At 36.6% G+C, this 83767-nt stretch carries 72 protein-coding genes and 2 pseudogenes; 15 read left to right on the top strand and 59 right to left on the bottom strand.

Annotation, left to right across the window (positions count from 1 at the left end; translation table 11 throughout):
• Positions 1-86: 86 nt before the first annotated feature.
• The 4 genes and pseudogenes from ACQKNC_RS18125 to ACQKNC_RS18110 all read right to left on the bottom strand — a co-directional run.
• A pseudogene (locus tag ACQKNC_RS18125) lies at positions 87-1349 on the bottom strand (UvrD-helicase domain-containing protein); the annotation flags it as partial.
• Position 1350: 1 nt separating this feature from the next.
• Positions 1351-4860, bottom strand: a complete 3510-nt coding sequence (gene addB, locus ACQKNC_RS18120) for a helicase-exonuclease AddAB subunit AddB (RefSeq protein ID WP_427426145.1) — start codon at positions 4858-4860, stop codon at positions 1351-1353.
• A gap of 426 nt (positions 4861-5286) precedes the next feature.
• Entirely contained in the window at positions 5287-5910 is a 624-nt protein-coding gene (locus ACQKNC_RS18115; protein ID WP_427426144.1) for a TVP38/TMEM64 family protein, read from the bottom strand.
• A gap of 12 nt (positions 5911-5922) precedes the next feature.
• Complete coding sequence (locus ACQKNC_RS18110; RefSeq protein ID WP_427426143.1) at positions 5923-6474, bottom strand: helix-turn-helix domain-containing protein; 552 nt, start codon at positions 6472-6474, stop codon at positions 5923-5925.
• A gap of 123 nt (positions 6475-6597) precedes the next feature.
• Between ACQKNC_RS18110 and ACQKNC_RS18105 the strand changes: the two genes are divergently transcribed.
• Both ACQKNC_RS18105 and ACQKNC_RS18100 read left to right on the top strand, forming a co-directional pair.
• Positions 6598-7329, top strand: a complete 732-nt coding sequence (locus ACQKNC_RS18105) for an AzlC family ABC transporter permease (RefSeq protein ID WP_427426142.1) — start codon at positions 6598-6600, stop codon at positions 7327-7329.
• Positions 7326-7652 carry an AzlD domain-containing protein gene (locus ACQKNC_RS18100; RefSeq protein ID WP_427426141.1) on the top strand — a complete coding sequence of 109 codons (327 nt, stop codon included), beginning with the start codon at positions 7326-7328 and terminating at the stop codon, positions 7650-7652. Before ACQKNC_RS18105 ends, ACQKNC_RS18100 begins: the two co-directional genes overlap by 4 nt.
• A gap of 52 nt (positions 7653-7704) precedes the next feature.
• On the opposite strand, the gene ACQKNC_RS18095 is transcribed toward ACQKNC_RS18100, so the two are convergent.
• Both ACQKNC_RS18095 and ACQKNC_RS18090 read right to left on the bottom strand, forming a co-directional pair.
• Entirely contained in the window at positions 7705-7935 is a 231-nt protein-coding gene (locus ACQKNC_RS18095; RefSeq protein ID WP_049668124.1) for a DUF2198 family protein, read from the bottom strand.
• The gene (locus ACQKNC_RS18090) at positions 7935-9116 is read right to left on the bottom strand and encodes a PDZ domain-containing protein (protein WP_427426140.1); all 1182 of its coding nucleotides are present in this window, start codon (positions 9114-9116) and stop codon (positions 7935-7937) included. Before ACQKNC_RS18090 ends, ACQKNC_RS18095 begins: the two co-directional genes overlap by 1 nt.
• Positions 9117-9468: 352 nt before the next feature.
• On the opposite strand from ACQKNC_RS18090, the gene ACQKNC_RS18085 reads away from it, so the two are divergent.
• Complete coding sequence (locus tag ACQKNC_RS18085) at positions 9469-10548, top strand: DUF2920 family protein (RefSeq protein WP_427426139.1); 1080 nt, start codon at positions 9469-9471, stop codon at positions 10546-10548.
• Between the two features lie 331 nt (positions 10549-10879).
• Here the strand turns inward: ACQKNC_RS18085 and ACQKNC_RS18080 are convergent, their stop codons facing one another.
• The 7 genes from ACQKNC_RS18080 to ACQKNC_RS18050 form a co-directional block, all read right to left on the bottom strand.
• Positions 10880-12331, bottom strand: coding sequence for a S41 family peptidase (locus ACQKNC_RS18080; protein WP_427426138.1), 1452 nt, complete (start codon positions 12329-12331; stop codon positions 10880-10882).
• A 343-nt stretch (positions 12332-12674) separates the two neighbouring features.
• The gene (locus ACQKNC_RS18075; RefSeq protein ID WP_427426137.1) at positions 12675-13262 is read right to left on the bottom strand and encodes a peroxiredoxin family protein; all 588 of its coding nucleotides are present in this window, start codon (positions 13260-13262) and stop codon (positions 12675-12677) included.
• Positions 13259-13900: a hypothetical protein gene (locus ACQKNC_RS18070; RefSeq protein WP_427426136.1), complete on the bottom strand. Its 642-nt coding sequence runs from the start codon at positions 13898-13900 to the stop codon at positions 13259-13261. Before ACQKNC_RS18070 ends, ACQKNC_RS18075 begins: the two co-directional genes overlap by 4 nt.
• Before the next feature lie 516 nt (positions 13901-14416).
• Positions 14417-15721 carry a murein hydrolase activator EnvC family protein gene (locus ACQKNC_RS18065; protein ID WP_427426135.1) on the bottom strand — a complete coding sequence of 435 codons (1305 nt, stop codon included), beginning with the start codon at positions 15719-15721 and terminating at the stop codon, positions 14417-14419.
• An 80-nt stretch (positions 15722-15801) separates the two neighbouring features.
• Entirely contained in the window at positions 15802-16686 is an 885-nt protein-coding gene (ftsX, locus tag ACQKNC_RS18060) for a permease-like cell division protein FtsX (RefSeq protein ID WP_427426134.1), read from the bottom strand.
• Positions 16676-17362: a cell division ATP-binding protein FtsE gene (ftsE, locus tag ACQKNC_RS18055; protein ID WP_427426133.1), complete on the bottom strand. Its 687-nt coding sequence runs from the start codon at positions 17360-17362 to the stop codon at positions 16676-16678. The genes ftsX and ftsE overlap by 11 nt, the downstream gene beginning before the upstream one ends.
• A gap of 273 nt (positions 17363-17635) precedes the next feature.
• Positions 17636-18829, bottom strand: coding sequence for a DUF4097 family beta strand repeat-containing protein (locus tag ACQKNC_RS18050; protein ID WP_427426132.1), 1194 nt, complete (start codon positions 18827-18829; stop codon positions 17636-17638).
• A gap of 190 nt (positions 18830-19019) precedes the next feature.
• Here ACQKNC_RS18050 and ACQKNC_RS18045 point away from each other — a divergent pair, with 190 nt between their 5' ends.
• Positions 19020-19325: a hypothetical protein gene (locus tag ACQKNC_RS18045; RefSeq protein WP_427426131.1), complete on the top strand. Its 306-nt coding sequence runs from the start codon at positions 19020-19022 to the stop codon at positions 19323-19325.
• 415 nt (positions 19326-19740) lie between these two features.
• Positions 19741-19920 (top strand): hypothetical protein, encoded by a 180-nt coding sequence (locus ACQKNC_RS18040; protein ID WP_427426130.1) that lies wholly within the window; start codon positions 19741-19743, stop codon positions 19918-19920.
• A 67-nt stretch (positions 19921-19987) separates the two neighbouring features.
• Here the strand turns inward: ACQKNC_RS18040 and ACQKNC_RS18035 are convergent, their stop codons facing one another.
• From ACQKNC_RS18035 to uvrB, 3 genes are all read right to left on the bottom strand, one after another.
• Positions 19988-20680, bottom strand: coding sequence for a hypothetical protein (locus ACQKNC_RS18035; protein WP_427426129.1), 693 nt, complete (start codon positions 20678-20680; stop codon positions 19988-19990).
• Between the two features lie 1078 nt (positions 20681-21758).
• Positions 21759-24623, bottom strand: coding sequence for an excinuclease ABC subunit UvrA (gene uvrA / locus ACQKNC_RS18030; RefSeq protein ID WP_427426128.1), 2865 nt, complete (start codon positions 24621-24623; stop codon positions 21759-21761).
• A gap of 7 nt (positions 24624-24630) precedes the next feature.
• Entirely contained in the window at positions 24631-26610 is a 1980-nt protein-coding gene (gene uvrB / locus ACQKNC_RS18025) for an excinuclease ABC subunit UvrB (RefSeq protein WP_427426127.1), read from the bottom strand.
• A gap of 219 nt (positions 26611-26829) precedes the next feature.
• Here uvrB and ACQKNC_RS18020 point away from each other — a divergent pair, with 219 nt between their 5' ends.
• Positions 26830-27099 carry a hypothetical protein gene (locus tag ACQKNC_RS18020; protein WP_427426126.1) on the top strand — a complete coding sequence of 90 codons (270 nt, stop codon included), beginning with the start codon at positions 26830-26832 and terminating at the stop codon, positions 27097-27099.
• A gap of 45 nt (positions 27100-27144) precedes the next feature.
• Here the strand turns inward: ACQKNC_RS18020 and ACQKNC_RS18015 are convergent, their stop codons facing one another.
• Positions 27145-27387 (bottom strand): IDEAL domain-containing protein, encoded by a 243-nt coding sequence (locus ACQKNC_RS18015; protein WP_402782535.1) that lies wholly within the window; start codon positions 27385-27387, stop codon positions 27145-27147.
• A 226-nt stretch (positions 27388-27613) separates the two neighbouring features.
• Between ACQKNC_RS18015 and ACQKNC_RS18010 the strand changes: the two genes are divergently transcribed.
• Positions 27614-28123 (top strand): competence protein ComK, encoded by a 510-nt coding sequence (locus ACQKNC_RS18010; RefSeq protein WP_427426125.1) that lies wholly within the window; start codon positions 27614-27616, stop codon positions 28121-28123.
• A gap of 67 nt (positions 28124-28190) precedes the next feature.
• On the opposite strand, the gene prfB is transcribed toward ACQKNC_RS18010, so the two are convergent.
• The 34 genes and pseudogenes from prfB to ACQKNC_RS17840 form a co-directional block, all read right to left on the bottom strand.
• A protein-coding gene (gene prfB / locus ACQKNC_RS18005) for a peptide chain release factor 2 (RefSeq protein WP_427426124.1) occupies positions 28191-29295 on the bottom strand; the annotation gives its coding sequence in 2 pieces (ribosomal slippage) (positions 28191-29219 and positions 29221-29295; 1104 coding nt in all).
• Between the two features lie 193 nt (positions 29296-29488).
• On the bottom strand, positions 29489-30031 hold the full coding sequence (locus tag ACQKNC_RS18000) for a competence protein ComK (protein WP_427426123.1): 543 nt from the start codon (positions 30029-30031) through the stop codon (positions 29489-29491).
• A 673-nt stretch (positions 30032-30704) separates the two neighbouring features.
• Positions 30705-33215, bottom strand: a complete 2511-nt coding sequence (gene secA, locus ACQKNC_RS17995) for a preprotein translocase subunit SecA (RefSeq protein ID WP_427426122.1) — start codon at positions 33213-33215, stop codon at positions 30705-30707.
• A gap of 497 nt (positions 33216-33712) precedes the next feature.
• The gene (gene hpf, locus ACQKNC_RS17990) at positions 33713-34264 is read right to left on the bottom strand and encodes a ribosome hibernation-promoting factor, HPF/YfiA family (protein ID WP_427426121.1); all 552 of its coding nucleotides are present in this window, start codon (positions 34262-34264) and stop codon (positions 33713-33715) included.
• A 163-nt stretch (positions 34265-34427) separates the two neighbouring features.
• A complete protein-coding gene (locus tag ACQKNC_RS17985; RefSeq protein WP_427426120.1) occupies positions 34428-34811 on the bottom strand; it encodes a PilZ domain-containing protein in 384 nt (127 codons plus the stop codon).
• Between the two features lie 210 nt (positions 34812-35021).
• Positions 35022-35432, bottom strand: coding sequence for a flagellar export chaperone FliS (fliS, locus tag ACQKNC_RS17980; RefSeq protein ID WP_427426119.1), 411 nt, complete (start codon positions 35430-35432; stop codon positions 35022-35024).
• A 75-nt stretch (positions 35433-35507) separates the two neighbouring features.
• A complete protein-coding gene (locus tag ACQKNC_RS17975; protein WP_427426118.1) occupies positions 35508-35867 on the bottom strand; it encodes a flagellar protein FliT in 360 nt (119 codons plus the stop codon).
• A gap of 41 nt (positions 35868-35908) precedes the next feature.
• Positions 35909-38122, bottom strand: a complete 2214-nt coding sequence (gene fliD, locus ACQKNC_RS17970; protein ID WP_427426117.1) for a flagellar filament capping protein FliD — start codon at positions 38120-38122, stop codon at positions 35909-35911.
• 22 nt (positions 38123-38144) lie between these two features.
• Positions 38145-38528 (bottom strand): flagellar protein FlaG, encoded by a 384-nt coding sequence (locus tag ACQKNC_RS17965; RefSeq protein WP_427426116.1) that lies wholly within the window; start codon positions 38526-38528, stop codon positions 38145-38147.
• A 222-nt stretch (positions 38529-38750) separates the two neighbouring features.
• Positions 38751-39971, bottom strand: coding sequence for a flagellin lysine-N-methylase (fliB, locus tag ACQKNC_RS17960; protein ID WP_427426115.1), 1221 nt, complete (start codon positions 39969-39971; stop codon positions 38751-38753).
• A gap of 60 nt (positions 39972-40031) precedes the next feature.
• The gene (pseI, locus tag ACQKNC_RS17955) at positions 40032-41075 is read right to left on the bottom strand and encodes a pseudaminic acid synthase (RefSeq protein ID WP_427426114.1); all 1044 of its coding nucleotides are present in this window, start codon (positions 41073-41075) and stop codon (positions 40032-40034) included.
• 1 nt (position 41076) lies between these two features.
• Positions 41077-41649, bottom strand: coding sequence for a formyltransferase family protein (locus tag ACQKNC_RS17950; RefSeq protein WP_427426113.1), 573 nt, complete (start codon positions 41647-41649; stop codon positions 41077-41079).
• The gene (pseG, locus tag ACQKNC_RS17945; RefSeq protein ID WP_427426112.1) at positions 41650-42684 is read right to left on the bottom strand and encodes a UDP-2,4-diacetamido-2,4,6-trideoxy-beta-L-altropyranose hydrolase; all 1035 of its coding nucleotides are present in this window, start codon (positions 42682-42684) and stop codon (positions 41650-41652) included. It abuts the gene before it with no gap.
• Positions 42685-42692: 8 nt separating this feature from the next.
• Positions 42693-43421 (bottom strand): cytidylyltransferase domain-containing protein, encoded by a 729-nt coding sequence (locus tag ACQKNC_RS17940; protein ID WP_427426111.1) that lies wholly within the window; start codon positions 43419-43421, stop codon positions 42693-42695.
• Complete coding sequence (gene pseC, locus ACQKNC_RS17935; protein WP_427426110.1) at positions 43418-44575, bottom strand: UDP-4-amino-4,6-dideoxy-N-acetyl-beta-L-altrosamine transaminase; 1158 nt, start codon at positions 44573-44575, stop codon at positions 43418-43420. Before pseC ends, ACQKNC_RS17940 begins: the two co-directional genes overlap by 4 nt.
• Before the next feature lie 38 nt (positions 44576-44613).
• Positions 44614-45585 (bottom strand): UDP-N-acetylglucosamine 4,6-dehydratase (inverting), encoded by a 972-nt coding sequence (pseB, locus tag ACQKNC_RS17930; RefSeq protein ID WP_427426109.1) that lies wholly within the window; start codon positions 45583-45585, stop codon positions 44614-44616.
• An 11-nt stretch (positions 45586-45596) separates the two neighbouring features.
• On the bottom strand, positions 45597-45944 hold the full coding sequence (locus ACQKNC_RS17925; RefSeq protein WP_427426108.1) for a hypothetical protein: 348 nt from the start codon (positions 45942-45944) through the stop codon (positions 45597-45599).
• Positions 45945-45955: 11 nt separating this feature from the next.
• A complete protein-coding gene (locus tag ACQKNC_RS17920; protein WP_427426107.1) occupies positions 45956-47626 on the bottom strand; it encodes a motility associated factor glycosyltransferase family protein in 1671 nt (556 codons plus the stop codon).
• Between the two features lie 231 nt (positions 47627-47857).
• Positions 47858-48577 (bottom strand): annotated as a pseudogene (locus ACQKNC_RS17915) (IS256 family transposase); the annotation flags it as partial.
• A 207-nt stretch (positions 48578-48784) separates the two neighbouring features.
• Positions 48785-49615, bottom strand: coding sequence for a flagellin Hag (hag, locus tag ACQKNC_RS17910; RefSeq protein ID WP_427426106.1), 831 nt, complete (start codon positions 49613-49615; stop codon positions 48785-48787).
• Positions 49616-49814: 199 nt separating this feature from the next.
• On the bottom strand, positions 49815-50033 hold the full coding sequence (gene csrA, locus ACQKNC_RS17905) for a carbon storage regulator CsrA (RefSeq protein ID WP_427426105.1): 219 nt from the start codon (positions 50031-50033) through the stop codon (positions 49815-49817).
• The gene (fliW, locus tag ACQKNC_RS17900; RefSeq protein ID WP_427426104.1) at positions 50033-50476 is read right to left on the bottom strand and encodes a flagellar assembly protein FliW; all 444 of its coding nucleotides are present in this window, start codon (positions 50474-50476) and stop codon (positions 50033-50035) included. The genes csrA and fliW overlap by 1 nt, the downstream gene beginning before the upstream one ends.
• A gap of 16 nt (positions 50477-50492) precedes the next feature.
• Entirely contained in the window at positions 50493-51056 is a 564-nt protein-coding gene (locus ACQKNC_RS17895) for a DUF6470 family protein (RefSeq protein ID WP_427426103.1), read from the bottom strand.
• 157 nt (positions 51057-51213) lie between these two features.
• The gene (gene flgL, locus ACQKNC_RS17890) at positions 51214-52128 is read right to left on the bottom strand and encodes a flagellar hook-associated protein FlgL (protein WP_427426102.1); all 915 of its coding nucleotides are present in this window, start codon (positions 52126-52128) and stop codon (positions 51214-51216) included.
• Positions 52129-52157: 29 nt separating this feature from the next.
• Positions 52158-53699, bottom strand: coding sequence for a flagellar hook-associated protein FlgK (gene flgK / locus ACQKNC_RS17885; RefSeq protein WP_427426101.1), 1542 nt, complete (start codon positions 53697-53699; stop codon positions 52158-52160).
• Positions 53700-53764: 65 nt separating this feature from the next.
• Positions 53765-54265 carry a flagellar protein FlgN gene (locus tag ACQKNC_RS17880; protein WP_427426100.1) on the bottom strand — a complete coding sequence of 167 codons (501 nt, stop codon included), beginning with the start codon at positions 54263-54265 and terminating at the stop codon, positions 53765-53767.
• A 27-nt stretch (positions 54266-54292) separates the two neighbouring features.
• Positions 54293-54553, bottom strand: coding sequence for a flagellar biosynthesis anti-sigma factor FlgM (flgM, locus tag ACQKNC_RS17875; RefSeq protein WP_427426099.1), 261 nt, complete (start codon positions 54551-54553; stop codon positions 54293-54295).
• Between the two features lie 254 nt (positions 54554-54807).
• Positions 54808-55221, bottom strand: a complete 414-nt coding sequence (locus tag ACQKNC_RS17870; RefSeq protein WP_427426098.1) for a TIGR03826 family flagellar region protein — start codon at positions 55219-55221, stop codon at positions 54808-54810.
• 86 nt (positions 55222-55307) lie between these two features.
• The gene (locus ACQKNC_RS17865) at positions 55308-55898 is read right to left on the bottom strand and encodes a ComF family protein (protein WP_427426097.1); all 591 of its coding nucleotides are present in this window, start codon (positions 55896-55898) and stop codon (positions 55308-55310) included.
• Positions 55898-57262 carry a DEAD/DEAH box helicase gene (locus ACQKNC_RS17860; protein WP_427426096.1) on the bottom strand — a complete coding sequence of 455 codons (1365 nt, stop codon included), beginning with the start codon at positions 57260-57262 and terminating at the stop codon, positions 55898-55900. Before ACQKNC_RS17860 ends, ACQKNC_RS17865 begins: the two co-directional genes overlap by 1 nt.
• A 250-nt stretch (positions 57263-57512) precedes the next feature.
• Positions 57513-58355, bottom strand: a complete 843-nt coding sequence (locus ACQKNC_RS17855; protein ID WP_427426095.1) for a DegV family protein — start codon at positions 58353-58355, stop codon at positions 57513-57515.
• A 561-nt stretch (positions 58356-58916) separates the two neighbouring features.
• Positions 58917-59477: a nuclear transport factor 2 family protein gene (locus ACQKNC_RS17850; protein ID WP_427426094.1), complete on the bottom strand. Its 561-nt coding sequence runs from the start codon at positions 59475-59477 to the stop codon at positions 58917-58919.
• 1031 nt (positions 59478-60508) lie between these two features.
• Positions 60509-61183, bottom strand: coding sequence for a response regulator (locus ACQKNC_RS17845; RefSeq protein WP_249073460.1), 675 nt, complete (start codon positions 61181-61183; stop codon positions 60509-60511).
• A gap of 35 nt (positions 61184-61218) precedes the next feature.
• A complete protein-coding gene (locus ACQKNC_RS17840; RefSeq protein ID WP_427426093.1) occupies positions 61219-62367 on the bottom strand; it encodes a sensor histidine kinase in 1149 nt (382 codons plus the stop codon).
• A gap of 165 nt (positions 62368-62532) precedes the next feature.
• Here ACQKNC_RS17840 and ACQKNC_RS17835 point away from each other — a divergent pair, with 165 nt between their 5' ends.
• Both ACQKNC_RS17835 and ACQKNC_RS17830 read left to right on the top strand, forming a co-directional pair.
• Positions 62533-63168 carry a YigZ family protein gene (locus ACQKNC_RS17835; RefSeq protein ID WP_427426092.1) on the top strand — a complete coding sequence of 212 codons (636 nt, stop codon included), beginning with the start codon at positions 62533-62535 and terminating at the stop codon, positions 63166-63168.
• Positions 63169-63315: 147 nt separating this feature from the next.
• Positions 63316-64374: an LCP family protein gene (locus ACQKNC_RS17830; RefSeq protein WP_427426091.1), complete on the top strand. Its 1059-nt coding sequence runs from the start codon at positions 63316-63318 to the stop codon at positions 64372-64374.
• Between the two features lie 413 nt (positions 64375-64787).
• Here the strand turns inward: ACQKNC_RS17830 and ACQKNC_RS17825 are convergent, their stop codons facing one another.
• Positions 64788-65852, bottom strand: a complete 1065-nt coding sequence (locus ACQKNC_RS17825) for a glycosyltransferase family 4 protein (RefSeq protein ID WP_427426090.1) — start codon at positions 65850-65852, stop codon at positions 64788-64790.
• 224 nt (positions 65853-66076) lie between these two features.
• Between ACQKNC_RS17825 and secA2 the strand changes: the two genes are divergently transcribed.
• The 3 genes from secA2 to ACQKNC_RS17810 all read left to right on the top strand — a co-directional run bounded on the left by secA2 (position 66077) and on the right by ACQKNC_RS17810 (position 69572).
• Entirely contained in the window at positions 66077-68440 is a 2364-nt protein-coding gene (secA2, locus tag ACQKNC_RS17820; RefSeq protein WP_427426089.1) for an accessory Sec system translocase SecA2, read from the top strand.
• Positions 68440-69339 carry an accessory Sec system S-layer assembly protein gene (locus ACQKNC_RS17815; protein ID WP_427426088.1) on the top strand — a complete coding sequence of 300 codons (900 nt, stop codon included), beginning with the start codon at positions 68440-68442 and terminating at the stop codon, positions 69337-69339. The genes secA2 and ACQKNC_RS17815 overlap by 1 nt, the downstream gene beginning before the upstream one ends.
• Before the next feature lie 68 nt (positions 69340-69407).
• Positions 69408-69572: a hypothetical protein gene (locus ACQKNC_RS17810; protein WP_427426087.1), complete on the top strand. Its 165-nt coding sequence runs from the start codon at positions 69408-69410 to the stop codon at positions 69570-69572.
• 85 nt (positions 69573-69657) lie between these two features.
• On the opposite strand, the gene ACQKNC_RS17805 is transcribed toward ACQKNC_RS17810, so the two are convergent.
• Positions 69658-70563: a LysM peptidoglycan-binding domain-containing protein gene (locus ACQKNC_RS17805; protein WP_427426086.1), complete on the bottom strand. Its 906-nt coding sequence runs from the start codon at positions 70561-70563 to the stop codon at positions 69658-69660.
• A gap of 249 nt (positions 70564-70812) precedes the next feature.
• Here ACQKNC_RS17805 and brnQ point away from each other — a divergent pair, with 249 nt between their 5' ends.
• Complete coding sequence (brnQ, locus tag ACQKNC_RS17800; RefSeq protein ID WP_427426085.1) at positions 70813-72129, top strand: branched-chain amino acid transport system II carrier protein; 1317 nt, start codon at positions 70813-70815, stop codon at positions 72127-72129.
• Between the two features lie 202 nt (positions 72130-72331).
• Positions 72332-73717, top strand: coding sequence for a S41 family peptidase (locus ACQKNC_RS17795; protein WP_427426084.1), 1386 nt, complete (start codon positions 72332-72334; stop codon positions 73715-73717).
• A 64-nt stretch (positions 73718-73781) separates the two neighbouring features.
• On the opposite strand, the gene ACQKNC_RS17790 is transcribed toward ACQKNC_RS17795, so the two are convergent.
• From ACQKNC_RS17790 to ACQKNC_RS17770, 5 genes are all read right to left on the bottom strand, one after another.
• Positions 73782-74393, bottom strand: a complete 612-nt coding sequence (locus ACQKNC_RS17790; protein ID WP_427426083.1) for a TetR/AcrR family transcriptional regulator — start codon at positions 74391-74393, stop codon at positions 73782-73784.
• Positions 74394-74642: 249 nt separating this feature from the next.
• A complete protein-coding gene (gene murJ / locus ACQKNC_RS17785) occupies positions 74643-76181 on the bottom strand; it encodes a murein biosynthesis integral membrane protein MurJ (protein WP_427426082.1) in 1539 nt (512 codons plus the stop codon).
• Positions 76178-77278 carry a glycosyltransferase gene (locus ACQKNC_RS17780; protein WP_427426081.1) on the bottom strand — a complete coding sequence of 367 codons (1101 nt, stop codon included), beginning with the start codon at positions 77276-77278 and terminating at the stop codon, positions 76178-76180. The genes murJ and ACQKNC_RS17780 overlap by 4 nt, the downstream gene beginning before the upstream one ends.
• Positions 77275-78420, bottom strand: coding sequence for a polysaccharide pyruvyl transferase family protein (locus ACQKNC_RS17775; RefSeq protein ID WP_427426080.1), 1146 nt, complete (start codon positions 78418-78420; stop codon positions 77275-77277). The genes ACQKNC_RS17780 and ACQKNC_RS17775 overlap by 4 nt, the downstream gene beginning before the upstream one ends.
• A 344-nt stretch (positions 78421-78764) precedes the next feature.
• Entirely contained in the window at positions 78765-81026 is a 2262-nt protein-coding gene (locus ACQKNC_RS17770; protein ID WP_427426079.1) for an S-layer homology domain-containing protein, read from the bottom strand.
• A 236-nt stretch (positions 81027-81262) separates the two neighbouring features.
• On the opposite strand from ACQKNC_RS17770, the gene ACQKNC_RS17765 reads away from it, so the two are divergent.
• Positions 81263-83278: an S-layer homology domain-containing protein gene (locus ACQKNC_RS17765; RefSeq protein WP_427426078.1), complete on the top strand. Its 2016-nt coding sequence runs from the start codon at positions 81263-81265 to the stop codon at positions 83276-83278.
• A gap of 54 nt (positions 83279-83332) precedes the next feature.
• Here the strand turns inward: ACQKNC_RS17765 and ACQKNC_RS17760 are convergent, their stop codons facing one another.
• A complete protein-coding gene (locus tag ACQKNC_RS17760) occupies positions 83333-83509 on the bottom strand; it encodes a hypothetical protein (RefSeq protein WP_427426077.1) in 177 nt (58 codons plus the stop codon).
• Positions 83510-83767 lie beyond the last annotated feature (258 nt).

The raw sequence follows: 83767 nt of genomic DNA, 5'->3' as shown, positions 1-83767 counted from the left end.
GTTACCTCATCATTCGACTCATCTGATTTCTTAGTTCTCCTAGCAAATATGCTAGTGGCTAATCTTTTCAATTAGCAACGTGTCGCACTATCTTGGTATTCATCAACAAGTACTTCTTTAAAACGTTGTTTCAAATCTAGTGCAACAGGTGAAGGCTGTAATTCACCTTCGACTTCTACAGTTAAAATTTGCAAGGCGAAATGCTCTAAATCCGAGAAATCAATAATTCCTCGTTCTAATTTTGCCATGCGGAACAGTTCACTAAAAATATTTGTTAATTCGACTAATGTTCCTATCGTCGGTTCCATTAATCGTATTTCTTCAAGCAAGCGTGCAGGAGTCCGAACAAAAAAGGTCTCTTTCAGCTTGTTCACAATTTTTTTAGCTGCTTCACGTTTTTTCTTAGCAAGCTCTTGTAGCTCTACATCCACTAAAGCATCCTTTGATACACGCTTTAAGGTTGACCATTTCACAGTAGCAAAATAATCAAAGAGTTCCTGCCACGTTCCTTCACGACTAATGCGAATGCCTTCCTGAATCATGGCAAAATCCATTTCTGCAGTTTCAGCATATGGCGAAGGTCCCTCGGGCTTTAGCGTAATGGCACGCATTTCAGAAATTAAAACGAATGCCTCCTCAAGACTATGCTTGACTGTTAATTTCACATATTTCGATAGTTCTAAATCATCAATGGTCACGTCTGCTGCTAAGTCATATGTCTCTGGTAGACTACGAAGCCATTTTTGAGGCTCTGCATGAACACGAGACGTATCATAAAGCTTGCTTATTAATGTTTCAATAGCCTGATCATCACGATCTGATGTGAAGCTATCAACAAGACGATAGATTGCTTGAACCTGTGCCTCATCCTCAGAATCGTAAGCTTCTTCAAGTACATCTGCTAATATATCGTCCCTTAACAAGGCAACCTCCGCCTCATTCGCTATACGAAAGCCTGGGTCAATATCCAACATATAGGCGTACTGTTTGACAATGGCTAAGCAGAAGGAATGCAGTGTTGAGATTTGTGCTTTATTGACAAGGCTTAGCTGGCGTCGCAAATGGTTGGAAGTTGGATTTTCTGCAATAGCCTTTTCAAGTGCCTCCGCCATACGGTGACGCATCTCAGCAGCAGATGCATTTGTAAATGTTACAACAAGTAACTCATCCACATTAATGGGATTCTCTGTCGCAACTACCTTTTCAATCATGCGATTAATTAATACTGCCGTTTTACCAGAGCCTGCCGCAGCCGATACAAGCGTATCCTGACCACTTGCATAGATTGCCTTCCACTGGTCGTCAGTCCATGTTACTTCCGCTGGTTTTTCAGGTATTTTTTGTACCAACTTACTTCATCTCCTTCCGAATTATCTCTACGATATCATTCGGTTTTGCTTGCTGTAACTGACGATAGCTTTGCTTACCATCAGATGGGTCAAATTGACAAACAGCTGTAAATTGACAATGGTCACATGCTGTTTTTGTTTTAAGTTTATAAGGACTAATTGAGGTATCCCCTGCTAAAATTCCATTACCAGCCTCTTGATGCTTGCGTCGTACAAAATGCTGTAGATTTTTCATATCATTAACAGGTACAATACGTGACTGAGATTCGGATGGTGTCCCATCCTTCTTCATATAGACAGGAATAATTTTTGAATGCCCACTCGATTCCTCTAATTGCTCGTCCATTGATAAAATGGCCTCTGCATTTTCTGACAAAAGACCTTTCATTTTGTATTGCTTTAATCGATCTTCCTCTATTTCACTGTCGCTTAAATCCTTATCAAGCTTTAGCATTGGATTGTGGACATGGACGTAAAGAACCCCGGCTGGCTCCGCTTCACCTGGTAGCCAATAAGAGGAATTTTCCATCGCCACATCTAAATACGTTAGTACCTGTAAAGACAATCCATAGTAGACCTCATTCAAATCTAAATCACGAGCTGATGATTTATAATCGACGATCCGTAAATAAGAGCGGTCATCAATAGACGCACTATCCACCCTATCTATACGGCCTCGCATAAACATTTTCTTTCCACCTGTTAAATCAATTTCAAGTGGAGGAAGCTGTTCATTTTGCCCTGGTCCAAACGATGCCTCAATAGCAATTGGTTTAAAGTGAGATACATTCGCATGCTGTGTAAGTGCCGTCATTGTTCGCTCAACAATCCGAATAAGCTTGCGTTGAATGTAGCGATAACGTGCGCTCGACAGTAAGATTTGATGTGAAAACACCGGCACAATTTGCTCAACGGCTTGTCGTGCTAATTGTTTAATTTGCTGCTTTGTTAAACGTATCCATGATAGTTGCAGACGGTGTGTCTCTTCAGTAATCCATTTCAATGCCTCATGAAATAAATCACCCATTGCAAATGTTTCTAGTCTGTACTCTGCCCGCTCTTCTAGACGCAGCCCATACGTTGTAAAATGCGAAAATGGGCAACGGAAGTATTTCTCAATACGAGACACACTAGAAGTTAGCTTTTGACCATATAATTCCTGAGTGATGTAATTTTCTAATGGCTCTGCTTCATTTTTATGAGTAATTGGATGTAAAACTCGTTCATAAATAAGTGCCCAATAAGGATCCTGTTTATAAAATTTTTGTAAAGCAAGCCACTCTGGCGCAAGCTCGCGGCTGTGCTCAGCTTGGCGTTTCTGCACCATTAAATGTGCTAAAGCAGTACGAGGATGACGTATATACGGTAAAGCACTTTCTTCAAGTAATTCAATTGGATCAATGACAACTCGCTCAACTTTGACTCCACTCAAAAGGCCTGCCGTTTTATCATTGCCGATTATTTTCTTTATATAGAGTGATGACAATAGCGCCTTGCCCTCTTCATCTGCCGTTGGGTAGGACATATATAATTTATCGGATGGCGTCGTTAAAGCACGATATAGCAAGAAATTTTCCTGCAGTAAACGATTTTTAGATGTTGGTGCAAGCTCATAACCAATTTGACTAAACCATTCACGTTCGGTATCTGACAGCAATCCCTCATAATCCATACGAGTTGGATAAACCCCATCATTCATTCCTAAGACAAAAGCGACTTTTATATTCGATAAACGTGCTAAATCAACCGTCGCTACCATAACCTCATCTAATGTAGGAGGGATACGCGAAAATTCTAATGTGTCAAAGCCCTCATCTAAAATTTTCGCTGCTTCCTCTACGGTCATCTCCTGCTCACCAAACATATAAACAAATTGATCGAGTACTGCAATCCATTCTTTCCACGCTTGATCATGCTCACTTGCAGCTAATGCATCACCTCGATCAAGTTCACGGTCTTTCAGTGCTTGAAGCTTTTCATAAACATTTAAACTCTCAATCAATTCAAATAAAGCTGTAGCTACATCTCTACCTGTTGTCGCTACTTCCAGCTTGTCCTGTAATAATTTGAGCGGCTGACGAATTTCATCGCGAATGGCCTCGATTTCTGCCTGCATGGCACGTTCTTCGTCCGTTTGTACGCGTGAATGGAATTCAAGTCCACGATACTTTTTGAAAAACCATCGAGCTTCCTCAAACCAGCGCTCACCATAGACGCCCTGTGCTAAACAGTAGTTTTCTAAACGATCCGCACGCTCTCGCCAAACATTTAGCTCAGCATGTAACGGGAAAAATAGATCTGTTTTCACACTACGAAAAACTGGTTCATACTTCCAATTAGAAGTAATAACCTCTAAAACAGATCGACTAAGCTCAATTAAAGGGTGATGCAGCATCGTCTTTTTTGAATTTGTAAAAATAGGAATTTCATATTGTTGGAAAATTGTTGTAATGAGCGGGTCATAGACTTCTGCTTGTCTATAAAGAAGTACTATATCTTGATAGCGATACCTCTTCTCTCTTGTCAGTTTTGTTATTTCCCGGGCAATGGCATGTATCTCCGCACGTCGATTAGAGGCTTCAAGTACCATTACATCACCTGAAGTTTCTTTCGCTTGAGGCACCATATCCGTAAAATATTTTTCCATATGTTGTAAATCGCCAGATTGAAAACGATGCGTATCGTAGAAGTGCAATGGTGCGTCAACTTCAATGCCTTCTTCATTTGCAATATCGTGTATACGTTGGTTCGTTGAAGCGGCCTCATGGAATAAAGACTGCTCATCATAAACTTCCTCGATATGATCAAAAGGAAGAACTACCGTCACCTGTTTCGTCACCTTTAATAACTCTTTTACAAGTTCTAATTCTCTTACAGTAAATGCTGTAAAACCATCTATATAAATGGACGCCTGCTTCATCGTTTCAGAGTATTTTAGTTGTTCGGTTAAAATCGGATAATACCCCTCACTATCGACATATGTCGTACCAAGTCGTTCCTCTAAAGCTTGTAAAACTACTTGTAAATCATTCGTCTTCGCTTGCAATGTATTAGGCGCATCAATGGCCTGTAAAGACGCTGTCACTTCAGCTAACACCGAACTATTTACACTATAACGACTAAACTCTCGTAATAGCGTTTCAATTTCCTCTGTAAAGCCTCGTTTCCCAGCTGCTTGTCGAAATAACGAAAACTCACTTTTTTGTTCCTCTAAAAGTTTGCGGATAAGCATTCGATAGCCATAGCCATTTACTTCTTTTCGAGCAATACCACCCGTTTCCTGTAATACTAGCCATGCTAATCGTTTAAATGTCATGACCTGCGCACGAATTAAGCCTTGCAAGCCATGCTTATTCGTTAGCTCATACTCCGTTGAGTAAGACATCTGGTCAGGTACAATCACAAAAATTGGATGCCCTAACGGATCTGATTTTAGTTGCTCGACAATCTCTTGATGAATAAACGTTGATTTACCTGTTCCTGAACGTCCTGATACAATACGCAATGTCATGTACTTTTCTCCTCCTATTAATAATCTATTTTAAAAAAAATGTTAGTCTCGTAAATATCTTGGGCTTTGCTACTCAAAGTAAGTGGTTTTCACTTTGACCTGATCACTTTGCTGGACTACCTGAGCGGTTTTCTCATCGACCCGATCACTTTGCGATTCCACCTGAGTGGTTTTCTCTTTGACCCGATCACTTTGCTGGGCCACCTGAGCGGTTTTCTCATCGACCCGATCACTTTGCGATTCCACCTGAGTAGTTTTCTTATTGACCCGAGCGTTTCGCTACTCTAACTGTGCATTTTAATGTTTTATCTAAGCGCTACTCCATGTTACCCGAGCATTGCCTTACCTTTATGAATGAAGATTAAAAACCCCTTCTCTCATTTTACATGAAATAAGGGGCATGATGTGCATATTCAACTTTCATCGTTAATGATTTTTCGTCAATTTTCGTGCTTGTTTTAAATCTTTCTCTACACGCGAATTTAGTCGTTTCTCCATAAACTTACCGATCCACCAAAGCACGACAATCGCAACAGCCGCAATAATCAGTCTTACAGGGCTTGTTAGGAGCGCCTTTAAATCGTAACCAAGCACGCTCATTCCTAAAATCATCACGAACTTCCCAGCCAATAACACCACTAAATAAAACTTTTTATGAATATGAGATAGCCCCGCTACAATGTTTACAATGACTGAGGGTGTAAAAGGAAAACAAAGTAATACGAACAGAGGACTAATACCATTCATATCTACCCATTTTATTAGCTTCTCTACTTTTTTACTGCCTGTTACAAACCGAAACTTTGGATGCTTGCCAAAATGTCGGACAAGTAAAAATACAGTATATGAACCAGCTGCAGACCCTATCCAGGATAATAAAAAACCTAACCATAAACCAAATGCGCTCGCATTGGCGACAACGAACACGACCAAAGGTAAAAAAGGAAAAAACGCCTCTATAAACGTTAAAAATAAACCAATGACCGGGCCAAGCGTTCGATATTGTGCCGCAATATGCTCAATATTATCTACAGTAAACCATTCACTCAAAAGTCGACACCTCTATTTATATTGCAAAATTAAATGTAAAATCGTTAAATTTTCCGAAGTATTTTTATACTCATGTGGCTGATGTCCTGAGAATACTAGTGTATCCCCTTCTTCTAGTATTTCATGCATCTCTCCAGCAGAAATAATGGCTTGCCCTTGGATAACAGTTACAGTTTCCTCTACCCCTTCTGTATGTGCTTCACTTCTACTCAAGGCACCGGGCTCCATTTCAATTTTATAAAGTTCCCAGCCACGTTCTGGATTATAAGGAATAATGGAGTACACACGATATCGCCCCTCATCTTCATCTACATGTGGTGCATCCTTACTACTATATTTCATGAAGTGTGCTGTTGGTGATTGTAATAACGAAGAAAATGAAATACGCATTCCCGCAGCAATTTTCCAAATCGTTGATACTGTAGGATTTGCCTCTCCTTTTTCAATTTGTGCAAGTTGCGCTTTACTTACCCCTGTAGCTTTGGCAACATCGTCTAAGCTTAAATGACGTTGCTGCCGAATTTTCTTTAATTGAAATGCTAAATTTCGACTCATCTGCTCCATTTTATTCACCACTTTCTATTGTTTATTTTATCAGACATATGTATACTTTAATAAACATTAAGAACTATCAAACTATTCCATCATTAGTATACATGGAAATATTTTAGAAAGGACGATCTATTTATGACAAGTACAACAGATTTTCAGAATGAATCAGTCAACACGCCAGACGATAGCTTTTTACAAGGCGTTAAAGATTGTGTCCCCACTTTACTCGGTTATATTAGCATAGGACTCGCTTTTGGTGTTGTAGGTTCCGCTTCTGGATTATCGGTATTCGAAATTGCACTTTTAACTATACTTATCTATGCAGGCTCCGCACAGTTTATTTTTTGTGCTCTTCTTATAACAAATAGCCCTGCTTCTGCTATTATTGTAACCATTTTTGTCGTAAATCTACGCCATTTATTAATGAGTTTAACATTAGCTCCTCATTTTACACGCTATTCCATGCTAAGAAATGTTGGTTTTGGCACATTATTAACGGATGAAACATTTGGTGTAGCTGTTACAAAGCAAATGCAAACTGGTAAGTTGTATGGTAAATGGATGGATGGGCTAAACATAACTGCTTACTCATTCTGGATTCTTTCATGTGTAGCTGGCGCATTTTTAGGTCAGTGGGTGGCGAATCCTGAGAAATGGGGCTTAGATTTCGCATTGATTGCGATGTTTGTTGCACTTCTTGTACTCCAGCTTAGCAGTGTAGGTAAAAATAAAATCATGCATTATCTTATGCTAATTGGCTATATGTTTGTCATTATGTACGGTCTTTCTTATATTGTGCCTTCACATGTGGCTGTTCTTCTAGCAACGGTCATTGTAGCTACTATAGGGGTGGTGACCGATAAATGACGACTACTGCTACTATGGTATGGCTCATCATTGGCTGTGCACTTGTCACCTGGCTACCACGTATTATTCCTTTTATATTCGTTCGAAATGTGAAGCTACCAAAGGTTGTATTAAAATGGCTAAGCTTTATCCCAGTTTGTATTTTGAGTGCTCTTGTCATCGAAAATTTATTAGATACAGAAAACGGAAAAATTGTCACACTCAATTGGCCAGTATTTATTACATTTGTGCCAACGCTTATAGTTGCTCTTGTTACCAAAAGCTTATCCATTACAGTTGTAGCAGGAGTTATCATTATGGCAGCCGTAAGATTTTTCATGTAAAAAGGTCAGTCTTAAAAGTGAGAAAGCTATCACTTTTGACTGACCTTTTATATTAATTTTTGTTTTTTTTCATTTTACTTGCTAGCCAAAAGCCTACTGTTAACGAAAATGCATCGATTACGAATATAATAGGCGGCGAAGTATGACCTGCATAAACAGATGCCGCAATAAGCGCAATTGCCAATATTAATGCAACATAACGATTAAACGTAATTCTAGTAAACAATAATACAAGTAATGCTGGTAAAAATAACGCTAACATCATCTTCCCGAAAACATCCATCATATATCCCTCGGCTCAGCTAGTAATAATCCAATACGATAATGATCATTGCTGTATATAACATGTTGTGTTAAGCGTATCTCATTGTTACGATCTACTACTTCTAGACGACAATGTGCAGCATTTAATTGCAAAGCCTCGTATAAATCATTTTCAGTAAAAATGGCATGACCGTTTACTTTACGAATACATTCCCCTGCCAGTAAGCCCATTTTTTCAGCTGGTGAATCAGGTAAGACTGCCGCAATAATAGCACCCTTTGAACTTTGTGCAACCGCATATATGTCCGTTTTATCTTGCAACGCATAGAAGATTGAAATAATGATACGAACGACTGCACCAATCGCCAACGCTATAAAACCGATAAACGGCTCGAAGGCTGCTGCAAGTCCACCTATTAAAATTAACTGCCCTAGTATTAGCACTGATCGCCCAATTTTAGGCAATTGCAAAGCCGGCAATTCTTTTCTAGTAAGCTTTGAAAAGCCTATAACAAGTGGAAATAGTACGAGTGCAAAGGTACTCTCACCTAATGTAAATTGTGGCCAATATGGTAAATCTGCTGGAATTATATCACCAGGTATTACAAAAAAGATTGGCAGTACCCATACATTTCTTGAACGATAGACAATTGCCTGCTTACCTCGCTTCGTTTTTTCAATTCGCGGTGACGTTACCCCCATTGCTATTCGACGAATTAACATGCCCTCAGCAATCGCACATAGACCTGCTAAAATCGTAATCGTTACAATCGTACCATCTAATAAATTTACACCTTCTAAAGAAATTTTCCACCAAGAAAATGTCCAATTGTATTGATACATCAGCCATATAGTTAACGTCGCAAGCCCCATCGTATAGATGGGTGAAAGTGCATTAATGAAGAACAATAATAGTGCCAACGCAGAAATAACAATTATTATTATTAAAAAAGCTTTAGGCACTGTTAAACCTAAACCAACACTTATAAGTGAAATGAGGAGGGCATTTAGCCAACCATATTTCCATTGTCCAATTAGCTCTGTCCAACCCCAAATAATGCGTCTATTAAAAAATTTACGCTCCTGCTTTACACGACTATAACCTAATAAAATCGCAAATAAAATTGCGATATACATTAATGGGTTGATTAAAAAGCGGCCAATCGCTGTTACAATTTCTACTAATATATCACTAACCATACGAACACCCGCCGTTTCTATCTTAAATGCTATGAATTTATTGTATCAAACGACTACACTCTTGCGTAGTACAAACTAATAGAAAGCTTTCTATTCTTAATTTTTATCGTATTTAGCGACAGGTTTTGAATTAGTTGAGATGATTTTTTCATCGGATATTTAGGGTGTAGAGAAATACACTTATACTAACAGAATAGGTTAGTTTAAGAAGATATTAGTCTTTTCATTTAAAGATAAGACAAATGAGGAAAATGAGGAAAATAAGAAATACAACTTAACATTAGTTTCTGTAAACCGTATCCTAAGTAAGTAAGGTTATGTATAATTGAATTTAGTTTAAAGGAGGTAAATTATGGCGTATTCTGAAAGTATTAAAATTTCTGCTCATCCTAATCTTTATAATGGAAAAGGCGGAAGAGAATTAAGGATAGATTTTTCTTTACCTACAGAAGGTACAAATAATGAAACTGGTATTGTAGTTTTTGTTCCTGGATTCGGAGGGAACATTGATTCTAAAGTGTATAAAAAGATGCGGGAAACATTTGCTGATCAATATAATTTAATTACAATGCAATGTGATTATTTTGGGAGTAAGCATATGCAGGAGGCAGAAAATATTTCTTTTAAAGAATCAGTAAATGATTTATTTAGCAGCAATGAGTTAAAGTTGCTAGCTGAAAATAAAGCTTCAATAGGAGAGTTAATAGCAGGTAAAGAGCAAATCTTTCAAGTTACTGCGAATATACAAGAAGATTTAGATGAATTTAATGATATGGGCTATATGCAAGCTATAGATATTATAACTGCGATTGAAGCTTTAAAAATTATCTTAGTTAATAATAATATTGAATTTAATATGAAAAGATTAATTGGATATGGACATTCCCATGGAGCATACTTATTGCATTTATGTAATAAAATGTTTGAACCATTTTCTTTTATTATTGATATCTGTTCTTGGATTGAACCAGTATATTTACATAGTGATAGGTTTTTATTTAATAATGTTGGAAAATCACAATTAGTAATTGAATTTGATTACATCGCTAAAAAAGTTATTAAAAATAAGAGAAATTTGAATTTATTTGAAGTGTATAGAGGATTTGATAATAAAACACAAATTTTATCATTCCAAGGTACAGATGATAACTTAGTAAATTATCAAGAAAAGCAAAGATTAATTAATAATATTAGTAATTCTGAATATATATTAGTAACTGAATCAGATGTTGATAATATTAAGTATAAATCAAATAGACATGGATTAGATTCAGACTTTTTAGAATTATTTTCATATGCATTAGAGTTTGAAAATAAAGTTAGTTGTGAAGTAATGGATAAAAGAAAAAATATTGAAATAGGGGATTTAGAATTTATTATAGATACGAGCAAAGGACTACCAATTTTCAGTTTAATTCAATCTACATTTTGAAATATTACACTGAATCATAGCATAAGTTAATGCGGTTAAAAGCCTTAACCATCGATAAAACTTGGTTAAGGTAGTTTGGATAAGTAAAATATCGTATCTCGCAGGGCTTTAGTACACAAGGGTTTTAAAATAATCAAACTTTTATAAATAACTTAATCTGTCACATTAAATAAAAGCATGTTTTGATCATTTTTTTCAAAACATGCTCTTTAGATGTGTTCCCATATCAAGATCAAACTTAATTACAAAGCAACAGGAGCACTAAGAAACAAAATATCAATAAAAAAATCCTTTAACCGGTCTGTATTGCCCCAAATCAACATACCTAGTACTATTTATTCTCTTCAATATTATGCAATAAAAAGCTTGTCGCCATTTGGAACTGTAAATCATTTTGACGATCCGCTTTGTATTTTTTCAACGTTTCGTTTAAGCTGTTAAAGAAGGTAGTGTCTATATAAATATCACCTTCTGCCTTATTCAATTTCTTATCCTCCCGATAAAGCTTAACAGCCTCTTCCGTCGACTCATCCAAATAACCGTCTAAACGAGCAATTTTGTAGCCTAGCTTTTTTAAAGCATTTTGCGTATAAGCAATTTCCTCACTCATGTCGCCCATTTTAAACTTCCCTGATAGTGGGTGCATTTGGAAAGCGAATAATTCATTTTGTTCAATAACTAAATTAGCCTCAATACCTTGCCCATGAATCCATTCGCGCTTTGGTGTCAGCCACTTATTTGTGGACAGTTTAAGCTCTCCACCATTTTTAAGAGACCAAGATTCCTGTACTGTTCCCTTTCCAAAACTCTTGACGCCAACAAGGGAGGCACGTCCCCAGCCTTTTAAAGCGCCACTAAGTACTTCACTAGCTGATGCACTACCTGCATTTTGTAAAACAACAATTGGTATTTTATACATTGTTTGCAAATATTTTTCATCAAAGCTTTTTGATTCCGTTTTTAACGGTTCCATAGCACCTTCAGCATTTTGCATATAGGCAAATACTTTGCCATTCTCCAATACTGTGCTCAGTAGCGCTGCGACGCTATGTAAATAACCTCCTGGATTATCCCGCACATCGATAACTATCCCTTTTATATCTTTTCGAAGCAATTTACTCGTTTCGGCAACCCACTCATTTGCCGTTTTCTCACCAAAAAGTGAGATTTCCACATAACCTATCGGAGTATTTTCTACATTCACTACTTCGCTCGTTACTGTTTTATTGGAAATTGCTGCTCGTTCCATCGTCATCTTAATATGTTTATCTTCACTTGGACGATAGACGACAATCGTTACTTTCGTTCCCTTGTCTCCTTGAATTAATTGCATTAATTCACTCATCTTTTTACCATCTACTCGAACGCCATCAACTTGTACAATTTCATCGAGAGAGCGCATTCCTGCTTTATCTGCTGGGGACGAACGGACAGGAGACACAACAATAAATTTCCCGTTATTTTCAGTTAGCTCAATCCCAATGCCTACTCTTTCCTCAGCTAACATTTGTCGGTGTTGTTCTGCCTCTTCCTTCGAATAATAGGTGCTGTAAGGGTCCTTAATAGCATCTGCCATACCACGCAGTGCCCCCTCCACCAACGCATCTTTTTCCGTGCTGTATACAGATTTTTTCTCAATTAAATTCAACGCTTCATTAATCGAATCAACCTCAGCGACGACCGGTTCCTTTTTATCCCCCAAATTAAACCAGTCAAAATAAAATCCACTACCTAGCAATAGACTACTAGCAAGTACGCCGACACCCGCCATTATTTTGCGCAAACCTTCCCTCCTCCGTCTCTTTTACTGTATGAATCTTATTTTTCAAACATACAAGATTAAGCTTCAAAATAATTTGTTGAATACTATGAATTTTGTTTTGCGAGTATTCTATTGCGTGTCGAAAGTATTTATCTTCCTTTCGCGGGTATTTCCCTTCCTTCCGCGGGTATTCTATCCAATCACGGATATTTTCCTTCCTTCCGCGGGTATTCTATCCCCATTCGCGGGTATTTCCCTTCCTTCCGCGGGTATTCTCGCCAATCTCGTGCGTATTATAAACAAATAAAAAATCTGCTTCATTTCTACGAAAAAACGAGCAGATTCTTTGGTTTTATTTTTTTGTTTAGTCTAATTCATCTATATAATTTTTTAACATCTCCGCATTCATTGGCCCTGTAATAGCACGTTGAATATATCCTTTAGAATCAATAAAATAGGTTGTAGGAATCGTTAATATTTGATAAGCTGAGCCGGCTGAGTTTTTCGGGTCGAGTAAAATAGGGAATGTTAAATTGAAGCTATCTCTAAATGTCATCACAGCATCTACTTTTGCGTCATCTGTAACATCTCGTTCAGCCTTTGTTAAATTGACAGCTATTATTTCTACATTATCTTTTTTAGCATATTGTTCGTAATAATTTTGCATATGTGGCATTTCTGCCTTACATGGTGGACAAAATGTTGCCCAAAAGTTTAACACGACTTTTTTTCCACGAAACTCACTCAATGTCACATTTTTTCCATCCAAACTTGTTAAAGTAAAATCCGGTGGCGTATCTCCATTGTTTAAACCAATCTTTTGTTTATCAATTTCTTTTCCAAGAGAAGCGGTTTCAATTTCACGATCCTTATCAATCTGCTGTTTAACATATGTACCAATCATCGCGACTACTAATAACACGACGATAAGTAGTCCAATATTTTTTTTCATCCCTTACCTCCAAATAATTTAGTAACGCCAGCAAAACGCTGAACCCCTATACCTAATATAAATAATATGACGCTCACTCCTACAGCTAGTTGCCATAAACCATGCGGCTGAAAGAAGGCAACAATCATAAGACCAATCGTATATAAAAATAATGCACGATTGATAGCTGTTATTTTCCATAATATGAGGATTGTTAGTGTACTTAGCACAATTAAAGTAATCACTTCGCTAGTGGCCTGATTATCATTTAGTAGGACCATAAGCCATTGATAGATCGATTGCGTTAAAATGATTGCCCAGGTACAGGCAATAATTCCAGTTGAATCAAACTGAAATGTTCGTCGCTTCCACCAAATCTGTAGTGATACTGTCATTGTTCCTAAAATAACACCAATTGTTCCACCATTGAAATAAAGAAGCACATAAGGTTGAGCGATAACATCTTTAAAATCAGTGATAATTATGCTAAATTTCCAAACAAGAATAAAGGTAAAGACAGCGTCTCCATATACCCCCGCCCATTTCTTCGGAAATTGTACCCGTAAAACTAGCCATACAATGAAAAATGCCGCAAGAAGAGCGACAGCTGTTGCAGGTAACGTTAGTGCCCGAATAGAGAACCATTCTGTATTATTCATTTAATCAATCCTCCATGAGAAAAGATAGCTTCAGCATAGCATATAATCTTTATATGAACTGTCATTTCACACTGTGTTCAAAAAATCTCCCAAAAACATGAATAGAATAAACTCTTTATGAGCAAATCTATTGAAATACCCTTCAAGGTATTCACTCCCTTTTAAAAAAATAATGACACAATCAGGAAAAATCTTCGAATATTAAGTTCAATCTTCCCCATAGCTTTACTGAGATTGCTCCTCCCTTCATGTCTATCCATCTCTGTTATTTCTACAGGCATAATGTGCAGTTTTCACAACGTTCTCATCGACTGACTGCTAAGCCTCCTGGTTGTTGATACTGTGAAGTCTTGACTAGCAAGGTTTTTCGGAAGGAGTATCGGAAGAAGCGGCTCATCGGATGCCCTAGGAAAAGCGCCTACGTTATGGTGATTAGCCTATATTTTGATGAAGAACTCTAAGTAAAAAATTTAAAAAGCTATACATTAGAATCCTAATGTATAGCTTTCAATAATTTTAAATTGGAATATATTTCAATGGGTTGTCGCTTCCGACTGCTTGTCCTCGCCAAGGGCCGATATGCACTTCAAAGTGCAAGTGCGGTCCTGTTACACGTCCTGTATTACCCATGGCAGCAATTTGTTGACCTTGGGTTACTTCTGTGCCAACACTAACGTTAAAGGAACTTAAGTGTGCGTACACTGTCGTATAAATTTGACCGTTGATAGAATGTGTAATGATGACACAATTACCATACGTGCTAAGCGGTGCAGCGTAAGAAACAACACCGTCAGCAGGTGCCCAAATTGGAGTACCTATACTATTTGCAAGATCGACTCCATAATGGAACTCTGAACCGCCAAATTCACGCCAGCCATAAGTCGATGTTAAACGACCATTTGTTGGTTTAATCCATGTACCATTCGATTGTGGCGCATTGACTGTTGAAGACCCACCGCCACTATTGCCCGAATGTGAAGCCTTGGCTGCGGCGGCTGCGGCTGCCTTACGTTTCGCTTCTTGTTGACGAGCAACTTCAGCTAATCGATTTTGTTCATCAATGATTTTTTGTTGTAATTCCTTACTAATATCAAGGGCCTCGGAATATTCTTTCTCAAGTAATACTTTTTCAGACTTTAGCTTTTCTTGTTCTTTTTCTAACTGATCAATCAATTTATTTTTCTCAGTTTTTTGTCCATCCAATGATGCTTTTAAACGATTAAGCTCAGCTCTTTTATCTTCGAGCTTTTGGCGTTTGCCTTCTAAGACTTGCTTTTGTTCCTCTAATTTTCGCTTGTCCTCTTTTTGATCCTGGATAATTTGTCTATCCGCTTCAAGTAATGCATTGACAGCAGAGAATCGATCGATAAAATCTACGAAACTATTAGAACTAAGTAGTACATCTAAATAGCTAACGGAACCACCCGCCTGAATGGCACGAGCACGATCCTCTAACAATAAATCACGCTCTTCAATTTTGTGCAATAGCTCTGCAATAGAACCTTCTAAAGTTTTTATTTCTTCATTTGCAGATTGAATTTCCGACAATACATTATTGATATTACTATTAGTTTTGTCGATTTCAGCATTTAATGTTTGAATTTGATCTAATAATTTTTGTTGCTTGTTTTCATTTGTAGAAATAGCGTTTGTTTTATTTTTGATGGATGAATTTAAGCCATCTTTCTTTGATTCAATTTGTCTTTTTTCATCCTTTAAATCCGATAAATTAGTTGCATACGCTGATGGAGTTTGGATAAAAAGAAATAGTGCAGATGCTGCAGCAAGTGTTTTCATTGTGTTTTTCGCCATACTTTTCACCGATTGAACTCCTTTTCGACTATTATTTTGATTGATTTTCGTTCCAGCAACACAACTTGGTGTGAAGCTTAAAACGAAAGCTAAATTTTTAAAAACTTACGTACTGACATGAAACTTCCCCAAATACCAATAAGTACACCAATTAGTAATAGTAGACCGCTTACTTGATACACAAGAGGTGAGAAATCAAGTACTTGCACAATTTCGCCTTTTAATCGAGGAGCAATAATTCTATATACATTGTGGTAAAGGGTTGCGATGACCGCAATCGGAATAATAGACCCTAATATTCCAAGCCACATTCCTTCTAATAAAAATGGGATACGCACGAACGAATTCGTTGCTCCAACAAGTTTCATAATTTCTATTTCATCACCACGTGCAATAATGGTAATTCGAATCGTATTAGAAATTAAGAAAATAGCTGTAAATAATAATCCTAAAATGAGAACTACCCCTACGTTACGGCTAATATTTAAGAAGTTAAAAAGTTTTTCTACTTTGCCTTCACCATACTTAACGTCGTATGTATACTCAAATTTATCAATTTTTTTAGCAACAGTAGCTGTTTGCTGAGGATCTGAAGCCTTCACATAAATAACATTACGTAATGGATTACTTTGCTCAAATAGTTTAAAATCGTCCCCAAAATCTTTTACTAATTTGGTTAATTCATTTTCCTTTGTCGAATATTTCATCTCTGCGACATCTGGCAATTTTTTTATTTTTTCCATAAGCGTTTTTTCAGCAGCTTTATCTGCTGTTTCATCAATCAACACTTTAATTTCAACATCGTTCTCTAAATCAGATGCTACTTTATTTAAATTCATCATAATAAGTGCGAATACACCTACTAATATTAATGTAACTGTAACTGCACTTACTGAGGCAATAGTCATCCAGCTATTACGGCCAAGAGACTTTATACTTTCTCGGAAGTGACGTTTTACCGTATTAAATTTCATAGCCGTAATCACCTCCGTGCTCATCACGGACAATCAGTCCGCCTTCAATCGCAATTACCCGACGACGAATCGTATTTACGATTTCACGGTTATGGGTTGCCATTACAATAGTTGTACCTCTTGCATTAATTTCTTCAAATAAATTCATAATATCCCAAGATGTCTCAGGATCAAGATTCCCAGTAGGTTCATCAGCAATAACGACCTTCGGCACATTCACAATAGATCGTGCAATCGAGACACGCTGCTGTTCGCCACCTGAAAGTTCATTAGGAAACATTCTTGCTTTTTGCTTCAGCCCCACGAGCTCTAAAACCTCCATTACCCGACGGCGAATTTCTATTGGATCTTCCTCAATTACCTCTAGTGCAAACGCTACGTTTTCATAAACACTTAATCTCGGTAATAGTTTGAAGTCTTGGAAAACAACACCAATTTGACGACGTAGATAAGGTACTTTTTTATTTTTTAATTCTGCTAAATTTATGCCATTAACAGTGATTTCTCCAGAAGTAGCTTTCTCCTCGCGGTACATTAATTTAATGAAAGTTGATTTACCTGCACCACTTGGACCTACAACATAGACAAATTCACCTTGCTTTATGTTAACGGAAATCCCATTTGTCGCAACAACACCATTTGGGTACTTCTTTGTCACATTTTTCATTTCTATCATATTTAGACCACCTAAATCTCTTACCTTGTAAGAGGTATTTCATTCTCTATTATAACACTCTATTTCTCCCTTTTTTATTACAGTTTCATTTCATTCCGTGGTAGTTCCTGTTATTTCGTTATTTCATTGCCATAAAATAATCATAAACTCGACATACAAAAAACAGAAATCGAGCCCAATAGTGAAAAGTCGATTTCTGTTTCTCTAAAATCTCCAAGCAGTAAAAAAGCATCCAAGCTATGTTGTTTCACATAGCCTGAATGCTCTTTTTACTTAAATATGCTGCTCGTCAGTTGTTGTATAGCGTACTAAAACTGAACCTGTTTTAGACTCACCTTCGATAAATAGACGATTAGAATTCTCTATTTCTTTATCAAAACGTACTACTTTTGATAAAAATTGATCCTGTGATTCAATTTTTGAGGCATCTTGAATACCAACATCTACTTTACCAAAATTCGTAACAATTTTACCGCTTAACGATATTGTACGTGGCACATACAATTCAACAGCTCCTGCGACTGTTTGTGCTTTGATTTTCGATGAATTAGTAGAACAAGTTGTGACAACAACATGTCCATTGACCGATTTTGCTTCAACTTCATCTAGTGCACCATCTAAATATACACGACCATTCAATGTTTCAGCTTCTAAATCTTTACCTCGAATATTTGTTAATTCAATTGAGCCATTAGAAGAATCCAATTCTGCTTTTCCAAAGTTAAACTTAGAGCCTTTAATCGCACCGTTTAATGTCTTTAATTTTAAATGCTCGAAATCCGTATCTTGTAAAGTAACACTACCGTTCATTAAACGAACTGATAATTTTTCCAATTTATCCTTTGGAACAAGTACTTTAACATTTACCTGTACAAGCTTAAGTTGACTTAATATTCGTAGTGAATCTCCATCTTCCTTGAGAACGAATTGCTCTAGGAAATTAGCACGCGTTTCTTCTTCACTATCATTAATTAGAGGTGCCTTTACTTTGCAAATGACTTGGAGGCTATCTCCTTCAGTAGATTCTAATGAAAAATTGCCATTCGGTATTTCAGCAATTATTTTTTCTACATGTTCAGCTGCAATTTCTTCAGTATGTGTAAATTCAACTTTATCACCAAATGGAGAAGTTACATCAAATTCTTTTACCTTTTTTACTGCCGTATTCATCATATCCATAAAGAGTGAACCAATTTGTGTTAAATCTTTACGAAAATCTCGCATTTCTTCTTGGAAATATTTAGAGAAATCTTCATCATTTTGTGGTTGTTCATCCTTGTGACTGTCATCTTTAAATACTGACTCTTTTTCTGCCGAGGAATGCTGGCCCTCATTTGACACATCATTCATAACATTTTGAGTGGACTTGCTAGGTTGCTCTAATGCTTCTAATAAAGTAATCGCCTCTTGCGCTGAAATTGTTCCTTTTTCCACAAGTTCTAAAATTCGTTGACGTTCATTTTGCATAATTAAAATAGCCTCCCTCAGTTCGTTATATTATTTATACGATTCATTTTGTGAAAAGTTTCACCATAATGAAAAAAATGGGGATATATCTTTTTTAGGCTAATTCCCATAGCGTGGGGTTGATTTCCATTCCGGCTGGGCGCTTTGTTGCTGACGCTTCGCTGCAGGGTCTCGGGTCAACAGATATTTTTTGCGCGAAAGCGAAGCGGCAGCAGAGGGTTTTGTTTGTGCGAAAGCGCAGCGAAAGCAACAACACGATGTTGGTCACGAAGGTGTTATCACAGGTCAAAAAATGATGATGGAGATGCAGCTGCAAATCGAAAATCTACCAGCACCCGTCGATCATTCTCAACACTTTGAAGAAATGAAAAATCAGCTTAAATTTAGCCAAGAACGTGAAGAGAAACTGATTGGATTGATTGAAAAATTGCAAGATGATGTTGAAGAATTGAAAAAGATGCCCCCAAAATCTCGTTGGAAGTTTTGGGGTCGCTAGTAGACCGTATAGCAGATGAATTAAATAATCGCAGTTAGTTGAGGTAGCACTTTTCCATGGCTCTATTCAGAAAACCTAATAGAAACTAATAGTCATAGAATAATTTACAAGTTGCTAACTTTAGCGTATGGTAGGAATAACTAAATCGAACGTAAAAAAGCCATCCCACAGTGACTAATAAAGTGTTGGTAGCACTTTATTAATCGCCTTATCGTATCTCGTACATACGATGCAGCTTGTCGTGAAATGACTGTTTTTAACTGTTAAAACGATACATAGTTTCTATATACGTCATTCTAGTATGAATTAGAATACATTTCAACAGTTAATTAAAAGTTTCCGTCATCCAAAGCGTTTTGCATCGTTACTACAGCGATGTGAAACGCTTTTTTGCTTCAAAAAAGGAGCAAATACTATGAAAAACAAACTAAAAACTACACCAAGCCAAGCAGTTCAAACATTTATTACATATGGGAATCAAAACGGAGATCGTCAGCTCAAAGAAGAGCGTCTTCAGCAACTAGAAGAAGTACTGGCAACCCAAGGAATTTATCCTGGTGGTAAAGTACATAGAGTACTAAAAAGAAAGCTGTAATAACAGCTTTCTTTTCAGATTAATGTTAACTAGATTAACCCATAACCAATATGATTAATCTTCTGTTTTAGTGGTAGATTGTTTTTGTTGTTATTTTACCTGTATATCCAGAATATTTGTAAAAAGTTATAACTGATTTATAGTCTTTGAATAATTTAGGCCAGTTATAATCAGGTTGCCAATATCTAATTTCTTCGTAATATATAGTACTCCTCTCAGACGAAATTGCACCTGCTATTGCTGTAGCAACAGCAGCTAGACCACCAACGATTACATTCTTTGTGAATACTGCTGCCAACACTCCTACAATAGCAGCTGTAGCTAAGCTTGATAAATTAATAGAACCTTTGTTTGAGTACTCGTAAATCCATGAGTTACTCCATCCAGCATCTGGCACATTGGCACGAGATGTTGAAGGAAGATTGTCCGGTGGGGTTAATGAAAAGGATTCTTCATCTTCAATTATTTCTTCAAAAAAAGTAACCAATGTATTCGAAATCTCTTCACCATTTATATATATCTTGCTATTTTCCATGTTATATACGACTGTTTCAATTGTACTTCCATCATCTACCGTAACTGTTTTTAAATTATCTTGAATATGTATATTTAAATTATACATTTGATTATCTACAGTTACTTGATATTGTTCATCAGACAAAGTATCAGCTTTTACTTTTGTTAAGAAAAACGTATTAATTGACAAAACTAATGTTAATGCCATGATTAAACTTAAAAACCTTTTCCCAAATTTTCTCAAGATTCTCCACCTCCTGTTTTCTGAATTTTAAAAACACAAAATAAAATAACGATATCTTTAAAACCTAAATTTGGCGCTACCTATTGTTACAGGAGCTTTGATTACTAGTTCAATCTTCACAATATTTATCCAAAACGCTCATCGATTAACGTTTGTACTTGTATATATTTTTATTTATATACCAAAGTCCAAGAAACAAGAAAAAAAGACCAAATATCTTTAATACTATATTTTTAAATAATTCATCGTATATTGTGATACTAAAAAAAGAAGTACCAATCAGAACAATAAATATACCAATTGTTATTTTAAAAAGTCTCATTTTAAAAACCCTTCCCATTTTTTAGAATTCACATGATATTCAGTCGATCTCGTCATATTACTTACTGTATCAATAATACCATTATGGATACTTGTCATAGTGTTATCGTAGTCAAGGATGCCACTAAATTAGTTCTAATCTTGCTTTTACCCGGGTATGATAAATAGCATATCATTAGCTATAAATATTTTAAAATCAAGTTTTGTCATTATTTGAACAAAAATTGATAAAATTCAGAAAATAACTTACTACTTTCTAATAAAGAGAACCCTATGCCACCAGTCTATTATCAATTTTTGTTATTAGTTGAACAAAAATTGATAAAGCTTAGTTAACCATTCGCTGCTGTCGATAATGGGAACAGTAAGTTTTTTAGGTATAATCATATGCAAGATTTTATACACGCTGCAGCTCGTAAAGCAGTCCAAAAACGCTGACAAACCAACGATGTATAAAATCTTGCATACATAATAAATAATGATTCAAACGAAAAGGCAGTAATGACAAGGGTTTATCCGTTGTCTTTACTGCCTACTTCTTCGAATGTTATGTCAACTAATAGTGTATAGAAATGTATAAATAAGATTTATTTTGAGAATAACTTCTGCCAAAAACTTTTCTTATTTCCCTCTAATTGTTGGCTTAATTTATGCCGAGGCATAATTGATTTATTATCGATATCCTCCTTCGCAGTATGCCCTTTATCGTAAAAAAGTTCGCAAATCTCCTTAGGAAATTTGCGAACTTTTTGGGACTTTATTGAGTAGCCTTAGCTAAAGCAGCTTCCATACGATCCCGATCTCTTGTCAATATTGGCTTTAAATATTTGCCCGTATAAGAGCCGCTGACTTCAGCGACTTCTTCTGGTGTACCTGTCGCCACAATCGTACCGCCCTTGTCTCCACCTTCAGGCCCTAGATCGATAATGTAGTCTGCTGTTTTGATGACATCTAAATTATGTTCGATTACTAGTACTGAATCACCATTTTCAACTAGACGCTGTAAAACAACGAGTAAGCGTGCAATATCATCCGCATGTAAGCCCGTTGTTGGCTCATCTAAAATATAGAATGATTTACCTGTTGAACGACGGTGTAATTCAGAGGCTAATTTTACACGCTGTGCCTCACCACCAGATAAAGTTGTTGCAGGTTGCCCTAATTTCATATAGCCTAACCCTACATCCACGATCGTTTGTAGTTTACGTTGGATTTTCGGAATATTTTCGAAGAATACTACTGCGTTTTCAATCGTCATATCTAAAATATCCGCAATGCTCTTATCTTTATATTTCACTTCAAGTGTTTCACGGTTATAACGCTTCCCATGACAGACTTCACATGGCACGTAAACATCTGGTAGGAAATGCATTTCAATTTTTATAATTCCGTCACCACGACAAGCCTCACAGCGACCTCCCTTAACGTTGAAGCTAAAGCGCCCCTTTTTATAGCCACGTACTTTTGCTTCATTTGTTGTTGCAAAAACATCTCGAACATCATCAAACACACCAGTATACGTAGCAGGATTAGAGCGAGGTGTACGACCGATTGGTGATTGGTCAATATCAATAACCTTTTCGAGCTCATCAATGCCTGTTACTTCTTTATGTTCGCCTGGCTTCACCTTTGAACGGTTAAGCTTTTGAGCCAATGATTTATATAAAATTTCATTAATAAGCGTTGATTTACCTGATCCTGAAACCCCTGTTACGGCAACGAATAAGCCAAGTGGTATATCAACTTTCACATTTTGAAGATTATTTTCCTTGGCACCTTTAATCGATAATTTACGCCCATTCGGTTTGCGTCGCTCAATTGGCAGTGGAATAAACTTTTTACCACTTAAATATTGCCCCGTCAAAGACTTTTCATTTTCCATTACTTCCTGCGGTGTTCCTGCCGCCACAATTTGACCACCATGCACACCCGCACCAGGACCCACATCAATAAGATAATCCGCCGCCAGCATTGTATCTTCATCGTGCTCAACAACAATAAGCGTATTGCCAATATCACGCATATTTTGCAGTGTACTAATAAGACGATCATTATCACGTTGATGCAAGCCGATTGATGGCTCGTCTAAAATATAGAGGACACCCGTTAAACGTGAGCCAATTTGTGTCGCAAGGCGAATTCGTTGAGCTTCTCCCCCTGAAAGTGTTCCTGCTGCTCGACTTAACGTTAAATAATCTAACCCTACATTGACAAGGAAGCCAAGTCGTTCTTCAATTTCACGTAAAACAAGTCGAGCAATCTTCATATCCTTTTCTGATAAATCAAACTCTTTGAAAAATGTATCTGCTTCCTGAATCGAATACTGTGTGACCTCACCAATATGCTTATCTGCTAGTTTCACAGCTAAAGTTTCAGGCTTTAAGCGATAACCTTTACAAGATGGACATGCTTGCTGCGCCATATATTTCTCCATTTGTTCACGCACGTAATCAGACGTTGTCTCCTTAAAACGGCGCTCCACATTACGTACAACACCTTCGAATTCAATCATTTGATCTCGCACATTTCCAAACTCATTTTCATAATGGAAGTGGATTTTATCTTTACCAGAACCATATAAAATTTTATCCATCTTTTCTTTCGGAAGTTCCTTTACTGGGACGTCCATCGGGATATCATAATGATCGCACACAGCCTTTAATAACTGCGGATAATATTGAGAGCTCGTTGGTTCCCATGGTGCTATAGCATGCTCTAATAAACTACGATCCCAATCAGGCACTACTAAATCAAGATCTACCTCTTGTGTCGAGCCTAAACCATCACAGCTTGGACAAGCTCCAAATGGACTATTAAATGAAAACATGCGAGGCTCAAGCTCACCGATTGAAAATCCACATAATGGACAAGCATGATGCTCACTAAATAATAATTCCTCATGTTCCATCACATCGACAAGTACACGCCCATCTGCCAAACGTAATGCTGTCTCTAAGGAATCACTAAGACGTGACGCAATACCTTCCTTCATAACAACACGATCGACGACTACTTCTATTGAATGCTTCTTGTTTTTATCAAGATCAATCGCATCATCTAAATCACGTAGCTCACCATCGATACGCACTCGAACAAAACCTTGCTTTTTTAAATCTTCAAGTAGCTTTACGTGCGTTCCCTTACGCCCTGATACCATCGGAGCAAGCAACTGCATTTTCGTTCTTTCTGGGTAAGATAATAAACGATCGACCATTTGCTCAATCGTTTGGGAAGTGATTTCAATTCCATGATTTGGACAAATAGGCTTACCGATGCGCGCATATAACAAACGTAAATAATCATAAATTTCCGTTACTGTACCAACTGTAGAACGTGGGTTACGGCTCGTCGTTTTTTGATCGATTGAAATAGCAGGAGATAACCCCTCTATCGCATCGACGTCTGGTTTATCCATTTGTCCAAGGAATTGTCGAGCATATGCTGAAAGGGATTCTACATAACGACGTTGTCCCTCGGCATAAATCGTATCGAACGCTAATGATGATTTCCCAGAGCCTGATAAACCTGTTAACACGACTAATTGATCGCGTGGAATTGTGACATTGATATTTTTTAAATTATGAGCTCGTGCGCCTTGCACGACTATTTCAGTATTTTTCACAAGCCATTCACCCTTCTAACTTCAATTCAAATATTGTATCTCGCAGCTCAGCAGCACGTTCGAAATCGAGTGCTTTTGCTGCTTCCTTCATTTCTACTTCTAGAGAAGCAAGTAACTGCTCTTTTTCCACCTTCGTCAATTTCTTACCTTTTGTTGCCTTCGTTACATAAGACTCTTCGTCCTCTGCCACCTGTGTCGCACGAATAACATCAGGAATTTTCTTAACAATCGTTTTCGGTGTAATGCCATGCTCTTCGTTATACGCCATTTGCAGTGTTCGACGACGCTTTGTTTCTTCAATCGCCTTTTTCATCGAATCCGTCATATTATCTGCGTACATAATGACATGACCATTAGCATTACGAGCAGCACGTCCAATCGTTTGAATTAATGAACGCTCTGAACGTAAAAATCCTTCCTTGTCAGCATCTAAAATCACCACAAGAGAAACCTCAGGAATATCTATCCCTTCTCGCAATAAGTTAATGCCGATTAGAACATCGTAAGTACCTTTACGCAGCTCGCGAATAATTTCAATTCGCTCTAGCGTCTTAATCTCTGAATGCAAGTACTCCACCTTTAAGCCCATTTCTTTCAAATAAGCCGATAAATCCTCTGACATTTTTTTCGTCAATGTTGTAACTAGGACTCGTTCATCACGGGCAATACGACCTTGAATCTCATCGATTAAATCATCGATTTGCCCTTCAATAGGACGTACGTCAATTTGTGGATCAAGCAGCCCTGTTGGACGAATAATTTGCTGCGCCATTTCCGGAGAATGCTCAAGCTCATATGGGCCAGGTGTTGCTGATACATAAATAGCTTGATGTATATGTTTCTCAAATTCTTCAAAACGTAAAGGGCGGTTATCTAGTGCTGATGGCAAACGGAATCCATGCTCAACTAGCACACCTTTACGTGCTTGGTCACCGTTATACATCCCTCGAACTTGTGGTAAAGTAACGTGACTTTCATCGACAACAAGTAAAAAATCCTCAGGGAAATAGTCAAGTAGCGTATATGGAGTTGCCCCCGCTTCACGCAATGTTAAATGACGCGAGTAGTTTTCGATACCTGAGCAAAAGCCCATTTCACGCATCATTTCTAAATCGTAACGAGTGCGTTGCTCTAAACGCTGTGCCTCTAATAATTTATCCTCTGCACGTAAAAGCGCTAAACGCTCCTCCAACTCTTTTTCAATATTTTCAATGGCCTTTAGCATTTTTTCTTCTCGTGTAACGAAGTGAGATGCTGGGAAAATAGCTACATGATCACGATCCGCTAGTATTTCACCAGTTAACGCATCCACCTCGCGAATACGATCGATCTCGTCCCCAAAAAACTCCACGCGGATACAATGCTCATCACGAGATGCAGGGAATATTTCCACTACATCGCCACGTACCCGAAACGTCCCACGTGTAAAACTCACATCATTACGCTCATACTGTACATCGACCAGTTTTCGAAGCAACTGATTACGTTCAATTTCCATTCCAGTCCGCACTGACACGACCATTTCACGATATTCTTCTGGAGAACCTAGACCATATATACAGGACACGGATGCAATAATAATGACATCATCACGCTCGAATAATGAAGATGTTGCAGAGTGACGTAACTTATCAATTTCATCATTAATGCTTGAATCTTTCTCGATATATGTATCCGTCTGCGGTACATATGCCTCTGGCTGAAAGTAGTCATAGTAGCTGACAAAGTATTCAACAGCATTATTAGGGAAGAACTCTTTAAACTCACTATATAATTGACCCGCTAAAGTTTTATTGTGTGCCATAATAAGTGTCGGTTTTTTTACCTGTTTAATGACATTAGAAATCGTAAACGTTTTTCCTGTTCCTGTTGCACCGAGCAATGTTTGATGTCGTTTACCGGCACGTACACCCTCCACTAATTCCGCAATTGCCTGTGGCTGATCTCCACCAGGTGTATATGGCGCTTGTAAATCAAATGTTTGCACACATGTCCCCGTCCTTTCCTACCAATTTGATACATATATTTTAGCATAGCACTATTAAAATTTCGAACATTTAACGAACGAATGTTTGTAAATATTTTTTCGTTTGCTATATTTAAGATGAATCTAATAGAACGTATGTACTGGAAATATTTAATTACAGCCTATCTATAAATAGATTACCCTTTCCAAATGTTAGCTAATCGAGGTGGGACAATGTAAATGCATTACTTTAGAGGGGAGAAACGTTCAGGTGGGGTGAAGAAATTGATTGGGCTGGCCCTAGATCTGCTCAGGTTGGTTGAAAAAGATCGGGTTGGCCCTAGATCTGCTCAGGTTAAATGTAAAACTGATCCGGTGGCTGATAGAACTACTCAGGTAGGCTCAAAACTGCTCAGATCCCACGAAGTTTTGATTCCCACCTCACTCAATTTCCGCTCAGAACCTAAACAATTTCAAGATATTCAATCACCAATCTTGCAAATAAACTAGCAAAAAAATCCCGCCCTCTAATAAATGGAGAGCGGGTTCGTCATATTATTCACTTGCAACTTGGTGTAAAGCTTCTAGTTCGGCTGCGTATAGATGAAATGCCTTTTCATCTTTTTCATCGAGTGCTCTATCTATCAGAACCATGAGCTGCTCTTCACGATGCATACGCTGGATATGATTTAAAAATAAATCTAAATAAATCTCGTTTAATAATTTCTCTGCCTCATCAACTTTTTTTGACTGACCAACGGCTTTTAGAAAATCTGTATACGAATAATATTTATCCAACGATCTCACCTCGATCCTTTTCTAAATTATATGAAAATTGAAATTAAAATGCAATGCTAAAGAACTGAAAATCACTTCGATTCACTATTAATCTTGTGCTATTTCAAGCAATTCCTCTAAGCAATCGCTTGATATATCAATAACTTTCCTCTGTTATCTATATTTTCTGAATTTAATTTTCTATTTTACACTTCAATAATAAATAGAAAAAAGGGGGCTTACATATATGTCAGCAAACTACGTCAATGGATATTTAATGTCTTTCAACACCTATTTACTTCGGCCAATTCAGTATGACTCTAAAATTTTCACACAGGTAATCGACAAACATAATGAACTAATCGTCACACGGAAGCCAATGCATATATTACGAAAATCTTGTATTTCACTAGGGACAACCTATGAAGCAGCAAAACATTCAGCCAAACGCTTCTTCGGTAATCAACATAAGCTTCCAATCGTTGTTGCTTATGATTATGGTTATCCATGTATTTTTCTACCGACATACTCGCCAAACTCTATCCACAATATTTGGATTGGTCTTCACGCCATTTCGAATATCGTTCCTAGTAAAATGGGCTGTATCGTCACACTGAAAAACAATAAACAGATTGAACTGCCTATTCAATATGCTTCGATGAGCAAGCAATTTGTCAATGCATCGATGCTCTATAAGCATTACATGAATGAGCGTAAACAGATTAGCCAAGACACCCCGTTTCATCCACCTTTTTAATAGGCTTTTTTGCAGAACTAAAAAACCCCCTCAAAAGCACAATATCTGTGCCTCTGAGGGGCTTTCATTACCCGATTTTTGAACGTAAATATGCATTAATGAATGGATCTAAATCACCATCCATCACTGCTCCTACATTACCTGTTTCTTCATTTGTACGGTGATCTTTCACCATTGAATATGGATGGAATACATATGAACGAATTTGCGAGCCCCAGCCGATTTCCTTCTGTTCACCACGGATTTCATCTAGCTGTGCCTGCTGCTTTTCGATTTCTAATTGATAGAGTTTCCCTTTTAACATCGTCATTGCTTTTTCACGGTTTTTAATTTGTGAACGTTCTGCCTGACATTGTACGACAGTACCAGTCGGAATGTGCGTAATACGAACAGCTGAATCTGTCGTATTAATATGCTGACCACCTGCACCAGTTGCACGATACGTATCAATTTTTAAATCCTCTGTACGAATATCAATTTCAATATTCTCATCGAATTCAGGCATAACATCACAAGAAACGAAAGATGTATGACGACGACCAGAAGAGTCGAACGGTGAAATACGTACTAAACGATGGACACCTTTTTCTGCTTGCAAATAGCCGTAAGCATTATGACCCTTAATAGACAATGTAACAGATTTAATACCTGCTTCATCGCCCGGAAGATAATCAACTGTTTCGACTTTAAAGCCACGTTTTTCTGCCCAGCGTGTGTACATACGAAGTAGCATTGAGCCCCAATCCTGAGACTCCGTACCACCTGCACCTGGGTGTAGCTCTAAAATCGCATTGTTTTGATCATATGGGCCACTTAATAGTAATTGCAGCTCAAAATCGCTCATTTTTTGCTGGAATTCTACTAATTCATTGCCTAGCTCCTCTTGCAATTCTTCATCTGGCTCTTCTTGCAATAACTCTAGCGTCATATCTAGGTTCTCATGTGTTTCCACTAAATCTTTATATTCATTAACAATTGCCTTTAAGCCATTACTCTCATTAATGATTACCTGTGCGCCTTGTTGATCATCCCAAAAGCCTGGCTCAAGCATCATTTCATCTAATTCCTGAATGCGTGCCTCTTTGTTTTCTAAGTCAAAGAGACCCCCTAAAATCCGCCAATTTTTTGGCTGAAGTGTCTAACGCGTTACGTACATCTGCTAATTCAATCATTATAAAATCCTCCGAACATTATTAATGGGGTAATCTTGTAAAAACTTCTATGATAGAAGTTCAAAAATCAGTATAAGAAATGATTTCAAAATACTTATACCTCATCTTTTTCAAGCCCCGTATCTCTTTATTATAACGTTTTTACGGCGGAAAACATACTTTTTTACAACACAGTATGAATTACGATAGTATTTCAATCATTTTCAGATTCATCTTCAAAGATAACGTTGTTGGCCATACGTTGTACTTTACCTTGATCATATTGTACTAGTAGATTCTTTGTTCGTTTCTCCAGTTTATATTTTAGTAAAAACGCTCTTTGAATTCTGTTTTCAAATGCTCTAACACTTAGGTCCACATTAATTTCATAACCATTCATAAAAATTACTTTTGTACTCTTTTTTTCCATAGCTTGATAGTCCTTAATATGATGGACAGCAAACCATTTACATTCAGGTCGCAAATATGATTTACTTGGAAACCATACAATATTACTTCGTTCATGAACAACTATTGGATTTTTATTCAGTTTTCCGAGTATCATTTTCGAGCCATCGAAAGCTCCTCTTAAGCTTGAACCAAAATAACGTAGATTATAATCCATTAATTTTGTCGGTGCTAATTTTGATATATACTCGTAATGCCTTTCTATTACACGTGTACACAAGTTTCCATGGGCATCATACTCCGGTATATATAGCATCGTTTCACTACTCATAATGTCATCACTATACATGTCAATCCTCCTCAAAATAGTATTTATTTTTTCTAGTAAAGAGGAGTATACTACTTAATATATTGGTATACTCCAATGTATTTCCTCGAGAAGGTCTGGCTAGGACTACTTTTCTCGAGGATTTTTATATCCACACATGAATCACCCCCTTTATTCAAAGAAAATAGATTTTAGTTTTCTGAACTTTCGAACTATTTATATATACTCATAATAAACCAGAAAAAAGTTATAGACATTACCCTTTTTATTGAACTATTTACCTATTGTTGTAGTATTATATACTTTTTCTCTGAATCATCTAATAATTTAACGAATTGAAGCTCTTTAGATCGAAACATCCTTCCTCTTCATTTCGTGTGGGGGTTCGCCTTCTCTCAGCAGGAGTATCGTCTATTTTAATTGTGAAGATATCCTAAAACATAGAAAAAAAGACCATTTTAACATACAGTTAAAATGATCTTTTTCGTAATCTAGCAATTATGCCTCGGCATAATTGCGTCCGGAATCGGCTTTGTGCTTAGGCCTGCGTGATGCAGGTCAGTTAGCCGTTATCGCATGGATGCGATGATTTTAGGCTAACATCCTTTATTAAATCCTTTCCGATTCCGTGACATCCGCCGGAGGCTTTAAATTCTTTCAGCGGATGTTTGAACATCCGCCGAAAGAAGTTAACTTATTGAGCTGCACCATGGCAGTTTTTGAATTTCTTACCGCTTCCACATGGACATAAATCATTACGTCCGACATTTTCAGCCTTACGGACAGGTTGCTTTTTCGGAGCTGAACCGCCATCCTCTTTCGGATTCACAGCTTGACCTTTTGCAACTTCCTCACGCTCTAAATTATTATGGATTTCTGCCTTCATCGCATATTTTGCTACATCTTCGCGAATGGAAGCAACCATATCCTCAAACATAGCAAAGCCTTCTTGTTGATACTCACGAAGCGGGTCATTTTGACCATATGCTCGAAGATGGATACCCTGACGTAGCTGATCCATAGCATCGATATGATCAATCCACTTCGTATCAATTGAACGTAATAAGATAACCTTTTCAAATTCACGCATACGATCTGGTGTAAGCTGTTCTTCTTTTTCATCATAACGTGCTTGGACAGCGTTAGAAATTAACTGATTAATCTCTTCTGCAGATTTACCTTGTAAATCTTCCACCTTCAGAACGCCTTCATCTAATAGGTTTGCTGCGACATAGTCATCGATTGCTTTTAAGTGCCAATCTTTTTGCTCACCTTGCGTATATAATGCGACAACGTTGTCAATTGTTTCTTGAATCATAGACTCGACAAGCATACGCATATTGTCTGTTTCTAATACGTCGTAACGCTCTTTATAAATAATCTCACGTTGCTGACGTAACACATCATCATATTGTAATAAACGTTTACGGGCATCGAAGTTATTTCCTTCAACACGTTTTTGAGCTGATTCTACTGCTCTTGAAACAACTTTAGATTGTAGTGGCTGTGAATCATCCATCCCTAATTTCATCATCATGTTCTTCATATTATCAGAGCCAAAACGACGCATTAATTCATCTTCTAGTGACAGATAGAATTGAGTAATCCCTGGGTTCCCTTGACGACCAGAACGACCACGTAGCTGATTATCGATACGACGAGATTCATGACGCTCCGTACCAATTACAGCTAAACCGCCAAGCTCCATTACACCTTCCCCAGGTTTTATGTCCGTACCACGACCAGCCATGTTCGTAGCGATTGTTACTGCACCCTGCATACCAGCATTCGCAATAATTTCAGCTTCACGCTCATGGTTTTTCGCGTTTAAAACGTTATGTGGGATTTTATGTTTATCCAATAAATTCGAAATAATTTCAGATGTTTCAATTGCAACAGTACCAACAAGAACTGGTTGTCCAGCTTTATGGCGCTCTGCTATATCTGCCGCCACCGCTTTATATTTCCCTTCCATCGAAGCAAAAATTAAGTCTGGACGGTCATCACGAGCGATTGGCTTATTCGTAGGAATCGCCACAACACTCATATTATAAATATTACGGAATTCCTCTTCCTCTGTTTTCGCTGTACCTGTCATACCTGAAAGCTTTTGATACATACGGAAGTAGTTTTGGAACGTAATTGTTGCCATCGTCATCGATTCATTTTGAATCTCTACGCCCTCTTTAGCCTCAATTGCCTGATGCAGTCCATCTGAGTAACGACGACCTTTCATTAAACGACCTGTAAAGCCGTCAACGATAATGATTTCGCCCTCTTGTACAACATAATCAACATCATTATGCATACTTACATGCGCCTTTAACGATTGGTTAATCGCATGGTTTAAACGCACATGTGTTAAATCAAATAGGTTATCAATGCCAAATGCTTTCTCTGCTTTTTCAACACCAGCATCTGTTAATGTAACACCTTTTGTCGACTCTTCATATGTGTAATCCGTTTCTGCACTTAACATACGAACAAACGCATTAGACTGTTTATAAAGCTGCGCTGATTTCCCAGCCTGACCCGAAATAATTAATGGCGTACGCGCTTCATCAATTAAAATCGAGTCAACCTCATCGATTACCGCAAAATGTAGCGGACGTTGTACACGTTCTTCTTTATAAAGCACCATATTATCACGTAAATAGTCAAAGCCAAGCTCATTGTTTGTACTATACGTAATATCAGCTTCATAGGCTGCACGCTTTTCTTCTTTTGATAGGCTGTTCAAGTTTAAACCAACCGATAAGCCTAAGAAATTATACAGATGTCCCATTTCCTCAGCGTCACGACTCGCTAAATACTCGTTGACTGTCACAACATGTACACCTTTACCAGTAATAGCATTTAAGTAAACAGCCATTGTAGCCGTTAACGTTTTACCTTCACCGGTTTTCATTTCCGCAATATTACCTTCATCTAATGCCGCAGCACCCATAATTTGTACACGGAATGGGTACATCTCTAACACACGCTTTGACCCTTCTCGACAAACGGCAAAAGCTTCCGCACGAAGCGACTCTAAATTCTCTCCATCGGAATAGCGTTTTTTAAATTCTTCTGTTTTCGCTTGTAATTGATCATCTGAAAGCTGTTCCATTTGAGAAGCGAATCCCTCAACCTGGTCAGCGATTTTTTCTAATTTTTTTAGTTCACGTTTATTGAAATCAAATAATTTATTTAATAGGTTTACCATGAATTTTTTCACTTCCTATATAGTCTCAACTTTCATTTTACCATTGTGTAACAGATTCATGCAAACAGAGTCCCTAGCATGGAAAGAAATCATATCAATTACGCCTTGGCATAATTGTTGTTGCTGTCGCTCCGCTTTCGCACAGAAAACATTTGTTGCTGTCGCTTCGCTTTCGCACAGATAAACAATGCATCCGGATTTTGAATTGTGCTTAGGCCTGCAGATGTTTTTTGTGCGAAAGCGTAGTACTAACGTAGCGGCAGTAACACGACGTAGGTCAGTTAGCCGTTGTCGCAGGATGCGACGGTTTTAGGCTAACATCCTTATTTTAACTCCTTTCAAAATCCGTGATATCTGCCAGAGGCTTATCTTCATTCAGTAGGCGTTTGCTGAAAAGATATACATGCATTCATCCAAGCACCTATATAGGCGATAATTTCTACTGAATGAAGATAAAAAAGGCTCCCGCATAGCGAGAGCCCTTGGTCATATTAAGTTTAAGTTGTTTCAATTAAGCCGTATTTACCGTCTTTGCGTTTGTAGACAATATTTGTGCCGTTTGATTCTGCATCTGTAAAGATATAGAAATCATGTCCTAGCATATTCATTTGTAAGACAGCTTCTTCTTGATCCATCGGTTTTAAATCAAATTGCTTTGTACGAACAATTGAATATTCGTCTTCCTCTGTTATTGCATCAGCTGCTGCTTGAGAGGTAGCAAAATAAAGGCCAGTACCTTCGCGCTCACGGAATTTACGGTTTACTTTTGTTTTATGCTTACGAATTTGACGTTCTAATTTATCAACAATTAAGTCAATCGCAGCATACATATCATTATGACGCTCTTCTGCACGAAGAGTTAAGTTCTTCATTGGAATTGTAACTTCCACTTTAGTTTGCTTGTCATTGTAAACCTTTAAATTTACGTTAGCGTTGGCGTTAACATCTTCGTTAAAATAGCGCTCAACTTTCTCGATTTTGTTCTCAACATACTCTCGAATAGCTGGAGTTACCTCAATATTTTCACCACGAATGTTAAAGTTTAACATGTAAACTCCTCCTTTATAACTGCTATACTTTATATTTCTACACAAGTGTGCGAAATTCCTCTAAAATAATTCTTTTTTTCACAAAAAAATTTTTTTCCTCATTAATTGGCAGTATCAGCGAAAACAGGGATGAACAAAATCCCCCACTGATGAAAGTTTCACTTTATAAATGGATGTTATTTAGTTTTGCCTCATCAGCTTCTTTTCTTCGGCGCAATTTCAACTCTTCAACAATCAAATCTTCAACCGCTTCTTGATCATTGAAATTCACGCCATACTGCTTGCCCTTGCCAAAAGGACGACTCCAAATGATTTCACCATAAGCTCGTACCTCTCTTGTATCAAGAACAAAGCGTAAATCCAATGGAGGAGGATTAACACCTAAATCCACCTCAGTAAACATCTTTATACCTCGTGGACTAATATCAAGCAAGACAGCCATTGCCGTTTGTGCTTGATTGACTCTACCATCCTCATATATTGCAAAAGTCATTTTAACAGGCTCATCGAACTTAAATCGAAAACCTTCTTGGCGTTTAAATTTCATCTACCCACCCCAATACTATTCTAAACATCTATTTAGTTGATTATGACACGATGCATGTTTTTCATCTAGAGGGAATAAGTAACATATTCCACCGATTAAAGACCTATTTTTTGATTATTTATATGGCCCCTTTTGTATGATAAAAATGCAGTGCCTCGTCTTTCTTATAAAGAAAAGAGACCATCATGAAAAGATGGCCTCTTGTGTTGTCTAAATTTGTCCAGTGTTACCCTGACCGAATTGCTGTTGTCGATTAATGCGAATAACTTCTTTCCATGTATCACGGAATTCCGTCACTAATCCCTCAACTTCTTCAATAATAGCGACATCACTTTGAATATTTGCCTCGACTAAACGACGATTCATATATTCATAGAGAGCAAACATATTTTTTGATATTTCGATATCCATCTTTAATGTCGCCATAAGCTCACTAATAATTGCCTGTGCTTTTATTAAATTTGTATTTTTTTCTTGGATATTCTTTTCTTGAATTGCCAGTTTAGCCTTGTGCAAGAACTTTAAACACCCATTATAAAGCATTAACGTCAGCTCACCAGGGGAAGCAGTGGTAACACTATTTTGTTTATATGCATTTTGTGCTGTTAAATTTGCTGCCAATAAAGGACAACTCCTTTGAAAGGTTACTTTTTTACTAGTTTAAACCATTTTATGAAAAAAAGCTAATAGGTAAAGTTATTTCTTTTTGTCGTAATACATACCGTCCATCACACGAACATTCGAGTAAGGATTAAAGTATTGCTCTTCACTTTTTTTCGTTTTTTGTAGGTTTGCCATATCCTGTTTTACGGCGCTCATGACAGCAGCCAATCGTTCCTTTATCCCATTATCTAATTCAAGTAACGTTTGATGAATGCGATTCTGTTCGTCGAATTGAAAGCCTACTTGAGCCAAACCTTCAATAATAGTTCCACGCTTGTCCAACATCCTATTAATATTGTCAATGTATTCATCACGCTCTTCGCCATTTGGAATATCACCTAAAAGCTTAAATAAATTAGCTGATATCTGTAATAGTTGATCTATTAGTTGCATAATATTCTCCTACTTTGCTAATTAGAAACATCACAAAAACGTTATCCTTTCATTAACTGACTAGATTGCTGGTTTGCTTTATTGATTGCTTGCTCCATTGCTGTGAATTGTTTCCAATAACGTGCTTCTACGTTTTTCAGCTTGTCTTGCCATGTAGAAATGCGTGTATCTACATCTTGTAGATTTTTTCCTAGTGTATACTGAGAGGCTGTCATTGAGGAACGACCAGCTTTTTGCTCAATCGAGACTTCAAACTCTTTCATTGAGCTACGCAGATTTGCAAGATAGCCGCGTGTATCAACAACTTTACCATCTTTTGTAACATCTTTTTCTTTACCACTTTCGTTTCTAAATAGACGTGCTACTGCATCTGGATCTTCCTCTAACGCTTTACGCAATTTATCCTGGTCAATTTCTAACGTACCACCATCATTGTAATTTTTCGTTGTAGTAATACCAATGCTGTATAAAGTATTGAATTTCGAGTCTTCAAGCCCTGGCACTGGTTCATAAACAAGTGAGCGCATTTTAGAAAGTCCGTCACGAAGAAGTGAATCGCTACGAAGTAAACCACTTTTCGCTTTTTCTTCCCAAAGCTTAATTTCATTTTCTTTCATTGATTCTTTTTGCTCTGATGTTAAAGGTGCATAATCACGATACTTTGTTTGAGTTGTCTGATCTTTAAAATCTTTAACCAAACCGTTGTACGTATTTACAAATTCTTTAATTTTATCCATCATTTCATCTACGTTTGTAGTAGATGTTAATTTAACAGGGGTAGTTGTTACAGTATCTGCTGGTGGTTTAGCAGCATTATCAACCGTGTTCTTTGCATCATCATACATGTTTTTCGTTCCAGTTAAATTTGCTTTATCACTGTTAACATCAGCCAATTCAGTATTAGCTAAAGCTAATTCCCCCGTCTTTGTACCAACATCCTTAATTGCCTTATAATCCTCCTCTGTCAAATGTGCGAGAATATCTTGATCTGCTTGAGAGAGTGTTGTATCAGCCTTTAATTCTGCTAACGAGTTACTGCTTAATAAAGCTTTTTTCGTATCAGCCGATAAAGCATCGTACACATTTCCTGCTGTTTGCGTTAACTCCTCTTTACTTAATGCATCAATTGCAGCTTTATCATCTTTAGATAAAGCTTGGAATGTATCCATTTGCTCCTGTGTTAAGCCTAAGTCCTCTAAACTATCCTTCGAGAAATCCTTCGCTGCTAGTGCAACTTTTTGCTTTTCGCTTAATGAATTAATAAATTTTTTCGCATCATCAGATAATGCTTGAACTGCCGCACTTGGTACATTTCTAGAAGTATCCAACGCTGACCTTGCACTATCTACCTTTGCCTGACGACTTGTAGTCTCTGTTTCAATTTCATTCATAATTGCGTTAAATTGTGTATCATAATTATCACCAATATTAAAAGTTACACGATATTTAGTCGCAAGTTTATTATATAGATCCTCTAAGTTTGTCTTTGCATTTGTTAAATTTTCCTGAGCAGCCTCATTAAATCCAATTTGGGTTGTTGATTCATTAAATGTAGATTTTAATGTAATATTATATCCATTAAATGAGAAGGTATTTGATGAACGTTCTGTCGCGATACCATTTATTTGGAAAATAGCATTTTTACCCTCCTTGGACATGTCTTGGCCAGAGATATTCATATCTGCTATATTCCCAGTTATTTCAATTTTTCCTTTACCAGTATCTTTAGCTGTGAAGGAGAAACGTCCATTTTCAAATACTGCTGTTAAGCCAGCATTCTTTTTATTTACTTGCTCTACAAAATCATCAACTGTCATATCAGTTGTAATATCGATTTCTATCTCTTTACCATTAGGAGCTTTTAATGTAATTGGACCACTAGCTAACTTGCTCATTTGCGTTGAACCAGTAGCATTAATTTGTCCACCTGTAATACGAGCAGCCTCAGCTAATTGTGAAACACCTTCTATTGAAAGCGTACCACTTGCTTTACTTGTGGCAACAGCTGACACTAAGTCTGAATTTGAGCTAGAAGCAGTTTTTGAATTTAAGTTTTTTATTACAAAATTATCTGCAATATAAGTATCAAATGTTTTAAGTTTTGTATTTACACTACGGTACGCGTCACGTTGCCATTCATACTTTTGTTTTTGTTGATATAGTTTATTCAAAGGGGCTCTTTCCGAAGACATTAATTTTTTTACTAATTCATCGATATCCATACCGGATGCTAAACCACCGATTCTATTGACCATTCTATTTTCCTCCTAAAGTTTCTTATATTTTTTTGTCTACAATCATGCCTAATAGCTTTTGCATCTCATAAAATGCATCTAAAAGTTTTTTGGGCGGGATTTCTTTTACGACTTCTTCTGTTTGAGCATCGACAAGCTGTATAAAATAACTATCCAAACCGTCATGCAACACAAATTTAGAAGCATAATGATTTATTTGTAAAAACTCGTTTACAGTATCAACCACATTTTGAAGCTTGTCTTTTGATATCTCTTGATCTTCAGAAGTTGGTAGTTCTCGTGATTGAGCTACTGACTGCGATTTAACAGTTGTCATCGGAAGTTCCTCTAAAACAACTTTCTTAGGAATATTAGATGACGTAGCAGTTATTATATCTGTTGATTGACCTTGTACTACAATACGCATTAAATATAACCTCCTAAACATTTCTTATTCTTATATTTAGTATCGGAAGTTTTTAGGAATGTTTCACCTTTTTAAAGTAACTACTTTCTATAAGACCTTTCTCATCAAAAAAGCCTCTAGCTCAGAATGTGCTTCTGAACCAAAGGCTTTCTTAAATATTTTCTGTTCTTATAAAATATTAAAACACTCAAAAAGAAGAAATGTTTATCTAATATTAATAGTTTACTTACTAATCATCACAAACATATGCCCCATTGTTGTATATCCTAAATTCACCATACCTTCCCGTACCTCTTGCAAATAAGTAGGGGTATGTTCGATAACTTTAGCAAGCTGTTGGACACATTCAATAAACATTTCTTGCGTTAATTGTTGTTGTTTAGAGGCCATGCCAATTAAATGCAACTTAATTAATGTAAAATGGACAACAAGCATCATATAACTATCAAATATTGTCTGATAATCATATGGAAATAGATTTTTAAATACATAGTTCACAATATAATTTTCAAACATATATTCATTTTCTTTAATAAACGGTTCATATATATGAGTATAAGAATCTTGATATTTCGTAATGATTGTTTCTATATCCTGTACTTCTTTTTCTTCATCCTCTTCCAAAGCTAGGCCTTCTATTAATTGATGAAGAATGGTTACATATTTCTCTGAAGCAATACCACTTGTTATACGAAGACGAATTAAAGCACGTGCTAAATTCAGTTGAAAATTTAAGTTACCTTTAATATTTTCTAATGATTCAATAAATTCATCATTATCTAAACGATTTAGATAATCCTGCATAATGAGTGGTAGCTCATGTTCCAACTCACTTGGCTGTAATTGTTCAATCTTTTGTATGAAAAGCCCTAAAATAATTAAACGAATTTCAATAGGTTGTTGGCGACTTTGAAGAAGTTGTATTGTAAAAACCCGTAAATCCCAAAAATAAGGATATTTTTCTAATACTAGTTCCTTATTAATTTGACCACGTGTATTTTTTGGTTCTTCCGTTTCAATAAAGCCTAAACCTTCTTTACGTAGTAGAACAACTCTCGCAGCTTCTGGACAAGATAATGTTAAACTCTTTTCAGTTACATTACCAACACGTGAAAGGTATCTTGGATAAACAGCACATGTATTACATAAAAATTCTTCTCCTAATTCCTTATGAATACTACATAACCCATCCTCTAGCATCATATGACAATTTTTATTGTCATCTAAAATAAACTTAGCATAAATAGAGTCATCATGATCTTTACGATTTCTCTTCACATATTTTAGTAGTTTCTCAGCCATCTCCGGATGACGCACTTTACGATATGTTTGATATGTTTTCTTCTCCACTGTTATATTCCAACCGGCACAACAAGTATCTTCACAAGCACTACCTATACACTTAAAGTCTTCCATATATTCCGGTATTAATATTTGTCTCATATTTTCACATCCTATACACTTATAAAAATAATCTATTACAAGTCTTCTTAGTTCGTTTTTTTATAAATCCTCAAATTTTAAAGGCGTACCCGCTATATAATCTTTTCCAGCTTTTTTATTTAGTACATGATCGAAAAACTTTGGCTGTAATCCATAACCGGGACGTACAATTTTTATATTTTCTTTTGTAAATTTCTCGCCGGCTTTTATATCTTTGGATACATAAATAGATCGACGGAATTTTAATGACGCCTTTTCTTTTTCTGTTGGACCATAAGTAACTTTTCCCATAGCTAACCAAGCGCGTTCTGTTTCTTCTACAAGTGCATTCATTTCAGCTAGTTCCATCGAAAATGTGGCATCTACACCACCATCAGCTCGATTTAGTGTAAAATGTTTTTCAATGACCGTTGCGCCTAATGCAACACTTGCTACAGACACCCCAATCCCCATTGTATGGTCTGATAACCCGATTTGCACATCTTCAAATAACTGCTTCATATGTGGAATTGTTAAGATATTTGTGTTATTAGGTGTAGCTGGATAGGTACTCGTACATTTTAACAACACTAGGTCTTTACATCCCGCCTCTTTTGCCGTACGAACCAGCTCATCTAACTCGGCTAATGTTGCCATTCCAGTGGATACAATCATCGGTTTTCCTGTTGACGCTACTTTTTTTATTAATGGTAAATCTGTATTTTCAAAAGAGGCAATTTTATAGAGTGGTACGTCTAACTCCTCCAAAAAATCAACCGCTGTTTCATCAAATGGCGTACTAAAAGCAATCATTCCTAGTTCTTTAGCACGATCAAAAATTGGCTTATGCCATTCCCATGGAGTATATGCTTCATTATAAAGGTCATATAATTTCCTATTCTTCCACAAACTTTCGATATCATTAATAATAAAATCAGGAGAGTCTACATTTAGAGTTAATGTATCTGCTGTATATGTTTGAATTTTTAATGCATGTGCTCCTGAAGCAGCTGCAGCCTCTACTATTTCTAAAGCACGCTTGAGGGACTGATTATGATTCCCTGACATTTCAGCAATGATAAATGGTCTAGTTGAATTGTTTAATAACGATAAATTAAAATCCATATTACTTCCTCATTTCTATCATTTTAGATATGGGCGTATCCCAACCATTCACTAACAAATAATTATACTTCTCTTTATCCTTACTATAATGGAGACTACCTTCATAATTATTTTGCACAACTGGTATATAATCGCCTAAGCGGATTGCTGTCCAATACCTAAAAAAAAGTTCTTCAATTTCCTTTGTTAAAATATTATAGGTTTCACGTAATGTAATATCATCTTGAAACCTCACTTCTTTTTGAACAATAATATCTCCGGTATCAACACCTTCATCAATTAAATGGATTGTAACACCCTTTTTTGTATCTTCAATAAAACTCCAAAAATTTGGATCAGCCCCTCGATTCCATGGCAAATAAGATATATGCAAATTAATTATTTTATTTTGCATATATTCAATAATTTCCTGAGAAACGATATGTCTATATCCAAAGCTGATTACAAAATCAAATTTATTTAATTTGATAAATTCTAACGATATTTTTTCTTCAGTTCTGTAAACTTCTTCATTAGCGTCCTGTAATTTACTTAAAAAACTCTCTCGGTATGGTCCTAAATATAATATATTCATTTACTCAATGCTCCCTCCTGTAAAGAAATTTTCCATATTTGAGATCATTTTGTTAATTATAATACTAGAATTGAGCATTTCTCCAATAGCATTTTGAATATCTTTAATAAAAACTTCGTTCCAAAGCCCTAAATATATACATACTCCCTTTTGATGCGTGGCTTTTGCAATTTCAATCTGATTTTCTGCCACAGCAATTACAATTGTGGGTAGTTGTAAAAATATTCTTTCCCATGTAGTTGCTCCCCCAGCCCCAATTGCTAAATCTGCATGTGTCATTAATTCTGCTATATTATTTACTTGACAATGATAATGGGCTTTTTCAATTTCATTACATAGTCGTTTGATTTTCAATTTGTTCGGATTCGAATTACCTACAACTACGTCTACAACTAAATTATAATGGTCTATAATCGGCTTAATTGCCAATAGAACTTTTTCTGTTTCATTCGTGGGATCACTGCCACCAAAGAAAACAAATAACCTTTCAATTTTACCTTTAAAAGATTTAATATATTTTTTCGCTTCAATGAACTCTTCACGTAATAAAGCATTAGTTGGACCAAGTAACAATTTCGCAGTAGAAGGTACTAAACCATCGTATCTAGAATCCATATTCAAATAAAAGTTTTGATCCAGTAAAATATCACAATCATGTTGACGATTGGCTAAATCATCAATTATCATTATTTCTTTAGTAAATGGTCGTATAGCTAGTTCCCATTTAAAATCTATTGAGTAGTGGTCAATAATTAACATTTCCACATAATGTTGGCGTAATATTTCAATGGTTTCCTCAGCATCTTTTTCCCATTGTTCTGATACATATGTCCATAAAGAACCTTTATTAATAGGCAATTTATATACATAGAAGCCTTGCTGTCCTAATAAATCTATACAGTCACCCTCTGCACGTCTACAAATAAATGCTATATTTTTTCCTTCTTTTTCAAGTCTATGAGCTAAAGTTAAACAACGCATTACATGTCCTGTGCCCATTTCAATGGAAGCATCTACTCGGATAAATACGTTCATACTATCACCTATAATTTCTTTTGTTCAATATGAGCATTAATATGAAACCAATCTGGATTTTCTTTCATCACATTTACCGTGTCCTGTAAGGTGAATCGTGAATTTTTAACGTATAATGCCTGAATTATATTTTTAATTAGTTCAAAATCTTCTATTGTATCTACTGTCCAGCGAAAATTGCTAAAATCAAAATCATTTATTACATTAGCAATTTTAAAAATATTAGGATTTGTATAAAAATACGCAGTTACATGCTCACGATCTCTTTCTAATGAAGCTTCTTTATAAGCTTTTTCTAAAGCTGCAATCGTAAAAATTTCTGTATCTAATCCTCGTGGATATGTACGCTCTAGTGTATTTGAGACGTAATCAAAATGGCCATATTCTAGAAAAAAACCTATCGTTTTATCAACAACCTGTACATCAATAATAGGGCAATCGGATGTAATTCTTACAATAGCGTCTGCGTTAAATTCAACTGCAGTTTCATAATATCTTGCCAATACATCTGTTTCAGAGCCTCTATAATACGAGATATTTTGTTGTTCACAAAAATTGACAATTTCATCATCTTGCTCTTCTCTTGTTGTTGCGATGACAAATTCGTCAATGAATGTACTATCGTTTAAACGCTCTAGCTGATAGGAAAGTAGTGGCCTTCCGTTTACCTTTTTCAATATTTTACCAGGTAAGCGTGTTGAGCCCATTCTCGCTTGAATAATTGCTACAACTCTCATTTACTCACCTTCTCTAGCTCACTTAATACTGCTACGACTACATCATATACATCACTATCTGTCATTTTAGGGAAAAGCGGCAATGTAATCATTACCTTATATAACGCTTCAGCTTTTGGCATTGAGCCTTCTTTATAGCCTAACTCCTGATAATATGACAATGTATGCACGGGTATATAATGCACGTTCACACCAATATTTTGCGCCACTAATGCATCAAATATTTCCTTACGCGTTGCATTAAGTTTTTCAGGATTTAGTTGAATAACATATAAATGCCAGCTTGAATAACTTTCTGGAAGTTGCTGAGGTGTTATTAATAACTCATTATCTTTAAATGCTTCATCATACATTTGTGCAATTTCACAACGGCGCGCAACAAAACTATCAAGTTTTTCCATCTGACTTATTCCCAAAGCAGCCTGAATATCTGTCATTCGATAATTGTAGCCCAAAAACTGCATATCATAGTACCAAGGACCATCATTTTTAATTATACTCTTCGTATCTCTCGTAATACCATGTGAACGGAATTGTAATAGCTTTTTATAATAAAATTCATTATTTGTTGTAATGACGCCACCTTCACCGGTAGTGACATGCTTCACAGGATGAAAGCTAAACATCGTCATGTCACTTAATGCACCAATCTTTTGCCCTTTATACTTAGCACCGAGTGCATGTGCTGCATCTTCAATTACAATTAAGTTATGCTTCTTTGCGATAGCATGAATTTCATCTAACTGTACAGGTTGTCCTGTAAAATGCACAGGAATGATTGCCTTTGTTTGTGGTGTGATATTCTTTTCAATTTCTGTTGGATTTATATTATATGTATCTTCCTTAATATCTGCAAAAACAACTGTACCACCTACATAACGTACACAGTTTGCACTCGCCGCAAATGTTATTGGTGTTGTAATAACTTCATCTCCTTCACCAACACCTGCAGCAAAGCAAGCCCCGTGAAGTGCAGCTGTACCATTTGAAAATGCTATAGCATATTTAGCACCAACATATTCAGCTACAGATTCTTCAAATTTCGCAATTGTTGGACCAGTTGTTAAGTAACTGCCCTTTAATACATCCACCACAGCCTGAATATCTTCGTCATCTAGCCATTGTTGTCCATAAGGTAAATATGTATCTCTCATTCTATATAACCTCCTTAAAGAAAAAATGTAGTCAAAGACTACATTTCTTCTACTAAATCTTTTAATTGTTCTATAGTTAACCATTCAGTATTATTATCGCTGGTATATGCAAACCCATTAGGTAAAACCTTCCCACCATTTAATTTCCCTTGAGGCCACCAAGCAAGCTCTGGCTGAATAATATAGTAATCATCGAATTCTATTGTATGACGAGCATCATCTTCCATAATCATCGCTTCATGAAGTTTTTCACCAGGACGTATTCCGATAATCTCAATTTCACATTCTGGAGCTATCGCTTTTGCTAAATCAGTTACCTTCATGCTCGGAATCTTCGGCACAAAAATTTCACCACCGTACATACGCTCTAAATTATCTAATACAAATTGCACACCTTGATCCAAGGTAATCCAGAAACGTGTCATACGCTCATCGGTAATAGGTAATTTGCCTGTATCTTTAATCTTTTTAAAGAATGGCACAACACTGCCACGGCTCCCTACTACATTCCCATATCGGACAACCGCAAAACGTGTTTTCTTTTCTCCTACATAGGCATTAGCCGCGACAAATAATTTATCTGATGCTAGCTTTGTAGCACCATATAAATTTACTGGGCTACATGCTTTATCTGTAGAAAGTGCAATAACCTTTTCTACACCACGATCAATCGCAGCTTCAATGATATTTTGTGCACCGTGAATATTTGTTTTTACTGCCTCAAACGGATTATACTCACAAGCATCAACATGCTTCATAGCTGCTGCATGAATCACAATATCCACACCATCAAACGCACGGTATAAACGGTCTTTATCTCGAACATCACCAATAAAGAATCGAATGCGTTCATCTTGGAACTCTTGCTTCATTTCATATTGCTTTAGTTCATCACGACTGAAAACGATGATTTTTTTTACACCTAGTGTAAGTGCTTTTCTGATGAATTTTTTACCAAAAGAGCCTGTACCGCCTGTTACAAGAATAGTTTTTTCTTTTAAATTATTCATAAAATTGCTCCCTAATTATTACTATACTTTCTTAATGTATTCACTAGATCTTTAACTTCATATTGTAAAATATCAGCACATAAATTAAAATCATTTTGCTCCATAGCTTCAAGCATATCTTCTGACAAGCTATTTATTTTATTATTATCCAAAGAACTAAAATAATTTAATTCACTTAACATATTATTTACTTCTACTAGCCACATCAATCCTTCTAGCAAATTTAATAAATTTTGTTTAGCTTCTTGGTATTCTTCGTTTTGAATTTGATTAATAATAATTTCTGTGCCTGGACCTAGCTTATCAATATAACTATCATAACTTTCCATTGTTTCTTTAATTACCATTACTTTTTCCATGTCATTTTCTCCTATTTAATATATTCTATTTCTTTTTCTATTAACTTTAATGAATCTTTTGATACATTTAGCATTTCGCTATACATATATTTATTTTGATCAAATGAAACTTTAAATTTTTCTGCTCGATCAAAAGACTCATCTATTTTAAAATATTTAAATAGCCTTAAGTTTATTAAATTAAATGCAAATTCAAGACTAGTAAATTTGATTAAAGTTTGAATTTGATTATCAATTTCGTCTAATTTGTTTATAGTATGAGCTTCGTATTCTATTTCGGAATTATTATTGTCCAACAAGTTTAGTGCTTTCTCAAATAACTTAATTAATTCTTTAATATTTGAAACATCCTTAGCTAACTCTTTCTTTAACGTTTGAGCTTGTATTGACATACTTACAATATTTTCTTTTGATATTTGCACAGGTTCGTTTGTGAAATCCTTTAAAAAACTTACAAACGTAATTTGGTTAAATGAATTTATTTTTAATCCTCCTTCTGTGCAATTATAAGATCTACTATTTGCATCAAAGGATTGTAAAACCACTTCAAATATATCTCTCATTTGCAAAAAAACATTATCAGTTAAAACCGGTTCTCCAAAATATCCTTCTCTCTCTATTAATTTTCGAGAAAATTCACTATTATCTCGAATATTTTTTTTGTTCAAATTTCCTTCAGCGTGTGTTAAACCACTTGTATATGCTAAATCTTGCCCTATCATTGCCACAGGTCCTGTAGTCATTAGTAGTGCTAAATTATATGCATAATTTGCAACAGAACTTCCGTCCATAATAATATCTATTTCATTATTAGAAAAACGGGAATAATGGAATTGTAAATCAGATTCTATTAGCGGTAAAAAATAATATCCTTCTTTAAATTTTTCACGTATACCGTAATGAACGGTTGGACAATAAATTAACGGGAAATCTTCAATATGTAAGTTCTCAAAATGTTTATGATTTATTTCTCCTCCATCAACTGAAATAACAAAGTCTGGTCTTATATCATTCTTTATTAAAGAATTAATAGTAGTCCCGGCTGCTATTAATATAAATTTATCCCTATATTTTTTTATTAAAGGTATTTGTTTTGTTAGTGATGGACCACCTGACGCTATTACAATAGGACAAGTAAATTTCTTTTTAAATAATTTACCTACAGGATTATCTCTTATTGCAAATTTTAAATTCTTTATATAATTTTCATGCCACTGACTTGAGAAAAACTGTATTGTATTCTCCACAATTTCATTAGATTTAACTTTTTCCTCCAACATCGTTAATATTAACTTCAAATTCTCTTTTAATACTTTGTCATAATTAATTGAAATAATTATATTTAGCGTATCTATTACCGATATATGTTTATTAAAAAATTTTTTTAATGCTACTGCATTTATTTCTTCTAATAAAATTAAGTCTTGGGTATTACCACAAGTTTTGCTTATCAAAGGATCAATAACAATTATTTTTTCTTTGGATGATTTTCTATTAACTAACTCTTTGTATATATATCCCAAACCATAACCAATCAATATTTGTATATTCGCAGGTTTGTATTTTTTTTCAATAAAATTTACTGCTTCATTCTCTGGATCATATTTACTATGCAAATAGACTCCTCTATATTTAAGTGTTGGTAATTTTACTTTAGATTCTTCTATATTAATTATGTCCATAAACTCTCACCTCTTATATATTATTTATCGACGAGAATAATGATATATCAAGTTTACATAAAAATTAATAGTTAAAATCGACTTATAGTTGAGACTGTCAATATTTTTGTGTAAATGACAATCCAACCTTTTCTTATAGATCATCACTTTTTGATATTTAAATGATTTGTTCGAAGGAATGAATTTGGTTATTGGGAAGGGTTAACCCTTCCCAATAACCTAAATTCAGGCTTCTTTATTCACCACCTTGTAAATTGTTTTAAAGTTATCACAGATTTCTTGACGATTTTCTACACAGACCTTGTGTGAGATATTGCGTGCTACATATAATAGACAAGTTTGGTTCTGTGCCTTCTGAAAGACCGTAGAAATTGCATCCACCATGCCTTTTAAGCCATCAAAAATAAACAGAGGAACTTCTTCGACACCACATTCTTTGAGTTCTGTGAAAAGTTCCTGCTAGTTGTGCGCAGATTCAGTTGGTTCAAAGTATAGGATAGTACTTCTTTTGAGCCGTCTTCAAGAATACCAACTGCAATATAAACAGCTTCTTTGGACACTGGTTCACGCCAAACTGGAATATACGTCGCATCTAAGTAAACGCAGACATAACGTCCGTTTAAGGGACGTTTATTAAAGGCTTCTATCTGTTCTGTGACCACTTTTGTCATGTTCGAAATCGTATGCGGTGTGTAATGATGGCCATACACCTTTTCAATTAAACCAGCGATCTCCGACATTGGAATCCCTTTTGTGAAGAGATGAATGACCGTTGATTCTATTGTGTCATTTGAGCGTTTATAGGGTGCAACGGTCTGTTGTTTGAACTCAGCGTTGCGGTCATGTGGAGTCTGGATGTTTAAATCACCGTATTCTATGTAATGTGCGTGAATACGAACCATTGCTTGAATTGCCAGAGTTGAAGCCGATTCGTTCATATTTTTCGTAATCTTAAATTCACACAAAATATTTTATACTCTCTTTTAGTGCTCAAGCTATTAATGTTATTTAATAAAGTTATCCATTATATTTTCTAAAATATTTATATATAGTCTTAAATTTTTCATACTACTATATTTAATATTATCCTAAAAAACAACCAGTCGACGATTTTTTTCGCCGACTGGTTGTTTTTGTATTAATAGGTCTTTATATTGATTATCGTAATAATTGTAAAACACCTTGTGGTTGTTGGTTAGCTTGAGCCAACATAGATTGAGCAGCTTGCATTAAAATGTTGTTTTTAGTGAAGCTCATCATTTCTTTTGCCATATCAGTATCACGGATACGAGATTCTGCAGCTGTTAAGTTTTCTGAAGCAGCACCTAAGTTGTTGATTGTGTGTTCTAAACGGTTTTGTACAGCACCTAAACCAGAACGAGTTTTAGAAACTGTGTTAATAGCAGCATCAATAGTAGCAATAGCTTTCGAAGCAGCAGAACCTTTATCAACTTTTACAGCAGCAGTAGCAACACCTAATTTAGTTGCTGTCATTGTTGTAATTTTAAGGTTAATAGTTTGACCTGTATTCGCACCAATTTGGAATGTTAATCCATTTGTACTTTGAGAACCATTTAATAATTTTTTGTTATTAAATTCAGTTTGATTTGCAATACGTGTAATTTCTTGTTGAAGTTGCGCAACTTCATCGTTTAGGTTAGTACGGTCATTAGTAGCTTCATCGTTAGTATCGTTACGAGATTGAACTGCTAATTCACGCATACGTTGTAGGATTGCGTGTGTTTCGTTAAGCGCACCCTCAGCCGTTTGGATTAAAGAGATTGAGTCTTGAGAGTTTTTAGTTGCCATGTCAAGACCACGGATTTGTCCGCGCATTTTTTCAGAGATTGCTAAACCAGCAGCGTCATCGCCAGCACGGTTGATTTTGTAACCCGAAGATAACTTCTCAAGGTTTTTAGAAGCTTCTGTGTTGTTGAAAGAAAGGTTACGGTGTGTGTTTAAAGCTGAAATGTTGTGTTGAATTCTCATTTGGAATTCCTCCTTGAATGTTTGTTTTGTTATTCCACATCCGTGTGGAATTTCGGATTAGGTAGTATGTATGTACTTCCTGCCCCTTACAATCTATATATCGTAATTAGTTGGAAATGTTTAATAGTTTTTTAAAAATTTTTTTATTTTTTTATGTAATAGATTGCTAGTTTAAAATTTTAGCTAAAGCACATAGTCTTTATTTTTTCTTTAGCTGTTCTAAGAAGCTTGATGATGTTGATAATGCTTCCTTATTCTGTGCTTGGATAGCTTCAAAAACTTCGGAGCGATGTACTTTCACTGTTTTGGGTGCTACAATGCCAATTTTAATTTGTTCGCCATCCACTGCTAATATTTTAATTTCTATTTGATCACCTATCATAATAGATTCATCTTTTTTACGTGAGAGCACTAGCATTATTTCGCACTTCCTTCCAATGTTTGCATTGGGAAGCGTAGTGGATACGACTTATTATCTTGGAGGACAATTTGTTTACCTGATTTTTTATCTATATTAATAATTATAGGTGCTAGCAAATTAATAGTAGAATCCTCTAAAGTTTCTTTCATTGTAACAATAGTATATGTAAGAACTTCTTCCTCTTTTTCAATTTGTAGTTGCTCACGATCCTCGTCACTAATATCAAAGCTATAATCTTTTTTGAAGGCAAATGGATACGCTATTACAAAGCCAATTTCCATTTGATCAACTGATTGGAGCAATACTAATGGAAGATTTGCATCTATTGGCAGTAACACAAACTTTTTGTAATCTTCCAAACCTAATAAACCTTGCTCAAATGTTAAAATATCTTGTTCTTTAATTTCGATTTCACCTAAAAATTTAGTAGCTATTTTCATTCTTTCATGCGCTCCTTTAAATAATGACGTCAATGTTAACATCTGGTCTTTGTACCATTGTACTAGTTACGTTACCAGGTGTGTAGTCGATAATAGGTTTGTTCACCTTTGCGTCAATTATTGGTTCTCTTCTCTCAAAATTAATTTCTGTAGTACCTGGTGTGTAGTCGATTTTAACAGAGCCTACAGAAGGTACAAATTTAATGTTAAATGGAACACGATGAGGTCCATGGTTTTGTTTTGCGATATTTTGAATTGTCGCACGTCCTAGTCCTTTACCTGCATTCTCCATTAATTGACGTCCCTCTCTTGCTCTACGTGCCATTCCCTCAAGTGCCCCTTGTCTACCTTCTTCTGCATAGTTTGCACTAGACTCCAAAGGGCTTATCATCCCTATATCTCGTCTTGCTTGGGAAGAGTCGATTTGTAAAACGCCTCTAGTTGTATGAATCTCTAAGATGGCTGCTGGTTGTTCAATAGATTGAGTAGCTTTTGGCTGTTCAATATGCTGTTGAGGCTTGCTAATTTCAAGTTCTATTTTTGCATCAGTTGTGTGAATTTGAATTTGTGGAAGTCTCATTTATAACTCTCCTTTCAAGAAAAGCGTCTGAACATATTGTCCAAACGCTCTGTTATTCATTATAAAATTTACCCCTAACCTTTCGCTTTCGGGGCAGAACCTTTCGCTTCGCGTTTGCCCCTGTCGCTTCGCTTTCGGGGCAGAACCTTAGTAGATTTTATCGGATAAAATCTACTAAGGTTTGCTGAATGATTTTTGCTCCTACGGATAGAGCGGCTTGGTGAATGGATTCCTGTGTTACCATGTCTGTAATCGTCTTCGCATAGTCTGTGTCTTCATTGGCAGATAGTTGTTTTGTTACATTAACTTCTTGAAGACTCAGTCGATTTCCCATCATCTCTACACGATTTTGACGCGCTCCGACATCTGCTCTTAAAGTTAATGTACTTTCATAAATACTATCTAAACCAGGAATTGCACTGCCACTTACTTTTAAACCAAGTGCATCGCTAATCTCCGGACCTGTTGCACCATTTTCTAAAAGTGTTGTTACATGCTCCATAAACCCATCAATATCCTTAAACAAATCAGTACCTGGAGTGTTAATATTCATTGGGACACCATCAAAAACGTTGATTTCTATTGGCTTCTGCCCTCCAGTAGTAATACCTGGGTTTTGTGGCCCTGTTTTATCATTATAAAGCGGTTGGTTTGTATGCGTGCCTGAAAAGATATAGTTTTCTCCCACTTTTGTATTTGCTATATCACGCAATTGTTCCTTAATTTGTTGCATTTCTGCATTGATTTTTTGACGTTCCTCAGGAGTATTTGTATCGTTAGCTGCTTGTACAATAAGCTCTTTTACACGTTTTAATGCTCCGCCTACTTGATCTAGCGCTTCGTCTGTTGTATCTAACCATGTATTTGCTTCACGTAGATTTCGTTGGTATTGCTGGTTTTTATCAAGATCTATACGATAGCCCATTCCCTTTACCGCTATAACTGGATCATCGGATGGTCTTGTAATTACTTTACCTGAGTCCAACATATCTTGATATTTAGACATTTTACTATAGCTTGTATTTAAATTGCGTAGCATATTACTCGATAACATTGATTGTGTAACGCGCATAAATTTATCTCCTCTTAGTTAAGTGGCTATTATAGCCCTACTCTCCCCATACCGTTGATGATCTTATCTAATGTTTCATCTACCACTGTAATCATACGTGCATTGGCATTGTATGCTTGCTGGAATGTAATCATATTAGTCATCTCTTCATCTAAGGAAACTGAGTTCATTGAATCACGACGCTTAGAAATCTCCAAATGCATCGTTTCAGAATTGAATGCACTACGCGTAGCTTCCTGTCCCTTAACCGCTAAGTCCCCTACTAATGATTTATAATAGTTTTGAAATGTACCTTTCTTTAAGTTATCTTGAGCCTGCGATTGTAGCTCTGCTAACTTACGCATGTTTTGGTTATTACCAACCTCGCCCTTCGTATCAGATACAGCTACCTGCTTCGCATCAGTAATCGCTACGTCAAAATCACGTGCAGTCGTCCCAGAGAAAAAGTTTTGACCTGTACTATCATCTAAACCAAAACCTTTACTATGAACTTCATTAAATTTTGATATAAATTCTTTCGCTAAATTATCTAAATTAGCAAGCATTTCTGGATAAGTACCTTGTCCACCGCTATGTCCATACGCATCAATCAATGCACGTAATTTACCTTTACCAGGGTCCATTTGACTGTAATCAATTGCAATTCCTGCTGCTGGATCTCCTGGCGGCTCGCCAACAGCAGAAATTTTAATTTCCTTAAAGTTAGCGTAGCTCCCTGTCGTTTGATCATCTACCTCACCATCGATGCGCTGACCGTTTGTATCCATCGTTGCAAGGGCAGCATATTCTCTACCATCAACTAATTTAATAGGAGTACCGTCTGCTGATACATATGTAATCGTCATTGAACCTTCAGCTACATCTTTTGCTAAACCACCTGATTTTTGCAATGAAACAGATACAGGAATATATTCATTTAACTGATCTACTAATACATCACGCGCATCGTATAAATCATTTGGTACATAACCACTCGGCTCAACTTCCTGAATTTGTTTATTAAGAGCAGCAATTTGTTTAAGCATTGAATTCACTTTATCCGTCGATACATTAATTTCATTTCCGATATTACCTTGGATAAGTTTTAGCTGTCTATCCATATAATTAAAGGACTCAGCAATTGCTTTCCCTTTGGATATTAATACCTGACGAGCAGCTGTATCTTTTGGATTGTCAATAACGTCCTCCATTGACTTCCAAAAATCTGTAAATGATTGGTTAATACCAAACTCTGAAGGCTCTGACATGATATCTTCCATCTGCGAAATCGATTTTGCTGTTGAATCCCAATAACCCAACTTATTCGTTTCTTGACGATATTGTCGATCGGTAAATTGATCGCGGAGGCGTTGAATCGAGCTTACTTCTACCCCTGTTCCAAGATGTCCAGGATAGACAGGCTGATTTAAGCCTGCAGTTGGAAAACCAGGAGTCGCTTGCATATTTGCCCGTTGGCGAGTGAACCCTAATGAATTTGCATTGGAAATATTATGTCCTGTTGTGTATAAAGCTGTTTGTTGTGTAAATAAACCACGTTTACTAGCTTCTAAGCCCATAAATGTTGAGCGCATTTTTTTTCCTCCTTTTTATGTACGTTTATAATTCCAAGCAAAATTTCTTGCATGGGTGCAAGAAACTAAGCTTGAGAATCAAAAAATGATTTTTTAGCAACTTTATTTGTTCCGCGAATCTCACTACCAGAGTAGTTCATTTGCTCGGTCTGAGGTCGTAAGGTACCCAATGTCAGATTGACAAATTGTAGTGATTGGAACACTAGTTTTTGATTTAAATCGTTTTGTTTTTTTAAGTCGTTGATGATTTGCAATAATCGATTGCGAACTGCTGAGAGCGTGTCTTTGTCTGCTTGTTGTTCAGCAGCCTCGATGACATCAGCGACAGTTACTTTGTCAGTTGAAGCAAATCCTTTTGCTTCAAGGTAGTCCGTTACCTGTTTCTGACGCTGTTGCTCGAGCTTATCGATGGCCGCTACATGCGCCTGCTCATCCTTGAGCATTTGGTCCAGTGCTTTGATATCCCCAACTGTAATGATTTCAGTTTTTTTAATGGCTAGTTCAAGTAAGCTTTTATGCATTCTTTCTAGCATTGTTAGTGTAGAAGAAATCGCTTCTATAGACATATTGCTAAGCACCCTTTCTGATATTCCTTAGAAACGATAATATTTCAGCATATCTTCTGCAACTTTGCGAGCGTTCACTTTGTATTCACCAGAAGCGATATCTTCTTTTAATTGTTTTACGCGTTCTGCACGCTCTGTGCTGTATGTTGAAACTCCTTGCATCTTCTGTGCAGTCTTTGAAATTTCGATTTTATCTGCGAAGGATGCCTTGTTAGCGCCTGGTTTTACATTGCGCACCTGATTTTTATAGGCATTCACTGCATTAATCCCATAAGATGTAATTTTCATTTAATACCCTCCTAACTAAAAAGCTTATCTTCCTATTATTTCGGATTGTCTCACATAATGTTAAGTTTTCAAATATAAAAAAGTGTGCTAATTTTGTTTAAAATTAACACACTTTAGACCCATCAATTATGCCTCGGCATAATTGCGTCCTGAATCGGCTTTGTGCTTGCACAAAGGACTCCTTTCCGATTCTGTGACATCCGCCGGAGGCTTTAACTTCTTTAAGCGGGTGTTTGGACACTCGCTTAAAGAAGTTAACGTTTTCGTTCTGCGTGATATGTTACACGATCACGTTCTGCCACACTGTCACGGAACTCCTTCGCTGCGTCAAATGTACGTAAATCCGACTTCAACTCATCCTGACATTTTGTACAAAGTTTGCCTTTTGTCGTTAGATGACCACAGTTGTCACATGGATAGCCAAGATTAGGGAACATCGCAGGCTGCAAGCGCCCCTTGCGTACCCATCTATACAATAACTCCTCTTCAGCTCCAGTTGCTTCAACAATACGTTCTACTGTCGCAGCACGGTTTTCACGTTTACGTAGAAAGCGATAAACGATTTGATATAACTCCTCTTCAGATTGAGCGCATTTATGACATACTTCTCTGATCCCTGTATAATTAAAAAACTCATTACATTTCGGACAATTACGAACCTCTGCCATCTATTCTTCCTCCTCTTACATTATAACAGCTAATAAATACGAATCTTATATACTCATAAACTATTATACACAATGCATTAGCATTTTCATCCATTAATTAGTGTGAAGCTTTTGACATTTTTGGCACCTGCATTTAATAAAACCTCAGTAGCATGCCTTAAAGTTGTCCCTGTAGTTTTAATATCGTCAAAAAGAAGATAATCTTTATGCTCTACATGTGCTTCAGCCATCAGACGGAAAAGGGGTGTTGCTTGGATTCGTTGCTCTCTATTTTTGGAACTTTGCGTTTCTATCGTTGTCTTTTCTAAAATTTGTATAAAAGGAATATTAGCAGCCTTTAATAGCTCCTCCATATGCGAAAAGGTACGTTCCCTTTGTTTGAGGGGGTGCATAGGAATCGGTATTATGGTTGCTTTTTCATCTTTGAATAGCGCATATAGTTCCTGCCGAAATACTTTCGCGAGTGCGACATCCTGAAGAAATTTATATTGATGCAAATAATCTTTCATCGCATCGTTATATTGATAAAGTGCAGTTGTTGTTTGGGAATGTTCAAATCGAACTGAGCACCTATCACAGATGGTTGGTTGAAATTGTTTTGTTAAAAGTATTTCCCATGAAATTACTGATTGCAGTGGCTGTGAGCATAATAAGCAAAGTGTTTCAATTTTATTCATTACGGAAATCCTTTCATATTATAATATTGAATTTTTGTACGTGCATCATCCATTCCAGCTGTAACGCCATGATGAAAAAATACGACGTCTCCATCTGCAAAATCAGCATTTCGTCCAACCCGCCCAGCGATTTGTATAAGTGCACTTGAAGTAAAAATCGTTGATTCTGCTCCAATAACTGCAACCTGGACATTCTTTATCGTAATTCCTCTTTCTAAAATAGTTGTTGTCAATAAACCCGGAACTTCTTCATGACGTAGTTTAAGCACTTTTTCTTTACGCTCAGGATCTTCGGCATGTACCGCCAAAATGTTTGCATCTAATAACTGGAAAAGAGGCGTTGCTATTTTCATTAACTCTACTTTCGGGAAAAATAATAGAAAAGGCTCTTTGCGTGCAAGACGCTCCTCTGTCCATTGTTTTAGCTTTCGTGGGATCTTTCCTCGTTTTAAGCTTTTTTCATAGCTCCATAGGGAATTAAATCGAGGGACTGGTAATGGACGATTATGATAGCGCTTCGGGATAAAAGAATAGCTTTTATTTTGATATTGAGTAAGTAATTTATGCGAAGGTGTTGCTGTGACCAACAATATTGGTGCGCTCTCTATTTTTGCCTTTTGCACAGCACTTTGTAAGGTTTCGTCAAATGTATACGGAAATGCATCAGCCTCATCAACAATCATGACATCAAACGCCCGTTCAAAACGATAAAGCTGATGAGTTGTAGCCAACACAAGCTGTGCATAGCCCTCCTGCTTCGGCGATCCACCATATAGTGCATGGATTATCGTTTGCGGGAAAACCGTTTGAAAGCGCGGATATAATTCTAGCACTACATCTGTACGAGGCGTAGCGATACATACCCGTAAGCCCTGCTCTAACGCATAATGCACAGTTGGAAAAAGAAGCTCTGTTTTTCCTGCTCCACATACTGCATGGATAAGATGAGACCGTTTAGCTTTCACACTTTCTAGCATTTCATTTGCTGCCCGCTGTTGAAGCACTGTAAATTGCCCTGCCCATTCGAGTGAATGCTTTCTTGTCCTAATTGCGCGAGGGCCTGTCCAGATTATCAATTGCGTACAGCTACTCACTCTACCCATATTCAAACAATGTCTACAATATATACATTGCTGCTGGCACCTTGAACAATCAAACGTTATAAATTGCTGAGGATTCTCATTATGGCAACGATTGCATTTTAGATGTGGTTCTTTTTGAATTCCTTCTATTATAAGGAAGTATTTGTGATTGATTGATTTCTCGATATCTACTGTTGAAAATGGGGCGTGCTCCTTTAACCAAATACGCCCTTCATGAAAATCTCGTAATGCAGGTGGCAATAACCAACCTTTGTATTTCATTGCTGTGCTCCTTTCATGTGGTTGATTTTTATCAGCGATTTTCGTGAGTTTATCAGCGGTTTCCGATCTTTTATCAGCGATGTTGGCGGGTTTATCAGCGATTCTCTTACTTTTATCAGCGATGTTCACGGGTTTATCAGCGATGTTAAAGAATTACCGGCGATTCTTCCGCTTCACCCGGCAATACGAATATATCCCTAAATAAAAAACAGCCTCTACAAATTTACTGTAGAGACCGTCTCACTTAAGATTATTTTTTTGTCCAGCCTAGCCCCATTGAGCCTTCACCTAAGTGTGTTCCAATTACGGGACCGAAATAGCTCAATGTAAAGTTAACGTTCGGGTAGGTTGCTGCTAGTTGTGCTAGCCATTCTTCTGCTTCAGCCTGGCAATTGCCGTGGATCACAACAGCGTCCAGTGCTTCATACTTTCTAGCATCCTCAGCTAGTAGTTCCTCAGCACGTTTTAATGCTTTTTTACGCGTACGAATTTTTTCAAAAGGTACAATGACCTTGTTCACAAAATGTAGTACCGGCTTTACTTGTAATAAGCCGCCAATTAATGCCGCTGCTGAAGACAGACGTCCCCCACGTTGTAAGTGCCCTAAGTCGTCTACAATGAAGTAAGCACGAATTGTCTGCTTCATGTCCGCCAATGTTGCGAGAATTTCTTTTGCAGAAAAGCCCTGAGCCGCCATTTCAGCTGCTCGCAGAGCGTAAAAACCCTGCACCGCACAGGATATTTCACTATCAAAAGCGTACATATCAATGCCTTCCACCATTTCGCCTGCTTGAATTGCACCTTGATATGTTCCACTGATACCACTTGATAAATGAATAGATATTACCTCATCATACTCTTTTGCCAACTCTTCAAAGAGAGCGACAAATTCGCCAATTGGGGGCTGCGTTGTTTTTGGAAATTCTTTTGCCCCGCGTACTTTATCATAAAATTCAGATGCCGTGATATCTACTTCTTCTGCAAATAATTGCCCTGAGATATTTACACTTAACGGAATCATATGAATGTTTAAGCGTGCTCGTTCCTCAGCTGAAATATATGCAGTACTATCTGTTACGATTGCTGTCCTCATCCATGTCCACTCTCCTATTCTACATAGTTTACAATCAATTGCGCCTCGGCGCAATTGTAGCTGTCGCTTTACTTTCGCTACAGATAAACAAATTGTGCTGTCGCTTTGCTTGGTAATGCCACAAGACGTGGCGTTCTTAAACTGAGTTCTCCTATTTTAGTAAGTACTTATTAAGATAAAAAGAAATGAATGTGAAATGAATTACGACATTGCGTAATCTTGTCCGAATGCTGAATAAGAATAAGTACTCTTTCATCACTCTAGACATCTGCTAAATTGTTAAACTTAGCATCCATTTCACATTCATTTTCTATGTATATTTCTCTTAGCAAAACTAAATTCGACAGAGGTTAATCTTCATCCAATTAGTCCTTCTTATAGTGAATGAAGACTCATCACCATATGGGTTCATTTCCGTTCCAAATAGGGCCGTTTGGCGTAATGCTTTTTGCCTTCGTGTCTCTACCTTGCTCGCACTAGTGTCTTTTCTTTGACGCTAATCCTCCAAAAATCGCCCAACCTCAACTCTTAGTGATGAGCCTGAATGAAGATATCCTCATTTTATTTGCCAGTACTTGATTTCGTGTCATCTCCAATATAAAAGACACTTGTGACCTTCCAGCGTCCATCTTCTTTGACGAATACTGTAACTTGTTGTCCTGCACTTTCATGCTTCACATTTGTTTTAGTTTGTACTAAATGCAATGTTATATTTGAATGGACCTGTGCTTCATTTTGGCTATATTTTATAATTGTAGTATCTTTAGCATCTCGTTTAACGTCTGACTGTTTAAATACTTCTGTCACGTATTCTTTTTCTTCTTCATAATTGAAACCTTTTGGATTTTTCGAGATTGTTTGCATATAACGATCAATATCTTTTGCATTGAAAGCTGCATTATATTCATTAAAGGCTTCTAATATTGCTCTTTCTTCTACAGCAGGGATATTTTCTGCCTTTGTTATTTTTTCACCATTCATTTCAAACCCGACAGTTCCATCATCAATGATTTTTTGTCTTTCTTCTGCACTCATTTCATCTTTTTTATTACCACAGGCAGTTAACATTAATGAAGTTAACATTAATAAGGTAAAAACTGCTAGAAAACTTTTCTTTAACATCAAAAAACCTCCCGCGCATATTGTAGCATATAAATCCCGTTGTAGGAATTTTGTTGTGCATTTTCAACATTTAGGTGTTACATCTTCCTTATGACGCCCACGATTTTAAAATGTTGCACTAAATCAATTATACCTTGGTATAATTGCGTCCGGAATCGGCTTTGTGCTTAGGCCTGCGTGAGGGCCGACACGATGTCGGTCATTTCGGTAATGCCACAGGACGTGGCGTTTTTTCCGATGCAGGTCAGTTAGCCGTTATCGCATGGATGCGATGATTTTAGGCTAACATCCTTTAAGAACTCCTTTCCGATTTCCGTGACATCCGCCGGAGGCTTTAGGCCAACAGATGTTTTTTGCGCGAAAGCGTAGTGCTAACGTAGCGTCAGCAGCACGAAGTTGGTCACTCAGTCATTGCCACAGGACGTGGCGTTCTTAGACTGAGTTCCTCTATTTCAGCGGATGTTTGTACCCCCCTGAAAAGTAACTTAAACCTGCATTCATCTCACCACCTATAGAGGTGGGAGACTCCGCTGAAAGAAGTTAAATGATCTCTATGTATAAATTACTACAATTTTTGCGTTACCCACTGGAATGCTAATATAGTGCATTTTTCTAATAGCTAGCAAGTTCCTCTATTGCAGTCGATGAGAATAGGTTACACACACTATAGAGGTGGGATTCTCTATGATTTCATCACAAAAGCAGCGGTTTAATTTCAATAAAAAAACTGCTTTAAAAACTACTAAATAATATAGTAGCCTTTAAAAACAGTCTATCAATTATGCCACGGCATAATTGCGTCCGGAATCGGCTTTGTGCCTAGGCCTGCGTGAGGGCCGACACGATGTCGGTCATTTCGATAATGCCACAGGACGTGGCATTTTTTCCGATGCAGGTCAGTTAGCCGTTATCGCATGGATGCGATGATTTTAGGCTAACCTCCTTTATTAACTCCTTACCAATTCCGTGACATCCGCCGGAGGCTTCAACTTCTTTCAGTTCTGCTGAAAGAAGTTATTCAATGTATGCTATTAGCGTACTTCAACCCAGCCATTTTTAATGGCTGTAACAACAGCTTGTGTACGGTCGTTTACATTCATTTTTTGTAAAATGCTTGAAACGTGGTTTTTAACAGTTTTTTCAGAAATGAACAGTGTCTCACCAATTGTACGGTTAGATTGTCCATCTGTTAATAATTGTAATACTTCACATTCACGTTTTGTTAGTAAATGGAATGGGCGACGAATTTCTGTTTGATGGAAGTTACCTTTATTTTCATGCTCAGAAAGACGACGGAATTCCGCTACTAAATTTTTTGTTACTTTTGGATGTAGATAAGATCCGCCATTCGCAACTACTTTAATGGCTTCAACGATTTCGTCAGCATCCATCTCTTTTAACATATAGCCAAGTGATCCTGATTTTAGCGCGTGTGTTACGTATGTTTCATCATCATGGATTGATAACATAATAACCTTCGCATCTGGGAATTCATTAATTAAATCTGCCGTTGCCTCTACTCCATTTTTCCCCGGCATATTAATGTCCATTAGTACAACATCTGGTTGATTTTCAGCATATAAAGAAACCACATCTGTACCATCATCACCTTCTGCTACCACATCAAACGTATCTTCAAAGTCTAAAATACGTTTTACTCCTTCGCGGAATAGCTGGTGATCGTCTACAATAATAATCTTCGTCATTTGTCTTTACCCCCTAAATTTCTCCAACAATCGTTTTACTCTACTTCTAACGGAATTTTAAATAAAACCGTCGTACCTCGATTTATCTCACTTGTAATTGAGATTGTCCCATCCAAAATTTCGATACGTTCTTTCATACCTAAAATACCAAAGGAATGGTCTTTAACTACCTCCGGATCGAAACCTATGCCATCGTCCTTTACAACAATATTTACGGCATCGCTCAACCACTCAAGTTTTACCCAGATATCCTTACATTTACCGTGCTTCATGGCATTTGTCACACATTCCTGCACTAATCGGAAAATAGATACTTCATAGTTTGATGGTATGCGTTTTTCAGTGCTTCTCGATTGGAAATGAACTTCTACTCCAGGATTATATTCAGTCACTGTCGATAAGTATTTTTTTAATGTCGGAACAATTCCCAAATCATCAAGTGCCATTGGTCTTAAGTCATAGATTATACGTCGCACCTCTGATAATGCATTACGCACCGTTTTCTTTAAATCAACAATTTCAGCCAAAGCATATTCAATGCCTTTTTCACGATACGTTCTGTCTATTAAATCAGTGCGCATTAGTACATTTGCCAGCATCTGAGCAGGTCCATCATGAATTTCCCTAGATAGACGTTTACGCTCCTCTTCTTGTGCTGCAATAATACGTATACCAAAATCTTGTTTCATTTTTGCTTGTTCAAGTGCTAAACCAACATTTTTTAAATCGGAAGTTAAGTAATTCAAAACGACATTTACTTGATTGACTATATGATCTGCACGTTCAATCGTATCGAGTAATGCTCTTAATCTTCTCTCTAGATCATCTCTTTTATCACGTAGCTGCTTTTCTTGTGTTCTAATAACGGAGAGCTTCAATTGAAAATCATGTGCAGTTTCATATGCATCTCTAACTTGTTCTTCGGTATAATTATCAAAAGCTTTACTCACTAACACAAGTCTTTGCTTAGCAAGCTGTGTACTTTTTTCTAAAGCATCGCCTTCATCAATAACAATTGAAACTTGTTTTCGAACAATTTCTAGCTCTTTTTGCATATCTTCGAAGCTTCTTCGGCTCTGTTCACTTATAATAAAGATATCATCTTTTGAGCTCATGATTGTTTCTAACATTCGATTAAATATGTCATCAAGCGACTTTAAATCGAAGGTATCATTTGAAAACATAGTATACTCCCCAGTCTAATGTCTTATGATTACTTACCATTTTGATAGACCAATTTCATATATTCCATAGTCTACACCTATTATAGCATCACCATGTCAAAATTTAATGCTTTTTCTTTATGAAAATTATAGAATAGAACTCTACTTAAAAGGAGATTGAAACTGATGAGAGAAAACTATTTAACAGTAAAAGGATATGGAGAAAGCGAAATTGTTATTTCTAAATCTCGCTTTCTTACTTATATAGAACGTGCAGAAACGGAAGAGGATGCAATTTCTTTTATTGAACGAATAAAAAAAATGCATCATAATGCGACACACAATTGTTCAGCCTATATAATCGGAGAGCATGATCATATTCAAAAAGCAAATGATGACGGGGAACCTAGTGGTACAGCTGGCGTCCCTATGTTAGAGGTTCTAAAAAAACAAGGATTAAAGGATACGGTCGTTGTCGTCACACGCTACTTCGGTGGCATTAAGCTTGGCGGTGGCGGTCTTATTCGTGCGTATGGAAAAGCGACAACAGAAGGTTTACTTGCTGCCCAAGTAGTTGAACGCAAGCTTCATCATTTTATGAATATTGCCATTGATTACACTTGGCTTGGCAAAGTAGAAAATGAAATTCGAGGTTCTTCGTATACATTAGAAGAAATTCGCTACTTGGAAGGCGTCGAAATTATTGTATCCGTATTAAAAGAGGAAGAAGAACATTTCCGAAACTGGGTAACGGAAATGACAAACGGACAAGCAAACATTACTTTGGAGAATGTTCAATTTATTGAATTTGTTGTGAAATAAATAGTTTTAATTGTCGAAAGCTAAATATCCATAGTATAATTTTAATATTGAGCTATTTTATCATTTACTCATATTTTAAAAGTACATGACTAAAGTATAGTTTAATCGCATTATTATTCCCAAAATTCAGAGGAGAATATATCAAATATGAATAATAGAACTAAAAAAAGCAAAAAGAGGTCTTCTAAAGCTTCCCTAATTATAAAAGTTTCTCTTCTTCTTGTTGCTAGTTTACTAATTTGCGCGACTGCTTATGGTGTTTATATTACGAAGCAAGCAGAGCATGCAGTAAACTCAGCACATGAAGAATTAAAAGGTCGAGACATTTCTGCACTTCGTGATGAGAAAGTAGAACCAGTACATGATAATGTTTCAATCCTATTTGTAGGTGTTGATGATAGTGAAAATCGCGGGCAAGGCTCTGAACACTCACGTTCCGACGCACTAATCCTAGCGACATTAAACAATAAAACAAAAACAATTAAAATGCTAAGTATCCCTCGAGATTCTTATGTATACATTCCTTCTGTAGGACATAAGGATAAAATTACTCATGCACACGCCTATGGTGGAACACTTTCAACAATTGATACAGTAGAAAAACTATTAGATGTGCCGATTGATTATTATGTTCGTATGAACTTTAATGCGTTTATTGACGTTGTTGATGCATTAGGTGGAATCGAAGCTGAAGTGCCGTATAAGTTACACGAAAAAGACGAATTCGATCGCAATGCCATCAACTTAGAACCTGGTATGCAGCATTTAAACGGAAGTCAGGCACTTGCACTAGCAAGAACACGTAAGCAAGACAATGATATTGAACGCGGCAAGCGTCAACAAGAGATTTTAACGGCGATTATCAATAAAGTTTCTTCTGTAGGATCCATTTCAAAATATGATGATGTCATTAAAGCACTTGGTGATAACATGAAGACAAATATGACATTTAGTGAAATGAAATCATTCCTATCCTATTTATCACAAGGGATGCCACGTATTGATTCTTTAACATTAGATGGTGCAGACGATATGTCTACTGGTGTTTACTACTATAAATTAAAACAAGAATCGGTTGATGAAATATCTGAAACACTCAAAAACCATCTTGGCACTAATAAAGCATCTAGTAGCTTAACGAATAACAATTCTGATAAAGCTAACGCTGTTGGCGATGATACAACAAATAACGGTAACTCTCAGTAACTATAAAAGCCTTTCCACTTTTACATTTGTGGAAAGGCTTTTTGTATGGCATGATTTTGTGATGTTTTCTGAGCGAGGAAATTACTGTCTGGGACACTAATAGATCTGAACTTTTCTCCATGTTATTCGAGCAATTCTAGGGTCTACCTGAGCGGTTTCCCACTGTACCCGAGCAGTTTTTCGGTCTACCTGATCACTTTCCGACCCTACCCGAGCAGTTTCCCGGCCCACCCGAGTACTCTCTCACCTTGCCCAAGCGATTCTCCACTCTACCTGAGTTTCCACACGTAGCCCCGAACTTCTTTCTATTATGTTACCCTGAACACGTCCACTTCTACTTCCAAAGTAAACTATATGAAGCGGGATATAAAAAAAAGCAATCATACATGAAAATGGATGATTGCTTTAACGTTTTATTTATTAAATATCCGCACAAAATTCAATAGTGGTTTGTAGTTTTTACCCGCGAGTCCAATGACTTCAACCAAAACTTCAATTGCAGTTAATATGACAGCTACGAGTAAAATCGCACCCCATACTTTGGCCATAGAGAAAATGATGGCTGCTAATCCAAACATGATGGCAATCCCATAAATAATGAGTACAGTTTGGCGATGTGTGAAGCCCATATCTAGTAAACGGTGATGCAAGTGTGATTTATCTGGATCAGACCATTTTTTCTTCATCCGTACACGACGGACAATCGCAAAGAATGTATCAGAAATTGGCACACCTAGTATAATAATTGGGACAATTAATGCAACGACCGTAACATTTTTAAATCCAAGCAATGCGAGCACTGATATCATAAAGCCAAGGAATAAGGCCCCTGTATCACCCATGAAGATTTTCGCTGGGTGGAAATTGTAAAATAAAAATCCAAATGTTGATGCTGCTAAAATGGCTGCGATTGCTAAAACGAACATATTGCTCATAATAATTGCCATGACAGCTAAAGTAATAAGGGCAATCGTTGAAACGCCTGCCGCTAGACCATCTAAGCCATCGATTAAATTAATGGCATTGGTAATACCAACAATCCAAATAATTGTTAAAGGAATACTTAGGAATCCAAAATTTAATTCACCTACAAATGGCAAGGTAATCATATCAATTTGAATGCCACCTACAAAAATAACGATAAGTGCCGCAATAAGCTGGCCAACTAATTTGGCCTTTGCGGAAATTTCACGCATATCATCTATGACACCTGTTGCTACGATAATGCAAGCACCAATAATAATTGCAAGTAAAAAATTACTACCATTTTCATTGATTATCAAAATCGGCTGAAATATAGCTACAGCTATTAAAAAAGAAAGGAAGATCGCCAATCCCCCAAGTCTTGGCATAATTCGTGCATGTACTTTTCGGTAGTTTGGTGCGTCGACAGCACCTATTTTGAACGCTAATCGTTTAACTAGTGGAGTTAACAAAATTGAAGCAACAAAAGCTGCTATTATAGACACGTAGAGCATGTCTCTCCTCCTCAAAAAATAATCTACATTTAAATCCAAATTGATTATAGCACGAACAGGCGCCGAAATATACTTTTTCTATTTATTTTCCACTATTTCACAAATATTTCTCCTCTTTTTCAATTTGGAAGAATGCTTCATGTCAAATGTAGTCACCATTCGTAAAATTTGATAAAATAATGTAGTGTCTAGCATTTAGACAACTTAAAAGGAGCGTAAATTTCATGTTCTCAATTTTTAAACGCAACAATGAGCAAACTAGTGCTCGTCAATTAAAACGCTACTATAAAATAGTAGAACAGATTAATAGTCTTGAAGAAAACTATGTCAATAAGTCAGATGATGAATTAAAAGAAATGACTTTTATTTTCAAGGATCGTTTAGAACAAGGTGAACCAATTACATCTATCATCCCAGACGCATTTGCTGTAGTACGCGAAGCCTCAAAACGTGTATTAGGTATGCGTCATTTTGATGTACAGCTTATCGGTGGTCTTGTTTTAACTGAAGGCAATATTGCAGAAATGCCTACAGGTGAAGGTAAAACGCTTGTCGCTTCCCTTCCTTCCTATGTACGCGCATTAGAAGGTAACGGTGTTCACGTCATTACGGTTAATGACTATCTAGCTAAGCGTGACTACGAGCTTGTCGGTCAAATCCATCGTTTCCTTGGCCTAACAGTTGGTTTAAATATACCGATGATGGAGCCGGATGCAAAAAAAGAAGCCTATAATGCAGATATAACATATGGTGTAGGTACTGAATTCGGATTTGACTACTTACGTGACAACATGGCACATAGCTTGGCTGATAAAGTACAGCGTCCTTATCACTTCGCCATTATCGATGAAGTCGATAGTGTACTTATTGATGAGGCAAAAACACCACTTATTATCGCTGGGAAAATGGGTGCGAATGATGAACTACATCGCATTTCTTCTATGCTAGCTAAACGTTTTAAAGAAGAAGAAGATTACGATTTTGATGATGAAACAAAAGCTACTTCTTTAACAGATAAAGGTATTGAAAAGGTTGAGGCAGCCTTCAATGTTGATAATCTATATGATCTTGAACACCAAACACTTTACCATTACGTTATTCAAGCAGTTCGTGCCCATGTGATGTTCAAGCGTGATGTTGACTACATCGTAAAAGATGACAAAATCGAGCTTGTCGATATGTTCACAGGTCGTATTTTAGAAGGTCGTTCGCTATCTGATGGCTTACATCAAGCGATTGAAGCAAAAGAAGGCGTAACGATTACTGAAGAAAACAAAGCACAAGCACAGATTACCATTCAGAACTATTTCCGTATGTATCCGAAGCTTTCCGGGATGACGGGTACGGCGAAAACACAGGAAAAAGAAATTCGCGAAGTGTACGGCATGGAAGTTATTCAAATTCCAACAAACCGCACACGTCAACGTGTCGATCAGCCTGATATTATTTTCAACAAACAAGAAGATAAATATAAGTACGTAGCAGCTGAAGCTAAACGTCGTCACGAAAAGGGACAACCTGTCTTAATTGGAACAACGTCAATACTGCAATCTGAAACAGTTGCCGAACACTTAAAGAAAGAAGGATTAAAATTCCAATTGCTGAACGCTAAAACAGTTGAGCAAGAGGTTGAGCTGATTTCACAAGCTGGTCAGAAAGGTCGTATTACTGTCGCAACAAACATGGCTGGCCGCGGTACAGATATTGTGCTAGATGAAGCAGTTCACGAGCTCGGAGGCTTATATGTCATCGGTACTGAAAAGCATGAAAGCCGCCGTGTAGATAACCAGCTACGTGGTCGTTCAGGTCGTCAAGGTGACGTAGGTGAAAGCCGCTTCATTCTCTCTATTGAAGATGATATGTTCCGCCGTTATGCAAAAGAAGAGGTTGAAAAATTCTCAGAAAAAATGGTTGTCGATGAAAAAGGCATTATCCAAAATAAAGAGGCTCAAGAACTTATTAACCGTACACAACGTATTGTTGAAGGCTCTCAATACGGTATGCGTGAATACAATTTAAAATTAGATGATGTTATCAATGACCAGCGTACAGTTATTTACGGTCTACGTGATAAAATTTTAACTGGTGAAGATTTAATGGGTGAGCTGAAAAAAATGCTAAGTGAAGCGGTTGATTTCGCTGTTCGCGAAGCTGCTTCAGATGATCTCCCTTCAGTGGAATGGGATTACGATCAAATGGAGAGTTCTCTCAACTCACTATTCATGACTCCTGTCACAATTGACCGTGAAGTGGGCAAAGTAAAACAAATTTTAGCTGATATTCAGCCTTCTGAACAAGAGCTACTTGATCGTATGAGCAAGTTTGCTGAAAACGAAGAAGTATTAGCAATTATTCCACAAGTAATGCTAAGCTACCTAGATAGTGGCTGGGTGAAACATTTAGAAAACATGGCACACTTAAAAGAAGGAATCGGCTTACGTCATTACCAACAAGAAGACCCGATGCGAATTTACCAACGTGAAGGACTTGAATTATTCGGGAAAAATTTCCAAGAATTACGTCGTTCTATTATTATAGAAATTACAGGCTTCATGAAAATGATTGAAGCACAAATGGAGGTACAATAATGGGCTTATTCTCATTCTTTAAAAAATCAGACAAGGTTGTACAAGAAAACACAATTGACTCTAAAGACTTATTAGGAAGTGTTACTACGAATAATAGCGATAATCGTGATGTCGAGACTAAGCTATCATTCCATCCAGAATGGGATGTTCCACAAGAGCAAAAGTACATTTTTAATTTCCTTGCTAACGAGCTAGAACCATTGAAGCCAAATCAATTATCACTTTCTTCTATTAGTATTGAAGAAGATAAACGTTCTAAAAAATGGCAAGTACGTGCATTTTTCCGTTCATCATTACCTCAAGCAATTGAACTAGGTGAAATCGAGCTTTTCATTATGGATAAAAATGACGAGCTTGTAGCATCTAAAAAATTCGATTTTGCAGCACTTGGCACAATTCCAGCAGAAAGTGCTCGTCCATGGGTATTTGATTTTGAAAAATCAACGATCAAAGTCGATGAAGTACCAGAAGATGGCTGGAAAATTGCATTCAACCTTGTTTCCCTTCGTGGTCACCAATTAGAATTGGACCCATCATGGGAAAAACAACTGCCTGCAGCACAAAAAGAAGAACTTGCAAAAATCGTAAAAACTTTACCTATGTTAGGTGAAACAGAAGTAAACTTCACTGGCCTACAAGCGAAACTTGCTGACAATGGTAATTTAAATGTGTCTATCTTCATTCGTAACGGACATAATAAAGCTATTAATCTAGAACAATTACCACTAGAAATTATTGATGCAACAGGCAAACAAGTTGCTAACGGTTCATTTAAAATGGATCCAATATTAACTGTACAACCAAACTCAACAAAGCCATGGACATTTATCTTCCCTGCAGAACTTGTTGACGCTAAAGATGCAGATCTAACTCGTTGGACAGCACGCGTAACACAATAGAGTGTTTAAAAACCCTTCTTTTTATATGAAAGAAGGGTTTTTTCATTTGTTCATTTTCGTATAGAGCGGTGGTCAACCGTTTATCAGCGATGTTTGGTGTTTTATCAGCGATTCTAAGGCTTTTATCAGCGATGTTCGGTGGTTTATCAGCGATTCTGACACCTTTATCAGCGATGTTCGGTGGTTTATCAGCGATTCTGACACCTTTATCAGCGATGCCACATTTTTTATAGCAAAACTGTCGACTTCAACCGAGCGATTTTATCTAAATTCCATGAAAAAAGCGATTTCTGCGTATATGCAAAAATCGCCTTTACTTTATTTTATTGCGTCGAATCGTTTATAAGCTACTAATCTTGTAGACCAGTAAGAGTATGTAACGTCCGAAATTTCAACACCGTCTGACCCTGCATGGATAAATTTATTGTTGCCTATATAAATACCCATATGAGATATTCCATCTTTATACGTATTTTGGAAAAATACTAAATCTCCCGCTATCGGAGTTTTAACTTGTGTTGTATTTCCGGAGAAATATCCTTCGCTACTGTCTCTGCCAATTTTTAAACCACCTTGATTAAAGGCATAGTAAATAAGGCCACTACAGTCTAGACCTTCAGATGTGTTACCACCGTAGACATATGGTGTTCCTACTAATGAATTAGCTACTTCTACTGTTTTCTTATAAACAGCTTGTCCATTAGTTGTAGGGTCCTTAGGCGTTACGGATGATGTTCCCGCATCTGAAGATCCGTTATTAAGTACTGTTTCACTCTCAGGTATTGAAGCTACTGGAGATAATTTTAACACCTGTCCAATATTAATGGAGTCTGTCGTAAGTCCATTCCAGTCTTTAATATCCTTTATTGTCACATTATATTGCTTAGCAATTTTGGATAATGTATCGCCTTTAACTACTGTATAGGATGTAGTTGTCGGCTTTGATGGTGTTGTCGGTTTTGTTGTTGATGGATTTGAAGGTTTTACCGCATCATTAGTAGCTTGTTTTGTAACTTCTAGTTTTTGCGCGACATAAATCATATCATTCGTTAACTTGTTCCAACTTTTTATGTCTTGTACTGTTACTTTATGGTTTTGAGCGATTTTAGATAAAGTATCTCCTTTTTGCACGGTATATGTAGCTGCTTCTGCGGTCTGTAATGCTAAAAAAGAAGTAGCAATAGTGCTTAAAGCTAGGATTCTTAATTTTTTTGTTTTTTTCATACCAATTTGCCTCCGTTCGTGCTAAAATATTTCCTTGTGTGTCTATCATACTAGATATTCTAAAAATCATATATCGGAAAAACTGACTATTTTTCAAACAATTTATGAATCTTGCTGATTCCGACAGATTCTGACAAATTATAAGAGAATATTAATTGCAAGATTAGTATTCATATGATAACATACACTTCTGTATTTAAAATTTTTAGAAAGTTTTATCTTTTCAATCTTAAAGGAGTTTTAATTTTTATGAAAAACATTTTGCTTTTCATCAAAGAAAATTTAGCAGTAGGTTTACTATTATTTGCCTTGTTTTTAGGCGCCGGAAATATTATCTTCCCCCCATTATTAGGTCAACAAGCTGGTGAACATATAACGACAGCAATGATTGGTTTCTTAATAACAGGTGTCGGATTACCGCTATTAGCAATAGTTGCTATTGCGAAAGCAGGTGGCGATCTACAATTACTTGCAAATCGTGTCAGCCCTACCTTTGGTGTCATTTTTACATCAATCGTTTATTTAGCGATTGGACCATTTTTTGCAGTGCCGCGTACAGGTTCTGTATCCTATGAAATCGGGATTGCCCCATTTCTCCCAGAGGCAGCAGCAGATCATTGGGCACCGCTTTTCATTACTTCTATACTATTTTTTGCCTTTATACTATTCTTGGCTATTAACCCTTCAAAGCTTGTTGATCGAGTAGGGAAAATTTTAACGCCTGCACTATTGGCCGTTATTTTACTACTAGCAGTTAAAAGCTTTATTTCTCCAATGGGTGAACCAGGGGCAGCTATAGGAAAATATATTAATTCACCGTTAACTGAAGGCTTTGTTCAAGGCTACTTAACAATGGATGTACTCAGTGCACTCGTTTTCGGAATCGTTATTTTGCAAGCATTGCGCGACATGGGTATGTCAGATACTAAAAAACAAGTCAAAACGACAATTTTCGCGGGGATTGTTGCCGCTCTTGGCTTATCATTTGTATACATCTCACTTGGACAAATTGGTAACACTAGTATTGATGCAATTGGAACTTTTGATAATGGTGGTGCTATTATTGCGAAGTCGGCTGAAGCTCTTTTTGGTAAACTTGGAAGTGTCATACTATCTGCCACAATTTTACTTGCGTGTATATCTACTGCTGTAGGTTTACTGACTGCCAATGCTCAATTTTTCAATAAGCTATTTCCTAAAGTTTCGTATAAAACGTTTTTAGTAATTTTCACAATTTTCAGTGCAGCAATAACAAACGTAGGCCTTAAAACAATTATTAGTGCATCACTACCTGTATTATTAATCATTTATCCGCTAGCGATGGTGTTAATGGTTCTGTCTCTTTTCGATAACTTCTTTAAAGGTGGAAAAATTGTTTACATTTTTGCATTAATTCCTACATTCTTCGTTAGTCTGAATGATGGTTTAAAGGAAATGGACATTAATATTGCACCATATGTGAACATTTTAAAATCTTTACCATTATACGAACAAAGTCTGGCATGGCTTGTACCTGCAATAATCGGTGCGCTTATCGGATTTATCATTCATAAGCTAATAAAATGAAATTTAATCTAAGTAGAATCTGCTTCTTTTTTGCTAGTAAGTCTCAAGCTTCCTTTAGACGACTGTCTATGAATCTTGCATTGACTTACTTTTATCGCAAAAAGCTAGCAGATTCTTTTTTGTTGTAAATACCCTTCTTTTCCTATTCACGGTTATATGGAAATTCATGTATAATAAAAATAATTAGAAAGAGGTGTGCCCTATGAAAAAAGTATTGTGGTCTTTCGTATTCGTTCTAAGCTTCTTCATCTTTCCATTTACAAACGCTTCTGCTGCAAGCGATGAACAACAGCTTGTAAAGGAAATCAAAGGAATTATTGAGGAAAATTATGTTGGAACCATCCATGGAGATTTGCAAAAAGCTAAAACGATTCCTGAAATTATTGAAATGCTAGACCCTTATTCTACATATTTTACGAAAAAGGAACTTGAGGAATATTTAAATAGTATCGATCTATCTACACTTGGAATTGGTGTAATTATCGAAGAGCATGAAGATGGCATTCATATTTTACAAGTGTTTGAGGATAGCGGTGCATCTGATGCAGGTGTCGTTGCTGGAGACATTATTATTGCTATAAACGGGCAATCCGTTGTAGGAAGCTCTACACAAGAAGCCTCATCCTTATTAATTGGTGATGAAGATACTAAAGTAGAAGTGACACTCCAACATGCAAATGGTAAAACTTCTACTACAACCATTACACGTAAAAAATTCACATTACCGAATGTAGTATCTGAATTACTATTTGGGAATGTTGGATATATTGCTATGTCATCCTTCTCAGAAGACGGTGCAAAGCTAGTGAAAGAAGCGCTTATTCAATTAAAACAGCGTGGTGCAACCTCATTTATATTTGATTTGCAAAACAATGGTGGCGGCTATGTGACAACAGCTGCGGAGATTGCAGGGCTATTCCCTAAAGCAAAAATTGCTTATTTACTGCAAGAAGCACACGCTTCATATAAAGTACGTGCAGCCCTTCAAAACGAAAAATTCCCAGCTGATACACGTATTCTCGTAAACCGTTATAGTGCTAGCGCCTCTGAAATGTTAGCAGCAACATTACAAGACCAGCAATCTGCTATTTTATATGGAGAAACTACGTATGGAAAAGGCTGTATGCAGGGCTTTTTCGAATTACATGATGGTAGCTATTTAAAGCTTACTATCGGTAATTTTACAGGTCCTTTAGGGAAAACAATTAATGAAGTTGGGGTAAAACCAAACATTCCAACAAAGACTGCTCCTATTTTCCAGGCACATTATGATGCACTTAAAGCACAATATACAAATTATAAAGAACTTGCAAGCTTGAAAAATGTACCAACCTCTAAAACATTTACTGTAAATTTCTCACAAGCACTCTCTTCGCAGATTGCTAAAGGCAGTGTACAGCTCGTCGCTTTAGGTGGTAACGAGGTACCAATTACTACAAAAGTTGATGGTCATTCATTACTTGTTACCCCATCAGAGCCGTTAAACAGTGGGCAAGAGTATATGCTTCTTGTTCATCCATCTATTCAAAAAGAAACAGGCAATAAGCTTCAAAAAGGCGTTTATCTTCATATTACAGCTAAGAAATAAAAAATTCCTCTCACCATTAAGTAGTGGTGAGAGGAGTTTTTTAATTTATAACTAACCAAGCCCTTTATTCGGCCTGTGAAATATATGTTGTTACTTCTCTTAAAAAATATAAATGAACTAAGTCGCTTGCTAGCTCGCATGGCAGTTTTTTTTGTTCAAGTAAATTTGTTAATATTAGACGCTCCAAGGATCCTACAAAACTATCTACAATTATGTTAATATCTGCACAATATGATTGTAATACATGAGCACAATCATAACGATGTATAAGGTGAGTAAGCTGCTGTGTAAGCTGAGATTTAACTAAAATTGACTGCTCAGATTCGAATAATCCAATTTTTGTTAATTTTTGATTTTCGATTATGTAAACAAATAACATATGTATTTTTTGCTTTAGCACTCTAACAAAACTGTCTACTCCCTTTTCAACTTCTTCTGATTGTCTACTCATAATTTCATCAAATCCGAGTTGAAATCGTTTATTCAGATCGTTGTACAGAGAGTCCTTACTTTCAAAATATAAATAAAAAGTTGGCTGTGTTACATTAGCAGCTTTTACAATGTCACTAATTTTAGTATCATGATACCCTTTTTCAGAAAATAGCTCCAAAGCCTTTTCAAGCAATAGTTGTTTGCTTCGTTCACCATTTGAATTAACTTTCCTACCTCTTGCCATACTTCTCACCTTATCTTTTTTGTAGTAAACATATCCCTTCAAGCATTACAAAGTAACGCCAAAAAATCCATATTCGCTGAATAAAATCAATTATAATATAGCTCCTATTTTTTTACTATTAAATATTATAATAATGACAATTTTTTCACCAAAAGTACTTATAGTGTCCAACAAATCTAAGTTTTATTTCAAATGACGTAAAAAAAAGCAGGTATCAAATTATTCCTAAGATACCCACTTTTTTCTATATTATTTTAAAAATTTCTTTTTTAGTTTATCACTAAATTCTTTTACTTCCTTCACACCAAATAATAAGTACGAGCCAACAACCACTGCACTAAAAATAACAAGGCCTACAATGAAAGTTATCCATCTGTTGTCAAATACTAAAAACTTGCTTGAAAAATACAAAACAATCGTGATAATAATCATTGGCGGAACTGCTCTGAAAAATTGAAGCTCTTTGCTGAAGATCCCCATTTTCAGATCATATTTAAAGCCTGCATAAACAATCAGCATAATAAAGTTTGTTACTGAACTTACAAATGTACCCCAGGCAATTGCTTCTGCTCCATACTTATCGACAAGTAACATAATAACGGCAATATTAACACCGAATACATTGATTAAGCTGAAGACAACAGGTGCCATTGAGTCACCCTTTGCATAATAAAAGCGCGTTATATACATGTTTGCGGCTAAAAAATACATCGATAAACAGAAGATTGCCATTACTGGTGTAGTAATTGCCGTTGAAAGTGCATCAAAATTACCGCGTTGGTAAACAACCTGTATTAGATTCTCTGAGTAAAAATATGAGTAGATTGTTACAGGATAAAGTAACAACAATAGATAATGTAACCCTTTTGAGTATAAGCTTTTAATGGAAGCATGGTCGTTCTCTCCCTCTTTTTTACTCAAAATCGGGAAGATAACAGTTGTTACTGCTGTAATTAAAATAGCTTGTGGGAATTGCATAAGCCTTGAGGCATAGTTTACAGCAGCTACTGCTCCTTCAGATAACATCCCTGCAAAAACACGCTGTAATAATGCATAAAGTTGAATGGTAGCGCCACCAAGCATAATCGGTAAGATCATTACCCACAATTGCTTTGATGCACTATTACGTTCAAATGAAAAACCAACCTTAAACGAACCCATTTTACGATAGCCGGCAATTAAGAAGTATATCATTATGATCGCACTTGCTAATGCACTAATCCCATATCCAATTGCACCGATACTTTTAATATTAGATAAAACTACAGCAATTAATAAAAACACTGCATTATAAATTAAAATGGCAAAACTAGACAAATGGAATTTATGATTTGCGTTTAGCAATCCGCTATACCATGAGGATAATACGAGCAAGATTGACGATGGCATCATCCAATAATATAGATTTTTAGCTAACTCTAAATCACTTTGACTTAATCTGCCCTTTTCAGCTTTAGCTTGATTAAACATGTCCATTATCGGATTCGTGAATGCTAACATGACAATGGTCATAATGGAAACGGTTAACAAAACAATTGTAAAGGACTGTTTAACAAATAGTGCACGGTCCGTCGTTTCTCGATTATAAATCGTGATGACGGCAGTAGTGAATGCACCACCTACGACTAGATATAAAAAATTTGGAATTGTATAAGCTGTGAAAATACTATCAGCAATATGGCTACTACCATATTGAGAACCAATAATCACTTCGCGTAAGAATCCAAAAACACGAGCTACAATATTAATAATCGCAACCGCTCCGATTACTTTTAAAAAATTTTTCATAAGTCATCCCTACCTTCAATGGCCGACTTATAAATCTCAATACAGCGAGCTGATATATTTTTTTCATCGTGAATGGCTAATACTTTGTCGACCGCTTCACGATTCATATATTGTTCTTTTGGCGTGTTCACTGCACGCAGCATCTCCTCAGATAAAACCATAGCATTTTCGGGCTCCACTAAATGCCCTGCGCCTTCTCCAAGCAAAGATACAAGTCCACCTACATTTGAAGCAATAACCGGTGTATCTGTCGCTAATGCCTCTAATGCCACTAATCCAAACCCTTCTAGATGGGATGGTAATACAAAGACATCACTTGCTTGGAACCACTTCACTAGTTCTTGTTGTTTTAGTGGATCTATAAATTTGACGTCTTCACTGATTAATGGTTGCAAGGATTGGAAAAATGCTTGGTCTCTTCTAGAACCTACAATATTTAACTCAATAGGACGAGATACCTTTGTTTTTAGCATTTGGAAAGCTTGTAACAGCTCCTCAACGCCTTTTTGTTTAATAACATTTCCTACAAATAAAAATCTGAATGGCTCAGAAGCTATTTGCAGTTCTTTGCACATTGCTGCTTGATTTCCTTTTGTGAAAACCTCACGATTCACACCCATGCTAACGACAGAGATTTTACCTTTTTCAATCCCAAAATCTTGTTCTATTTGTTGAGCTAAGACAGGACCTACTGCGATAATGTGTTCACTTTCACGTAAAATACTCGCTGTCCAATTGCGAATTCTTGTGTTCTTCTTCGCCATGCGCTCAATATCGCCGCCATGAGCTGTAACGATAAATGGTATACCAAACATTTTCTTTAAAAGTAGCGACAGCATACCAGATGGAAACACATAATGTGCATGTGTGACATCAATAGACTTTCTGTTTTTTAAACCTTTCATCAATGTCGATAAACCCCATTTTGTATATTTCATAATGGTGTTTTTCTTACCTGTTGCCGGATTAGTATTAACAGATATATCTACGTCTAGTCCTGCTTTTTCAAGTGCAGTGACTTGGTTTTTCACAAAAATACCGAATGATAAATGATCAGATGTTGGATACATATTACTAATGACGAGTATTTTTTTCATAGACGTGTCACTGCCTTTTTCATTAATTCCTGACCACGCATGGCCTCTTTATGAATATGGGTAGCAATTTGTTTCGTTTCCGCAACCGACTGCTCCCAATTACTACTTAGTTTGCCAACTAATGTGGATAGAGCCTTCGCATCATCCTCTATATCCTGCATTTGTAAGCAACGATCTGATGCGCCAACAAAGGACATAAAATCCTGTACTTTTGTATGATAGGATACCGCAATAATAGGAGTTTCCGAATTGGTTGCCAAAATAAGCGAGTGTAGACGTGTACCGATAATAATATCCTGCTCCTCAGTTACATCAAGTAATCGCTCCGGCACCAAATTTTCATCAATAATTTCAGTATGTGCACGTTGTTGCATTTTTTTCTGAATATCCTTTGTCACAGTGACGTCTTGCGGGTACTTCGTTGCAAAAAATGTAATTTTGACATTATGCTCAGAAATTACCTCATCTAGATTTTTCGCCATGCCTGTAACGTACGCATCATATTTTTCAACATTTCCCTCTGGCCAATAGTTAGCATTATAGTACGGAACCGCTGATACACCTATTTTGACTGGTTTTTCGGCATAATGTTGACGATCCCCTTTTAATGTAAATGCAGGATCGCCAATAATTTCTATTGGCTTTTTCACCCCAATACTTTGCAAAAGCTTTTTAGACTGGGGATCACGTACAGAGATACTTGCTGCATAACGACACATTGCACGAATACTAATTTTTCCAGAAATCGTATCCAGTGGTCCTGCGCCACATCCGTAAATAATGTAGGGAACATTACTTTGTTTTGCCATCATTGCATACGCACCATACAGGTGTGCCTCACGTTTATAAAAATCCATTAAAATACCACCACCACCAATGATGAGGAGGTCAAATGTGGATACAAATTGTTTATTGTTTTTATAAGTATGGATAAACGTTTTAAATAAATTACTCTTTCTGTAATACAATGGATAGCTATGTACCCCATAGCGTTCGGATGTTTGTTGTGTGTTATTACTAAAAACGGTAATGTCATCACTAGTTACCGAAAATGTTTGTTTTACTTGTTGAAGAATGCCGTATAATATTGATTCATCACCATTATTATCATTGCCGTAATTCCCCACAATGCCTATTTTCATTAAAAAACATCCTTTTACTTTTTAATACTGAGATTATACCACAATTGCACATTTTCGTTCTTTTTAAAAATAGTAAGAAAAGGTGAGCTTCATAAATTGCTAGTAGATTTATAATATGGTAAAAAAAAGCTCATCACCAGAACATAGAGTTGATCTTCGTTCCGACTGGGCGACTCCGATCAACTTATACGCATGGCATTAGTTTTATATAAATATCATGCCCTACTCGATAAACCAAAATCGCTCACTTCAGCACCTTTTTAATGAAAGAGAAAAATAGCAAACTAGGTAAAATTACTAGTTTGCTATTTTTCAAATGCTAAGTCTTTCTTTAAGAACTACTATTATTGCTGGATTGCTCTATAAAGGAATAATCCAAAATGAGCGCGATTAATCGCATCATTTGGCTTAAAGGTGTTATCACCATAGCCAGTTGTTATTTTATTTGCAGCTAACTGCTGAACAAATGTGTATGCCCAATGATCCTTCGAAACATCTTTAAAGTTAATGCTGCTTGTTCCTTTTAGATTATAAGCTAATGCTACAACCTTCGCCATTTGTGCACGAGTTAAAGTACCATTTGGATCAAAGGTATTGTCGCCTTTACCACTCATAATGCCAGACTCAACTACAGCCGCGATTTGTTTATAATAAACGTGATTCGCAGGAATATCCTTGAAGCCTGGATTTTTTACGTTTGATGTATTTAAACCAAGTGCACGACTAATAATAACTGCTGCATGTGCACGTGTAAGCTTGTCATTTGGTCTAAATGTGCCATCTGCTTGACCTGTAATAATATTATTTTTTGTTAAATACTCAATTTCTTTGTAGTACACATAATTACTTGGAATATCTTTAAACAGCGAAGCTTTTGCTACAGTCACCGTAGCCGCTTCACGTTTTGTTCCTAAAGTCGCTACTACTTTACCAGTAGCACCTGGGTTTTGAGCTGTAAATTTACCATCACTAGTAATGGTACCGATATTACCTTCTACAGACCATTTAACTTGTGAAGGATTGTAAACTAGAGGTTTACCACCGTCATCCTTTGCATCCATAGTAAATTTGACCGTTTCGCCGGCTCCTACTGTTTTTGATTTTGGTGCAACGTTCATTGTTGCTGGAGCATCTACTACTTTCACTTGGTAGGATTGAACAGGTGTGCCATCGTGATTGATGAAAATACGATCATCGCCAGCTTTCGTTGCAGTATAGTTCAAGCCGTTAACATTTAAAGTATTATTCTCAGATGTTAGCGATAAATGACCATCTAGTGGAAGCGTATTATAGTTTTCATCTAAAACATATTTTACTGCTATACTAGACGAAGCACCTGTTAAAAGAGTTGCATAGTTTGTACTATTTGTATAATCAATATATTTTCCTTTGCCAGTTGGTGCCGTACTAACAGCTTGTAATGTTGCGGACACAAGACGTTGCGCATTACCCGCATTAGATGGTAGATTCGCTAATACGACATTATTATTACCGTAATTTCGAATACCCATCGTTGTTGAGCCGCCACCATCTAAGTTAATTGCTTGATCGACACCAAGCGACACTAAATAGTTCGCAAGTTGAACCATATTCATACCTGCGCTATGTTTCTGTTTTCCATCAACCGTAATAAAGTGTACTGTTTTTCCATTATTACTTGTCGCTACAACAGTACGTGATGTTACCTCTTTTGCACGAACGCTAGATGTGCTCATCATAATGTAAGGCTTATTATCTTTTACTAAATACGGACCACTTGCTAAGATAAATTTCGCATCCTGCCAAAGCTTATCAATCGAGAAGTTAACACTTAACTCATCTCCAAGTGCAATTTGGCTTAGCTTACTGTGCCAATCTCCACCTTGTAAAGATACGACAAAGCCAGTTGAAGGAATGGATATTTTTTCTTTCGATCCATATGGTGTAATTTGTGTAACCTTACCTGTTAATGTTTGACCAAATTTGTTTTCAGTAATCGGAGCTCCTGTATCTACTACGATTTCAAAACCATATTCATTTGTATTTGTTGTTTTACTATAAAATTGTGGTGTGTAAACAACCGCTTCATATATATTACGTGCACGATTCATTCCTGACATTTTATAGTCTGTACCATTGTGAGAAAGTGTTACATTAAAATCAAAATAATCAATGACACCACTGCCATCTGCTGCAACCCCGAAAGCTGTAGGGACATTCATATATTCATCGGAGCCGTTTGAAACAGCACCACCGTTTAAAATAACATTATTTTTAGCTAGTAAAAATAACGGGAAACCTGCAGACATATCGAAGAAACTTGCATTAATAGCACCGACTACACGATTCCCCTCGCGCGAATTACGATTAGCATTTGCTACTGTCGATTCTCGACCATTGACATTCGCGGGCATACCTAATTGTACTTCTGTCGTGTCATCTACATTAATAGCAAGATGATTAATAGAGTTTGTATTGGTACTGCTGTATGTATATTGTTTATACTGCACACCTTTCGATAGTGGATAATCCTTCTTGACCGTTTGGGCTGCATAAGCATTTAACGGACTAATAACCATTGCCAATAATACAACTAAAACCAGTAAATTTTTCGCTATTTTTTTCATTTTTTGCGCTCTTTAATAATATAGAGCTCTCACTCTCCCTTCACATGTTTTACTTCTATAAGATTAGCAAAAATATGCCAAAATAGCTATGGAACATTTAAGCTATTTTCCAGTTTTATATTAATTGTCAAGAAAACTATTTATATAGTCTCATTTTAGGATTTTTCTAACATTTGACCCTTATCGTGACCCTATAACTTTGTTAAAATGATGTAGAAGTTCTAGGAGGGTAAAATATGAAAAAACTATCAATCATCGCTTTGCTCATGACAGTAATCGGCATGCTTTTTTGGCAACCCCAACTGGCATCTGCTGATGAATTAACAGGGCATTCACATGAAAAAGGTCTTCGTTATTTAATTTCCAAAAATGCATTAGTAAAAGATGCAAAAGGAAGTTATCGTCCAAATGACAATGTGACACGCGGAGAGTTTGCTTCTTATTTAGCTAAGTCTATGAATCTTGAAGCGACAAGCGACATAGTCTTTAAAGATGTCCCAAATACATATGTCCATGCAAAGGATATTAAACTTGCTGCTTCAGCCGGGATTATTACAGGCTACGGAGATGGTTCATTTAAGCCTAATGCCGCTATTTCAAGACAGCATATGGCGATTATGCTTGAGAGAGCTATTGATTATTTAAACATTCCTAAAGGTACTCCTACTATTACCTTTAAAGATAATGCATCTATTATTAAAGACTACCGCCAAGCAGTAGCAATAGGTGCGCAACTAGGAATCATTCAAGGCTCTGAAGGTAAATTTATGCCTACCAAAAATGCAACTATTGGACAAGCCGCTACGTTTGTTCACCGCTTAATGACACTTGCTGGTGATTCAAATACTGGTAATTCAAACGGTGGTAATACTAACGGTGGCGATACTAACGGTGGTAATACTAACGGTGGTAATACTAACGGTGGCGATACTAACGGTGGCAACACTAACGGTGGTGATACAAATACTGGCTCCTCTCAATATGCTATTAAGGAAATTTCAAACGGCACATTAGTTGGTAACCAAGGATTCTCTACCTTTGAAGCTGCTGAAAAAGCTTTGACAAAAAACACACAGGTTATTGTCCAAAGTGATAAAATTGTGAAAATGTCTTCAGGTTACGTTGTTACAAATAAATATGTGGCACTAAAATCCGAAACTATTAATGACGCGATTGCTGTTGCAGGTAATACAGAAATGGAATACATCAGTAGTGATGCAACACAAGTAAAAGTTCGATTAGCTGGTCAAGTCGGATACTTAAAACACGCCGATGTTACATTAATTCCATTCTCAATGAGCAAAGGCCGTTCTTACTATTCAAATGAAAATGGCGAAATTAAACACACACTCTACGATTACAATACAAATAAGTATTCTTCTAGCTATGTTTACGGAAAAGCTCCATCATTCATGAAACCTGGCGAGAAATACTATAGCTGGAACGGTATTTATTTCACAAATGGTAATGGTTCTTCTAAAGGTGAGGCCTATAACTACTATCAGTTTTTACCTGCCCGTGCCCAAACACAATATACAGCAGAAGAAATTGATGCTTATATTATGAATAAACTAGCAGAGGTTGAGAGTACAGGAATCACCCTCTATAAAGATGCTACAAAGAAAAGTAAGTTAATAGGTTTAGGGAAAACATTAAAAGATGTGGAAGCTAAATCCCAAATTAACGCAATGCTTGTGTTATCAATTGCTCAGCATGAAAGTGCTTATGGTATGAGTGACCACGCACAAAACTTAAATAACCTATTTGGTTTGTACGTATATGATACGAACCCACTAAACAAAAAATTTGATAGTATAGCTGACAATATCAATGAGCTTGTTGATAAATTCCTACAACCAAACTACATTACTCCAGGGGGGTCACCTGGTAAAAACTTTGCAAATGGTGCAGTAGTTGGTTCAAAAGCTCTTGGCTTTAACGTAAAATACGCTTCTGATCCATTCTGGGGTGCAAAAATTGCCGGACACTATTACCGTGCTGAAAAAGCGTTAGGCTTTAAGGATGCCAATAATCCATACACAATCGGTCTAACAACAACACAAGGCTTAAATGTCCGTACAGGCGCATCTACTAGCAATGGCCCAATATTCACATATGCACGAAGTGGTATGCCCGTTATCATAACAAGCTCTGCTACAAACGGCTGGTATGAGATCCTTTCTGATAAATTGTATACAGGACAGGCTTTCGTTAGCAAAGACTATGTACAAGTGATCCATACAGTAAAATAAACAAAGAAGTCGCCTTATAATGTTAGGGCGACTTTTTTGTTGTTGAAATTGAAATTAAGGTGTCATATTAAATAAGGTATGGCTCTTTGGCAAAACGTAGCGACTGCAAAGGGAAAGCAATAAGTCGAAGCGACGGATGGAAATGTCATAGCGACGGAAAGAAGACCCAGAACGACGGATGGAAAAGTCAGCGACGGATTGATGAGCCGAAACGACGGATGGAATAGTCATAGCGACGGAAAGAAGACCCGGAACGACGGATGGAAATGTCAGCGACGGATTGATGAGCCGAAACGACGGATGGAAATGTCAGCGACGGAAAGAAGACCCGGAACGACGGATGGAAATGTCAGCGACGGATTGATGAGCCGAAGCGACGGATGGAATAGTCATAGCGACGGAAAGAAGTGCCGAAACGACGGATGGAAATGTCAGCGACGGATTGATGAGCCGAAGCGACGGATGGAATAGTCATAGCGACGGAAAGAA

Source organism: Lysinibacillus sp. NPDC094177 (assembly GCF_050279145.1).
Classification (GTDB): Bacteria; Bacillota; Bacilli; order Bacillales_A; family Planococcaceae; genus Lysinibacillus.
The sequence above is the reverse complement of the archived record's forward strand: the minus strand, read 5'-3'. Positions and strand labels throughout refer to the sequence as shown.

Bases quoted from the DNA above. Each gene is read 5' to 3' on its own strand.
- ACQKNC_RS17770 (WP_427426079.1), bottom strand. From the start codon at position 81,026: ATGAAAAAAATAGCGAAAAATTTACTGGTTTTAGTTGTATTATTGGCA.
- ACQKNC_RS17850 (WP_427426094.1), bottom strand. From the start codon at position 59,477: ATGTTAAAGAAAAGTTTTCTAGCAGTTTTTACCTTATTAATGTTAACT.
- ACQKNC_RS17860 (WP_427426096.1), bottom strand. From the start codon at position 57,262: ATGAAATACAAAGGTTGGTTATTGCCACCTGCATTACGAGATTTTCAT.
- ACQKNC_RS17840 (WP_427426093.1), bottom strand. From the start codon at position 62,367: ATGTTTTCAAATGATACCTTCGATTTAAAGTCGCTTGATGACATATTT.
- ACQKNC_RS17765 (WP_427426078.1), top strand. From the start codon at position 81,263: ATGAAAAAACTATCAATCATCGCTTTGCTCATGACAGTAATCGGCATG.
- murJ (WP_427426082.1), bottom strand. From the start codon at position 76,181: ATGAAAAATTTTTTAAAAGTAATCGGAGCGGTTGCGATTATTAATATT.
- ACQKNC_RS18090 (WP_427426140.1), bottom strand. From the start codon at position 9,116: ATGGTTAGTGATATATTAGTAGAAATTGTAACAGCGATTGGCCGCTTT.
- ACQKNC_RS17920 (WP_427426107.1), bottom strand. From the start codon at position 47,626: ATGGACATAATTAATATAGAAGAATCTAAAGTAAAATTACCAACACTT.
- fliD (WP_427426117.1), bottom strand. From the start codon at position 38,122: ATGGTCAATAGAATCGGTGGTTTAGCATCCGGTATGGATATCGATGAA.
- ACQKNC_RS18050 (WP_427426132.1), bottom strand. From the start codon at position 18,829: ATGCAAAATGAACGTCAACGAATTTTAGAACTTGTGGAAAAAGGAACA.
- ACQKNC_RS18075 (WP_427426137.1), bottom strand. From the start codon at position 13,262: ATGAAAAAAAATATTGGACTACTTATCGTCGTGTTATTAGTAGTCGCG.
- ACQKNC_RS17805 (WP_427426086.1), bottom strand. From the start codon at position 70,563: ATGAAAAAAACAAAAAAATTAAGAATCCTAGCTTTAAGCACTATTGCT.
- ACQKNC_RS17870 (WP_427426098.1), bottom strand. From the start codon at position 55,221: ATGGCAGAGGTTCGTAATTGTCCGAAATGTAATGAGTTTTTTAATTAT.
- flgL (WP_427426102.1), bottom strand. From the start codon at position 52,128: ATGCGCGTTACACAATCAATGTTATCGAGTAATATGCTACGCAATTTA.
- ACQKNC_RS17950 (WP_427426113.1), bottom strand. From the start codon at position 41,649: ATGAATATATTATATTTAGGACCATACCGAGAGAGTTTTTTAAGTAAA.
- ACQKNC_RS17760 (WP_427426077.1), bottom strand. From the start codon at position 83,509: ATGACTATTCCATCCGTCGTTTCGGCTCATCAATCCGTCGCTGACTTT.
- ACQKNC_RS17865 (WP_427426097.1), bottom strand. From the start codon at position 55,898: ATGAATAAAATTGAAACACTTTGCTTATTATGCTCACAGCCACTGCAA.
- ACQKNC_RS17895 (WP_427426103.1), bottom strand. From the start codon at position 51,056: ATGAGACTTCCACAAATTCAAATTCACACAACTGATGCAAAAATAGAA.
- csrA (WP_427426105.1), bottom strand. From the start codon at position 50,033: ATGCTAGTGCTCTCACGTAAAAAAGATGAATCTATTATGATAGGTGAT.
- ACQKNC_RS17780 (WP_427426081.1), bottom strand. From the start codon at position 77,278: ATGAAAAAAATACTCGTCATTAGTAATATGTATCCAACATCTGATCAT.
- ACQKNC_RS18085 (WP_427426139.1), top strand. From the start codon at position 9,469: ATGGCGTATTCTGAAAGTATTAAAATTTCTGCTCATCCTAATCTTTAT.
- fliW (WP_427426104.1), bottom strand. From the start codon at position 50,476: ATGAAAATAGCTACTAAATTTTTAGGTGAAATCGAAATTAAAGAACAA.
- ACQKNC_RS17825 (WP_427426090.1), bottom strand. From the start codon at position 65,852: ATGCTCTACGTGTCTATAATAGCAGCTTTTGTTGCTTCAATTTTGTTA.
- ACQKNC_RS18110 (WP_427426143.1), bottom strand. From the start codon at position 6,474: ATGGAGCAGATGAGTCGAAATTTAGCATTTCAATTAAAGAAAATTCGG.
- secA (WP_427426122.1), bottom strand. From the start codon at position 33,215: ATGGTAAACCTATTAAATAAATTATTTGATTTCAATAAACGTGAACTA.
- ACQKNC_RS17940 (WP_427426111.1), bottom strand. From the start codon at position 43,421: ATGAGAGTTGTAGCAATTATTCAAGCGAGAATGGGCTCAACACGCTTA.
- ACQKNC_RS17815 (WP_427426088.1), top strand. From the start codon at position 68,440: ATGGGCTTATTCTCATTCTTTAAAAAATCAGACAAGGTTGTACAAGAA.
- flgK (WP_427426101.1), bottom strand. From the start codon at position 53,699: ATGCGCTCAACATTTATGGGCTTAGAAGCTAGTAAACGTGGTTTATTT.
- ACQKNC_RS17880 (WP_427426100.1), bottom strand. From the start codon at position 54,265: ATGTCTATAGAAGCGATTTCTTCTACACTAACAATGCTAGAAAGAATG.
- hag (WP_427426106.1), bottom strand. From the start codon at position 49,615: ATGAGAATTCAACACAACATTTCAGCTTTAAACACACACCGTAACCTT.
- secA2 (WP_427426089.1), top strand. From the start codon at position 66,077: ATGTTCTCAATTTTTAAACGCAACAATGAGCAAACTAGTGCTCGTCAA.
- ACQKNC_RS18070 (WP_427426136.1), bottom strand. From the start codon at position 13,900: ATGAATAATACAGAATGGTTCTCTATTCGGGCACTAACGTTACCTGCA.
- ACQKNC_RS17830 (WP_427426091.1), top strand. From the start codon at position 63,316: ATGAATAATAGAACTAAAAAAAGCAAAAAGAGGTCTTCTAAAGCTTCC.
- fliB (WP_427426115.1), bottom strand. From the start codon at position 39,971: ATGAGACAAATATTAATACCGGAATATATGGAAGACTTTAAGTGTATA.
- ACQKNC_RS17795 (WP_427426084.1), top strand. From the start codon at position 72,332: ATGAAAAAAGTATTGTGGTCTTTCGTATTCGTTCTAAGCTTCTTCATC.
- ACQKNC_RS18095 (WP_049668124.1), bottom strand. From the start codon at position 7,935: ATGGATGTTTTCGGGAAGATGATGTTAGCGTTATTTTTACCAGCATTA.
- ACQKNC_RS17965 (WP_427426116.1), bottom strand. From the start codon at position 38,528: ATGCGTATTGTAGTACAAGGTCAATCAACAGATATAATAACTGCTACG.
- ACQKNC_RS17985 (WP_427426120.1), bottom strand. From the start codon at position 34,811: ATGAAATTTAAACGCCAAGAAGGTTTTCGATTTAAGTTCGATGAGCCT.
- ACQKNC_RS17845 (WP_249073460.1), bottom strand. From the start codon at position 61,183: ATGACGAAGATTATTATTGTAGACGATCACCAGCTATTCCGCGAAGGA.
- hpf (WP_427426121.1), bottom strand. From the start codon at position 34,264: ATGTTAAACTTTAACATTCGTGGTGAAAATATTGAGGTAACTCCAGCT.
- ACQKNC_RS18105 (WP_427426142.1), top strand. From the start codon at position 6,598: ATGACAAGTACAACAGATTTTCAGAATGAATCAGTCAACACGCCAGAC.
- ACQKNC_RS18010 (WP_427426125.1), top strand. From the start codon at position 27,614: ATGTCAGCAAACTACGTCAATGGATATTTAATGTCTTTCAACACCTAT.
- ACQKNC_RS18100 (WP_427426141.1), top strand. From the start codon at position 7,326: ATGACGACTACTGCTACTATGGTATGGCTCATCATTGGCTGTGCACTT.
- ACQKNC_RS18000 (WP_427426123.1), bottom strand. From the start codon at position 30,031: ATGTATAGTGATGACATTATGAGTAGTGAAACGATGCTATATATACCG.
- ACQKNC_RS17790 (WP_427426083.1), bottom strand. From the start codon at position 74,393: ATGGCAAGAGGTAGGAAAGTTAATTCAAATGGTGAACGAAGCAAACAA.
- ACQKNC_RS18020 (WP_427426126.1), top strand. From the start codon at position 26,830: ATGCATTACTTTAGAGGGGAGAAACGTTCAGGTGGGGTGAAGAAATTG.
- pseG (WP_427426112.1), bottom strand. From the start codon at position 42,684: ATGAACGTATTTATCCGAGTAGATGCTTCCATTGAAATGGGCACAGGA.
- flgM (WP_427426099.1), bottom strand. From the start codon at position 54,553: ATGAAAATTACATCTTATGGGATTAATGCAGTGAATGCCTATAAAAAT.
- brnQ (WP_427426085.1), top strand. From the start codon at position 70,813: ATGAAAAACATTTTGCTTTTCATCAAAGAAAATTTAGCAGTAGGTTTA.
- addB (WP_427426145.1), bottom strand. From the start codon at position 4,860: ATGACATTGCGTATTGTATCAGGACGTTCAGGAACAGGTAAATCAACG.
- ACQKNC_RS18040 (WP_427426130.1), top strand. From the start codon at position 19,741: ATGAAAAACAAACTAAAAACTACACCAAGCCAAGCAGTTCAAACATTT.
- ftsE (WP_427426133.1), bottom strand. From the start codon at position 17,362: ATGATAGAAATGAAAAATGTGACAAAGAAGTACCCAAATGGTGTTGTT.
- pseI (WP_427426114.1), bottom strand. From the start codon at position 41,075: ATGGATTTTAATTTATCGTTATTAAACAATTCAACTAGACCATTTATC.
- ACQKNC_RS17925 (WP_427426108.1), bottom strand. From the start codon at position 45,944: ATGGAAAAAGTAATGGTAATTAAAGAAACAATGGAAAGTTATGATAGT.
- ACQKNC_RS17775 (WP_427426080.1), bottom strand. From the start codon at position 78,420: ATGAAAATAGGCATTGTGGGGAATTACGGCAATGATAATAATGGTGAT.
- pseC (WP_427426110.1), bottom strand. From the start codon at position 44,575: ATGAGAGATACATATTTACCTTATGGACAACAATGGCTAGATGACGAA.
- ACQKNC_RS17975 (WP_427426118.1), bottom strand. From the start codon at position 35,867: ATGCAACTAATAGATCAACTATTACAGATATCAGCTAATTTATTTAAG.
- ACQKNC_RS17835 (WP_427426092.1), top strand. From the start codon at position 62,533: ATGAGAGAAAACTATTTAACAGTAAAAGGATATGGAGAAAGCGAAATT.
- pseB (WP_427426109.1), bottom strand. From the start codon at position 45,585: ATGAATAATTTAAAAGAAAAAACTATTCTTGTAACAGGCGGTACAGGC.
- ftsX (WP_427426134.1), bottom strand. From the start codon at position 16,686: ATGAAATTTAATACGGTAAAACGTCACTTCCGAGAAAGTATAAAGTCT.
- ACQKNC_RS17855 (WP_427426095.1), bottom strand. From the start codon at position 58,355: ATGAGGACAGCAATCGTAACAGATAGTACTGCATATATTTCAGCTGAG.